The sequence below is a fragment of the Fulvivirga sediminis genome (assembly GCF_016757215.1).
GTDB lineage: Bacteria > Bacteroidota > Bacteroidia > Cytophagales > Cyclobacteriaceae > Fulvivirga > Fulvivirga sediminis.
Genome location: NZ_JAESIY010000001.1, coordinates 346,028 through 461,370, shown reverse-complemented (window position 1 = coordinate 461,370; position 115,343 = coordinate 346,028). Strand labels below are relative to the sequence as shown.

Annotated in this window: 108 protein-coding genes (2 of these 108 running past the window's edge); 48 read left to right on the top strand and 60 right to left on the bottom strand. The window is 36.7% G+C overall.

What is annotated here, in order from left to right:
• The 7 genes from JL102_RS02070 to JL102_RS02040 form a co-directional block, all read right to left on the bottom strand.
• Positions 1-803, bottom strand: the 5' portion of a protein-coding gene (locus tag JL102_RS02070) for a DUF6089 family protein (RefSeq protein WP_202242013.1). 286 nt of this gene lie to the left of the window's left edge; the window shows 803 of its 1,089 coding nt (coding positions 1-803); it begins with the start codon at positions 801-803; its stop codon lies off the left edge, out of view.
• A 79-nt stretch (positions 804-882) separates the two neighbouring features.
• Positions 883-1,758 carry an NAD kinase gene (locus tag JL102_RS02065; protein WP_202242012.1) on the bottom strand — a complete coding sequence of 292 codons (876 nt, stop codon included), beginning with the start codon at positions 1,756-1,758 and terminating at the stop codon, positions 883-885.
• A gap of 37 nt (positions 1,759-1,795) precedes the next feature.
• Entirely contained in the window at positions 1,796-2,473 is a 678-nt protein-coding gene (locus JL102_RS02060; protein WP_237390311.1) for a CBS domain-containing protein, read from the bottom strand.
• Positions 2,451-3,218, bottom strand: coding sequence for an alpha/beta fold hydrolase (locus JL102_RS02055; RefSeq protein WP_202242011.1), 768 nt, complete (start codon positions 3,216-3,218; stop codon positions 2,451-2,453). The genes JL102_RS02060 and JL102_RS02055 overlap by 23 nt, the downstream gene beginning before the upstream one ends.
• 43 nt (positions 3,219-3,261) lie before the next feature.
• On the bottom strand, positions 3,262-3,834 hold the full coding sequence (locus JL102_RS02050) for an anthranilate synthase component II (protein WP_237390310.1): 573 nt from the start codon (positions 3,832-3,834) through the stop codon (positions 3,262-3,264).
• Complete coding sequence (locus tag JL102_RS02045) at positions 3,812-4,348, bottom strand: CvpA family protein (protein WP_202242010.1); 537 nt, start codon at positions 4,346-4,348, stop codon at positions 3,812-3,814. Before JL102_RS02045 ends, JL102_RS02050 begins: the two co-directional genes overlap by 23 nt.
• Positions 4,349-4,801 carry a GatB/YqeY domain-containing protein gene (locus tag JL102_RS02040; protein WP_202242009.1) on the bottom strand — a complete coding sequence of 151 codons (453 nt, stop codon included), beginning with the start codon at positions 4,799-4,801 and terminating at the stop codon, positions 4,349-4,351.
• 77 nt (positions 4,802-4,878) lie between these two features.
• Here JL102_RS02040 and JL102_RS02035 point away from each other — a divergent pair, with 77 nt between their 5' ends.
• Positions 4,879-5,595, top strand: coding sequence for a pyridoxine 5'-phosphate synthase (locus JL102_RS02035; RefSeq protein WP_202242008.1), 717 nt, complete (start codon positions 4,879-4,881; stop codon positions 5,593-5,595).
• Between the two features lie 12 nt (positions 5,596-5,607).
• Here JL102_RS02035 and JL102_RS02030 read toward each other — a convergent pair whose 3' ends face one another.
• Entirely contained in the window at positions 5,608-6,333 is a 726-nt protein-coding gene (locus tag JL102_RS02030; protein WP_202242007.1) for a head GIN domain-containing protein, read from the bottom strand.
• Positions 6,334-6,460: 127 nt separating this feature from the next.
• Here JL102_RS02030 and JL102_RS02025 point away from each other — a divergent pair, with 127 nt between their 5' ends.
• From JL102_RS02025 to rpiB, 3 genes are read left to right on the top strand one after another with little or no spacing between them, the layout of a single operon-like run.
• Entirely contained in the window at positions 6,461-7,732 is a 1,272-nt protein-coding gene (locus JL102_RS02025) for a serine hydroxymethyltransferase (protein WP_202242006.1), read from the top strand.
• 3 nt (positions 7,733-7,735) lie between these two features.
• Positions 7,736-8,587: a twin-arginine translocase subunit TatC gene (gene tatC, locus JL102_RS02020; RefSeq protein WP_394369220.1), complete on the top strand. Its 852-nt coding sequence runs from the start codon at positions 7,736-7,738 to the stop codon at positions 8,585-8,587.
• A gap of 1 nt (position 8,588) precedes the next feature.
• Positions 8,589-9,023, top strand: coding sequence for a ribose 5-phosphate isomerase B (rpiB, locus tag JL102_RS02015; RefSeq protein WP_202242005.1), 435 nt, complete (start codon positions 8,589-8,591; stop codon positions 9,021-9,023).
• Here rpiB and JL102_RS02010 read toward each other — a convergent pair.
• Positions 9,020-10,423: a hypothetical protein gene (locus JL102_RS02010; RefSeq protein WP_202242004.1), complete on the bottom strand. Its 1,404-nt coding sequence runs from the start codon at positions 10,421-10,423 to the stop codon at positions 9,020-9,022. The two genes, rpiB and JL102_RS02010, sit on opposite strands and share 4 nt — an antisense overlap.
• A gap of 186 nt (positions 10,424-10,609) precedes the next feature.
• On the opposite strand from JL102_RS02010, the gene rbfA reads away from it, so the two are divergent.
• The 4 genes from rbfA to JL102_RS01990 all read left to right on the top strand — a co-directional run bounded on the left by rbfA (position 10,610) and on the right by JL102_RS01990 (position 15,999).
• Positions 10,610-11,008 carry a 30S ribosome-binding factor RbfA gene (rbfA, locus tag JL102_RS02005; RefSeq protein WP_237390308.1) on the top strand — a complete coding sequence of 133 codons (399 nt, stop codon included), beginning with the start codon at positions 10,610-10,612 and terminating at the stop codon, positions 11,006-11,008.
• 3 nt (positions 11,009-11,011) lie between these two features.
• Positions 11,012-12,235, top strand: a complete 1,224-nt coding sequence (locus JL102_RS02000) for an FtsX-like permease family protein (protein ID WP_237390307.1) — start codon at positions 11,012-11,014, stop codon at positions 12,233-12,235.
• Positions 12,236-12,419: 184 nt separating this feature from the next.
• A complete protein-coding gene (locus JL102_RS01995; RefSeq protein ID WP_202242003.1) occupies positions 12,420-15,344 on the top strand; it encodes a DEAD/DEAH box helicase in 2,925 nt (974 codons plus the stop codon).
• A 22-nt stretch (positions 15,345-15,366) separates the two neighbouring features.
• Positions 15,367-15,999, top strand: coding sequence for a hypothetical protein (locus JL102_RS01990; protein ID WP_202242002.1), 633 nt, complete (start codon positions 15,367-15,369; stop codon positions 15,997-15,999).
• Positions 16,000-16,225: 226 nt separating this feature from the next.
• Here JL102_RS01990 and JL102_RS01985 read toward each other — a convergent pair whose 3' ends face one another.
• The gene (locus JL102_RS01985; protein ID WP_202242001.1) at positions 16,226-17,098 is read right to left on the bottom strand and encodes a lysophospholipid acyltransferase family protein; all 873 of its coding nucleotides are present in this window, start codon (positions 17,096-17,098) and stop codon (positions 16,226-16,228) included.
• 64 nt (positions 17,099-17,162) lie between these two features.
• Between JL102_RS01985 and JL102_RS01980 the strand changes: the two genes are divergently transcribed.
• Positions 17,163-17,969, top strand: coding sequence for an SDR family oxidoreductase (locus JL102_RS01980; protein ID WP_202242000.1), 807 nt, complete (start codon positions 17,163-17,165; stop codon positions 17,967-17,969).
• 69 nt (positions 17,970-18,038) lie between these two features.
• Positions 18,039-18,542: a hypothetical protein gene (locus tag JL102_RS01975; protein ID WP_202241999.1), complete on the top strand. Its 504-nt coding sequence runs from the start codon at positions 18,039-18,041 to the stop codon at positions 18,540-18,542.
• A 7-nt stretch (positions 18,543-18,549) separates the two neighbouring features.
• On the opposite strand, the gene JL102_RS01970 is transcribed toward JL102_RS01975, so the two are convergent.
• From JL102_RS01970 to JL102_RS01950, 5 genes are all read right to left on the bottom strand, one after another.
• On the bottom strand, positions 18,550-18,822 hold the full coding sequence (locus tag JL102_RS01970) for an acylphosphatase (RefSeq protein ID WP_237390305.1): 273 nt from the start codon (positions 18,820-18,822) through the stop codon (positions 18,550-18,552).
• On the bottom strand, positions 18,822-19,472 hold the full coding sequence (gene deoC, locus JL102_RS01965) for a deoxyribose-phosphate aldolase (protein WP_202241998.1): 651 nt from the start codon (positions 19,470-19,472) through the stop codon (positions 18,822-18,824). Before deoC ends, JL102_RS01970 begins: the two co-directional genes overlap by 1 nt.
• A gap of 43 nt (positions 19,473-19,515) precedes the next feature.
• Complete coding sequence (locus tag JL102_RS01960) at positions 19,516-19,902, bottom strand: hypothetical protein (RefSeq protein ID WP_237390304.1); 387 nt, start codon at positions 19,900-19,902, stop codon at positions 19,516-19,518.
• Between the two features lie 56 nt (positions 19,903-19,958).
• Positions 19,959-20,438, bottom strand: a complete 480-nt coding sequence (locus JL102_RS01955; RefSeq protein WP_202241996.1) for a thermonuclease family protein — start codon at positions 20,436-20,438, stop codon at positions 19,959-19,961.
• Between the two features lie 67 nt (positions 20,439-20,505).
• Positions 20,506-24,687, bottom strand: coding sequence for a tetratricopeptide repeat protein (locus tag JL102_RS01950; RefSeq protein WP_202241995.1), 4,182 nt, complete (start codon positions 24,685-24,687; stop codon positions 20,506-20,508).
• 220 nt (positions 24,688-24,907) lie between these two features.
• On the opposite strand from JL102_RS01950, the gene JL102_RS01945 reads away from it, so the two are divergent.
• Entirely contained in the window at positions 24,908-26,257 is a 1,350-nt protein-coding gene (locus JL102_RS01945) for a sigma-54-dependent transcriptional regulator (protein ID WP_202241994.1), read from the top strand.
• Here the strand turns inward: JL102_RS01945 and JL102_RS01940 are convergent.
• Positions 26,249-26,923, bottom strand: coding sequence for a response regulator (locus tag JL102_RS01940; protein ID WP_202241993.1), 675 nt, complete (start codon positions 26,921-26,923; stop codon positions 26,249-26,251). The two genes, JL102_RS01945 and JL102_RS01940, sit on opposite strands and share 9 nt — an antisense overlap.
• 215 nt (positions 26,924-27,138) lie before the next feature.
• On the opposite strand from JL102_RS01940, the gene fabG reads away from it, so the two are divergent.
• Both fabG and JL102_RS01930 read left to right on the top strand, forming a co-directional pair.
• Positions 27,139-27,885: a 3-oxoacyl-[acyl-carrier-protein] reductase gene (gene fabG / locus JL102_RS01935; RefSeq protein WP_202241992.1), complete on the top strand. Its 747-nt coding sequence runs from the start codon at positions 27,139-27,141 to the stop codon at positions 27,883-27,885.
• Positions 27,886-28,242: 357 nt separating this feature from the next.
• Positions 28,243-31,224 carry a glycoside hydrolase family 9 protein gene (locus tag JL102_RS01930; protein ID WP_202241991.1) on the top strand — a complete coding sequence of 994 codons (2,982 nt, stop codon included), beginning with the start codon at positions 28,243-28,245 and terminating at the stop codon, positions 31,222-31,224.
• A 104-nt stretch (positions 31,225-31,328) separates the two neighbouring features.
• On the opposite strand, the gene JL102_RS01925 is transcribed toward JL102_RS01930, so the two are convergent.
• Positions 31,329-32,954 (bottom strand): serine hydrolase, encoded by a 1,626-nt coding sequence (locus JL102_RS01925; protein ID WP_202241990.1) that lies wholly within the window; start codon positions 32,952-32,954, stop codon positions 31,329-31,331.
• Positions 32,955-33,081: 127 nt separating this feature from the next.
• Between JL102_RS01925 and JL102_RS01920 the strand changes: the two genes are divergently transcribed.
• Complete coding sequence (locus JL102_RS01920; RefSeq protein WP_202241989.1) at positions 33,082-34,074, top strand: radical SAM protein; 993 nt, start codon at positions 33,082-33,084, stop codon at positions 34,072-34,074.
• A gap of 186 nt (positions 34,075-34,260) precedes the next feature.
• A complete protein-coding gene (locus JL102_RS01915) occupies positions 34,261-34,467 on the top strand; it encodes a hypothetical protein (RefSeq protein WP_202241988.1) in 207 nt (68 codons plus the stop codon).
• Between the two features lie 170 nt (positions 34,468-34,637).
• Here the strand turns inward: JL102_RS01915 and JL102_RS01910 are convergent, their stop codons facing one another.
• Entirely contained in the window at positions 34,638-35,525 is an 888-nt protein-coding gene (locus tag JL102_RS01910; RefSeq protein ID WP_202241987.1) for an SdiA-regulated domain-containing protein, read from the bottom strand.
• Positions 35,526-35,616: 91 nt separating this feature from the next.
• Here JL102_RS01910 and hemE point away from each other — a divergent pair, with 91 nt between their 5' ends.
• The 4 genes from hemE to JL102_RS01890 all read left to right on the top strand — a co-directional run bounded on the left by hemE (position 35,617) and on the right by JL102_RS01890 (position 38,588).
• Positions 35,617-36,651 (top strand): uroporphyrinogen decarboxylase, encoded by a 1,035-nt coding sequence (hemE, locus tag JL102_RS01905; RefSeq protein ID WP_202242438.1) that lies wholly within the window; start codon positions 35,617-35,619, stop codon positions 36,649-36,651.
• 464 nt (positions 36,652-37,115) lie between these two features.
• Positions 37,116-37,784, top strand: coding sequence for an SH3 domain-containing protein (locus JL102_RS01900; RefSeq protein ID WP_202241986.1), 669 nt, complete (start codon positions 37,116-37,118; stop codon positions 37,782-37,784).
• Positions 37,738-38,145, top strand: coding sequence for a hypothetical protein (locus JL102_RS01895; protein ID WP_202241985.1), 408 nt, complete (start codon positions 37,738-37,740; stop codon positions 38,143-38,145). Before JL102_RS01900 ends, JL102_RS01895 begins: the two co-directional genes overlap by 47 nt.
• Before the next feature lie 164 nt (positions 38,146-38,309).
• The gene (locus JL102_RS01890; RefSeq protein ID WP_202241984.1) at positions 38,310-38,588 is read left to right on the top strand and encodes a hypothetical protein; all 279 of its coding nucleotides are present in this window, start codon (positions 38,310-38,312) and stop codon (positions 38,586-38,588) included.
• A gap of 144 nt (positions 38,589-38,732) precedes the next feature.
• On the opposite strand, the gene JL102_RS01885 is transcribed toward JL102_RS01890, so the two are convergent.
• Both JL102_RS01885 and JL102_RS01880 read right to left on the bottom strand, forming a co-directional pair.
• Positions 38,733-39,140: a GNAT family N-acetyltransferase gene (locus JL102_RS01885; RefSeq protein WP_202241983.1), complete on the bottom strand. Its 408-nt coding sequence runs from the start codon at positions 39,138-39,140 to the stop codon at positions 38,733-38,735.
• 194 nt (positions 39,141-39,334) lie between these two features.
• Entirely contained in the window at positions 39,335-39,832 is a 498-nt protein-coding gene (locus JL102_RS01880; RefSeq protein WP_202241982.1) for a hypothetical protein, read from the bottom strand.
• Positions 39,833-40,144: 312 nt separating this feature from the next.
• Here JL102_RS01880 and JL102_RS01875 point away from each other — a divergent pair, with 312 nt between their 5' ends.
• The 3 genes from JL102_RS01875 to JL102_RS01865 all read left to right on the top strand — a co-directional run bounded on the left by JL102_RS01875 (position 40,145) and on the right by JL102_RS01865 (position 41,911).
• Entirely contained in the window at positions 40,145-40,825 is a 681-nt protein-coding gene (locus JL102_RS01875; protein ID WP_202241981.1) for a metal-dependent hydrolase, read from the top strand.
• A gap of 21 nt (positions 40,826-40,846) precedes the next feature.
• Positions 40,847-41,161 (top strand): SelT/SelW/SelH family protein, encoded by a 315-nt coding sequence (locus JL102_RS01870; protein WP_237390303.1) that lies wholly within the window; start codon positions 40,847-40,849, stop codon positions 41,159-41,161.
• A 165-nt stretch (positions 41,162-41,326) separates the two neighbouring features.
• The gene (locus tag JL102_RS01865) at positions 41,327-41,911 is read left to right on the top strand and encodes a DUF4136 domain-containing protein (protein ID WP_202241980.1); all 585 of its coding nucleotides are present in this window, start codon (positions 41,327-41,329) and stop codon (positions 41,909-41,911) included.
• A 68-nt stretch (positions 41,912-41,979) separates the two neighbouring features.
• On the opposite strand, the gene JL102_RS01860 is transcribed toward JL102_RS01865, so the two are convergent.
• From JL102_RS01860 to accD, 4 genes are all read right to left on the bottom strand, one after another.
• The gene (locus JL102_RS01860; protein WP_202241979.1) at positions 41,980-42,858 is read right to left on the bottom strand and encodes a hypothetical protein; all 879 of its coding nucleotides are present in this window, start codon (positions 42,856-42,858) and stop codon (positions 41,980-41,982) included.
• A gap of 1 nt (position 42,859) precedes the next feature.
• On the bottom strand, positions 42,860-44,290 hold the full coding sequence (locus tag JL102_RS01855) for an MBOAT family O-acyltransferase (protein ID WP_202241978.1): 1,431 nt from the start codon (positions 44,288-44,290) through the stop codon (positions 42,860-42,862).
• Positions 44,291-44,548: 258 nt separating this feature from the next.
• Entirely contained in the window at positions 44,549-47,302 is a 2,754-nt protein-coding gene (locus JL102_RS01850) for a PAS domain-containing protein (protein WP_202241977.1), read from the bottom strand.
• Between the two features lie 315 nt (positions 47,303-47,617).
• Positions 47,618-48,457, bottom strand: coding sequence for an acetyl-CoA carboxylase, carboxyltransferase subunit beta (gene accD / locus JL102_RS01845; protein ID WP_202241976.1), 840 nt, complete (start codon positions 48,455-48,457; stop codon positions 47,618-47,620).
• A 185-nt stretch (positions 48,458-48,642) separates the two neighbouring features.
• Here accD and fbaA point away from each other — a divergent pair, with 185 nt between their 5' ends.
• The 8 genes from fbaA to JL102_RS01805 all read left to right on the top strand — a co-directional run bounded on the left by fbaA (position 48,643) and on the right by JL102_RS01805 (position 58,055).
• Positions 48,643-49,719 (top strand): class II fructose-bisphosphate aldolase, encoded by a 1,077-nt coding sequence (fbaA, locus tag JL102_RS01840; protein WP_202241975.1) that lies wholly within the window; start codon positions 48,643-48,645, stop codon positions 49,717-49,719.
• 145 nt (positions 49,720-49,864) lie between these two features.
• The gene (locus JL102_RS01835; protein ID WP_202241974.1) at positions 49,865-51,928 is read left to right on the top strand and encodes a PP2C family protein-serine/threonine phosphatase; all 2,064 of its coding nucleotides are present in this window, start codon (positions 49,865-49,867) and stop codon (positions 51,926-51,928) included.
• Between the two features lie 46 nt (positions 51,929-51,974).
• Complete coding sequence (locus tag JL102_RS01830) at positions 51,975-52,313, top strand: STAS domain-containing protein (protein ID WP_202241973.1); 339 nt, start codon at positions 51,975-51,977, stop codon at positions 52,311-52,313.
• Positions 52,314-52,345: 32 nt separating this feature from the next.
• On the top strand, positions 52,346-52,720 hold the full coding sequence (locus JL102_RS01825; protein WP_237390301.1) for an ATP-binding protein: 375 nt from the start codon (positions 52,346-52,348) through the stop codon (positions 52,718-52,720).
• A 105-nt stretch (positions 52,721-52,825) separates the two neighbouring features.
• A complete protein-coding gene (locus tag JL102_RS01820; protein WP_202241971.1) occupies positions 52,826-54,808 on the top strand; it encodes a peptidylprolyl isomerase in 1,983 nt (660 codons plus the stop codon).
• A 49-nt stretch (positions 54,809-54,857) separates the two neighbouring features.
• On the top strand, positions 54,858-55,670 hold the full coding sequence (locus tag JL102_RS01815) for a peptidylprolyl isomerase (protein ID WP_237390300.1): 813 nt from the start codon (positions 54,858-54,860) through the stop codon (positions 55,668-55,670).
• A complete protein-coding gene (locus tag JL102_RS01810; RefSeq protein WP_202241969.1) occupies positions 55,648-57,045 on the top strand; it encodes a peptidylprolyl isomerase in 1,398 nt (465 codons plus the stop codon). Before JL102_RS01815 ends, JL102_RS01810 begins: the two co-directional genes overlap by 23 nt.
• Before the next feature lie 32 nt (positions 57,046-57,077).
• Positions 57,078-58,055 carry an AAA family ATPase gene (locus tag JL102_RS01805; protein ID WP_202241968.1) on the top strand — a complete coding sequence of 326 codons (978 nt, stop codon included), beginning with the start codon at positions 57,078-57,080 and terminating at the stop codon, positions 58,053-58,055.
• A 61-nt stretch (positions 58,056-58,116) separates the two neighbouring features.
• On the opposite strand, the gene JL102_RS01800 is transcribed toward JL102_RS01805, so the two are convergent.
• From JL102_RS01800 to cysC, 6 genes are all read right to left on the bottom strand, one after another.
• Positions 58,117-58,554: a Rieske 2Fe-2S domain-containing protein gene (locus JL102_RS01800; RefSeq protein ID WP_202241967.1), complete on the bottom strand. Its 438-nt coding sequence runs from the start codon at positions 58,552-58,554 to the stop codon at positions 58,117-58,119.
• Positions 58,547-59,410, bottom strand: coding sequence for a 3-hydroxyacyl-CoA dehydrogenase family protein (locus tag JL102_RS01795; protein WP_202241966.1), 864 nt, complete (start codon positions 59,408-59,410; stop codon positions 58,547-58,549). Before JL102_RS01795 ends, JL102_RS01800 begins: the two co-directional genes overlap by 8 nt.
• Positions 59,411-60,436: a phenylalanine--tRNA ligase subunit alpha gene (gene pheS, locus JL102_RS01790; protein WP_202241965.1), complete on the bottom strand. Its 1,026-nt coding sequence runs from the start codon at positions 60,434-60,436 to the stop codon at positions 59,411-59,413.
• Between the two features lie 3 nt (positions 60,437-60,439).
• A complete protein-coding gene (gene cysN / locus JL102_RS01785; protein WP_202241964.1) occupies positions 60,440-61,720 on the bottom strand; it encodes a sulfate adenylyltransferase subunit CysN in 1,281 nt (426 codons plus the stop codon).
• Between the two features lie 73 nt (positions 61,721-61,793).
• Entirely contained in the window at positions 61,794-62,699 is a 906-nt protein-coding gene (gene cysD / locus JL102_RS01780; RefSeq protein ID WP_202241963.1) for a sulfate adenylyltransferase subunit CysD, read from the bottom strand.
• Complete coding sequence (cysC, locus tag JL102_RS01775) at positions 62,699-63,301, bottom strand: adenylyl-sulfate kinase (protein WP_202241962.1); 603 nt, start codon at positions 63,299-63,301, stop codon at positions 62,699-62,701. Before cysC ends, cysD begins: the two co-directional genes overlap by 1 nt.
• Positions 63,302-63,381: 80 nt before the next feature.
• Between cysC and cysQ the strand changes: the two genes are divergently transcribed.
• A complete protein-coding gene (gene cysQ / locus JL102_RS01770; RefSeq protein WP_202241961.1) occupies positions 63,382-64,146 on the top strand; it encodes a 3'(2'),5'-bisphosphate nucleotidase CysQ in 765 nt (254 codons plus the stop codon).
• A gap of 5 nt (positions 64,147-64,151) precedes the next feature.
• On the opposite strand, the gene JL102_RS01765 is transcribed toward cysQ, so the two are convergent.
• The 15 genes from JL102_RS01765 to JL102_RS01695 form a co-directional block, all read right to left on the bottom strand.
• A complete protein-coding gene (locus tag JL102_RS01765; protein ID WP_202241960.1) occupies positions 64,152-65,204 on the bottom strand; it encodes an MraY family glycosyltransferase in 1,053 nt (350 codons plus the stop codon).
• A 54-nt stretch (positions 65,205-65,258) separates the two neighbouring features.
• Complete coding sequence (locus tag JL102_RS01760) at positions 65,259-66,221, bottom strand: NAD-dependent epimerase/dehydratase family protein (RefSeq protein ID WP_202241959.1); 963 nt, start codon at positions 66,219-66,221, stop codon at positions 65,259-65,261.
• Entirely contained in the window at positions 66,209-67,180 is a 972-nt protein-coding gene (locus JL102_RS01755; RefSeq protein ID WP_202241958.1) for an O-antigen ligase family protein, read from the bottom strand. The genes JL102_RS01760 and JL102_RS01755 overlap by 13 nt, the downstream gene beginning before the upstream one ends.
• A gap of 220 nt (positions 67,181-67,400) precedes the next feature.
• On the bottom strand, positions 67,401-68,486 hold the full coding sequence (locus JL102_RS01750; protein ID WP_202241957.1) for a glycosyltransferase family 4 protein: 1,086 nt from the start codon (positions 68,484-68,486) through the stop codon (positions 67,401-67,403).
• Positions 68,452-69,813, bottom strand: a complete 1,362-nt coding sequence (locus tag JL102_RS01745) for an O-antigen ligase family protein (protein WP_202241956.1) — start codon at positions 69,811-69,813, stop codon at positions 68,452-68,454. The genes JL102_RS01750 and JL102_RS01745 overlap by 35 nt, the downstream gene beginning before the upstream one ends.
• A 13-nt stretch (positions 69,814-69,826) precedes the next feature.
• Positions 69,827-70,870 (bottom strand): glycosyltransferase family 4 protein, encoded by a 1,044-nt coding sequence (locus JL102_RS01740; RefSeq protein WP_202241955.1) that lies wholly within the window; start codon positions 70,868-70,870, stop codon positions 69,827-69,829.
• Complete coding sequence (locus tag JL102_RS01735; RefSeq protein ID WP_202241954.1) at positions 70,860-71,837, bottom strand: glycosyltransferase family 2 protein; 978 nt, start codon at positions 71,835-71,837, stop codon at positions 70,860-70,862. The genes JL102_RS01740 and JL102_RS01735 overlap by 11 nt, the downstream gene beginning before the upstream one ends.
• A gap of 3 nt (positions 71,838-71,840) precedes the next feature.
• On the bottom strand, positions 71,841-72,956 hold the full coding sequence (locus JL102_RS01730) for a polysaccharide pyruvyl transferase family protein (RefSeq protein WP_202241953.1): 1,116 nt from the start codon (positions 72,954-72,956) through the stop codon (positions 71,841-71,843).
• Between the two features lie 25 nt (positions 72,957-72,981).
• On the bottom strand, positions 72,982-74,493 hold the full coding sequence (locus JL102_RS01725; RefSeq protein WP_202241952.1) for an oligosaccharide flippase family protein: 1,512 nt from the start codon (positions 74,491-74,493) through the stop codon (positions 72,982-72,984).
• Positions 74,468-75,262 (bottom strand): hypothetical protein, encoded by a 795-nt coding sequence (locus JL102_RS01720; protein WP_202241951.1) that lies wholly within the window; start codon positions 75,260-75,262, stop codon positions 74,468-74,470. The genes JL102_RS01725 and JL102_RS01720 overlap by 26 nt, the downstream gene beginning before the upstream one ends.
• Before the next feature lie 475 nt (positions 75,263-75,737).
• On the bottom strand, positions 75,738-76,754 hold the full coding sequence (rfbB, locus tag JL102_RS01715; RefSeq protein ID WP_202241950.1) for a dTDP-glucose 4,6-dehydratase: 1,017 nt from the start codon (positions 76,752-76,754) through the stop codon (positions 75,738-75,740).
• Positions 76,754-77,620: a glucose-1-phosphate thymidylyltransferase RfbA gene (gene rfbA / locus JL102_RS01710; protein WP_202241949.1), complete on the bottom strand. Its 867-nt coding sequence runs from the start codon at positions 77,618-77,620 to the stop codon at positions 76,754-76,756. The genes rfbB and rfbA overlap by 1 nt, the downstream gene beginning before the upstream one ends.
• 70 nt (positions 77,621-77,690) lie before the next feature.
• Positions 77,691-78,710 (bottom strand): UDP-glucose 4-epimerase GalE, encoded by a 1,020-nt coding sequence (gene galE, locus JL102_RS01705; RefSeq protein WP_202242434.1) that lies wholly within the window; start codon positions 78,708-78,710, stop codon positions 77,691-77,693.
• Positions 78,711-78,712: 2 nt separating this feature from the next.
• Positions 78,713-79,966, bottom strand: coding sequence for a nucleotide sugar dehydrogenase (locus JL102_RS01700; RefSeq protein WP_202241948.1), 1,254 nt, complete (start codon positions 79,964-79,966; stop codon positions 78,713-78,715).
• The gene (locus JL102_RS01695) at positions 79,963-80,985 is read right to left on the bottom strand and encodes an NAD-dependent epimerase (RefSeq protein ID WP_202241947.1); all 1,023 of its coding nucleotides are present in this window, start codon (positions 80,983-80,985) and stop codon (positions 79,963-79,965) included. Before JL102_RS01695 ends, JL102_RS01700 begins: the two co-directional genes overlap by 4 nt.
• 93 nt (positions 80,986-81,078) lie before the next feature.
• On the opposite strand from JL102_RS01695, the gene JL102_RS01690 reads away from it, so the two are divergent.
• From JL102_RS01690 to JL102_RS01655, 8 genes are read left to right on the top strand one after another with little or no spacing between them, the layout of a single operon-like run.
• Positions 81,079-81,927: a GumC domain-containing protein gene (locus JL102_RS01690; RefSeq protein ID WP_202241946.1), complete on the top strand. Its 849-nt coding sequence runs from the start codon at positions 81,079-81,081 to the stop codon at positions 81,925-81,927.
• A gap of 11 nt (positions 81,928-81,938) precedes the next feature.
• Positions 81,939-82,580: a heme exporter protein CcmB gene (locus JL102_RS01685; protein ID WP_202242432.1), complete on the top strand. Its 642-nt coding sequence runs from the start codon at positions 81,939-81,941 to the stop codon at positions 82,578-82,580.
• 12 nt (positions 82,581-82,592) lie between these two features.
• The gene (gene ccsA / locus JL102_RS01680; protein WP_202241945.1) at positions 82,593-83,249 is read left to right on the top strand and encodes a cytochrome c biogenesis protein CcsA; all 657 of its coding nucleotides are present in this window, start codon (positions 82,593-82,595) and stop codon (positions 83,247-83,249) included.
• Between the two features lie 55 nt (positions 83,250-83,304).
• A complete protein-coding gene (locus JL102_RS01675; protein WP_202241944.1) occupies positions 83,305-83,559 on the top strand; it encodes a CcmD family protein in 255 nt (84 codons plus the stop codon).
• A gap of 46 nt (positions 83,560-83,605) precedes the next feature.
• Complete coding sequence (locus JL102_RS01670; protein WP_202241943.1) at positions 83,606-84,016, top strand: cytochrome c maturation protein CcmE domain-containing protein; 411 nt, start codon at positions 83,606-83,608, stop codon at positions 84,014-84,016.
• A gap of 48 nt (positions 84,017-84,064) precedes the next feature.
• The gene (locus JL102_RS01665) at positions 84,065-86,599 is read left to right on the top strand and encodes a heme lyase CcmF/NrfE family subunit (RefSeq protein WP_202241942.1); all 2,535 of its coding nucleotides are present in this window, start codon (positions 84,065-84,067) and stop codon (positions 86,597-86,599) included.
• Positions 86,600-86,633: 34 nt separating this feature from the next.
• Positions 86,634-87,419: a Rossmann-like and DUF2520 domain-containing protein gene (locus JL102_RS01660; protein WP_202241941.1), complete on the top strand. Its 786-nt coding sequence runs from the start codon at positions 86,634-86,636 to the stop codon at positions 87,417-87,419.
• Positions 87,420-87,424: 5 nt separating this feature from the next.
• Entirely contained in the window at positions 87,425-88,024 is a 600-nt protein-coding gene (locus tag JL102_RS01655) for a hypothetical protein (RefSeq protein ID WP_202241940.1), read from the top strand.
• Here the strand turns inward: JL102_RS01655 and prmC are convergent.
• The gene (gene prmC / locus JL102_RS01650; RefSeq protein WP_202241939.1) at positions 88,021-88,902 is read right to left on the bottom strand and encodes a peptide chain release factor N(5)-glutamine methyltransferase; all 882 of its coding nucleotides are present in this window, start codon (positions 88,900-88,902) and stop codon (positions 88,021-88,023) included. The two genes, JL102_RS01655 and prmC, sit on opposite strands and share 4 nt — an antisense overlap.
• On the opposite strand from prmC, the gene ribD reads away from it, so the two are divergent.
• Complete coding sequence (ribD, locus tag JL102_RS01645; protein ID WP_394369219.1) at positions 88,891-89,985, top strand: bifunctional diaminohydroxyphosphoribosylaminopyrimidine deaminase/5-amino-6-(5-phosphoribosylamino)uracil reductase RibD; 1,095 nt, start codon at positions 88,891-88,893, stop codon at positions 89,983-89,985. The two genes, prmC and ribD, sit on opposite strands and share 12 nt — an antisense overlap.
• The gene (locus JL102_RS01640) at positions 89,978-90,460 is read left to right on the top strand and encodes a GAF domain-containing protein (protein WP_202241938.1); all 483 of its coding nucleotides are present in this window, start codon (positions 89,978-89,980) and stop codon (positions 90,458-90,460) included. The genes ribD and JL102_RS01640 overlap by 8 nt, the downstream gene beginning before the upstream one ends.
• 60 nt (positions 90,461-90,520) lie before the next feature.
• On the opposite strand, the gene JL102_RS01635 is transcribed toward JL102_RS01640, so the two are convergent.
• From JL102_RS01635 to JL102_RS01620, 4 genes are all read right to left on the bottom strand, one after another.
• Positions 90,521-91,177, bottom strand: coding sequence for a phosphatidylserine decarboxylase family protein (locus JL102_RS01635; protein WP_202241937.1), 657 nt, complete (start codon positions 91,175-91,177; stop codon positions 90,521-90,523).
• Positions 91,178-91,220: 43 nt separating this feature from the next.
• The gene (locus JL102_RS01630; RefSeq protein ID WP_202241936.1) at positions 91,221-92,495 is read right to left on the bottom strand and encodes a Glu/Leu/Phe/Val family dehydrogenase; all 1,275 of its coding nucleotides are present in this window, start codon (positions 92,493-92,495) and stop codon (positions 91,221-91,223) included.
• 67 nt (positions 92,496-92,562) lie between these two features.
• Positions 92,563-93,393: a phosphatidate cytidylyltransferase gene (locus JL102_RS01625; protein ID WP_202241935.1), complete on the bottom strand. Its 831-nt coding sequence runs from the start codon at positions 93,391-93,393 to the stop codon at positions 92,563-92,565.
• 149 nt (positions 93,394-93,542) lie between these two features.
• On the bottom strand, positions 93,543-94,478 hold the full coding sequence (locus JL102_RS01620; RefSeq protein WP_202241934.1) for a CPBP family intramembrane glutamic endopeptidase: 936 nt from the start codon (positions 94,476-94,478) through the stop codon (positions 93,543-93,545).
• A 61-nt stretch (positions 94,479-94,539) separates the two neighbouring features.
• On the opposite strand from JL102_RS01620, the gene dusB reads away from it, so the two are divergent.
• Entirely contained in the window at positions 94,540-95,532 is a 993-nt protein-coding gene (dusB, locus tag JL102_RS01615; RefSeq protein ID WP_202241933.1) for a tRNA dihydrouridine synthase DusB, read from the top strand.
• A 13-nt stretch (positions 95,533-95,545) separates the two neighbouring features.
• Here the strand turns inward: dusB and JL102_RS01610 are convergent, their stop codons facing one another.
• The 6 genes from JL102_RS01610 to JL102_RS01585 all read right to left on the bottom strand — a co-directional run bounded on the left by JL102_RS01610 (position 95,546) and on the right by JL102_RS01585 (position 100,937).
• Complete coding sequence (locus JL102_RS01610; RefSeq protein ID WP_202241932.1) at positions 95,546-97,654, bottom strand: GAF domain-containing protein; 2,109 nt, start codon at positions 97,652-97,654, stop codon at positions 95,546-95,548.
• 178 nt (positions 97,655-97,832) lie between these two features.
• Positions 97,833-98,186 (bottom strand): 50S ribosomal protein L19, encoded by a 354-nt coding sequence (rplS, locus tag JL102_RS01605; protein WP_202241931.1) that lies wholly within the window; start codon positions 98,184-98,186, stop codon positions 97,833-97,835.
• A 164-nt stretch (positions 98,187-98,350) separates the two neighbouring features.
• Complete coding sequence (locus JL102_RS01600) at positions 98,351-99,181, bottom strand: sensor histidine kinase (protein ID WP_202241930.1); 831 nt, start codon at positions 99,179-99,181, stop codon at positions 98,351-98,353.
• A gap of 13 nt (positions 99,182-99,194) precedes the next feature.
• On the bottom strand, positions 99,195-99,869 hold the full coding sequence (trmD, locus tag JL102_RS01595) for a tRNA (guanosine(37)-N1)-methyltransferase TrmD (protein ID WP_202241929.1): 675 nt from the start codon (positions 99,867-99,869) through the stop codon (positions 99,195-99,197).
• Position 99,870: 1 nt separating this feature from the next.
• On the bottom strand, positions 99,871-100,395 hold the full coding sequence (gene rimM / locus JL102_RS01590; RefSeq protein ID WP_202241928.1) for a ribosome maturation factor RimM: 525 nt from the start codon (positions 100,393-100,395) through the stop codon (positions 99,871-99,873).
• A 5-nt stretch (positions 100,396-100,400) separates the two neighbouring features.
• Positions 100,401-100,937: a 30S ribosomal protein S16 gene (locus tag JL102_RS01585; protein ID WP_202241927.1), complete on the bottom strand. Its 537-nt coding sequence runs from the start codon at positions 100,935-100,937 to the stop codon at positions 100,401-100,403.
• 274 nt (positions 100,938-101,211) lie between these two features.
• On the opposite strand from JL102_RS01585, the gene JL102_RS01580 reads away from it, so the two are divergent.
• The 6 genes from JL102_RS01580 to JL102_RS01555 all read left to right on the top strand — a co-directional run bounded on the left by JL102_RS01580 (position 101,212) and on the right by JL102_RS01555 (position 108,689).
• Positions 101,212-103,932, top strand: a complete 2,721-nt coding sequence (locus JL102_RS01580) for a 2-oxoglutarate dehydrogenase E1 component (RefSeq protein ID WP_202241926.1) — start codon at positions 101,212-101,214, stop codon at positions 103,930-103,932.
• Between the two features lie 17 nt (positions 103,933-103,949).
• A complete protein-coding gene (gene odhB, locus JL102_RS01575; RefSeq protein ID WP_202241925.1) occupies positions 103,950-105,506 on the top strand; it encodes a 2-oxoglutarate dehydrogenase complex dihydrolipoyllysine-residue succinyltransferase in 1,557 nt (518 codons plus the stop codon).
• A 49-nt stretch (positions 105,507-105,555) separates the two neighbouring features.
• A complete protein-coding gene (locus tag JL102_RS01570) occupies positions 105,556-105,951 on the top strand; it encodes a DUF6452 family protein (RefSeq protein ID WP_202241924.1) in 396 nt (131 codons plus the stop codon).
• Positions 105,948-106,601: a hypothetical protein gene (locus JL102_RS01565; RefSeq protein WP_202241923.1), complete on the top strand. Its 654-nt coding sequence runs from the start codon at positions 105,948-105,950 to the stop codon at positions 106,599-106,601. The genes JL102_RS01570 and JL102_RS01565 overlap by 4 nt, the downstream gene beginning before the upstream one ends.
• A 3-nt stretch (positions 106,602-106,604) precedes the next feature.
• Positions 106,605-108,008 (top strand): dihydrolipoyl dehydrogenase, encoded by a 1,404-nt coding sequence (gene lpdA, locus JL102_RS01560; protein ID WP_202241922.1) that lies wholly within the window; start codon positions 106,605-106,607, stop codon positions 108,006-108,008.
• A 132-nt stretch (positions 108,009-108,140) separates the two neighbouring features.
• Positions 108,141-108,689, top strand: a complete 549-nt coding sequence (locus JL102_RS01555) for a rhomboid family intramembrane serine protease (RefSeq protein WP_237390295.1) — start codon at positions 108,141-108,143, stop codon at positions 108,687-108,689.
• 11 nt (positions 108,690-108,700) lie between these two features.
• Here JL102_RS01555 and JL102_RS01550 read toward each other — a convergent pair whose 3' ends face one another.
• From JL102_RS01550 to JL102_RS01535, 4 genes are all read right to left on the bottom strand, one after another.
• Complete coding sequence (locus JL102_RS01550; RefSeq protein WP_202241921.1) at positions 108,701-109,807, bottom strand: DUF4249 domain-containing protein; 1,107 nt, start codon at positions 109,805-109,807, stop codon at positions 108,701-108,703.
• Positions 109,808-109,912: 105 nt separating this feature from the next.
• Positions 109,913-112,573 carry a TonB-dependent receptor gene (locus JL102_RS01545; protein WP_202241920.1) on the bottom strand — a complete coding sequence of 887 codons (2,661 nt, stop codon included), beginning with the start codon at positions 112,571-112,573 and terminating at the stop codon, positions 109,913-109,915.
• Positions 112,574-112,688: 115 nt separating this feature from the next.
• Positions 112,689-114,026, bottom strand: a complete 1,338-nt coding sequence (locus tag JL102_RS01540) for a hypothetical protein (protein ID WP_202241919.1) — start codon at positions 114,024-114,026, stop codon at positions 112,689-112,691.
• A gap of 24 nt (positions 114,027-114,050) precedes the next feature.
• Positions 114,051-115,343, bottom strand: the 3' portion of a protein-coding gene (locus JL102_RS01535; RefSeq protein WP_202241918.1) for a SusD/RagB family nutrient-binding outer membrane lipoprotein. Its footprint extends 150 nt past the window's final position; 1,293 of the gene's 1,443 nt are visible here — the last part of the coding sequence; its start codon lies beyond the right edge, outside the window; it ends in the stop codon at positions 114,051-114,053.

Here is a 115,343-nt window from a genome sequence, read left to right as displayed (position 1 = left end):
TCCGAATTCACATAATTACGACTAACATCATCAAGATAATCAGTAAATAAATACCTCATTCCTGTTTCTATAGACAGATCAATCACCTGATTTAGTCTATATCTGAATCCAACTCCCATTGGTATAGCTACTTGTATTCTACTGTAGGGCTTTATACCTTCATTTTGATCTCCAGGTTGAAGATTGGCAAACTGCCCCTCTGTACCTAGAGGTTGAAGATCTACCCACTCTCCAGCCTCAGGCAGGCCACTTTCTTCAGGCACATAAGCCTGCGGATTATGATGAAACACTGTTACCCCACCATAAACATAAGGCGTAAACTGCACCCTGTTAATATAGGTAGACTCATTAGATAGTAAATCTATTACAGCTGTAACGCTAAGTTCTTTAATTCTATTTCTAAAATGAAGGTTTCTTATATATCTGAATTTAGCATCTTCATCATTAGGATCTGCAGATTTATAATCGCTACCTGAAACAGTACCGTAATTAAAAGAAGCTCGTAAAGTATACCTAGGCCCAAATCTACGTCCAAAGAAAATTCCTATTCCTGGCTTAGTAGTAGAGATATCAGTACTAATTCTATTAGATAAAGGAGAAAGATCACCAAAATAGTTAAAAGCACTTACTGAGACACCCACATAGTTGTATCTTTTGTTACCAAAAGTACTTTTCTTCCCTCTATAATTTGCCATACGCTTATTATTGCGTTTGACTTTTTTACTTCTTATTTGAGCATTACCATCTTGAACAGAGACAAGATAAAAAAGTAGGCAGATGGCAATAGTAAAAAATCTCTTCATTGTAATCTCATTAAAAAAGCTACTAAGACTAGTACATAAAAGTTATCAAAAATAAACATTAATTTCCTTCTTTTACAAATTAATTTCTGACATCCAGTCCCCAGTTCAGCTTCTGTCTCAGAGTTTTAAAATAACTATTATCTTTTAATTTTACTAGTTTGGCGGTAAAACTCTCTTTCTTTATTGTAAGTCTAACGCTACTATCTACTACTTCAAAACGAGAATCAAGCGATATTAAGAAATTATTACTTCTTCCTTCTATTGTAAATGACAACTCCGACTCATCTGGAACTACTATAGGACGAATGGTTAGGTTATGAGGGCTTACCGGAGTAAGAATAAAATTATCGGAGTGCGGCAACACCACAGGCCCGCCACAGCTTATCGAATAGCCTGTAGATCCTGTAGGGGTAGATAAAATGATACCATCGGCCCAATAGGAATTTAAAAACTCTCCATCTATGTAGGCATGTACCACTATCATCGAAGAGGTATCTTTCTTCAAAATAGTAAAGTCATTAAGAGCAAAATTCAAATCTCCAAAAAGATGATCATCTGACTCTAACCTCAATAAGGTTCTTTCGTCTATATCAATATTTCTAGAAAAGAGAGCATCAATGGCATTTCTAAAATCTGATTTGGCTGTTGTTGCTAAAAAACCAAGTCTACCTGTATTTATACCTAATATAGGCACATTTTTATCTCTTATGTGGGTGAGGGCTTCTAACAGGGTACCGTCACCTCCAAGGGTAAGCATATAGTCAAGTTCACTGAGATCCTCCCTTAGTTGATATATCTCAACTTTCCCCGAGTCTATATTATTATTGATAAGGTGTTCATTAAACTCTGAAGATACAACGATATCCGCTCTCCTCTTTTTTAATTCATCAAAAACTGATTGAATTACGTCTTCAGTATCTCGAGTAAATTCCTTACCATGAATACCTATTCTCATCTAATCAAATGGATTTATCGTAACCGTAAATTAACTATTAAATATCAAGATATCTAAGAAGCATATCCAGCCTCTCTTTTTCATCATCCTGAATTTTAGTTTCTTGAAATCTGGCAATAATTTTATAGCCAAACCTTTCTAGTGTAGCTACTATATGGGTTAAATCTAAACGGTTTAATTTCAGTGTAAGCTTTATTTTGGATGGATCTAGTTCATCTTCCTTAACACTACTACTTAATATTTTCGCATTGTTCTCTTCCACCAAGCGGCTGATTTCTGATAAAGAATAGTCAATTTGACTTATAGAAAGCACCACAATGCCACCCGGAATCTGCACAGCTGCCGACTGAGCAAAGGAGGTAATAGTGTCTTGAACTGTAATCACCCCTTTATACTTTTCCTGATCATCCAGCACACCCACCATTTGCACATTATTATCTGAAGCAATTTTTATTACTTCATAGAAGTGCGAGCTATCGTGCACATAGCAATTCAACCCCATTAAATTGAAGGAGGATATATTGGCTTCCACATCATTAGCCTCCAATATCATATCTTCTGTAATTAATCCCATAAAAGACTCATCTTGCACCACTGGCAATTGATTACATCTTAATTCCTCCATCCATAAAATAGCTTTATGAGCCGGATCAGTGGCTTTTAATGGAGGAATCATATGGTTTACTAATTCTTCAGCTATCATTTTGTCTAGCATCTAAGAATTGATTAAGGATGAAATTGAATTTTTCAGGATGCTCCATCATAGGAGCATGGCAACATTTATCAATAAACTTAAGTTCTGAATTAGGTATAAGTTTATTGAATTCATGCCCCACCAGTGGTGGAGTAATGGTATCGTTCAACCCCCAAACCAGTAATGTTGGCTGAGAAATTTTGGGTATCTCTTTTGCCATATTATGCCTTTGAGCCGATTTTGCAATAGCCACTATTCTTAAGCACTTAGGAATACTCTTAGTAGTTTCAAAAACTTCATCTACGAGCTCTTTGGTAGCTGTTTGAGGATCATAAAAAGTATAAGCTACTCTTTCTTGAATGTACTCATAACTTCCTCTTTTAGGGAAAGAGCCTCCCATTGAATTCTCAAATAACCCAGAGCTACCTGTAAGCACTAAATTAGTTACTTTATCACTATTTTTGAGAGTATAAATTAACCCTACATGGCCACCTAATGAGTTACCAATAAGAGTCATTTTATCTAACCCTTTAAAAGCTACGAATTTTTCTAAAAACGAGTTTAAACCATCTAAGCCAGCCTGCTTTAAGGGCATATCATAAATGGGTAACAAAGGAATTACAACTCTGTAATTATCTTTAAAGTAATTTACCACACCTTCCCAATTACTTAATGCTCCAAAAAGTCCATGTAATAAAACTAACACCTCGCCTGACCCTTCGTCTATATATCTAAATTTATCTTCTTCTTTTATAGTTAATGCCATAATTCTTTATGTGACTGATACTAAAGTAAACAAAAATGAGCAATTAAACTGCTTTCTTATTATAACTTGCCCAATTTTTCAACATCTCTAAACCGTATTCGGTAAGAGCAGCTTCCGGATGAAACTGCACCCCCCAAAGTGGCAAATTACGATGTTTTAAAGCCATATTTTCTCCTGTTTTAGTAGTGGCAATCACCTCAACATCTGGGCAAGGCTCTACTAAAAGTGAGTTATAGCGTACAACGTTAATCTTTTTAGGTAAATTCTTAAAGAGAATATCACCTGAATGAGATATTTCACTAATTTTTCCGTGCATAGGCACCTGTGCTTTAATTAGTTTGCCTCCAAAAAATTCCCCAATTGCCTGATGCCCTAGGCATATCCCGAGCATAGGCAGCTTTTTATGGTAACACTCCACTACTTTCATAAGATTTCCCGCCTTTCCCGGTGTTTCCGGACCGGGAGATAGCACTACACCATCATAGTTCGTAGTGGTGATCTTTTCCAATGGAACATCATTGCGAAAGACTATACTCTTAATCCCTAATTGGCTAAAATAGTCAACCAGGTTATAGGTAAAAGAGTCAAAATTATCAAGTAACAGGATCTCCTTCAAGCATTTCCTTTATGGTGTCAAACAAATCATGGGCAAAAGGCACTATAACAGAGCAATATTCTACCATGGAAGGAGCAAAGGTGAGCACATGAGGATAAATTATAGAATTCACCCTCCATTTATCTGGCACTTCCAATCCAAAAGAAGCACTAAGCCATAAAATTACACTTAATCCAAACGTCCATTTTAGTATTCCTAAAACTGCACCTGCCAGGTTATCTAGAGAACCTAGCAAGGTGAGATCTAATATTTTCTTTAGTCCTTTGCCTAGCATGTGAACCAGAAAAATGATAAGAATAAAAATAAGAACAAATGATATATATGGCAGCAGCTCTCCGCTAAGGTTGAAATTACTCTCCAGAAAACTCATGCCTGCATGCAGCAACTTGAGTCCTCCAATTACGGCCAAAATAAATGCCAGTACGGTAATAATCTCTAGCAAAAAACCTTTGCTATACCCTTTGTAAGCCCCAAATAAAATGAAGCCTAGTAGAACTATATCTATTATACTCAATTATTTACTCAATGATTCTTTAACAATATTAGCAATCATTTTCCCGTCTGCCTTTCCTGCCAGCTGCTTAGTAGCCGCTCCCATTACTTTACCCATATCTTGAGGCCCGGAAGCACCTACCTGTTCTATGATAGCTGAAATTTCGGTTTTCAATTCATCCTCTGAAAGCTGCTTTGGTAAATACCTGTTAATCACTTCCAGCTCTAATTTTTCTTTATCGGCTAAGTCTGCACGTCCTTCTTTTTCGTATAGCTCCATGCTATCTTTTCTTTGCTTGGCAGCCTTAGTCAATAGTTTCAACTCTGTATCTTCACTAAGTTCATCAGCTCCACCTTTTTCTGTCTCTGTCAATAAAATAGAAGATTTTATAGACCTTAATGCTGTAAGTTCATCCTTCCTCTTTTCCAGCATGGCCTTTTTTATATCTTGATCGATCTGTTGTTTCAAGCTCATATGTGTGTTATTTTCTTTTTCTAGTTATTACTTTTGCATGTACATTCAATACAAAGTTATAAATATTCAAAAAACGAATGACTCGGTTAAGTGTAAATATCAATAAGATCGCTACTTTAAGAAATGCCAGGGGAGGTAATAATCCTGATGTAATCAAATCAGCTTTAGACTGCGAACGCTTTGGAGCTCAAGGAATAACAGTACACCCAAGGCCCGATGAAAGGCACATCAGATATGATGATGTAATAGAGCTTAAAAAAGTCATTACTACAGAATTTAATATAGAGGGCTACCCTGACGATAGGTATATGGAGTTAGTAAAAAGGGTAAAACCAGCACAAGCCACCCTAGTGCCAGATGGACCGCACGTGCTTACTTCTAATGCAGGATGGGATACACTGGCGCACGAAGCATTCCTAAAAGAGATCACTAAGGAACTTCATGAGGCTGGTGTTCGAGTATCTATATTTGTAGACCCCGATAGTAAAATGGTTGAAAATGCAGCTAAAATTGGTGCTGACAGGGTGGAGTTATACACTGAAAGCTATGCCACTAAATATGTTGAAAACAAAGAAAATGCCATCCTCCCCTTTAAAAAAGCTGCCGAAGCAGCCTCAAAAAGCGGGTTAGGGCTTAACGCAGGGCATGACCTTGACCTAGATAACCTAGCGTATTTAGCGAAAGAAATTCCAGAACTTGATGAAGTATCTATAGGACATGCGTTAATCTGCGATGCTCTTTATTTAGGCCTTGAAAACACTATTCAAATGTATCTTAAGCAATTAAAGATTTAGCAAGAGAGGAGTTTAATCTTCCTCTCCATCTTTACTTATAGAACCAAGCCCTGAAACATTAGATACTACACTTTCAGGGTTGCCTTTATATGAAACTCCTCCTACACCGCTTACGGAGGCATTCAATGTTTCTTCGACATAAACCGAAGCTCCACCTACTCCACTGATTTCAATCTTACAATTTACACTTTTCAGCTCATCGGCTTCATAACCACCTGCTCCACTAAGCTGCACGTTTTGCTGCTCGGCATGTCCGCTTAACTGAACAGCTCCCGCTCCTGATACATTCACTTTTAGGTCTTTTACATTTACTTCCAAATTTATGGCTCCTGCTCCAGACATACTTATCCATAAATGATCTCCCTTTACAGGTTCCAGACTTTCTATAGACACTGCTCCTCCAATTCTGATGGTCTGTATATCGGTATAGTACACATCCAAACGTATAGGTTCTTCACTAGCCATGCTTACTTCAGAATCTACATGCAAAACACCTTCTTTAACATTAAATGTAATAAACTCGTGCAAATTCTCATCAGTAGTGAGAGTAATCTTAGGACTATCTGACTTGCGCAGAAACACTTCATAATTGCCCCCTAGATCCAATTCTTTAAAAGTCTCCAGAACCGTTTCTTTTGTGATAATTTTTCCGTTCCCTTTTTCCTCAACGTATGACCCACAGGCTACTATATTTAATAGTACATACAGTAAAATAAATGGTGATAATTTGAACTTCATGATTTTATTGATTAGTGTAGGCAATATAAAAAAATTATAAGACTGACAGAATCGCACACCTACAATATTGTTAATATGTTGTGGTTACGCTATTTTTGGACTTCCAATTTTTCACCTCGTAGAAATTATGCAAAAAGATAAAGTAATTTTCGATCTTATAGACAAGGAAAAAGAAAGACAAGAGTCTGGTATAGAGCTTATTGCTTCAGAAAACTTCACTTCACCTCAGGTAATGGAAGCCATGGGCACTGTACTTACCAACAAATACGCAGAAGGCCTACCCGGCAAAAGGTATTATGGTGGCTGCGAGGTTGTAGATGAAATTGAACAATTAGCCATAGATAGAGCTAAAGAATTATTTGGTGCCAGCTGGGTAAACGTTCAGCCTCACTCAGGTGCACAGGCCAACGCAGCAGTAATGCTGGCAGTATTAGAAGCTGGTGATAAAATATTAGGGTTTGATCTATCTCATGGAGGTCACCTTACCCATGGTTCTCCTGTTAATTTTTCAGGTAAATTATATAACCCCACTTCATATGGTGTAGAAAAAGAAACTGGCCTTATTGATTGGGATAAAGTAGTAGAAACAGCCAAGAAAGAAAAACCAAAGCTTATAATTTGTGGGGCTTCTGCATATAGCAGAGACTGGGACTACGCTACCCTAAGAAAGGCAGCTGATGAAGTAGGTGCTTTATTATTAGCGGACATTTCACATCCATCAGGCCTCATAGCTAGAGGATTATTGAATGATCCTTTAGAGCATTGTCACATAGTAACTACCACTACCCATAAAACCCTTAGAGGCCCTAGAGGTGGTATGATCATGGTTGGAGAAAACTTTGAAAACCCTTGGGGACTTAAAACTCCTAAAGGACAAATTAAAAACATATCAGCTATACTTGATTCAGGTGTTTTCCCTGGTACTCAAGGCGGACCATTAGAACATGTTATAGCAGCTAAAGCCATAGCTTTCCAAGAAGCTCTATCAGATGAGTATCTTGATTATGTGGTACAAGTAGCTAAAAATGCTAAGGCTATGGCTAAGGCCTTCTTAGATAAAGGGTACAAAATCATTTCAGATGGTACTGATAACCATATGATGCTTATTGACCTTAGATCTAAAGATCTTACTGGTAAGATTGCTGAAAATACTTTGATCAAAGCTGACATCACCATCAATAAAAATATGGTTCCCTTTGATGATCAATCTCCTTTTGTTACCTCAGGTATGAGAATAGGAACAGCAGCTATTACCACCAGAGGCATGAAAGAAGAAGATATGAACAAAGTAGTAGAGCTTATAGATAAGAGCCTTATCAATCATGAAAATGAGGATGAGCTAAGCCAAATAAAATCAGAAGTAAATCAATGGATGAAACAATTTCCATTATATAAATAATACGTGATACCTAAGTTAGATCAGTTTGATGATGAGCAGGAGATGTCCTTTTTGGACCATCTCGAGGAGTTAAGGTGGCACCTAGTTAGATCAATGGCAGCTATATTACTATTTTCTATAGCGGCCTTTGTTATGAAAGACTTCGTATTTGGCACGGTCATTTTTGGCCCTGCCAAGCCAGATTTCTGGACATTCCGCATGCTCTGTAAGCTTGGTGATTGGCTTCATACACCTGCTATTTGTATTGACAGTGTTCCTTTCAAAATACAAAGTAGGCAAATGACGGGGCAGTTCACCATGCATATTACAACTTCAGTAATAACTGGTCTAATTATTACCTTTCCTTATGTATTTTGGGAAATTTGGAGATTTATAAAGCCAGGATTATACAGCACTGAAAGGCAAAGTACCCGAGGAGCTGTTTTCTTCGTTACTTTATTGTTTTTATTGGGAGTCCTCTTTGGATATTATATACTATCACCTCTGTCAGTAAATTTTCTAGCTAATTATACAGTGAGTGATATCGTATATAATGAGTTTGATATTACTTCATATGTAGGTACATTAACTACACTAGTATTAGGCAGTGGTATATTATTTCAGCTACCAATAGTAGTTTATGTACTTTCAAGAATAGGCATTATTACACCCGAGATTATGCGTACTTACCGCAAGCATGCTATAGTAGTAATATTAATCATGGGAGCCATTCTTACGCCGCCTGACCCGTTGAGCCAAATACTTATTTCTGTTCCATTATTCGGATTATATGAGATCAGTATTATGATATCCAGACAGGTAACGAGAAAACAGCGTAAAGAAGAATTAATGAGACAACGAGACAACGAATATTAAAATGGAAAAATCAATAGCTATAGGAGGAGATCATGCAGGTTTTAAATACAAGGGTATGATCTCAGAATATTTAAAATCTTTAGGGTATACTGTTAAAGATTTTGGCACCTATACTGATGAATCCGTTGACTACCCGGACTTTGCTCACCCCTTATCAGAAGCTGTAGAAAAAGGAGAATTCCCATTCGGAATATTGGTTTGCGGTAGCGCTAATGGAGTAGCCATTACCGCCAATAAGCATCAAGGCATTAGGGCTGCTATTTGTTGGAATGAAGAGTTAGCCTCGTTAGCCAGAGAACATAATAATGCCAATATATTATGTATTCCTGAAAGGTTCATATCGGAAGAAACAGCTAAAGACATAGTAAAAACTTTCTTATCTCACGATTTTGAAGGAGGAAGGCATGAGCGAAGAGTTAATAAAATAAGCTGTTAGCTTTTAAGGTAGTATACTTCACCTTCTTTTCTATATCTCATTTTCATTTCAGGGAGCTTATCAAATACGGCAGGCATCACTGCGTGCTTATCTATGATAACCTCAGGTATATCTTCACTAAACCCTTGCTGAATAATTGTAAGGTTATCATAGTATTCAGGGTTACGGAATAGACCTTCGACTAGCTCCCAGTTAAGAAAAGGAGTAGCTGGAATAGCGTTTCGATAAGAGGCGATATTCTTATCTAACACTAAGATTCGTTTTCCCTCCCATTTCTTTCCAGCGGTATAGTCCACCATATATTTGTCATTCAACATATACTTAGAGGTGAAAAAGAAATCAAAGTAAGCCCCTAAACTGAAAAATACCGTAGCTACCACAAAAAGTGTAAATACTATTTCAGCAACCCATCTACGGTAAAAAAGCAAGAATGCATGTACAATAAAAAAGGAAAGGAAAGGCACAAATATCATCATAATATTAGGTGCAAGCTCTCCACTAATAAGTGTAAATAAAACAGAAAAAATAAGCCACAAAAACATGACCTGAGCTAGCCTGCCCTGATAATTATTAAACCTTGCTCTTTGGCTGATTCTAAATAAAGAAAAAAGAAAAAAGGCCAACGGCACCGAGAAAATGATCAGAATCTCTAATAAAGAAACATAATTATCGGTCTGAAACTGCCAAATAGGATTTAAATAATTATATATAAAAACGGTGAGCCTATGCTGTAAAAGAAAATAGCCTGAGGTAAGCAATAGAGGTAACATCAATCCGAAAATCATGAGCAAATACCTACGGGCAACCGTTCCTGTAAAAAGCATAAAGCAGAGTATTACTGCTATCCCAAATATAATATAGGGCAGGTAAAATAGGCTGGCGAGCCCCAGATAGATACCTATGTTCAATATTTTTTCATCTTCTTTAGCCCTGTACTCTATATGATCAAAAAGATTATCAAGGGCTAGTAGAAGAAAGGTGAGCCCCATCAGTACTGGTGTAAGAGTAAAAAAGTCAAAAAAGAATGACATGAGCAGACCATACACTAATCCAGGAACATAATTATTCTCGTTATATGCCTTACTATCTAAAAGCATTTTATTAAAAATCAGGCATTGAAAGGCCACAAGAAATAAAGATATATATTGATAAGCCTGCTGCGATCTGCCAAAAAGAAAATCAATTATAGCATATACCAGTGCAGACAATGGAGCAATATTATCCCATAACCCCTCATATAAAGAAGCGCCATTATTGAGTTTTTCTCCTACCAGCATATGACTGAGCTCTGGAGCGGTAAGACCACTATCACTCAAAATTACAGGTAGTCTAAGGGCTAGTAGTAAAAAAAATATGATTACCAGCCTGTATGGATCGTTTATTCTAAAGTAACTAAGCAAAAAAATTCAATTTTGTGAGCCTATCTTCAAAAGTAAATGAATATTTTAAAAGCTCTGAAACATATAACCATTAAAATTTTGCTCAAGGTATACATAGGTTATGTTGTAACCTAATTTCACACATATGCTTTACACTAAATAAAGCGACGTATCCGCAGCATTTAGCGTGTGTTTACAATTAAAAATATGATATTTGCAAGTATGAATGAAAGCAAAAGACAACAGAAGTTTTCCAAGTTAATTCAGAAAGATTTTAGTGACATCATTCAAAAAGACAAACAAGGTATATTCACTAACAACTTTGTTACTGTGGCTGATGTTAGAATGAGTCCTGATCTCAGCGTAGCAAAAATCTATTTATCTATGATGCTGGTAAAAGACAAACAAGGCCTCTTAGATAAGATAGATATGCACAAGAGCGAATTGCGTAGAGATTTGGGCAATAAAATAGGAAAACAAGTAAGGATAGTACCCGAGCTTATATTTTATGTGGATGAAGTGGAAGAAAGGGCCTCAAGAATTGATAAATTAATAGATGATTTAGATATCCCGTCGGAAGATGAGGAAGACAAAAAAAACGATTGATACTTGAACCTTTCATTTTTCATAGCCCGTAAATACTTCTTTTCTAAGAGAAAAAGAAATTTCATCAATATCATTTCTCTTATTTCAATGGCCATGGTAGCCATTTGTACTGCAGCACTGATTATAGTGCTGTCAGTATTTAACGGTTTGGAAGATTTACTCCGCTCCCTTTACACTGCCTTCGACCCTCAAATTAAAATAGAAGCAGTGCAAGGTAAATCGTTTCATTATACTGATGAAATGAAAAATAAAATTCAGGCTACTGAAGGTATAGGTATAATCACCGAAGTAATTGAAGACTACGCCTATGTCAGATATAGAGATGCTGATATGGTTGTGATTATAAAAGGGGTTAGTGACAATTTCCTTGACCAAAAAAGAATTGATTCAGCCATAGTTAGCGGTGATTTAAAACTTCATGAAAACGGGCTCAACTATGCTATTATTGGCAGAGGAGTACAATATACTCTTTCCATTATGCCCGGAGCTGACGTATACCCTCTACAGGTGCATTATATTAAAGATATTAAAGCAGGCTCATTAGATCCCAGTAAGCTGTATAGCCGTAAGAATATCTTACCTGGAAGCGTGTTCGCCATAGAAAAAAACTATGATGAAAATTACATTTTTGTACCACTAGACTTTGCTCAGGAGCTACTCGACTATGAAGATAAAAGGACATCTCTTGAAATTAAGGCAAAAGAAGGTGTAAATATTAACAGTGTGAAAAAATCACTCCAGAAAAGCTTAGGCAAAGGCTTCAAAGTTCAAAATAATGAAGAGCAACATGCCGACCTATACAAACTGCTTAATTTGGAAAAACTTTTTGTATTCATAGCCTTTTCATTTATTCTGGCCATTGGCTCTATTAATATTTTCTTCGCTCTTACCATGCTAGCATTAGATAAGAAAAAAGATATCTCAATACTTTATGCCATGGGAGCCAGTAATAGACTAATCAAAAAAATATTCATTGCTGAAGGCGCCATAATATCACTTGGTGGAGCTTTAATTGGACTGGTATTGGGAGGATCTATATGCTGGCTTCAACAAAATTATGGCCTCATCTCTATGGGGATGGAAACGTCTGTATTAGAAAATTACCCCGTTAAAATGAAGTTTTCCGACTTTCTATATACCTCTTGCAGCCTTGTTTTTATAACTTTGCTTATTTCATATCGACCTGCAATCATCGCTACAAGACATAACACAGCCACTAATTTATAGAACTGGAATAAGAATAATTTGTAACAAAATATTCATGTTGCAACACTGAAAAAATATTCAAACAAAACTTTGAATAAAAATAACACAAGCTTATTTTAGGTTTTTTAACTCTTTTTAAAAGCAATTATGAGGGCAGAGTTGCATATTTTCCCGTAATTTGCGAGTTCGGTTTGTATAGTATTTTATGAAAGTATCAGCAGCGCAACCTTTTCAGATTATATATTCACTCTACCAGCACGAATATCTAGGCTATTTGTTCGAATCTTTTGTTATTCACTTAGACGACAAAGGCAAACTAACACTTCAACATCAAAATATCTCGGCTAAAAATGCACCCGAGTTTAAAGAAGGGTTAGACACCACCGATTATGAACTTATAGAGCTTATGGACTCTATGCAGCAGGTATCTGTGATCAAGCACTTCAATAAAAAAAATGTAAAGCCTGAAGAATTCTTTCCCAAGGTTTATGATGACTCCAAAGGCAATGAGCTCCTCCAGAATGAAATAAATGGATATATGGAGAGAAGAAGAGCCAAAGTTCTGGAAAGACTCAAGGGAAAAAGGGTTTTTGAAATGGGCAACGATGGTGAGCCGGCCTGGAAGGAGATTGAAGTATTAGAAAACAAAGCAACTGTACTCTTTCATTTTAGAAGAAATGAAGACAACACCCACTATTTCCCTACTATAAAATATAATGGAGAAAAAGTGGATTTTCAATATCAAGGCGCTTATATCATCTGTAAAAACCCGGCATGGATGGTACTCGATGGAAAACTTTATTCCTTTGAAAAAAATGTTGATGGGAAAAAATTAGCTCCTTTTTTAAACAAAAAGTTTATTGTAATACCTAAAAATGTAGAAGAGACGTATTACAATAAATTTGTAGCTCCGCTAATTGCCTCTTTTGATGTTTATGCTAAAGGATTTGACATCAATACCGAAAATTATGATCCTATACCTATTCTAACCATTTCTGAGCTAGCGGGTAATAGCTCTAACCTCTCTCTATTTGATAAAAATAAACCAGAGCAGGTGGACAGTGGTAAAATGATTTTTGATCTATCTTTCAAATATGGTCCTTTTACCTTCAAGGCTAATAACATAGGTCCTGTAAGTGTTACCGTAGAAAAGACCGGAGATAGCTACACCTTCCATAGGGTAAAAAGAAAGCTGGATGACGAGAAGGAAATTATCCAATTTCTACAAAGCTCAGGACTACAGATGCGTAATTATAAAATTACCATTAATAAAACTACCGCTTTTGCCTGGTTAGACACCAACCGTGAAGAACTAGAGAAACGCAACTTTAGGCTTAATCAAAAAGGTCAAAGTGAGAAAAAGTACTTCATCGGGGAATACCGCATTAAAGTAGAAGTAAAAGAAAACATTGACTGGTTCGATATTCATGCTGTAATTCAGTTTGGGGATTACGAAATCTCCTTTAAGGAATTACGAAAATTAATAGTGAAAAAGAAGATGGAAGTAACGCTGCCCAATGGAGAAATAGCGGTAATTCCTGAATCATGGCTCACAGAATATTCGGAACTATTTGCCTTTGCAGAAGAAGATGAAGATGGTGTTACTAAGCTAAAGAAACACCACCTTGCACTGGTACAAGATCTTGAAAATGGAAACCTGGCCAAGGTAACTATGAGCAGAAAGCTTGAGTCTCTGAAAGGCTTCGAAGAAATTGAAGATGCCGCATCTCCTAAAAGCTTTAAAGGAGAACTCAGACCTTATCAGAAAGCGGGGTACAATTGGCTCATGTTCCTCAATCAATACAAATTTGGAGGCTGTTTGGCCGATGACATGGGTCTTGGAAAGACGGTGCAAACCCTCACTATGCTATTAGCACAGAAAGAGGCTGGTGCGGAAGGAGCTTCACTGCTCATTATGCCTACCTCCCTTATTTATAACTGGGAGATGGAAGCTAAGAAGTTTACGCCCAAACTTAAAGTTTTCACCTACACTGGCACTAACAGAGATAAAGATCCTAGTAAATTTGCTAATTATGACATCATTGTCACCTCTTATGGTATTGTAAGGTTAGATATTGATATTCTTACTGAGTATTATTTTAACTATGTAATTCTTGATGAATCACAAGCCATTAAAAACCCGGCTTCTAACATAGCCAAGGCCGTGAGGGATTTAAATGCACGCAATAGGCTCATTCTCACAGGTACGCCTCTTGAAAATAGCACAATGGACCTTTGGTCTCAAATGCACTTTATCAACCCGGGCTTGCTCGGCAGCCAGAGTTTTTTCAAAAACGAATTCCTAAATCCTATTGAAAAGAAGCAGGACGAGGATAAAATGAGAAAGCTAAATGCGATTATAAAACCTTTTATTCTTCGTAGACATAAATCTCAGGTAGCTACAGAACTCCCTGAAAAAGTAGAAAACATACAATACAGCTCACTTACACCTGATCAGGAAAAAGAATATGAAAAGGTGAAGTCTTTTTACAGAAACAAAATCCTTGAGAACATTGAAAATCAAGGCCTTAATAAGTCACAACTATTACTATTACAAGGCCTAACAAAACTGCGCCAAATAGCAAACCACCCTAAATTGGTAGACCAGGAATATGATGGAGACTCGGGTAAAATGGAAGATGTGATTCTCAAGTTAGATAATGCCATCAGAGATGATCATAAAATACTTATATTCAGTCAGTTTGTAAAGCACTTATCCATTTTAGCAGAGCATTTAAAAGAGAAAAAGATTGACTTTGCTTACCTGGATGGTTCTACTAAAGACAGACAAGGTCAGGTGGAGCGCTTCCAAAACACCCCTGAGTTAAAGGTATTCCTCATATCACTTAAAGCTGGAGGATTAGGACTCAACCTTACGAAAGCAGACTATGTATTTATACTTGACCCTTGGTGGAACCCAGCTATAGAAGCACAAGCAGTGGATAGAGCGCATAGAATAGGGCAGGAAAATAAAGTATTCACCTATAAGTTCATCACAAAAAATACGGTTGAAGAAAAAATCCTGGCCCTGCAGAAACATAAAAGGCGACTAGCCAGTGAGCTGATAACGACAGAAGAAAGTTTTGTAAAAAGTCTTTCCCAATCCGACATAGAATCACTATTATCATAACATGAAATAATGATAATAATTGATGAAATCGGGAGAAATCTATGAGCCAAAGGAAAAGGTAGGAAAAAACGCCTTACTTATGGCCGCTGTTTTAAGCATAACCATAGTACCTACGCTAGCCATTGCTTATGCTTTTGCCACCTGGTATACACCTTTTATCTACGCTAATCTGATCATCTGCGTAGGATTTGGTGCGGCTTTGGGTTATTTAATATTCCCAATAGTAAAATGGGGACATATAGTAGGCTATAAAAATGAGATAATATGCATGGCTTTTATTTGGCTATTAGCCATGTATCTCCAATGGGCTGCGCATGTTACTTTAGCAGCAAACTTAAACCCTGAAGGCAATTCAACCTCCTTTGTTTTAAACGATTTCCTTTATTTCGTATCACACCCTATAGACTTAGCCGCTGCTGTATCCGAAATCTCTCAATATGGACTATGGGGTATAGGATCTACTACATTTAAAGATTTTGGTTTATGGGCTGTCTGGACCACGGAAGCAGTGATATTATTCGTGACCATGATAGGGGTTAACCAAAAGTGGTCTACATTTCCTTACTCTCATGTAGAAGCGAACTGGTATCCTAAAATACTCCTTAAAAAGAAAATGCCTTTAAACAGAGGTTTTTCTAAATTTATAGACGGCTAAAAAAAGATACATTAGAGCCATTTACTCAATCACCCTATGCAGATCCTGACAGCAGGGTATATACAGAAATAGCCATTTTTAGCACTAAAAATGACACTGAATCATTCTTAGCCTTTTATAACAAACAACCCAAAACAGGTAAAGGCGGCAAAAAAGAAGAAGAATATAAAAGAGCAAGTGATTTCTATGCCCTTTCAGAAAAACAGAAAATGCTTCTGTTAGAGCATTACTCCTGATTCTCCTTTTTCAGCTTCCATCTTTTGTGAGTCCAGAGGTAGCCTTCAGGCTCATCTCTTATTACTCGTTCCGTTTCACGAACATAAGCTTCCACGATGTCATGATTTTTATTATCATAAGGTGGCTCTCCTAACTTTATAAACTCTACCTGATATTGCCCTCTTTTTGGCCTTGTAACTCGAAAAAACAAAACCGGGAAGTTGAGCGTTTGCGCTAGCTGCTCTGCACCAGTAAAAAAGGCGGTATCTTGATTAAGGAAGGTTGTCCAGTGCTTGGCAGACTTTCTTCTGGGAGACTGATCGGCCACCATGGCTATAACACGAACCCTTTCCTTAGTTTTGAGTATTGTTCGGAGTATTTTACTTTTATCAATAGGGTCTCCTCCAAATCGAGCCCGAGCATCGTACATCAACTTATTAAAGCCAGAATGAGACAAGGTCTGATACACGGCATCCACAGGGTATGAAAGATAAACACAGCTTGCCTGCAGTGCCAGCTCCCAGTTAAATTGATGCGTGGCCATTACCACGGCAGATCTACCTTTTGCAAGCTCATCGTTAAGCATTTCGAAGTTAACCATCTTCACATGCTTCATCAGCGTTTTCTCAGAAATAGTAAAAGCCTTGAGCGTCTCCACCGCAAAATCCATAAATCGACGATAGAACTTTTTGGCGATGAGCTTTCTTTCTTCCTCTGATTTCTCTGGAAAGGAATTTTTGAGATTTTGATATACCACTTTCTTCCTATAGCCTACCACATAGTAAACTATGAAAAACAGCACATCAGACACCCCATACAAAAACCATAATGGCAGCCTTGAAAGTAATTTTATAATAAACATACGAATGCCAAAATTACTCATTTATTTAAAAGAAGGGGTCAAAACTATTTCTAAACTGTTATTTTCGCGAAGTAAAAGCTAAACAATGAAAGATAAAGTAGTAATAATTACAGGAGGATCATCAGGCATAGGCTACGCTCTGGCTGAAGCATTTGGCGCAAATGGATCTAAAATTATGATCACCGGTCGTAAGCAAGAAGCCCTAGATGAAGCTACTAACAAGTTAGAGGCTAAAGGCATAGAAGTAATTTCCTTTCAATCAGACGTTAGCAAAGAAGAAGACAATCAAAAAATGGCTGAAGCGGCAGTCAAACATTTTGGCAGAATTGATATTCTAATCAATAATGCAGGAATATCTATGCGAGCATTATTTTCAGAGTTAGATCTTTCTGTAGTAAAAAGAGTGATGGATATCAATTTTTATGGTGCTCTTTACGCCACTAAGTACTGCTTATCCGAAATAGAAAAGAATCAGGGTTCTGTAGTGGGTATATCCTCCATTGCAGGTTATCGGGGTCTACCTGCTCGCACGGGTTATTCTGCCTCTAAATTTGCTTTACAGGGTTTCCTTGAAGTACTAAGAACAGAAATGCTCAAGAAAAACGTGCATGTTCTCACTGCCTGCCCAGGCTTCACTGCTTCCAATATTCGCAAAAGTTCACTTACTGCTGATGGTTCACATCAGGGAGATTCTCCTAGAAAAGAGGAGAAAATGATGACTGCAGAGGAATGTGCCAACCATATTTATAAGGCCACGAAAAAGAGAAAAAAGTTCCTTACTCTTACGACACAGGGCAAGCTTACCGTATTTCTAAACAAATGGATACCAGGTTTTATGGATAAGGTGGTGTATAATGTTATGGCCAAAGAGGAAAATTCTCCTTTTAAATAAGGATTTTACTGTGTTTATACAGATGAAAATTGTAGATTATGTTATATTTGCTCATTGGGTATATTAACTATGATTCACAAATATTTCAAACTTGATAAGAACTACATTCTGGAACAAGCCCAGATAGACAGTGAGCAAGAGCTCATTGTGTACCTTATTGATTTTGTGAAGAAATACTATCAGGATCAATTTAACCCGCTAGGGTTAGTAGATGAGCCTGTAAAAACCATTAAAGCACATAAAACAGAATATACTGACAGATTAATAGAGTTTTACCGAAATCTGGCAGGGGTTTATCGTTACAAAAACTCAGACAATCAGCTAGAATTACTCTTTGATGGTCAGGATCATTATGCAAAATATACGCGTGACTGGAAAGAGACCTATAAAAACTGGCTGGTAGAGTTCTGTGGCAAACCCAACTTCATAAAAGCCGTCTTAGAACTTACCGTGTTTTTCCCTGAAGGTAAAAGAGCAGAACTGGCAGAAAATAGAATGAAAAACTTCATTCATAACCAATTCGACTTAAAAATCTATAAGCACAAAGGCATTATAGAAATGAAAATTGCCTAATATAGCCTTATCTTAAGATCTCAAATCCTTTAAAATCTTCAAAGTCAGATTGCTCAATCACCACTTCCTCTACGTGAGATTGGTCTGATCCTTGGTGCAACCAATCCACAAAGCGCTCCATCTGCTCTTCAGCACCTTCAGCCTCCACGTAAACACTACCATCAGACTCATTTCTCACCCACCCTTGTATACCATACTCTAAAGCCCTTTTCTGTGTATTAGCTCTAAAAAAAACACCTTGTACTTTACCTATTACTCTAATATTCAAATGTTTCATCATTAATCCTCTTTAACTATTTCCTTTCCGGAAGAAGTTCCTATTCTATCAGCTCCTGCTTGTATCAACTCTATAGCTTGAGCTTTAGTTTTAACACCCCCGGAAGCCTTTATCCTCACTTGAGAAGGCAATACCGAACGCATAAGCCTTATATGCTCTACTTGAGCACCTGAAGGGGCAAAGCCAGTAGAAGTTTTCACAAAATCAACCCCGGCATCAGCACAGAGCTTACTGGCTACTTCTATTTCCTCATTATTTAAATAGGCCGTTTCGATAATCACTTTCATTATACAAGAATGCTCGTGAATAAGCTTACTACATTTAGCCAATTCTATTTTAGTCCATGGCATACCCGTTTTAAAAGCGGACATATTCATCACTATATCTAACTCATCAGCACCATTATCTATAGCTACTTCTATCTCTCTAATTTTAGCTTCTGTCATCTGATAGCCCAGCGGAAACCCGACTACCGTTACCATCTGAATGTCTCTATTCTCTATTTCTCTAGCAGCTTTTTTTACCCAAAAAGGAGGCACACATATGCCCCTGAAATTATAATCTATTGCCTCCTGCACCAGTATATCAACATCTTCCGCCGTCATGGTAGGTTTTAAATTAGTCTGCTCTATGTACTTATGCAAATCTTTCATAATGCTTTAAAAGTAAAAAAGCTGCCTTTAAAGACAGCTATATTTAATGAACAATTCCACATTCTTTACAAAGTTTTCGTTTTCCTGGCTTCCTCTTTTTTGGCTTTTTCTTATGTCCAAAATAAGATGGGTCTGAGTATTGAGGTTTCTTCATTTCCTTAGCCATCTTCTTATTCCTTTTGGCATTAGCCTCCATCAGCTCATAAAACTCTTCCTTCTTAGTCTCTAAATCTTTTCTAAACCGAGAGCGAAATGACTGTTTACTCTTTTTACTATGTCTTTTCTGCTTAACAGAACTCGTCCCGGCTTTGGCATTTTCAGCATAAGGTTCAAAAGAATTACCTCGAGAACTTTTCTTATCCGTCTGCGCCTGGCTAGTAAATATTATCCCAATAGTAAAAAAAGAAAACAACAATAAAATCCGACTCATATTCACGAAATTAAACATTCTTAATTAATAACAAGAATGCATATGTTTTATTGTGTTTAGCGCCCCTTAGGAGCTAGCATGGTCTGTTTACGTCTATATATCCAGGGAGCTTCCACTTCCGACTCACTCCACAGTCCTACCTTCTGATCTCTCGCATTTTGCTCTAAAGCCACAAGCCTTTCTTCCGCCTTGTACGCCCAGGCTAACCCCTTGCTCACCAGTTCATTATTAAGATTCACACCATTTTTTAGCACTACTACTGCAAGCTTATTTCCCCATCTATCTTTACCTTTCAACTCTACAGTTACTTTTTTCTTTAAAGCCAACTTCATTGTAAATCGCCTAGCCTCTTCAGAAAAGCGCTGCCCTTCTTCAGGACAATCCACCTCACTCAGCAACACCTTTATCGTTTCATTATCTTCTGAAAGCACTTCTAAAGTGTTTCCGTCGATCACATTAATCACCTTGCCAGAGAACTCTTCTGCAAAAAGATTTGGCACATTAACGAGCAAAAAAAATAATAACAATGGTCTCATAATAAAGCCTCCTATGTTCTAGTAATTAATACTTTTAGGAGGCTTCAGGTAAGTTTAAAAAAGGCTTTTAATCGCAGTATTGCTTAAGAAAATAAGAGGCTTTGCTATCTCCAAGATCCTTGGCTTTTCTCCAACTTTCACAGGCCTTATCCGCCTCTTCTAACTGGTAATAAATATTGCCCTGCACCTTGTAATAAGAGGCATTAGAATCATCTAACTTAATGGCTGTTTGAATAGCCTCCAACGCAGCTCCAACCTTGTCGGCAGACACTTTTGCATTAGCCAGATTGTAATGTGCAGCGGCATCATCAGGTGTAAGTTGAATCACTTTATTATAATCTATTATTGCCCCTTCATAATCTTCATTCTCTTCCTTCAAATACGCGCGGTTATAATAAGCATCTGCTAATTCTGGATCTTTAGCTATTACATCATTCAGATCAGCCATTGCAGCTCTCATGTTACCCAAGAAAAGATTTGCACGGGCTCGGCTCATATAAACATCCGCTCCTTTTTCACCACCATTAATGGCAGCCTGCAAATCAGATAATGCATCTTCATAGTTTTCAGTTTCTATAAGAGCTTTTCCTCTATGATAATAAGTCTCTGCCGAGGTATTGCCAGCCTCTATGGCATCATCAAAGTAGGATACTGCTTTACGGTAATCCTTTTGCTGATAGTATGACTCCGCCATGTAAAATACCAACTGGCCGTCTGGCTCACCAGTGATCTCCATAACAGTTCCTATATCATTGAGCGCCAAATCATATTGACCAGACTGAAAATATAACTTACCTCTATTTTCTATTGCCTTGATATACTGCCCATCTTCCTCAATCGCTTCTGAATAACTAGCTATTGCTTTCTCTACATTCTCAGTAAGCTCATAAGCTTTTCCTTTGTTGTTACTCAAAATAGGATCATCATATCCCTTCTGAGATGCTAGGTCGTAATCTTTAATAGCACTTTCATAATTCTTTAGACGAAAGCGTGTATTACCCCTATTGTAATAAACCTTACCATTAGATGGATCTTTTTCAATAGCCTTATTCAATGCCGACAGTGCCTCCTCAAACTTCCCCTCCTCATATAATGATTCTCCTAGCTGGCGATAGACTTCTGCGCTTCCAAGTCCTTTATCTATGGCCATTTGCAAATCGGGAATTGCCTTGGTGAAATAATCGGTATAGTAGTATGCTGCACCTCTCGTAACATACACATCTGGCTTTTCAATTCCTTTATTTAAAGCGCTATTTAGGCTCTCTATGGCCGATTCATATTGTTGCTGCGAAAAATAAATATTACCCAAGCCATAGTATAATAGTTTATCATCAGCCCCCATTGATTGAGCCTTTTCCAAATAACTTAAAGCATCAGCTGTTTTTCCAGTTTCAAATTTAGATACTCCCAAATACAGGTACTCTTCTTTTCCTGCATTACCATCAGAAATCACTTTACTCAAATCGGCTTCTGCCCCTGCATAATCTTTCAATTCATATTTCGCGGCCCCTCTGTTCCTTAGTGCTACAGCATAATCAGTCTTTATAGAAATGGCCTTATCAAAATCAGCCACGGCCATTTTAGCCTGTCCTGTTAGTAATTTGGCCTTTCCTCTATTATTGTAAATTACCTCATCAGTCATCCCAGCTGCTATCGCTTTATCATAACTTTTTATGGCGTCGGAGAGTGATCCTTTCCTAAACTGCGCATTCCCCAGATTATAAGCCACTTGCGGATCTGTAGCACCCAACGATACTGCTTTTTGAAGTGCCACTATGGCATCGTCATATTTCTTCAGTTCATTATAAGATAAACCCAGTTGTGATGCCACCTCTACACTGTTAGGGTTGGCTTGCATGGCCTTTTCTAAATCTGAAGCTGCACCTGAATAATCATTAAGATAATACTTGGCACTACCTCGTTTTTGGTAAATATCTGCTGACTTTTCTCCTAGCTTCTCCGCTTCGTCGAGATAGCCAGCTGCCTTTTTATATTCTTTAGCATCATAATTAATGAGTCCGGCATATAGATATAATTCTCCACTTTTGGCTCCTTCCTTTATAGCTAGCTCCAGATATTTCTTCGCAGATTCAATATCAGCGGTTTTATAATAAGCTAAAGCTAACATCTGATTAACCTCCTTATTAGAGCCACTGGCTTCTTTGGCTTTAACCAAATCAGCTATAGCCTTCTGATAATTTTTCTGTTCAAAGTGAGCCTTTCCTCTGCTTAACAAAGCCTTACCATCATCTGGCTTTATTTTTAAGACCTTATCAAATTCGGCAATAGCACCTGCATAATCTTTCAGGTTCATCTTAGCTCTACCCAAATTATTAATTACCGTTAAGTCATCCGCCTTTAAACTCACTGCTTTAACGTAATAGGTAATCGCGTTTTTATCATCGTTTTTAGAGAAATAGATATCGCCTAATATTTTATATATATCAAAATCAGCGGTTCCCTGAGCTTCTACCTTTTTCAAGTCCTCCAGCGCTCCGTCCATATTGCCAGCAGAGTAGCGAGTAAGGCCTCTATATTGATATACTTTAATATTTTTAGAGCCTGCAGTAATAGCTTTAGAGAGGTTTTCTTCCGCTCCTCCGCTCTTCGCTTCATAAGCCGAAATACCAAGCATCTCATAAATTTCAACTCCACTTTTACCCGCTTTTTCCGCTGCAGTAAGATAGTTAAGTGCCTCTCGATAGTTGGCTGTTTCATAAAGAGCCACACCATATGGATAATTAATATCTTCAACTTTAGCTCCTCTTTGAATAGCACTTTTTAGGTTCGCAGCGGCAGCTTCATACTGTTTAAGATGAAACTCAGCAATACCAAGGTTTTTGTATAATTCGGCATCAGAACTTCCTGCCTTTTTCAAAGCCTCATAATCCTCCTTTGCCCCAGCCCAGTCATTTAATTTAAACTTAACAGCTGCTCTGTTTTCTAAGGCTTTGGTATAATCAGATTTTAGTTTAAGCGCCTGATCATAATCAGATAAGGCTTCTTTATCCTTGTTTTGCAAAAATTTGGCTTTTCCCCTATTATTAAAAACTACAGGGTCAGAGGCGTCAAGCGCAATAGCTTTACCGTAATTAGTTTCAGCCTTATAATAATCCTCTTTCTTAAACTGTAGATCTCCTAATATTTTAAAAGCATCATAATTTTTAGCTCCTTTATCCACTGCCTGCTGCAGATCTAAGGCGGCCTCCTCCTTCTTTAATTCATGTCTAGACAAGCCCCTGTATAAGTACAGATTGGTTTCATTACCACCTTTATTAATCGCTTGAGACAAGGCGTTATCAGCCGCAGAATAATTCTTACTATAATAGTAGGCCTCTCCCAACTTAGAATAAACCTCTTTAGTGCTCTCTTGCTCCGCTGCCTGCTCTAGGTATAGAGCAGCCTTTTTATATTCCTTTTGATCGAAGTATATATTTCCCAAATAAGTTTTTAGCTCAGGGCGTTTGTTGCCTCTTTGCACAGCACTTTCAAGTGCCTTCTCGGCTTGTTCATATTGAGATGACTGGTAAAATGCTATCCCTTTTCTTGCGAAATTTTCATCTGTAACGGCCCCTTGCTGTATCAATTGATCATAATCTTCAGCAGCGGCCTTCCAGTTTTTTAGCTCAAAATTAGTCTCTGCCTTATTCTCTAATGCTTTTTGATAACCAGACTCTATGCTTAAAGATTTCTCGAAGTCCTTTAGAGCCTCTTGATAGTTTTTAAGGTTATATTTTGCTTTACCCCTATTATTATAAATAGTGGCATCTGATATGCCTTTGCTGATAGCCATATCATAATACTTCACCGCATCCTGATAACTATCCATTCTAAATTTAGCATTGCCCAGATTATAAGCAGCTTCAGGAGAAGCAAAGCCCATACTTATGCCCTTCTCCAGGTCTCCGGCAGCGCTTTGGTAATCTTTAAGTTCATATTTAGTGAGACCTCTGTAACCAAAAAGCTCAGCGGTATTTATCCTGGCCTTTACGGCATTATCAAAATCTTCACGAGCCTTTTCATATTCTTTCAGATGAAAATAAGCTATACCGCGTTTTACCAGTACTTCTTCATTATTAAATTTAGAGTTGATCAGCTGAGAGTAATCCAGCGATGCGCCTCTATAATCTTTTAATTCTAACTTTCCGTTAGCTTTTTCGTATGCACTTTGAAGGGGGTCTTGGTCTTGAGCCCTGAGGGTGCTACCTGTAATTAAAACTAATAAGGATAAAAATAATGCTCGTATCATCACCTAAAAAATTGGCTTTAGTAAATATAAAAAATTGTTTGGTGGTAATGAATAGATGTAGGTAATCTAAAATATGTAACAACCCCAACGTTTAAAATAAGTAGGATTCACTGCCTTTCCAGATTAGTTCTTATTAATTACTTTTATTTTTTAAGTTTATCGAGGAAGTTTGTAGTAATTTCTTGTTAGAATGTTTTTTCAGCAATTCCATTAAATCATAATGACCGGAATATTAATTGTAGAAGATGATGCCTCTTTTGCCACTATGCTAAAGGGCTTCCTGGAGAAGAATGGTTTTAAGTGCGATCATGCCCCCAGTGCACTCGCCGCACTTAAGTGTCTAAATAAAAATAAATATGAGATAGTAATCTCTGATTTAAAAATGCCGGATTATGATGGTTTGGATCTACTGCGTGATATAAAAAAGAATGCTTACGACTGCCCTGTGATAATTATGACCAGCTATGCCCATATTAAAAGTGCAGTAAAAGCCATGAAAATGGGAGCATTTGAATATATAGCTAAGCCGATTAACCCTGACGAGCTGCTTTCTATAATAAAAAAAGCTCTGGACAGAAGTAAAGAAAAGCCTAACACCAACACCACTGCTCCTGCAAAAAAGGTGAAAACTGGGTTTGAATTCGTACCAGGAAAAAGTGAAGAGTTTCAAAAGGTGATGAAGCACGTTGATCTGGTAGCTGCCACAGATATGTCTGTAGTGATACTAGGCGAAAGTGGAACAGGTAAAGAGTACATAGCCAGACGCATACATGAACAAAGTAAGAGAAAAGACAAGGCTTTTGTTTCTATTGACTGCGGCGCCCTTACTGAAGACCTGGCGGCAAGTGAGCTGTTCGGGCATGTAAAAGGAGCCTTTACCGGCGCCGTGAACGACAAGGATGGTCAGTTTAAAATTGCCAATGGAGGAACCTTATTCTTAGATGAAATAGGCAATCTATCCTATGAAATACAAGTAAAATTACTCCGGGTTTTACAAGAGCGAAAAGTACGAAAATTGGGAGGAACATCAGACTCTGATGTAGATGTGAGGCTCATTACTGCTACCAATGAAGACTTAAAAACCGCTGCCTCTGAAAATAAATTCAGAGAAGACCTATACCATAGAATTAATGAGTTTATGATTAACCTGCCTCCGCTTAGAGAAAGGAAAAAAGACATCATGGTATATGCAGAATATTTCCTTAATAAGGCCAATGAAGAGCTAGAACGCAACATAGAAGGCTTTAGTGAGGATGTGGTAGAAAGATTTTTAGGCTATAGCTGGCCTGGCAACCTGCGTGAACTAAAAAATGTGATCAGAAGATCTGTTCTCTTGGAAACCAATGAGCTTCTAAGCACTGAAAATTTACCTGAAGTGATGTTTGAAAATGCTGACATCACTGAAACCCAACCAAACCAGGATTTAAAAAGTATCGCCTCTGAAAATGAAAAGAAACTTATTGAAAAGACTTTAAAGGAGGTAAAATACAATAAATCTAAAGCCGCCAGAATTTTAAAAATAGACCGATCCACTTTATATAATAAGATCAGAAAATACTCTCTAGAATAAGAAAGTTTTGTTTTCCAGTGCTGTGATGAGTCTTTTTGCTAGCTGAATAGCCTCATTAACTTCTTCTTCCAGCTCATGCTGAGTCATCTGTATAGCTTCTGTCTCAAGCTTCTTCAACTTATTGTTGAAGTCTTCATATTGATAGTAAGCCACCGATGAAAGCATTTTATGCGCACGATTCTGTACTGCTTGGGCTCCTTCATGCTTTACCTCCTCTTCTAGCAGAGCTATCTCCTGCCTGAAATTCTGAATAAAGGTATTGATATAAGTTTTTATCAGCTCTTTATCTCCCATAGCAAAGGTCTCGATCTTGCTAATATCTACCTCGTCATGCTCGTTAAAAAAACTACTTATCTGAGAAATTTTATCTGCCGTTAAAGGCTTAGCCATATACATATCCGCCTTACCTTCTTTTATTTCGGTCTGACTCAAGATCACTAAAGGCAAGCCCGATCCTTGCTTATAATTAAGAATCGCCTCCTCTACGTTACTACTCCCTACATTTAAGTCTGAAAGAATGAGATCATAATCAGCTACATTCTCTTTTAGCAACCCACCCAATTCTCCATATCCAGTCACATCAAAGCCTGCCCGCTTTAGCTGAGCCTCTATCATAGTCCTGGTAAACTCATCATCCTCAAGAAGTAGTATTTTTCTATTCATCATTTACTTAATAGCAGTGAAATATAAGTAGCTCCTGCTCATAGCTTTACACCAAGCAGAAAATCATTTTCCAAAAATGAAAAGATAAGCAATAAATCAATAAACAAGGATGCTAAAAGCGCGAAACAAGGAAAGAAGATGAAAAAATCTCGTTAATAACATTCATATCTGTATTTTTGCGATAGAATTATCAAGATAAAATCATAAAACATAAACAAATGAAATTATTAGAAGGTAAAACCGCGCTGGTAACCGGAGCTTCAAAAGGTATAGGAAGGGCTATTGCACTCAAGTATGCTGATCAAGGAGCTAACATTGCTTTCACTTATCTTTCAAGTGTAGAGAAAGGCGAGGCTTTAGAAAAAGAGCTTGCTGACAAAGGTGTAAAAGCCAAAGGTTATCGCTCGGATGCTTCTGATTTTGCTGCTGCTGAGCAACTAATCAATGATGTGGTTACAGATTTTGGTTCTTTAGATGTTTTAGTAAACAATGCGGGTATCACTAAAGACAACTTACTGCTAAGAATCAATGAAGCAGACTGGGATGCGGTTATTAACATCAACCTTAAGTCTTGTTTCAATACTGTAAAAGCAGCTACTAAAACTTTTATGAAACAAAGAAGCGGATCTATTATAAACATGACTTCTGTAGTAGGGCTTAAAGGTAACGCAGGCCAAACGAACTACTCTGCCTCTAAAGCAGGTATTATCGGATTCACTAAATCTGTAGCCTTAGAGCTAGGCTCAAGAGGAGTAAGATCAAATGCCGTAGCTCCTGGTTTCATCGAAACAGAAATGACAGATGTTTTAGACGAAAAAGTAGTACAAAGCTGGAGAGATGCCATTCCTTTAAAACGAGGCGGCTCACCAGATGACGTAGCAGATGCTTGTATCTTCCTCGCTTCGGATATGTCTAAGTACATTACAGGACAAGTAATTCAGGTAGATGGCGGCATGCTTACCTAATAAATAATATTATCAGGCTTTCAACAGATGTTGGAAGCCTTTTTTTGATCTAGCATTCCCATCAAGCCCCTCAATTCACCCCTAGGGCATAAACTTATTTTAGTTCCACACTCACCTTGTTTTCTTATAGAAAAAGAGGTCATTTCATCGAAAATTCATTTTTAATCCTGCCAAAAAATCACTATATTAATATAAGTTATTACTGTTCACCTAAACTAATAAAACCTAAACCTTATGAGAAAACACCTTACTATTACACTATCTGCTCATCTATCCGAAAACGCCTGAGCAATATAGATACTACACAGGGCTAGAGCCCGATTACACTTTCTGGTAACCAATAATTATTTTTCATAAATGGAGGTAATATTTATCTCTCAATGGAAAGATATTGCCTTCCCTAAACTCAATGTTAAACCACAATCAATATTCCTTATGAGAAAATTAATGACGTTTATACTCATTTACCTGGTGAGTATACCTATGGCATCGGCACAATACAACTATGCCGAAGCTCTTCAAAAATCTATGCTTTTTTATGAAGCTCAACAATCAGGAGAACTCAACAACAACCGACTCAACTGGCGTGATGACTCAGCCCTTGATGATGGCTCTGATGTAGGCCATGACCTCACTGGCGGCTGGTACGATGCCGGAGACCATGTTAAATTTGGTTTTCCTATGGCCTTTTCTGCCACCTTATTAGCTTGGGGAGGTATAGAGTTCGAAGATGGTTATGTAGCCTCTGGACAAATGGAATACCTCAAAAGCAACTTGAGATGGGCCAATGACTATTTCATAAAATGTCATACTGCGCCTAACGAGCTATGGGGCCAAGTTGGTAATGGAGGCACTGACCATGCCTGGTGGGGCTCCGCAGAAGTGATGCAGATGGAAAGGCCTTCTTATAAAATAGACGCCAGCAGCCCGGGTTCTGATTTGGCAGGAGAAACAGCCGCAGCTATGGCAGCAGCCAGTATCATTTTTCAAGATGATGACCCAAGTTACAGCAGCACACTTCTCTCTCATGCCATAGAGCTATATGACTTTGCAGATAATTACAGAGGGGTGTACTCCGATGCTATAACAGACGCTGCTGGCTACTACCGATCATTTAGCGGCTATGCTGATGAACTAGTTTGGGGTGCCATATGGCTATATAAAGCTACTGGAGATGAGGCCTACCTCAATAAAGCCATAAGCTATTATGAGAATTTAAGTAATGAAGGACAAAGTACAATAAAGTCATACAAATGGGGACTCGCCTGGGATGATAAGTCATACGGGTGTTATATTCTACTTGCGCAAATAACTGGTGACACCGAATACAAACAAGACGCAGAAAGACACCTTGATTACTGGACTACCGGATACGACGGAGATCGAATCACTTATACTCCTGGCGGACTAGCCTACTTAGATGTTTGGGGTGCACTTCGCTATAGCCTAAACACCAGCTTTTTAGCGTTAGTTTATTCTCCTATAGCCACATCATCAACCAAAAGTAGCACTTATTATGATTTCGCTGTATCACAAATGGAATACGCCCTTGGTGATAATCCAAGAAACAGCAGTTATGTATGTGGATTTGGCAATAACTTTCCTGAAAACCCACATCATAGAACCGCACATGGCTGCTGGTCTAACAACCAGAATGGACCACCAGAATTTACTAGACACACTTTGTACGGTGCGTTAGTAGGTGGCCCTAACAATGACGATTCTTATGAAGATGAAAGATCTAACTACATTAATAATGAAGTAGCGTGTGATTACAATGCAGGTTTCTCTGGCGTACTAGCCAAATTTGTTGATGATTTTGGAGGCACCGCATTAAGCAACTTCCCTACTCCAGAAACTCCGGGTGAGGAATTTTTCACCGAAGCAAAACTTAATGCTGAAGGCGGCACACACACTGAATATGCTGTATGGATATACAACCACACTGCCTGGCCGTCAAGGATAGCTGATTCTCACACCTTCAGATTATTTATAGACATTTCTGAGGGGGTAAGCGCAGGTTATTCCGCCTCTGACTATATCGTCTCTACTAACAATTCGGGCGTAGCTACTTTTACTCCATTGATGGCTTGGGATGCTGGTAATAACATTTATTATACCGAAGTAACTCTTAACTCTGATATCTTTTTATGGCCTGGAGGGCAGGGAGAATCTCGCCAAGAGGTGCAAATGAGGGTTAGATTACCTTACGATGCTCCAAACAGCGCATGGGATCCTACAAATGACTGGTCTTACCAGGGAGTTAATGGCTCTTTATCAAAAAGCCCTAATATCCCTCTATATGTAGACGGTGAATTAGTATTTGGAGATGAGCCTGGTCCTGTAGATCCGGTAGACGTCACTGGAGTTACACTATCTCCCAACAGCACAGAGCTAAGACTCAACCAGAGCGCTACTTTAATAGCTACAGTAGCTCCAGCTAATGCCACGAACCAAGGTGTAAGCTGGTCTACCAGTGACAATAGTGTGGCCACGGTTTCTAGCACAGGTGTGGTTACCGGAATAAGCGAAGGTACAGCTACTATTACAGTAACTACTGATGACGGTGGCTACACAGCTACCAGTGAAATAACCGTAATAGACGAAGAAGTAGAACAATTTACAGTGACCACTTCTACCATAGGAACAGGAAGCGTAAGCTTAAGCCCTACCGGAGGCACCTATGATGCTGGCACTATGGTTACTCTTACTGCTAACCCTGGCTCTAACTATCAATTTACCGGATGGTCTGGAGACGCCAGCGGAACTACTAATCCACTTACCGTAACTGTAAATTCCGACTTGGTTATCACTGCCAGCTTTGAAGAAATTACTGTTCCTCCTTTAGGATGTGAAAGTTATGAAACCATATCACTTCCTTTTGACAATGATGGTAGCGGAGATTTCTGCTGGGTAACTTCTGGTAATATTAGCTTCATCAACTCTTGGAACCTTGATGAGCTAACCATTAATGGAGTAGACTACACCAACACCTGGTCTAACAGCCTACCTGCACGCATAGATGGCAACTACTATATTCACTATAGTGCAAGTGTAGCTTGGGCTCATGCCGAATTTAATGGTAGCTCAGTAGCCATGATCAACAATGATCAGATGCTTATATATCCTAATCCTGCCTCTGAAGAGTTAAGATTTAAGGGCATAACAGAATATAATTTAATATCTATTATTGATACTTCTGGCAAAACCATTTATGAAAAACAAATTGATAGTAGCGAAGAGCTAACTATACCACTAAATGGCATTAAACCAGGCGTATATATTCTTAAAGCACAAAGCGCACAAAAAGAGATTGTGAAGCAATTCATTATTGAATAGCTTTTAAAACAGGCTGCCTCATACTATGGAGGATAATTTTTAACAAGAGTAAACACACCCAATTCCCGCCTAACTCCTGTTATCCTCCATAGGGAGGCAGCCTTTTATTTAATACTTTTGCGTTCCAGCTCAAACTCCATGCCTGCCTGATATAAAGTAGCTCCAGGAGCAGGATCACCCTCATCAAACATTATTTCTACATCCATATCAGTCATAAAGAAATGATTAGCTGTTCTGGGCAATATTTCAAACACCGGTTGCCCTATCACCTGAAACAGATATTTATCAGCTTCACTCCATACTTTTACGGTAGCCCCTTTCATGAGATACTCTCCTTCAAATCTAGAAAATGCACCTTGTTCTAGTTCTATTCCCTTTCGTTCTTCAAATCTAGTCAGCTCCATATTCATTCCATTCTGCTTTAAATTAACAGAAGCCACCTCAGTCCCTCTCCAATTAAATTTAAGCTCAGCTTGTACCGCTTTAAGAAAAAATTCGTCTTTTCCTTTCGGGAAAATCTCAAACTTTTGCTGACCAGGCAATTGGGTATATAAATGATCTCCCTCATGGGTTATAGTCATTAAGGCTCCGTTTATCAACTTATACCTACCTGAATAAGCCGGATAATTACTTTTATCTACATCAATCTCTGTATTTTCTTCCAGCTGATTACTATAAAAAAGATCAATAAGCTCATGAGCAAGGTTAGCAGGCACCACATACCTTGCAGGGAAGCAATTACTAAGCACCACTATGTGGGCGTCCAATTCAGGGAAATAGGCCAAATAAGACAAAAAGCCATGTAATCCCCCACTATGACCATATTGCTGCTGTCCTCGATATTCACTTACGGCTATGCCAAAGCCGTACTCCTTATCACTTCCATCATTTAACTTAGTAGGCGCTAGAGCTTTATCCATTAAATTGTGAGGGATGATCTTGCCCCCATACAAATGCTTATTCCATTTCACCAGATCCTGAGCCGTACTATATATAGCTCCCGCCCCCATGGCCTGTGTCATATCCCAATTAATCGCATCTTGAAATTTTTCATCTTCAAAAGAATAACCCTTGGCTTCATTAGTGTACATTTCTGAGTTATCATACAATCCTGTGCGATGCATTTCCGCTGGTTTAAACAGTTTTTCATTAAGATAATGAGCATATGAATCCCCCGAAACTTCCTCTATTAGATAGCTAAGCAGGTAATAGGCTGAATTATTGTATTTATACTCTTCCCCAGGCTCAAAATCATAACCTAGTTGTTGAATATGCTTTACCATTTCAGCCGTAGAGATTCTTTTACTCACTTGTTTCAAAAAATCAGGGTCATCAGTAAAGTTTTTTATTCCACTGGTATGATTAAGCAAATGTTTGATTTTCACTTTATCCCCTTTCGGGAAGTCAGGAATGAATTTTATTAGAGGATCTTCTAATGACAATTTCCCTTGTCTTACTAAAGTTAAAACAGCTACAGCTGTAAACTGCTTAGTAATAGAGCCTACTCTGAAAATAGTTTCATCATTCACCTTTGTTTGAGACTCCACATCAGCATACCCTTTTGTAAGTTCATAACGAACCTCATCTCCTTCCACCAATAATACCGATAGCCCAAACTTTTTTTCGGGCATTATTTTATCTACAAGTGAGTCTGCTTGCTGAGTAGGGTTTTGTGCATAAATATGGCTTATAAGTAAGTGGCAAAGAATAAATATAAGAGAGCGCTTCATAGGTTTAAGGGTTTAATCTACAATATCAATAATATTCCAAAAACACTTATAAACAAGCTTTTTCTGATTAATGGAGGTTATATCGGATCAGCGTTTATAATTAAGTAGCATTTGCTACCTTTATGCCATGCGGTTAATTTCACACCCTGTTCTTTGCAATTATTATATCACCTACAGATGTAATGCACAATGCGGCTTTTGTGATATCTGGGAAAAACCGTCACCCTATGTAGATATAAAAAGAGTTAAAAAAAACCTCTCTGACTTAAAAAGGCTTGGGGTGAAAGTAATAGATTTCACCGGAGGTGAACCGCTTTTACACCAAAACTTAGATTTGATTCTAAAGGAAGCTAAATCATTAGGTTTTATCACCACCGTAACTACTAATTGCCTTCTTTACCCAAAAATGGCTAAGAAACTAAAGGGCCTAATTGATATGCTTCACTTTTCACTAGACTCTCCCAATGAAGATGAACATAACCTTTCAAGAGGAGTGAGGTGTTTTGATTTTCTTTTAAAGTCCTTGGAAGTAGCTAAAGACTTAGGCGAAAAACCGGATATTCTTTTTACGGTTTTTGAAAATAATGTAGATCAAATAGAGGAAGTATATGAGAAGTTTTGTAAACCCAACGGGCTAGTACTTATCCTTAATCCTATGTTTGAATATGGATCTGTGAATACCGGCGATGCTCTTTCTAACAACACACTGACTAAACTCAAGTATTGGTCTAAAAAACCCTCAGTATACCTAAATGATGCATTTGTGCAGCTACGAATAGATGGGGGTAACCACATTAACAAGCCTGTATGCAAAGCTGCGAGCTCCACCGTAGTTATATCTCCTTTTAATGAATTAATACTGCCTTGCTATCACCTGGGTATACAGTCCATCAAAATTCAGGATGACCTGTATGACCTATACCATTCTGAAGAAGTAAAAAAACTGATAGCGCAGGAAGGTAGGATGCCTGCATGCGAGGGCTGCACCATTAACTGCTACATGCAACCTTCTTTTGCCATAGAAATGAACAAGTACTGGTGGAAAGCCTTACCCAGTACACTGAAATACAATCTGTTAAAAGGCACCTGGAAACAACTTCTACCCGGAAAGAAAGCCTGAAAAATAGTTAGCTCAACTAACTATATCCAACATTCAAATAAATAGTAACCTCTCTTTGTCGTTAAAAAATGCATTTTATTGCTTAAAACCACTACTCAACCGGAATATTATATAATATTTTAGAATAATTGCGTTACTTACATATGCTATTACTAAATACCAACTAACCACTAAACACATACCACCATGAATGTAGAGGAAAAAGAGATCAAATTAAAAAGAGCTTTAATTTTAGGCAACTTCTACCACAGACAAGTAAAGATAGTGAAAGCTATTCATGAAGGCTACGAAACTATCATAGATACCATTATTGGATTGAAGCACGATCTAGTATTAACGAAAGACGGGGGTTTTATTCCAAGAAAATCGATAAAAACAATTTATCAACTTTAGTACACACACAACTCTAATAAACTGGTTCCCGACCACCTGATAGTGGTCGGGAATTTTTATATACGTTTAAATAACCGCGGGCAAAGACCATTTCCTGGCAGGAATCCAAAGTCGGCCCTTACAGAATCTTTCAAATCAATAATGAACTAAAGCCTACAAGAGCCAAATAGCTATTTCTGATATAATAACTTAAATAATCTTCCTCGCTTGCCCTTTCCTTCGCTAGAAATATAAAGCGTACCATCTGGAGTAAAACAAATACCTTCCGGCTGTTGGTAGATATGCTTATCTAACTTCACTACTTCTTTGATTTTATAATCGGCGGTAAAAATAGTGATTACATGATCAGCAGAAATCACATAAATATCATTAGTAATAGGGTGAACATCTATCCCCGAAGGATCAAATTCCTTTACATGGTCAAAATATTTTCTACCTTCTAAGAAAGCGTCAAGGTCCGACTCTTTCACATGAAATAAATCCTTCTTAGAAACCTCCTTAGTTTCAAGATCAAGCCCGTAAATGGCCTTTCCATCTACTTCATTACCGTCTACATCACCACTATTTTTACAGGCTATGAGTAGCTGTTTTCCATCATAGCACATGCCTTCAAGGTTATTTTTAGAAGAAAAGGCCGTTTCTACTTCCTCAGCATCCACCTTGTCCTCATCAGTTAACTCAAAAAAGTAAAGATCTCCATTGCTTTTCATTACATAAGCCATGCCATCTATGATCTCTACACTTTCATAATCTCCACTCTTATGAAATTTGATTTTCCTTTGAATTTCTCCATTGGCACTATTAATCAAATATAAATAACCGCTTTCATCTTCAATGGTAGCCAGCGTATTTTCATCTATATAGGCCAGTCCGGAAGTTTCTTCCAGGTCATCATGCAACTTATCTTCCCTATCAGGCTGGTAAAACTTATACCCTATTTCTTTTTCGTTATAATCCAGGTAAGTACTATCAGAATCTGTCTCATAAATAGTATTACAATTATTGGTAAGCATGGTAAGTGCTAACATTCCTAAAATTAACATCGTAAAAGTCTTCATATCTAATAAATCTACCTCCTCAACAACCCAAAGAATATTGAGTTTAGGAAAAAAGGTTCTAATATTTAATTATATGCCTTTATCTTTGTGCATGCTTTTAAAAAATGACCTGATCCTCCGTACCATAAAAGGAGAAAAAACGGAACGTACACCTGTTTGGCTTATGAGACAAGCGGGCAGAATTTTACCTGAATACAGAGCCGTAAGAAGTGCTTTAAGTGGTTTTAAAGAATTAGTCGAAACGCCTGAAAAAGCCGCCGAGGTAACCATTCAGCCTGTAGACATTCTAGGTGTAGATGCTGCCATTATCTTCTCTGACATTCTGGTGATACCTGAAGCTATGGGGCTGACTTATGAAATGGTAGAGAAAAAAGGCCCTAGGTTTCCTGAAACCATTAAAAGCAAAAGTGATATAGAAAAGCTGAAAGTAGCTGAGCCAGATGATCTGCATTACACCATAGATGCTATTAAGATCACAAAAAAAGAACTCGACGGCCGTGTTCCATTAATAGGTTTTGCTGGTGCTCCATGGACTATTTTTGCTTACATGGTAGAAGGTGGTGGTAGCAAAACATTTTCTAAAGCAAGAGCCATGCTCTACACTGAGCCTGAGCTGGCACATCAGCTTTTACAAAAAATCACTGATAGCACTATCAATTACCTTAAAGGACAAATAGTGGCCGGAGCTGATTTGATTCAAGTATTTGATTCATGGGCTGGCATTCTTTCTCCTGCTCAATATGAAACTTTTAGCCTGCCTTACATATCACAAATCTGTGATGCTATTACTGAAGTTCCTAAAACGGTTTTTGCTAAAGATGCCTACTTCGCCAGAAGGTCTTTAGGCAAGCTCAATTGTAATACCATAGGCCTAGACTGGTGTATGGATCCTCAGGAATCAAGAACATTAATAGGGCCGGAAAAGGCACTGCAGGGCAACTTAGACCCATGCGCACTCTATGGCACTGAAAGCGATATAGAAAAAGCCGTTAAAAATATGCTTGAAGCTTTTGGTCCCGATAAGCACATCGCCAATTTGGGCCATGGCGTGTACCCTGACATGGATCACGGCAAGGTGAAATTCTTCGTAGAAACTGTAAAAGAATTGAGCAAGGGGATGAGATAATCTCCTTGCTTTTACATTCTATTAAGCATAAAGTTAACATGTACCACAGACTATTATTTTTAGGCGCAGTAATCTTTTTAGGTGTTTTTGCCATTTTACACGAAGTCTATCACGTAAACGCCGGATATACCTACATTTTTCTAATACTTTCTTTAGGCTGTATAATCACCAGGAGAGTACTAGTTTACAGGGAGAAGAAAAAGAATTAGAGGAGCTTGAGATTAATGAGCTCTTCTAAAACTGCATTACCCACACTTAATATAACATCAACTATTTTACTAGAGTAATCTTGCTGCAGCAGGTAGGGTAGAAAATTACTATAAACAATCTGCAGAAGATAACAGAAATTAGGCTCGCACCAGCTAAAGGGCTTTAAATACAGAAAGCATAATCTTCCAACTGATGTAGATCTTTAAGAAGTTTTAATTAATGAATATATTTACATATATAATTAAACTATATACATGAAAGTACTCATTTTTTTAAGCATAATATTATTTTCTTATAATGCCCATTGCCAAGTAGAATACCTAGTTACTGCTAAAAATGGCTTATCAATTAGAAGTCAACCCAGCAATAATGCAAAACAAATCGGCAAACTGAGTTTTGGAGATAATATTCACATAATTGAGAACACCAATCATCCCATGTCCATAGAAAAAAGATCGGGATACTGGGTGGGAGTCTCCACTCCAGACGGAATAAAAGGCTATGTTTTTAATGGTTATTTAAAACCTTACACAAAAAATGAAATAAGCTATTTTTTAAATAGGAAGGAGGGAACATCTCATCAAGAATTACGAGCAACTATAAATGATAAGGATATCGTTATAATCAGCTACGAGGAGAAACAGTGCTTTGAAATAGTAGAGACTCAGGATTATGATTATAATGGATACGAAGAAGTTTTAATAGAATTTAATGCCTGCGGAGGAAACTGCTGTGGTAATTCCTTTATTATTTTCTCTTATAATGGATCTAATTTTACAGCATCTGATCAAATTGGTTATGATTTCGATGGAATCGAGCTTAATTATGATAATAAAAATGTCAGAAGTTTTTTAGTTGATGAACAAAATGAGGGATATGGCAACACAACTTTATGTGAAGACAAAAAAGGGATATATTTATGAAAATAATAATTTTAAAACAATTAAGTTCATAAGTGATGATAAGCTGAATGCCATTATTGAATTAAAATCTGAAGATTTCTTAACTTATGAAGACGATACGTTTGATAAAAAATTGTCAATAAAGTATGACTTAGATAACAATGGCATTGAAGATGAAATTAGCGGTAAGTATTGGGAAAGATGGGGCAGTTTATTTGACTGCACAGTTATTCTAAACCATAAAGAATTAGAACTCGAAGATGTGATAGGTGCACCAAAACGAATAGGGGTTCTAGAGTCAAAAACAAACGATGTGCATGATTTGGTCATAGGATGTGATGAAATATTAAAATGGAACGGCTATACCTATGAAAAAAAATAGGCCGTCACATAGGCACAAGCCACCGCTAATTCTAACTTTAATATCGCTGGTTTATTCAATAATAAGATTCAGTCCTTTTATGTGAAAAGGATACAAAGATCAGAGAAAATAAAGATTACGCCACCATAGAAATTAATGCTTAATTTGGTTTCAAAATTTATGACATGTCTACAGGGAATTTACTTTATGATGTAAAAGGGAATATTTCCAGTGGAATTCTTCAAAATGATGTTTTTGTCTTTGTTCAGCGAGTCAGTAAAAATTCCACATACTATGCTTTTGTCCCAGATCAGGAGGTTCTTTACCAAATAGAATTTCCACTGAATGAAAGAAGAAGAATCAAATGGCTCGACAAAGAAGGAGCTGTATTGTCTTATAATTCTGATTCTGAAATTATTATTAAGTATGACCAGTCTTTTAAAAGAGTAAAAAAGAGCGAGTAGCTGTTACTGTATTCTTCACTTTCAGCAAAAGAACACCAAACTGAGACTCGCTCCGACAAAGGAGTTGGCGGATCACCTATACTCTTCGTAATACTTCGCTTTGGTACGACCTTGCCATATTCTCGCTATTATCGGCTTTATTATTTAATGTTCCTCACCATCATATATCCACATGGGCTCGGTTTGCCCTGCGCGTGAAAAGCCAATTTTCTTATAAAAGTCAACCGCCTTACCATCAGCAGCAAGCATCTGCATATGAAATCCGGCATATTTCTCTTGCATCTTATCCATGATCATATGACCTATTCCTTTACTATGGTAATCTGGCAAAACCAGCAAATGAGGGTAATATACTACCAGATACCCATCAGAAATAGCATTGCCTATGCCTACCAGCTTATTTCCTTCCCAGGCTGAAACCAAACCATGAGAATTCATCAGTCCTTTATAAAGTGCTTCAGGTTTATCGGCCGAACTCCATTGATTAGCTCTATACAGAGCCATAATATTTTCGATAGGTATGTCCCGGGTTTCTGAAACTGTAATATTCATTAGCTATTAAAGAATTCTTTGAATTTAGGGTAAGTAATTATTTTATAAAGTAATCTTAATGCTCCCACCACTTTAAATATGACTGCGGAGGTGAGCAGTTCATTGGCACTGGGCCAATGCATAATTTTCATCGCTACTGCTATAAAGTCAATACAATATCCGGATGGCCAATACTATCAGTGCATATTTGGCTTTCATTCACTTATATTGTTTAATGTGTCTACAACATTGCTTTCTGACCTGATTGAATCAGCAGCACGCATAATATAATCATTTTTTTCTAGACCTGAAGGAGCATCGGTCTTAAATAACTCAGGAAGAAAGATCATCAAGGCAGTAATTAACACCCCGAAAATCAATAACCAAAGGGTGGTACGCTTCAATGCTTTAGAGCTACCCATTTCCTGCACAGCTTCGTTTAATCTGCCAAAATCCTGAAAAGCCTCCTTCCTAGGCTTTTTCTCGCCATAGTCATATTTTTCCAAATATTCATATCCATAAGGAGTTAGGTAATAGACGCCCTCCTCCTCCTCGGTTTCTATCATATCATATTCCTCCAGATCATTCACTAGAGGATCTACTTTCTCCTTAGGCACCTGCTTTTCCAAGCAAAACTCAGTTATATTTAATGCCTGTTCATTAGAATCATGAATAGCTCCCAATATAACAATGTGATCATCTGTGATATTCATATTTAATAAGTATTCAATTTATATTTTTAGTGTTTTTTAGCCAACCCACGCAGCCCCTTCTACCGTAAACAATTTATTGACATTGTTTGTCATCAATATAGCTGACACCCGTGCTCCATATGGTTTACGAGGTCATTAAATTTTCAACAGTTATACTTTTTATTAAACTGACTGAGATCTATTTTCTATCATTGATGGTTAAACAATATTTTTAAAAATTTGCAACTTTCCCTCAAAGTGGAAACTGACATTTTTAAATAGATTTAAAGAAAATAAAGAATTCCATATTTAACATCAAAACCCTAACGAATTATGAAAGTTACGTATTACGGACATGCCTGCTTTGCAGTAGAAGTAAAAGGAAAACACTTGTTGTTCGACCCTTTTATTACTCCCAATGACAAAGCTAAGGCTATTGATATCAATACTATCAAAGCAGATTATATATTAATTAGCCATGGTCATCAAGATCATTTGGCGGATGCAGTAGCTATTGCCAAAAACACAGGTGCTACTGTGATTTCCAATTTCGAAATAATAACATGGGCTCAAAATCAAGGCATAGAAAATGTTCATCCTATGAATCACGGCGGCCAAATAGAATTTGATTTTGGAAAGGTGAAGTATGTAAATGCTATCCATTCCAGTTCATTTCCTGATGGTAGTTATGCCGGTAATCCTGGTGGATTTGTGGTAGCCTCAGATGAGAAAAATTTCTACTATGCAGGAGATACAGCTTTAACCATGGATATGCAGTTAATCCCTCGCTTCGCTAAAATTGATTTTGCCGTATTGCCTATTGGGGATTGCCTCACCATGGGCATAGAAGATGCCATTACTGCAGCTGACTTTGTTAAATGCGACAAAGTTCTTGGCGTACATTATGACACCATGGAGATCATACAAATTGATCATAATGATGCCATCAAACAATTCAAAGATGGTAATAAAGAACTGGTACTAATGAATATCGGTGAAACTCAAGATTTTTAATTTCAAATAATCTGTTCAGTTATGGAAGGCTTTCAACACCATGGAAGCCTTCACTTCTACACTATGAATCCAAAAGTAAAAATCATATACTGCACCCAGTGCAGGTGGTTACTAAGAGCCGCATGGATAGCTCAAGAACTGCTTACCACCTTTGACACTGATTTAGCTGAAGTGGCATTGCAACCTGGCACAGGTGGCATCTTCGAAGTATGGCTAAATGAAGAGCTTATTTTCTCCAGAAAAAAAGCAGAAAGATTCCCCGAATCTAAAGAGCTTAAGCAACTTATAAGGGATAGAATAGACCCTGAAAGATCACTGGGACATAGTGACCGATAAACCTAAATACCCTGAGAATGGGTAATTTATTTCATTAAATTGAAAAATATTCTACTTTCATAGATCAAAAAAGGCCAAATAACAGCCATATACATTAATTCCCATTGAGGCATGGTGTTAGAGGATAGTTAGGTAAAGTTTATTTTATCATCTAAACTAACCGTTATGAAAAAGATAGCATTATCATTAGCCCTAAGTATATTCTTTATAAGCAGTTACGCACAGAGAATCTATTCCGAAAAATCCACAGGGGCAATAACCGACAACTACAAAACTTTTGCGTTACTAGATCCGCAACAACCTGCTGAAACAGGAAGTGCAGAAGCCCTAGTTATTGAAAGCGATAACATGCAAAGTGTTTGGGTATTTACCAATGAAAATTACCCTGGGGAAGAAGTTAAAAAGTCTATTGAAACCTCAATAAAACAAGAATTTATAGAAAGTGATTATAAATTCAAGGCTAATAATCCTGACATTTTAGTTTCTTTTATGGTCTTTGATAAAGAAGGAAAAATAAAAGGTCATTTTGATGACAACACTACAACTGCAGGAATTGAAACTCCTGAAACTATTGAATTTGATAAAGGTACATTGCTAATAACCGTCACAGATTATAAGTCAGGCAAAACAGTGTGGCAAGGATTTGAAAACGAGGCATTTAGTAAATCTACCATCACCGAAGGTGATGTAATGAAAGCAGTGACCGACATATTACAGTCATTAGATCTTGAAGAGCCAGGAACCTTATAATCTTTAAAGTCCGAAATAATAAAATAGCAGTACCTTCAGTAATCATTGAGGGTACTGCTTTTTTTCATTTAATCCGTAACGGCAAAATTCTCCTTACTCATTTTATTGGCAAATAGGTAGTTGACCAGATCGCAACCATATTTATTCAAATGACTATAATCCTTGAAATACTGATAGTGCTTTGAGATCATAAGCCTCTTATCAAGATCTAAAATATCTACCTGCATACATTTTTGCATTTCCTCGTATTCACTCTTTATCTTCTGTGGCACGCCAGCACAATAGTAGTGAGTCAAAGGCATTTTTAATAATGTTACATTACACTGATTCTCCTCTAGCAACTTCACTAGCTTGATGAGGTAAGACCTCTGTATCTCATCCTTACGAATATATTCAGGATTTTGCCAATGTCTAAAAAGCGTTGTATTAATAGTCAATGTATCCATAATATGCGCAGTGGTGCTTTCACTAATCATTCCGCGGCACATTTGCCCTATAAGATTAGGCAAAGCTTGCATATTTAAAGCACTATATTCTTCCTCCATTTGATAATACATAGGATTATCTACTATTAGATCGAACTCCTCTATATGAGAGGCCATGCTATTTCTCCATCCTGGAAATATTTTGTCATTTTCCAGCCGGTTTTGATAAAGATCTGATAGGTTATGGTAATTAAAAGAAATATATACTTTCTTACCTCTCAATTGATCTATAAACTCCTGAGCAAATCTATAATGCACAAAATAAGGACTTCCTGCTATTGAGTAATTAGCTATTCCCTTTCCGTTAATAAACTGAGTCTGACTATCGCCTAAAATAACCAATGAGGCATTTTCAATATTTACCTCAAAAGTTTGCCTTAACAAAAATAATGATGATATATAGAGACATGACGGCAACAGAAGAAACAAGAGCACCTGTTTAATAAACTTCTTAAGTTCCATATTAAAACTGAAAATAAACAAACTCCTGGCTACTGTTTCCACTACACCATACTATAATAATCATCACAGAATAATACATCAACCACCTCCAGGGGCGTTTCCATCTTACTCCTATTTTTTCAAAGGCAAACTGATGCTCCTGACTAATCCATTCTATTACTACAAAGCTTATTAAAATTAATACTACCCCTATCACTCGCACCGAAAACAAAAAGCTCGAGAGTTCTATAAATGGGGCTAATCTTATTCTATTCAGATAATCGAATGCCATGCTTACACTTTCTGACCTAAAGAAAACCCAAGACAACATGGTTAGTGTAAAGGTAAATACGATCTGAAAGACGTTTTTTATGTTGCTTTCTTCACCCTTAGACAACCTCTTTCCACCTAATAAAAGTGGTAAATAAAAAACTGCATGTAGCATACCCCAAACTATAAAAGTCCAGTTAGCACCATGCCAAAGACCACTGACTATAAACACTATAAAAACATTCCGGATTTTGAACAAGGAATTACCCCTATTACCCCCTAGTGGTACATACAGGTAATCTTTAAACCAAGAAGAAAGTGATATATGCCACCGCCTCCAAAACTCAGATATATTTTTGGAGAAATATGGATAATAGAAATTCTGCATGATTTCGAAGCCAAATAGACGGGCCACTCCACGAGCAATATCCGAATACCCAGAAAAATCACAATATATCTGGAAGGTGAAGCAAATGGCTCCAAATAATAGCTCACTACCCAACATCCCTTTATAATTACCAAAAACCTGATTAGCAAACAAGGCGCAACTATCAGCAATAACTACCTTTTTAAACAGCCCCCAAAGCATTAACTTTAGCGCTTCTATAGATTTTTCGCGGTCAAAAACACGAGATTTATAAAACTGAGGCAAGAGACAGGATGCCCTTTCAATAGGGCCTGCTACTAATTGTGGAAAGAAACTAACAAAGGCAGCGAAAGCGATGAAATCTGAAGTAGGTTCCAGTTTTCTCTTATACACATCAATAGAATAGCTCAAGGTCTGCAAAGTATAAAAGCTAATACCTACCGGCAATATTATATTGAGGGTCGAAGACTGTATCTCTGCTCCTAATAGTGAAAAAGATGAAGCAAAACTGGAAACAAAGAAGTTGAAATACTTAAAAAAAGCTAAAATACCCAGATTGATAGAAAGGCTAACCCACAAGAGCACCCTTCTCCTTAAAGATCCATCACTATACATGAGACCTCTTCCTACCCAATAATCTACCAGCGTACTGAAGAATATCAACAGTAGAAAGCGCCAATCCCACCAGCCATAAAAGATATAACTAACTAAGACAATGAAAAGGTTTTGAAGCCTTAAGTGCTTTTGAAAAGCCAACCAATAAAATAAAAACACTATAGGAAGGAAAACCGCAAAATCAATAGAATTAAACAGCATTTAAAAAATAAGATATAGTAGCTCCTCCACTTTTTCTATGAAAGAAGCCTTTTGACTTTCAATACACATATATCCCACTACCACCTGTTTTGTATCCTTCTAATTGTAATTTTTTCAGTTTTCAAATACCGAGAAATACATCACCCAGAAGCTAACTATCTATATTATAGACTTTAATGATACAAATCAATATTCTCTGATACATAAAAAAAGCCTGAGATATACCCAGGCTTTTATATATATTGAATTTATAAATTATCACTTTTTCTTCCTTCCCATTACCAATTCAGTAACGTCCCTTGAGTAATTAGCCACCCCTACAATTTCTCCCTCCAGACCTCTTATAGGGCTATATAAATTATAAATATGAATATCCGCTTCCTTAGCATTATATTCAATAGTAAAATCAAGGGTTTCACCCTTGTAAACCTTACTTATGATCTCTCTTATATTATTTTTTTGATCGTCATTAAACTGCATATCTATAAAACTCGCACCTACCTCTGCTTTATTACCATTTTGCTCTAGAATTTTCTCAAAAGGTCCATTGTATAAAATGATTGTTCCATTTTTATCTAGGGTAACTAAAGGGTCAGGAATCACGTTCATAACTTCCTTCAGGTAATTCTCATTTTTCTGAATCTCATCCATTATACGCTGCATCTCATCCTGAGTAGCTGACAGCTCTTCCATATTTTGACGAAGCTCTTCTTCCTGAGCTTTCATCTCTTCGGTTTGCTGCTGTGTTTCTTCCAGTAAGTTCTCCGTTTCTTTCCTTGTCACTTCTTTCTCAGTAGTGTCTTTTCCAAATACGGCTACTGCAGTTACATTACCATCCATATCTTTGATAGGATTATAGGTAGTATGAAAAAAGTACTCTTTCCCATTTAAAATGAAAGAGTCTGTAACCTCAAACTTCTCTCCTGCAAACGTCCTGTCATAATACGCCTTATGAGAATCGCGATCTTTTTCATCTATCAGATCAAATATTGACATGCCTGCCTTCAGCTCTATTTGAGGGTAGCTATTTGCTAAAGCCTTATTATAATTAATTAATCTATATGTATTATCTAAGGTTAATATGGTATCATCAGTAGAGTTGATAATATCATTAACAAACTTCTCCTTACGGTTAGCCTCATCCATGAGACGTTGCATTTCCTCTTGAGTAGCAGAAAGTTCTTCCATATTTTGAAGCATTTCCTCCTCCTGAGCTTTCATCATCTCCGCTTGCTCTTGCGTTTCTACTAATAACTTCTCTACATTCCGCTTGGCTAATTCTTGCTCTGTTACATCTTTAAAGAAGACTGAAAGGCCTATCACTTCACCTCTTTCATTTTTCAATGGATTATAGCTAACATCACTAATGGTCTCTTTACCACCTACAATATTTGTTTCAATCTCATTAAAATATTGCCCTTTTAAAGCCTTATCCCACTGCACACGCAAGTGCTCAAAATCAATACCTGCATCGCGAGCTAATTCATACATATTGCCTCCTAATTTAGGCTCCAAGTTTGCTCCTCTCCAGAAATCTACAAATGCTTGGTTAAAGTTGAGTAACTCGTAATCCTTATTCAGAGCAAAAATGGCATCTTGTGTAGAGTTGATAATTCCATTCATAAATCGCTCTTTCTCCTCCACTTCATTCATAGCGCGCTGCATACCCTCTTGTGTGGCTGAGAGCTCCTCAAGGTTCTGACGCATTTCTTCTTCTTGAGAACGCATTTTCTCTGTCTGATACTGCGTTTCTTCCAATAGCTTCTTAGTGGTTTCGTTGGTTTTGGTGTTAGATACCATAGAAGCAACCACCTCTGTTATTTTCTCTATGAACTCTATTTGATAAGGCTCAAAACTTTTGAAAGAAGCGATCTCTATAATACCATAAGTAAGGCCATTTAATTTCAAAGGTGCAATGAGTACACTTTTAGGAAGTGCCTCTCCAAGTCCTGAAGTGATGTTAACGTAAGATTCAGGAACTTCTTTTAAATGAATAATTTGCCCCTCTTGCCAGCACTGCCCGGCTAGCCCCTGACCTTTGCCGATTCTTTTCTCAATAAATTTCTTCCTGCCATAAGCATACATGGCTTTCATTTCCATGTACTCATCCGTTGCTGCATCTTCTGTAATAAAAATGCACCCCTGGTTAGCATCCAAGTACTTTATAATATAAGAGATCAGGTCATTTGATAATTTAGTTAAATCATCATTTAATCGTAGTACCTCATTTACTTCTGCCAAGCCTACATTCACCCAACTTCTTTTCTCCTCTTCCTCTTTATTTTTCTTAAATTGATCCTTTAACTCTATTAGTGATGTCGATAGTTTATCTTCTTTATCCACTTCGGTAAGGTTTTCAAACTCTCCCTTAGCAATAGAGCTCACATATTCACTAAACAACTTGGTTCTTTTATGCTCTTTATCATTAATATTGGTCATCTCAGCATAAATATTTTTATGCTCGCGGTTATACCTGATAAGCACAAAAATAGCCACACCCCATACCAGCGTAAAAGCAGTAAACAGTATTGATGTCCACAGATAATAGTCACTGGTTCTGCCATCAAGATCTGCCTTTACCTTAGTTTGTAATTTTTGTATTATGGCATTATTAGCCTTACATAACTCCAGCACCTTTTCTGCGGGTACCTGAAGGCCGCTCTTCAATGAGACCAGAAGTTCTTCAAGGGAATTACTTTGATTTAACAAACGCTCCCACTGCACTGCACCACTCTGCTCAAAATAATCACTCTCACTTTTTTTAACAGCACTAATATCTTCAATCATGCTTTTTACAGCCTGATCTGCATTGGTGAAAGAATTCTCATTACCACTTAAAGAAATTAATAACTGTGTATTTTTTTGCTCTACATCTTCCATTGATTCCAGAAAGGAAAGAGCTTCTTTATTATAAGTTCTGTACTTATAATTAAAAGTAAAAAAACCAATGAGAACTACTACTGAGAGTACACCCATCGTAATAATAAAGGAAAAACTTTTGTCAGTAAACATGATTAAACTATGAGATAAAAAAAATAAGTTTAGATTTTTAATTAGGGCATTCCAACACCATAGGCAGTATATATATAAAGATAACCTTCATTTGGTAAGCCCCTCACCACTGATTTTCTCGCAAATAATTTGTGTTATGGGATTAAAATAAGTCGGATTTTTTCACTAATTACCATTAACTAACCTGAGGAAAGAATTAATCAAATCTTAATAAGACATAATTATATTAATATAATTATGTCTTATTAAGATTATTGGAAATAAAAAAGGCTGTCACGAGATAAGTAACAGCCTTTTAAGTATAATCCTTTTGGCTTACTTCAGCATTTTTAGCAGTGTATAAAGCTTAGATTTCAAATTACGTCTATCCACAATAAAATCGAGGAAGCCATGTTCCAGAACAAATTCTGCACTTTGAAATCCTTTAGGTAAATCTTTACCAATAGTTTCTCTAATTACTCTAGGTCCGGCAAAACCGATAAGAGCTCCTGGCTCAGAAATATTAAAATCACCGAGCATAGCATAAGAGGCTGTAACACCACCAGTAGTAGGATCAGTAAGTAATGATATATAAGGTATTTTCGCTTCACTAAGCAATGCCAGCTTGGCAGATGTTTTGGCCATCTGCATTAGAGAAAGTCCGGCCTCCATCATTCTGGCGCCACCTGACTTTGATATCATAAGAAAAGGCTTCTTATTTTGTATAGAATGATCAATAGCTCTGGCTATTTTTTCTCCCACTACAGATCCCATAGACCCACCTATAAAGTTGAAATCCATACAGGCAATAGTAAGATCAAGGCCATTTATTTTACCATAAGCAGTTCTTACGGCATCTTTAAGACCAGACTTAGCCTGAGAAGCCTTTATTCTATCAGGATACGGCTTGCTATCTTTAAATTTTAAAGGATCAGCAGATTCCATATTCTCATCGAGCTCCGTAAATTCATTCTCATCAAAGAGAATTTCAAAGTACTCTTTAGAGCCTATCCTTACATGGTAACCGTCTTCAGGACTCACGTAAGCATTGTTTTTGAGCTCTCTGGTATGAATGATTTTACCACTTGGAGTTTTAAACCAAAGTCCATCAGGAGCCTCTTTTTTGGCCTCAGTAGGGGTCTGTATCCCTTTATCTTTTCTCTTGAACCAACTCATGTTATCCATATATATTTATTGATCGGTGATCAATTATTGTCAAATTTATTCTTGCAAATATCTACCTTCTCTCTCATCTTTCAAAAATTACCTATAAGAATGTGACCAACCTAAATAATTTAGTTTATTTGCAATGCATAGATATATGCGTAATAAAAGCTTTTAATCATTAAAATTATAGTATAATGTCAGCTTCATATTTAAAACCAGGTGTAATCACCGGCGATGATGTACAGAAACTTTTCAAATATGCAAAAGAAAAGCAATTTGCTCTACCTGCGGTAAACGTAACAGGCACGAACACTGTAAATGCTGTATTAGAAACAGCTGCAGCGATAAAATCACCTGTTATTATTCAATTTTCTAACGGTGGTGCCAGCTTTTTTGCAGGAAAAGGCCTACCCAACACTGACCAACAAGCGGCAGTAGCAGGAGCTGTTTCCGGAGCTAAACATGTACACCAAATGGCCGAGCTATATGGAGCTACAGTTATACTTCATACAGACCACGCTGCAAAAAAGCTACTCCCATGGATAGATGGTATGCTTGATGCGGGTGAAGAATTTTACAAAACTCACGGCAAGCCATTATTTAGCTCTCATATGATTGATCTCTCTGAGGAGTCTTTAGAGGAGAACATTGAAATCTCTAAAAAATATCTTGAGAGAATGAGCAAAATGGACATGACTCTGGAAATTGAATTAGGAGTTACAGGTGGAGAAGAAGATGGAGTAGATAATACTGACATTGACAGCTCTAAATTATACACCCAGCCAGAGGAAGTAGCTTATGCTTATGAAGAACTAGGAAAAATAAGTCCTAGATTTACAATTGCTGCTGCCTTCGGTAATGTTCACGGCGTGTACAAGCCTGGTAACGTAAAACTTACTCCGGTAATCCTTAAAAATTCTCAAGATCATATCAAAGAGAAATTCAACACTGCAGAAGATCACCCTGTAGATTTCGTATTCCACGGAGGATCAGGATCTACAGTAGAAGAAATCAGAGAAGGTATTTCTTATGGTGTAATTAAAATGAACATTGATACCGATCAGCAATGGGCATTCTGGGAAGGAATTAAAAATTACTACAAAGAGAATGAAGGATACCTACAGTCTCAAATTGGTAATCCTGATGGGGATGACTCTCCTAATAAAAAATTCTATGACCCAAGGGTATGGTTAAGAAAAGCAGAAGAGTCTTTCATCGTAAGGCTTAAAAAGGCTTTTGATGACTTGAACAACGTTGGAACGATAGCCTAAGTTTTAATTATTCTTTCAGAAAGCCCCGGTCAATAAGATTGACCGGGGCTTTTGTCTTTTCAAGATTAAATTGCCTTTGATCATCGGCATCTATGCAATAAAAAAGATAATTCATTAACTTCAAGCGTTTTTTCACTTAAGATAAATGATCAGTAGTAAAGCTATAATAAGACTCACCAGCCTAATTTCCATAATCTCATGGGTGGCCATGGTGTTTACTGAGCTTTCTATTGTATTTAGCGATAAAAATAATTTAGACTCCGGCTTTGGCAATGAAATACCAAAAGTAGCCCTCAGTGTATTTATACTTTCCTTATTTGTTTTTTTTAAGTATAGAATCGAAAAGGCTGAGAGTGTAAATTTTGTAGATCTTCTTTGGAAGGTTTTTGTGACTGGCCTGATCACTACTATAGTCTCGCTCATTTTCCGACTATTCCTTACTCTGCTGGGGAACACCAAGTTATCTGAAAATGTGCTGTTTCTGGAATTCATATACCTTATAAACCTTGGGCTTATTGCCTCCTTTCTCATATCTACTTTTATAGTTTGGAAGAGGCTTATCCTTTATCAGAAATCAAAATTTCTCCTTACCGTATGGCAAATTTTCGAGTATGCACTACTCATCAGTTTGCTTGCCGCAGTGCTACCTATCCCAGGCTTAGTAGAAATGGAGAAATTTTATATGGCCTTTCTCATATTGCTAGGCATATTCCTTTCTGCCAACATGAAGTGGGTGGCATACCTTAATTTTAAGCAAAAATGGAAAAGCATATTGCTAATACTACTGGCGATGTTTTACCTGGGCTATTTTGTCTTCACTGTATTTAGCCTCTCTGAGGATCTGTCCAGAATCTCTCCTCAGTTTCTGAGCTTCACGTCTAACACCTTTCTGGTGTCATTGATATGCTTTATTTTTATTTACTCATTATTCTCATTACTGGTAATCCTCTTTAACCTGCCTACGTCTTCAGTATTTGAGCAAAAGCTAGAAGAAGTAGTTAACTTTCAAAGACTTAGCCAATCTATACAGACGGAGCAAAGTGAAGAAAGAGTATATGAAATACTACTGGAAAGTGCCACAAGTACTGTATTTGCCGATGCCACCTGGATTGAAATATTTAATTCTAATGGTCCCAGCAAATTCTACACTCACAAAATTTCGGTAAACGAAATCCAAAACATTAAGTCTCACATTAATAGTCACAAAGTATCTGGCATATTAGAGCCTAGCAGTGACCGTAGTCGTAACCTAAACAAGTATCTTTCTACCCTACGTTCCTCAAGATTTAGGTCTATACTAGCTTTTCCTATTTATGTAAAAAATGAGCAAGTAGGCACTCTGGCTTTACTAAAAGACGTGAGTGATGGTTTTAACAAGGAGATGTCTAAAATTATAGACACCTTTACTAACCAGGCTGGTATTTCCATAGAAAATTTCAGGCTTTTATCAGAAGCTCTTGAAAACGAGAGGTACAAAGAGGAGCTAAAAATTGCCAAACGCGTACAAAGTAGCCTTTTACCTAAAGTACTGGATCATGGTGTAGATTACGATCTCATAGCTTTTTCTGAAGCTGCAGATGAAGTAGGAGGTGATTATTATGATACCTTCAGAATTAATAAGAATAAAATTGCCTTAATAATAAGCGATGTATCAGGAAAGGGCACTTCTGCAGCGTTCCATATGTCTCAGATGAAGGGTATCTTCCACAGCTTTGCTCAGCTGGATCTCCCTCCTAAAGAATTTCTGGTAAGAGCTAACACTGCTCTGAGCCGGTGCCTCGATAAGGCCTCATTCATTACCACATCTTACTTTGTGATTGATAGTGAAAGTAAGAGAGTGGAGTTTACCAGGGCTGGGCACTGCCCCACTTTGTATTATGATTCAGAAACCAAAAAGGCTTCATATTTTCAAAACAAAGGACTAGGGCTGGGTATTATAAGAAATGAGGAGTTTGGTAATTATATTCAGACCAACTGTTTTGGTTACAAAAAGAATGACATTATCGTTTTATACACTGATGGCATCACCGAAGCCAAGGATGAAAAAGGAGAGGAATTTGGCTATGATCGTCTGAAAGAGTTCATAGAAAAAGTAAGAGATAAAGACATATTGAGTATTCAGGAAGACCTGATTTCCGAGCTATATGAGTTTACAGGCTCCAAGGCTATAGATGATGATTACACCACATTAATAATAAAATTTACTTAAAATTATATATCCATAACATAAGTTAACATAATACGTAAAATTAAATATGGTTGACATAATAAGAACCCAAGAGGGGGAGTACGAGGTGATAAAAATTATAGGTGAGGTAGATGCCAGCTCTTCAATAGAGTTAGATAACGCAATAAGTGAGGCGGTATCTGGCGGAGGAAAGAAATTTCTAGTAGACTGTACTTCATTGGATTATATCTCTTCTGCTGGCCTGGGTGTTTTTATGTCCTACATAGAAGAATTCAAAAAACAAGATATACATTTGATCCTGTTTGGTTTAAATAAAAAAGTGGCTAATGTTTTTGAAATTCTGGGGCTAGACCAGCTACTGAACATAGAGGAAAATAAAGAAGAAGCGCAAGCTAAGTTGGGATGAAGTACTGTTATAAAGTTCCGTGTCAAAAAGAAATGCTGAGGGAGATCAGATCCTTCGTGAAAGACGTTTTAGATAAACACGGCCTTTCAGAGGAAGATATCAGCACCCTGGTGCTAGCTATAGATGAGGTGTGCGCTAACCTCATTATCCATACTCATAAGTGCAATGCCAGCGACTCTATAGAGTTAGAAATCAAATTTAAGAAAAACAAAGAGGTGATCTTCAGCATCATAGATAAAGCTGAGATGTTTAACATTAATCAATATGAAGAGCCTACTTTAGATGAAATTATAAAGCGAAGAAGAAAAGGAGGTGTCGGTCTCATTCTGGTAAAAAGAATAATGGATGATATTCAAATCACTACGGACCAGAAAAAGCATATTTGCCGCCTCTCCAAGAAGATATAATTCCTCAAAAAACTTACATATTTCTCTTTCCCCCCTCATTTTCATACAGAATTGCTTAAAATTGCAAGGTTTAATAAGATCTAACCGGATTTAAAAATTAACCTAATGAAAAACCTACTTTATGTTCTTACCCTATTTGCTCTTGTAGCCGCCTGCCAGGTCAGTAAGAACTCAACCCAAACCACCTCAAACCAAAAAAATCTATTATTATTCACAGTAGCTGATGACTCCACCTATACAGATGAGTTTATCTATGTATACAAAAAGAATAATATTAACAATGACAGCGCATTTTCACACGCCGACATTAGTGACTACCTGAAATTATACCAAAATTTCAAGCTGAAAATAAAAGAAGCCAAAAGTAGAGGCATGGATACTACTGATGCTTTTCATAAGGAATATGACACTTATAAAGAGCAACTTAAAAAACCATATCTCAGCGAGAACAAAGTTACTGATCAGCTTATAAAAGAAGCGTATGACAGGTATAAGCAAGACATCAACGCATCTCACATACTGATTATGGTTGGTGAGAATGCCTCACCTGAAGATACCCTAAAAGCTTATAATAAAATTATTGATATACGTCAAAAAGCCATTGATGGGGCCGACTTCGGTAAGCTTGCCAAAGAATACTCAGAAGATCCATCTGCTCAGAATAATGGGGGTAATCTTGGTTATTTCACTTCTATGCAAATGGTATATCCCTTTGAATCAGCTGCCTACAACACACCTGAAGGAGAAATATCGAAACCTGTAAGAACAAAATTTGGATACCATATTATAAAAGTAATCAACAAAAGACCTAGCCATGGCAGAGTTGAGGTTTCACACATTATGATCAGAATAGATCAGGACAAAGCAGATTCCCTTGAAGCTCGCAATAAAATTTTTGAAATATATGATCAGGCCAATGGCGGTGTAAACTGGGATGAGCTGGCTCAAGAATTCTCAGAAGATATTAACACCAAAAACACTGGTGGTAAGTTGCCAATATTTGGTCTTGGTAAATTTCCTTTTGCCTTTCAAGAAGCGGCCTTCGCACTACAAACTCCGGGGCAAATATCTGACCCTGTGATGAGCCCATACGGTTGGCACATCATCAAGCTAGAAAAGAAACTCCCTATTGAAAGCTTTCAAGAAATGGAGCCGACCATACAAAATCGTATTAGCAGAGACTCCAGAGCTCAGATAAGCAAAAAACTTTTTATAACGAAGTTAAAAAAGGAAAATGAGTTTAGTGAATATCCATTTGCAGACAAATTATCAACTTTTGCTGATAGCACACTAACTAAAGGTAAATGGACGGCTCCCAAAGATGTAGAGGTTTTGAATAATAGAATATTTAGCATCAAAGAGAAAACCTATACTGCTAAAGACTTTTTTACTCACGTGGCTAAAAATCAAACGCCAAACTCTTATGCTCCTAAAGATTATATGGAGCAGATGTATAATAATTATATAGACCAAAAGTTATTAGCATACGAGGAGGAACATCTTGAAGATAAATATTTAGACTACCGCATGCTGGTAAAAGAGTACAAAGAAGGCATCCTGTTATTCCAGCTTATGGAGGAAGAAGTGTGGAATAAGGCGGTAAAAGATTCTACCGGGCTCAAGAGTTATTATGAAAAGAATTTAGATAAATACCAGGCAGGAAAAAGAGTAGAGGCTACTATATATAATGCCAAGAGTCAAGACATTATTGATGAAATAAAAAATTCACTAAAAAATAACACTACTCTGGATAAGGCTGAGCTAGAAAGAGAGTATAATCAAAAAGGAGCCTTATCTTTGCAGATTAAACAAGATGTATTTGAACAAGAAGAGGAAGAAGTTATTGATCAGGTAGAATGGACCGAGGGCATACAGGAAAAGGAATTAAATGGCAGGTTTAACCTAATAGTCATTAAAAAAGTATTGCCTCCTGGCCCTAAAGCATTAGATCAAATTAAAGGAATGGTGATCTCTGACTATCAGAATTATCTTGAAAAACAATGGGTTGATCAACTACGAGAAAAATACCCTGTAAAAGTAAATGAGAAAGGTCGTAAGTATATTTATGAGCAGTTGGAAAAAAAATAGCATTATCATATTATCCCTCTGTTGTCTGTGGGGCTGTGATTTCATCAAAATGAGAGACGGTGTTAGCAATGAAGAGGAGCATACAGGAGAACCCATAGCCAGGGTAAAAAATCAGTACCTGTACAGTGAAGATCTAGAAGGTATAGCACCTGCCACTATGAGCAAAGAAGATAGCTCTGAAAGAGTAGAACGCTTCATTCATAACTGGATACAAAAGCAGCTCCTGATACAAGAAGCTTCTACTAAAATTGAATTTAACGAAGCTGATATTGAAAGAAAGATGCTGGACTATAAGTACAGTTTAATGGGCTATCAGTATCAGTCTTACTATGTAAATAAACATTTGGATAAAAGTATCTCAGATGAAGAGGTGAAGCAATATTATGATGAGCATATAGATAACTTTATATTAAAGCAAAATATCATTAGAGGTAAGTACATAAAATTGCCGCTTAATGCACCAAAAATCAAGAAAGTAAAAGGTCTGATCAACTCTGAAAAAGAAAAGGATTTAGAAGAATTGAACTCCTACTGTCTTAGCTTTGCCACTAAGTATCAGCTTGATGATTCTGTTTGGATGATTTTTGATGAAGTAATACAAGATTCGCCTTTAGCTGAAATACCTAATAAAGTACAGTATTTACAAAATCAGAAATATTCAGAAACTTCAGACGATAAATTTAGATATTACCTTAAGATTCAGGAATTTAGAATCTCAGACAATATTTCTCCTCTGGAGTTTGTAAAAGAAGATATAAGAAGTATTATTATCAATAAGCGAAAGGTAGAGTTAGCCCAACAACTCGAAGACGAAGTTTATGAACGAGCAACCCAAAACAATGAATTTGAAATATATAATTAGATTTACCGCAGTAGCTATACTGTGTGTGCTGCATTGGTCCCTTGCTAACGCTCAGGATGAAGTAGAAGAAACTACAACTAGTGCCAGCGACACGGAGGAAAAAGGAATGGGCCTAGTAGCCGATAAGATTATAGCGAAGGTAGATAACTACATAGTTTTAAAGTCTGACCTTGAGAACACCTACATGAACTACCTGGCCAACGGTAATCCTGCTACGGCAGATGCCCGTTGCAGAATACTAGCCCAGCTTATTAGCCAAAAGCTTATGGTAGCCAAAGCAGAGATAGACTCAGTGATAGTTACCGATGAAGAAGTTGATGGCAACCTAGACAGAAGGATGCAAATGATTCTTTCTCAATATGGTGGTTCGCCCGAGCAGCTGGAAACTTACTATGGCAAAACCGTAGAAGAAATACAGGCAGACCTTAGAGATCAGGTAAAAGAGCAATTGGTGGTGCAAAGAATGCAAGAGACGATCACCTCAGGTATCAAAGTTACTCCTTCTGAGGTTAAAAGATTCTTCAGCAAAATGCCACAAGACAGCTTACCTTACTTTTCTACTGAAGTAGAAGTGGCTCAAATTGTAAAAATACCCGAAGTAGGTGAAGATCAACTCAAGGCCGCAAAGCAAAAGCTTAACGATATAAGAAGGAAAATATTAGGTGGAGAAGCTAGCTTTGAAGCTATGGCTAAGGAATACTCCAAAGACCCAGGAAGTGCTAAATATGGCGGAAACCTAGGCTTTGCCAAAAGAGGAGTAATGGCTCCCGAATTTGAGGCAGCCGCCCTGAAATTAAAGCCTGGAGAGATCTCAGACCCATTCACTACTCAGTTTGGAGTGCACATAGTACAACTTATAGAAAGAAGAGGTAACGAATATAACAGCCGCCATATACTTATCTCTGCGGAGCCTTCTGAAAAAGATATGCAAAAAGGAATAGAATATCTTGATAGCCTGAGAACAAGAATCACACAAGATTCTATCACTTTCGCAAAAGCGGCCAAAGAATATAGCGATGACATGTATACTGCTGGTAATGGTGGTTTTTTCACTGATAACAATGAAGGCACTAGGGTGTCTAGTGAAGACTTAGATCCTGTTATTTTCTTTGCTCTGGATAGCATGCAGGTAGGTAATATTAGCAAACCCATTCGCTTCAGAACCGATAATGGTAAGCAGGCTGTAAGAATCTTATATTATAAATCTAAAGTAAGACCACACCAGGCTAATCTTAAAGATGATTGGCAAAAAATACAGTCAGCTGCTCTTAGCGAAAAGAAAAATAGAACTCTAAATAATTGGTTTAACGAAGCCAGAGGTGACGTATTCATAAGCATAGAAGATGATTATGAATATTGTGGCATTTTGAATTGATGAACCTATTCTAAAAAACCTATTAAAAATATATGAAGTCTTACAATTCGGATGTAGAAGCAGCTAATGCCTTTCATGAGGCATATGAAAAGCTGTCAGCAGAAATTTCAAAAGTAATCATAGGCCAAGATGAAGTGGTAAAACTTCTATTGACCTCTATCTTCTGTCAGGGTCACTGCTTATTGATAGGAGTACCCGGGCTAGCCAAAACTCTTTTGATTCAAACTATTTCATCCGTATTAGATTTAAAGTTTAACAGAATACAGTTTACTCCAGATCTAATGCCTTCAGATATATTAGGAGCAGAAACGCTGGATAAAGACAGAAATTTCAAATTCATACAAGGACCTATCTTTTCTAACATTGTTCTGGCTGATGAGATCAACCGTACCCCTCCTAAAACTCAGGCTGCACTGCTAGAGTCTATGCAGGAGTATGCTGTAACCATTGCCGGAAAGAAGTATAATTTGGATAGGCCATTCTTCGTATTAGCCACTCAAAATCCAATAGAGCAAGAAGGTACTTACCCTCTTCCTGAGGCGCAGTTAGACCGATTTATGTTCAATGTATTACTAGATTACCCTTCTTACGAAAAAGAGGTGGATATAGTAAAGAACACTACTTCTGATATCAAAACCACTGTGAGTCATGTGCTATCGGCTGAAGAAATCAACTTCTTCCAACAGCTGGTACGTAAGGTGCCTGTAACAGACAATGTAGTGGAATACGCTGTGGAATTAGTTCATAAAACCAGACCTAATTCAGAAAAAGCAACCGCCATTACTAATGATTACCTGGAGTGGGGCGCGGGACCAAGAGCTTCTCAGTACCTTGTAATAGGAGCCAAATGTAATGCCCTATTAAATGGAAAATATTCTCCTGACATTGAAGATGTAATAGCAGTAGCCAAGCCTACACTTAGACATAGAATAGTTAGAAATTTTAAAGCTGAGGCTGACGGGGTGTCCGTAGATAATATAATAGATCAGCTAATAGCTAAAAATAAGTAGGAGGCATTATAAAGAAAAAACTAGCCTCTTAATAACATGTTTATCTAAGAGGCTTTTTTATTTATAATATCTCGTCTGTAACGGTAAGAGAACGAAGGGTAAGATGAGTCACATACTCTCTCAAAGGGTATTGCGAAGGGCCTCCAATAGGATTCCCTGAATCAAAACTAAACTGGGATTGACAACAAGGGCAAAATATGTATAACCCGGAGTTATGCACACTCACCGTGGCACAAGCTTCATAAGGATGATAAGGGCAATTTTGCTCATAGGCATGGAACTCACTACCACTAGATCTATAAACTATAATACCTCGCACTCCTTTATCAAGCAAATAAAATCCTCCATCAAAAGATAGTGAATTATACTGCGGTAGGTCGAGGTTCATATAAACATCAGGAAAGCCCGTATATGGCATTTCGTCCTGATAACTCTCTTCTCCACAACCTGAAAACAGGCCGAAAGAAAACACTGCAATAAATAAAAAGTATCTATTCATAGTTGTAAAAACCCTTACCTGATTTACGTCCATTATGGCCAGCATTTACCTTTTGTTCCTGTATTCGGCTAGGCCTGAATTTAGCATTATAGTGAAATGCATTATACATGCTTTGTGTTACTGAAAAGTTAGTGTCTATACCTATCAAATCCATGAGCCTAAAAGGCCCCATACGAAAGCCTGAAGCCTCCATAAGTCTATCAACGCCTTCTACATCTACAACACCTTCCTCAACGATTTTAAGGCTTTCTACGTAAAAATGTCGGGCCACTCTATTAACTATAAAGCCAGGAGAGTCTTTCGCTTCTACAGGTGTTTTTCCGAGCCTCATTACAAATGCCTTTGTTAGATCTAACACTAGAGCTTCAGTACTAATTCCGGCTATTACTTCCACTAACCTCATTATATGGGCAGGATTAAAAAAATGAATCCCTATAACCCTCTCAGGATAATCTAATGTAGATGCAATTTTAGAAATAGGAATAGAAGAAGTATTAGTAGCTAAAATAGTTTCGGAATTATTGATGTGTTCTAACTCTTTAAATAGCTTTTGCTTCACCTCTAAATCCTCCAAAACAGCCTCAATAATTAGGTCTGCCTTTAGTTGATTTATTTCTGTAATAAAAGAAAGGCTACCTAAAGCCTTTTCCTTTTGACTTTCGGTAACCTTTCCTTTTTCTATTCCTTTGTTGAAATTGCTAAGAATGCTTCTTTCAGCTTTCTTAAGCACCTCCTCATTAATATCATACAAAGCAGTTTTAAAGCCAGCCATAGCGCAAACCTGCGCAATGCCTAACCCCATAGTTCCTGCTCCTACTACGCCAACGGTTTTAATATCATCAACCGTATGTAGCATTTAATGTAGTGTTTTAAATTGCTGTAAGAACCGTACATCATTTTCAGTATATAGACGCAAATCATTCACCCTAAACTTGAGCTGAGTGATTCTCTCCACACCCATACCAAAAGCGAATCCGGTATACTCTTCTGGGTCAATATCGCAATTAGCCAGCACATTCGGATCTACCATACCAGACCCACCTATTTCTACCCAGCCTGTGTATTTACAAAGCTGGCAGCCATCACCTTTACAGATCTGACATGAAATATCTATCTCAGCACTAGGTTCAGTAAAAGGAAAATAAGATGGTCTGAAACGTACTTTGGTATCCTTCCCAAACATCTCTTTAGCGAAATGATACAAGGTCTGTTTTAGGTCAACAAAACTTACATTCTTATCTACATAAATACCTTCCACCTGATGAAAAACACAGTGTGCTCTAGCTGAAATGGCCTCATTTCTATACACTCTTCCTGGCATAATGGACCTTAAAGGAGGCTTCTGATTAGTCATAAGCCTCACTTGAACCCCAGAGGTATGAGTTCTTAATAGTATATCAGGATTTCTTTCTATAAAGAAAGTATCCTGCATCTCCCTAGCAGGGTGATTTTCAGGAAAATTAAGTGCTGTGAAATTATGAAAGTCATCTTCTATCTCAGGGCCATCAGATACGTTAAAGCCGATTCTCTCAAAGATCTGAATAATCTGATTCCTTACATATGTCAAAGGATGCATGCTTCCCAAGCCTACTCCTGCTGGAGGTAAGCTCAGGTCACCATGTTGCTCTGCTCCTTCAGAGCCAGAAGATTCTAATGCATCTATAAGCTCTTTAAACTTATTCTGAGCTGCTTGCTTCACCTCATTAAGCTTCATTCCATATGCCTTCTTTTGGTCATTAGGAACATCTTTGAGTCCAGCAAAAAGTTCACCTACAACACTTTTTTTGCTGATGAAGCGCATGCGGAATTGTTCTAACTCATCCTGGCTAGAGGCATTAGCGCTTTCAATCTCAGCTAATATTTCATCAACCTTTTCCTGCATACCTTAAATTATCATACCCGCGGCTACTGTTTCATTAGTCGCTTCATCTATCAATATAACACTACCCGTAATTCTATTTCTGCTGTACCTATCAAAGAACAATGGTCTTGTTGTACGCAGTGTTACACGAGCTATATCATTCATTTTAATGTTCTTATCATCTTCAATACGGTGCAGCGTATTAACGTTCACCTTATATTGAACATTTTTCACCATACATCTGGCATCATTGGTAGTATGTTTAATAGCATATTTTCCATTTGGCACCAAAGGTTTATCATTCATCCAGCAAAGCATGACATCTACATCTTGGCCGATATTAGGTTTATTATTTTCCCTAACGATCATATCACCACGGCTAATGTCTATATCATCTTCCAGTTGGATAGTTACTGACATAGGAGCAAATGCTTCCTTCAGCTCACCCTCATAAGAATCAATACTCTTGATTTTAGAAGTAAAACCAGAAGGTAATACAGTTACGTCATCACCGGGCTTAAATACTCCGCCGGCAATTCTACCTGCATAACCTCTATAATCATGAAATTTATCTGATTGTGGTCTGATTACATACTGCACAGGGAATCTACAATCGATGTGGTTATGATCACTACCAATATGTATATTTTCTAGCATGTACAATAATGTACCACCCTTGTGCCATGCCATATTTTCTGATTCGTTTACCACATTGTCTCCTTTCAGCGCACTGATAGGGATAAAACGAATATCTTTCACATCTAGCTTAGCGGAGAAAGACTCAATATCAGCTTTGATCTTGTTATAAACGTCTTGGCTATAATCCACCAAGTCCATTTTGTTAATACAAAATACAACGTGAGGAATGCCTAACAGTGAAGCTATAAATGTATGCCTGAAAGTCTGCTCCACCACCCCATTTCTGGCATCTACCAGTATTAGGGCCAAGTTAGCAGTAGACGCTCCTGTAACCATATTTCTGGTGTACTGAATATGTCCCGGAGTATCAGCAATAATGAATTTTCTTTTCGGTGTAGCAAAATACCTGTAGGCTACATCTATAGTAATACCCTGCTCTCGCTCTGCACGAAGTCCGTCAGTAAGTAATGCAAGGTTTACATTTTCATCACCTTTTCTACGACTAGATTCCTCTATTGCCTCATATTGATCTTCAAAGATAGACTTAGAATCGTATAGTAGTCTACCTATCAGGGTACTTTTACCGTCATCTACACTTCCTGCTGTAGAGAAGCGTAGTAACTCCATATCTAAATATCCTTTGGCTTCTGTATTATTATCGCTCATTAGTTTCTTATTATTTACTAAGATTTAGGGGATCTTAAATTTTAAGTGTGCTTTTATTTAAAATGAAGAGATATTAAAAATAACCTTGTTTTTTACGATCTTCCATAGCTGCCTCTGACCTCTTATCATCTGATCGTGTACCACGCTCAGTAGATCTGGCGGCGGCTACTTCCTCTATAATATCTTCCAAAGTAGAAGCTGATGACTCTACAGCACCTGTACAAGTCATATCACCTATGGTTCTAAACCTTACCACTTTCTTCTCAGCTGCTTCAGTATCTTTCATCTGAATGAAGTCGCAAGTAGCCATAATTACATTATCCCTTACAAACACATCTCTTTCATGAGCAAAATACAATGGAGGAAGCTCAATATTCTCCTGTAAAATATATTGCCAAACGTCCATCTCAGTCCAGTTACTGATAGGGAAGACCCTAAAGTTTTCTCCAAACTGTTTTTTTCCATTGAAAATATTCCAGATTTCTGGTCTCTGATTTTTAGGATCCCACTGGCCAAATTCATCTCTATGGGAGAAGAATCTTTCTTTAGCTCTGGCTTTTTCCTCGTCTCTTCTTGCTCCACCAAGGCAAGCATCGAACTTATTATTTTCAATAGTTTCCAGTAGGGTTACAGTTTGTAAACCATTCCTACTAGCATTATATCCTTTTTCTTCTACTACTTTGCCCTCATCTATAGACTTTTGCACAGAACCTACTATTAGCTCTGCTCCTAGTTCTGCCACAAATTTATCTCTAAACTCAATGGTTTCAGGAAAATTATGCCCGGTGTCTATATGCACCAAAGGAAAGGGTACCTTTCCAGGATAAAATGCTTTTTTAGCCAGGTGAGCTACTGTGATGGAGTCTTTACCGCCTGAAAATAGGATAGCCGGATTTTCAAATTGAGCAGCCACTTCGCGAATAACATATATCGCTTCGGCTTCTAGCTCTCTTAAGTGTGTTAGATTGTAAGCCTTCATTAATTCTTACTAGGTTTTATTTTTGGCAAAATGTATTCTAAAAGTTGATCTAAATTATCCTCAACAGAGTATTCAGCAGTATAGAGCGTAATATTAGGTTTCTGTGGAGCTTCAAAGGGAGAATCGATTCCTGTGAAATTCTTAATCTCTCCTTTTCTGGCTTTGGCATACAACCCTTTTACATCTCTTTTTTCGCATTCTTCTATAGGACAGTTGATAAACACTTCACAGTACTTATCTCCTAATATAGTTTTAGCCATTTCTCTGATACTCTCCGTCGGACTGATCAACGAACATATAGTAATTACACCGTTCGCGGCTAATAGTTTAGAAGCTTCGGCTGCTCTTCTAATATTTTCTGTTCTATCCTCTTCAGAAAAGCCTAAATTATTGTTAAGCCCTGTACGAAGATTATCTCCATCTAGCAACGATGTAAGAAAACCTTCTTTATGCAACTTGTTCTCCAGTCCTCTGGCAATAGTGCTTTTTCCTGAACCAGAAAGGCCCACCATCCAAATGACTATAGATTTTTGATTTAACAGTTCTTCTTTCTCAGATGTACTAAGAATGGTATCAAATATAGGGTGAATGTTGTCAGCCATTGATTAAAATTTAAACGCCAAAAATACAATTAATTCAGTTAATTAATAAACCATACAAGCATTTGTGTAGTTTTGTTTGCATGACAGAACAAATTAACACACAAGAATTGATAGATTTGGCTCTGCAGGCAGGCCAGGCGATCCTCAATATTTATCACGATAAAGATCTAGCTGGTGATGTAGATTACAAAAGCGACAATTCTCCACTTACCTTAGCTGATAAAGCATCTCATGCCGTAATTATGAAAGGCTTAACTAAACTTCACCCTAACATCCCTATTATTTCAGAAGAAGGAGAGCAGGTAGAGTATAGTACCAGAAAAAATTATGATACATTTTGGCTAATAGACCCACTTGATGGCACCAAAGAGTTTATCAACAGAAATGGTGAGTTCACGGTAAACATAGCTCTTATCAGCAAGCAGAAGCCTGTGTTCGGCATAGTGTATGCTCCCGTTCCTGATGTAGTATATGTGGGAACAGGAGAAAGAGCCTTCAAACTCGTAAATGGAAAGGAAGAACCTCTACAAGTAAATAACTCCACCTCTAAGAGGATAGCCGTGAGGAGCAAATCTCATGCTTCACCAGAAGAAGAGGTTATACTTAAAGAATACGATGTTATCGATAGCATTTCCGTTGGCAGCTCACTCAAGTTCTGCATGGTGGCTGAAGGTAAGGCCGATATTTATTATAGACACGGCCCTACTATGGAATGGGATACTGCCGCAGGACAAGCTGTACTAGAAAGTGCCGGAGGTAAAGTATTTAAAGAAACCGGACCAGTACCTTTTACTTACAACAAAGAATCTCTTCTCAATACGGGCTTCCTCGGAATAGGCTTTTAATAAGCCTATCGGTTAAGCTTTCTGATAATAAGAAAATCCAGCGTAAGAGAAAGTACAACTGAAAAGATTATTAATATAGGCAATAAAACGGCATCTTTAACATCATTGAAAGCAATAGCCAAAAGTATATAGATGATGTTGAGGATGCCTAATGCTACCGCTGTTTGTGAATGTCTCATTCCCAATCTCATAAGTGCATGATGGATATGATTCTTATCAGGAGCAAATGGAGATTGTTTCTTCGACAGCCTCAAAATAAAGATTCTTAAAGTGTCAAATAGAGGAATAATAACTACACAGATACCCGAGGTAATTGAAGCCCTGAATCGGTATGGATTATCTATTGGTAAGTTATAATTGGCATCAATAAAAACAATTACCAAGACAGAAAATAAGAAACCCAAAACCAGCGCACCTGTATCCCCCATAAATATTTTTGAAGGCTCCCAGTTAAAAGTAAGAAAAGCTACTACAGCACCTGCCACACTTAGCGCCAGCAGAGCTACCCATGGCTGACCTATGAGATAGAACCATATTCCAAAACTACCTAATGCTATAGTAGCTATGGTTCCTGCTAAACCATCAAGTCCATCAATAAGGTTGAATGAATTAGTAACTACAATGAAGGTGAATATCGTTATCAGATAACTAACCACTTCATTAAGTTCATTAATACCAAAAAGGCCATATAATGAATGAAGCCTAACTCCAGAGAAGAGCACCACTATTGAAGAAGCGATAAGCTGCCCTATAAGCTTATTCAAAGGCTTAAGTGGCACAATATCATCTCTCATACCAACAAGGAAAATGATTCCCGTACCCGCTAGGATATATTTGAAATACTCAAACCCCTCTAACGGTAGCCATACGAGCAGTGCAACAAAGAACCCTGAAAAAATACCTATTCCTCCCATCGAAGGGGTAATTTTTTTATGAATCTTTCTTCTTCCCGGCGTATCCAACAACTTGCTCTTCTTCTTCGAATACTTAATGATAACCGGGATAACCAAAAAAGTGATAATAAACGATGTAGCTATCGCCAATAGTATTGCAGTCATCTAAGATTTTTTTAGATGCGCAAAGTTATGATAAATGGACTTAGATATGAAAATTTAATTCATTTTAGTTTCTAGATACCATTTAACCATTTTTCGCAAGCCTTCTTGGGTGGAAAACTCCGGTTTGAAACCTTTTTCAAATAATTTACTAGCAGAATGCGCCGTCTCTGTGGCTAACTTTTTAACCCTAGCACTAGATATAGGCAAATTTTTCCCTGTAGCCTTGATTATCAAATCAAAAGGAAGTCCCATCATAATCCCCAATGTTTTAGGAACTGTAATTCTAATTTTTTTTCCTAATGCCTCTGAAATTGTAGTCGCTATCTTCTTACTGGTTAAATGTGGCTCATCCGCATAATTGAATATAGAAACACCCTTAGGGAGGTCTTCCAATAACCATAATGTAGCCTTTACAAGATTTTCCACATAACCAATCGATTTAATATTATTAGCTTTTCCTACATGAAAATATATCCCAAGGTTAATTTGATTAATCAACTTATACATATTGGCAGTATTATTTATACCAAATACAAGTGCTGGTCTTATAATCAGAACCTTTCTTGAAGGATCTTCCTCTGCCCATTTATAGAGCACCTTCTCTCCAGCTAACTTAGAAGCCCCATATGGCATGTTAGGGTTAGGTGCCATCTCTTCATGTGACATTTCTTCGTTAGCTCCATATACAGCCACTGAAGAATAAAATACAATTGTCTTAATTCCCTTTTTACCTGCAGCCTCACACAAAACCTGAGTTCCCTTTTCATTGGTCTCAAAATATTCATCCTCAGATATACCGAAATCATGATGCATAGCAGCCAGAGAAATAACGGTATCAACCCCTCCACTCATGGCATTATCTACATCAGTAATATTCCTGATGTCTCCTTTGAAAAACTTAGACTCATACTCAAAAGAAGGTTCATGAAGATCTAAATTAATAATTTTTTCTTGTGATATATTTTTATGGAAGTGGCTCCCTATGAAACCTGATCCTCCGGTAATTAAAATCTCCATTGAGAATTATATTTTAGAAATAAAGAATTAAGTGTAAAGAAAAAAAATATTGAATCATAGCGAGCAAAAGATGACTCGAAAATATTGAAAACTATAAACAAAAATAAAAACCAAAAGTATAGTGGTGAATAAATTGCCCATTTGAATGGAAAAAAGAGTATAAAAAGTAAAAACAATATTCCAATTACACCATAAGCCGCAAATGTCTGAAGATATTGATTATGTGAATTCAACCCTTCCTTAAGACTAAGATTGTAGTTTTTAGCGTCATAAACATCATTTAATTTTGGCTGCAGATCTACACCGCTAACACCAAAAAGCCAATTCTCTGTTATTAGCTCCCATGATGCCGTCCACTGTTCATATTTATATTGATAACTGATAGAGCTCTCGGAATCTAACCTATAATTCAACTGCTTATCACCTCTTATTAAAAACGCCATAAAAACAGCAAATAGAAATACAATAGGAACCGTATAAATAAGCCATTTTTTACGAAAAAGAATTTTTAAAGCATAGTATATCAAAATCAAAAACAACAAAAAAAGAGCTGTTTTTGATGATAGGATCAAAACGTTAATTGTGAAAAAAATGAAAATCAAAGCCAAACCAACCTTCTTCAAAACCACTTCACTTTTCAATATAATCTCAAAAATAAACACTAAACTAATCAATATAAACATTGAAAGATATCCGGGATGAATACTTCCAAATAATTTGGTATATTCCTGTCTTGAAAAGGGATTAGAATAAAAGAATGATTCTCCATTATCTATTGGATACAATTGACCACTTCTATATACAGCTACGCTATAACTTGTACATAGAACTATAAACATCACAATTATAATGTAATAAAAAGTCCGATTAATAACTTTTTTACTCACTGAAATTGGAGAATAGAAAATGGGCAGTATCGCTATAATTGATAAATTCTTTTCAGTTTTCTTCCAAAACATGGGAGAATAATTGACGTAATCTCTTACGCACATATAGAGAAAAAATAAGCCTAATACAACCGCATAAAAGTTAAAAGCCCTATTGTTTGTTCTTTTAAACCCATGAGATAAGCTAAGCACTATAAAGACAGCAAATATCAATGAAGATACCTTTTGGAAGATCGTTAGTGCTACAGACAAAGAAAATGCTTGCCAACATAGAGCTTGTATATTTGGGATTTTATTTATCAAAGACATAATTGATTATATCATTCGCAACATTCGCATAGTTGAATCTTTCAATATTTTTATTATAAGACGGTATATCTGACTGAAGTGCATCTTTCAAACTTTCTTTAATGGACGTGCAATCGTAAGGGTTGGTTAGAAAAAAATGTTCATGGAAAAGATTAGAAAAATCCATATGCCCACCGGTTAACGGACAAACAATTTTACAATTAGTAAACAATGCCTCTAAATAAGTTATACCGAAAGGTTCATGAGGGTTCATCGAAATAAAAACTTCCGATTCTAGATAATACTTAACAATCGTATCTTGATTCTTTGCCCCAATAAATTCAATTGGAAAGGTAGATTGATTATACTTTTGCGCAAGTTCTGGGTAATCTTCTCCTTCCCCGATCATAATCATATTGAAATCAATATCTTTCTCCTTATATAAGGCCTCTACACTTTCAATGATACTGTAAATGTTTTTTTCTGAGGCCATTCTACCTGCATATAATATCTGTCCCCTCTTCTTGTTCTTTTTAAATGTAGAATTACCTAAGACTAGGGTATTCACGGCATCTATGAACTCATACCCTAGTCCTATAGATATAATATTATCCGATTTAATCCCATAGATTTCCTTATTAACAACACTTGTCAGAGAACTATTAGAAATCATAAAATCAGCCTTTCTTGAAATAAGTTTCATTGCTTTATTCAATCCAATCGTTTTAAAAAAACCAGCCATCGTTCTAGCAGGAAAAGCATGTAAATAATGAATTTTGACTGCTGAATTCTTTTTTATAAACAGCAAAGACAGTCCATATTCCAAGGAAGTAATAATTAAGTCGACCTCCCTTATATTTATTTGATGAGCCAAACGGCGTAAAATCAGTGGGTTTCTTCTTTTCGGCTCCTTGAAAATGGCAGAAATAGCACAACCATAATGAGTAGTAGGCTTTATAGTATAATCCGTTAATATCTCTACTTCCTCGAAACCATTAATTTTAAAGCCATCCGCCAAAGATTCTGTGAAAGTAGCAACCCCCCCAAAATACTTATCAGATTGTACAGGACCAACTATTAAGACTTTCATTCGATATGGATTTTGATTCATTAATATAAAAAGCAAGCATTATGAAGCATAGCCTAAAAGTCTGCAAATCTAATATTAATAGAGGTATTAGAAAGAAGACCAACACATAATAGTTATTCCAATGCTTAAATATTGGATAAAAAACACCAATAAATAAAAAGGCTCCAATTAATCCGAAATCCATTAAAATAGACAAAAAAGTATTATGTGGAGGCATATAATAAAATGACTGCCAGTAGTATGCCCCATATCCCATTATCGGATGGTTTGCAATTTCTTCAATTGCCAATACCCATGCATTAATTCTACTATCATTTGATAACGAGGCAGAATACTTCAAACTTTCTCCTCGACCTATGGCAGAGGTAAATAAGGATACAAAAGAATCATAATAATTAATAAGCAAAGGCAACGTTATAAAAAAAAGAATTAAAGACACTGACGTCGCCCAGCCAATTATAGGATACCATCTTTTACTTAAAAATCTAAAAACAAACTTATAAGAAACATAAAGTATAATTAATAAAAGTGCTATTCTGGATAAAGAAGAACCCAACCCCAACAAGCATAAAACAATTAAAAGATACCCATATTTTGACCTTTTTAGACCAAGCCTTTTCTCTTTATAAGCTACACATTCGTAAAAAAATAAAACTGCAGTAAAAAACAAATAATATTTATTGGGATCAGAAAAGAAACCGGCCATTCTGGCTTCTTCTAACGGTGAAAATAAACTTATATCATATAAGGTATTGGCATAAGAATCAAAAATCACCAATTCCTTAAATAGGAAGTAAACAAGTACGCCTTGTAATAGATTTGAAATGCACAAAAAAAGGAAAGAAAAGAAAAACTTTTTATAATCAATAATTCTGCAATTGATAAAGTAGTAGAATACACAAAAACAAAATAAGTACCTGCTTGATTCTATAAAACTTTCAGATATTGTAGCTGCATTAAACTTTGAAACAATTATTAATAAAAAAGAGTAAGCGACAAGTATTAAACAAAAGAAAAGGGCTATAGGAAATTTATTTGGTTTTACAAACCTTATGCCTTTACCTCTAAAAGTTTCATAAATAATTAGAGCCAAGAAAGTGAGGTCATATATTTTTATACCTAAAAAACTGACGCCATAAAATTGAAAAGAAAAGAAAAAAACGACATAAGACATCAATTCTAACTTTCTTAACAGCAGGATTAGTACGAAAATTTCGATCAGAATTACGGGTATCAATAAATCTGTTTTCGTAACTAATAAGGTAGGATTAATTAGTGCAGAAAGAATAATTAGAATTGAAGAAAGATTAAGTGCAGATATTTTCAAAATATGAAGTTTACTATTTAAGGCTTTCAAATATTTCGAAATTCTTGATATACTTCTTTGCCGCTACCTCCCAAGAAAAATCATCTAGCTGTGTTTCTGATGAATCAAGATAAAATGACTGTTCGTACCAAGCCTTGATATTTTTTGCCAAGTATTCTACCTTATTAATAGGAGCTAAGTATCCGTTTGAATATTGTTTAACGACCTCATTCAATCCACCAACATTAAATCCAAAAACAGGAATTTCTGAGTTTAAGGCTTCGCATACTGCTATCGATAAATTTTCAAAATATGAAGTTGTCAAGTAAAGATCAAAATCCCTATAAATGATGTTAGCCGAAAAACCTTCCAAATGAACAAAATTAAATGATCCTAGTTTCTCTAACAGCTTTAAATTTTTAGCATGTCCAAATATATGAACATCACAAATACTGTTTAATTCATGTCTTTCAAAAAGCTCAAATAGTTCTAACGCCTTTCTAAATTTTAAATTATCTATGGTACCAACCATGATAATTTTTAATTTGCCCTTTTTTACCATCAGATTCTTTTCAGTTTCACGGCTTACACTAGCATGTCTCATTCCATTCCTAATAACTGTAGTATTGGAATTAAATTTTCTAGTGAACTTATCCATATAATAAGATACATTGAATATCAGTTTAGCAAATACCAATGTCAAAATATATTGAGGCAAAAAATACAAACCATAGACAAACATCCTAAGGCTTAAAAACATTGCATCAGGCCAACTCCCATGGTAAACATGATAGTATTCCCTTCCAGCCATTTTTAGTATATATCCAAAATGATCATCTGACAAGTAAACATAATCAGGTGGTAACTTAACCAAATGTCGTCGAGCCTCATTTAAAGTTGAAAACACTTTAATTTTCAACCTCTCATCCGAGATTGAGTTCCCCACATTTTTACAAATCACTATAACTTCCTTGAATTCACCTAAAAACTCTTGCACCAAATTGTAGGTAGCAACTGTAGCTCCCGTAAAATTGCTTCCGAAATTTTTAGTAAAAACTACAAGTCCACTATCTTTCATCTGTACACTTTATTTTATTAAATTTTAAATAGACAAAAGCTGGTTTTATAATCTTATGCTTCAAATAAAAGAACATATGATACAATGGTCTTAAAATATTAACGGGCAAACTATAAAACAATTTCCACTTATAACCTAAGTTATCCTTATCCACATTTAATAGAATACTCCTAACTTGACTGGAGTATTTAGTGTTTAAATGATAGGTCTTTAATTTTTGCAACCGAAACAAATCAAGATACTTTTTTGCATTGATGCTTCTCTTTTCCAGATTAGAGAACACATCTAAATGAAAAACCAAATCACTTTCTAGATCAAAAAATTTATCACAAGCACGATCTTGACCATCAAAATTGTAGAACACAAGATTCTTATTAACAAAAAAAAAGTCAGTCTCACTTAATAGCCTAAACCACATTTCCAAATCTTCACCATACTTAAGTTTTTCATTAAATAAACCAACCTTATTAAATAACAATTTAGAGATTATTACAGATGATGAGGTGATCATTGAATTATTGCTAAGAAGCATTAATTCAAAATAATTATTTATTCTTCCTGTGTCAAATTGATGCTTTAATCCAAAATTAAGTTCCTCATTAATCCCATTTATCACTCTGTAGTATGCGAAGGCCATCATTTGAACATCCTTATATGTAGAAATGACCTCCTTTGCTAAAGCAAGATAGTTTGGTCTCCAGTAGTCATCAGCATCCAAAAGAGCTATGTAAGGATATTTAGCCTTGCCTATACCATAATTCCTAGCTGCAGAAACTCCAGAATTTTCTATGCTATATAATTTTAACCTGTTAGTATTAAAATTTTTCACAACCTCTAAACTATTGTCAGTAGAGCCGTCATTAACAATAATTAACTCAAATTCCTGATACGTCTGACTCAAAACTGACTCAACAGTTTTAGCAATATTTTCTTGCTTATTGTATAAAGGTATAATAACTGAAAACATGATCTATTTGATAAACTGTTTCAGCTCTGTAAAATTTAGCAAAGCTCTATCTTTACAAGATTCCATAAACTTAATTGAAGGAGATTTTTTGTCTACAATAATTCTTTCAATTCTTAACGCAACTTCCGACTCAGAAATATCAAAATCTCCAATAGTATAACGCGAATCATATCCTACATCCTTCAGAAAATCTGTGCATTTATAATGATATTCAATTTGAATAAATGGAACTTCTGCAAAACAAGAAAATATCCCTGAATGCAATCTAGTAGATAAAACAGCATCACACTTTTGAATCTCATTCCAAATACTCTCTGGAGAAGAATTATATTCAATCCTTTCAACATCTACATTCTTGTCACTAAAAAAAGCAACTAGAGAGTCCGTAATTTCATTATCTCCAAATACTGGATGGGCATTAAAACAGAATATTTTCAATCTTATATTAGGAATTCTTTTTACCACCAACTCAATTGAACCCATGAGTTTATCAATCCTAGCTTTTTCCTTTTTTGTATCACCACAGGTATATCTTTCATAGTAACATGCACTTACTCCAAGAACAGGTTGGCTTGTCTGCTTGGGCTGGATCGAATACATGGAAGGAAGAAGAGCTGCTAAATCAAACGCCTTAACAGCGGTAGTAGATAGATTCATATCAATAACTTCTTCATAAGATCTTTCATCTCTTAATGCTATAAAAGAAAATTTAGACAAATAATTCCTTATACTGTTTCTATCCCTAGAGTTTTTAAATGGACCTATCGAAACTCCAATGGCTGAAAGATTTAATAAACCAAGTTTCCTGTAATTTGAAAATATTCCTTCCCTTGTAAATCTATCTATTTCTCTGTGAAATACTGACCCTCCTGCATATATCACATTCTTTCCAATAAAAGGCTGGAAAAGGCTTTCTACATGATGTTGCCCTTTAAATTGATGCGTCGTAAAAAGTGTACTCTTTACTGTCTTTCCAAAATATCCAATAGGTAAGTCACTTCCTGCGAACTTAACATTCGACTCATTCCAAAACTTCCTTGCCCCCCAATCTGAAACAACACAGAATGCATCATCCCCAGTATTGAATTGACCATAATATCCTAAAAAAGTTACACTCATACTATTCCAATATTGTAATATCAAATCAACTTTTAGTCCAGAACGACAAAATTAATTGCTTTAACATTTGCTTTTCCTCAATTTTCACTAAACTAAAGAAAACAAATAAGCAACTAAAAACACCAGCACTCAGCATTGAAACTATTAGGCTTACCCAGCCATTCACATTTATAAAATGCCTTATAGTTAAAGCTATAATTGCACCTATTAATAAACAAAATAAAGAAGGTAGCATATCCTTCAGAAAATATGTTTTCTTTTGTCCAAGAATATATGCCGTATAAGGAGCAGCAAAAATAACATTTTTGAAAGTCAATACAATAAAACCAGCAATAGCAACACCGAAAAGCTCCAACTCCGTATATTTCAATAATAAGATGGCTAACACCACGTTAATTATCCCTAAAATAAGGGTAACGATACCTGGTAACTTTACTTTCTTATGAGCATTAGTAATGGCAAATAATGGTATTACCGAAAGATTTATCCCCAAGTGAAAAATAAGGGCGATTAATAACCACTTTAGGTTAGAGTATTCATTACCAACCCAAAGTCTCAAAATTTCATCACTATATATACATAAAACTGATACAATTAAGGATATTAAAATACCTAAAAATTTCACTGCCAATGAAGATATTTTTAATATCCTTTCAATCTTACCTTCTGCGTAGTCTTTTAAAATAACGGGAGAGATAACACCTGCAATTACAGCTCCAAACGTCCTTATTAAAACATTCCAAGGCAAAAGTATTCCGTATAACCCTGCGGATTTAGCCCCTTTAAAAACATTTATTATGAATAAATCAGCTTGCAAAAAGAATAAAGCTCCTATTTGGCTAACCAATAACCATCCTCCCATCGTTAATATTTCTTTCACAATAGCAACGTCGAACCCTCTAATATCTAACTTTAGAAATGGTGTTTGTCGTTTAAATATTTTGAAGCTTATATATAAAGAAATCAAACCTCCAATAACATATGCTCCTCCATACAGAGTCAAGGATACTGCTGCAAAATAGAAAAAGCTAATAATACTAATTAACCTAACTGAAACATTAGTAACATTCACCAGATTAATTAAATCTAGTCTATTATTTACATATGGTGAAGTATTAAATAATGATGTATATGTACTTAAAATGAATGAACAAAATATACCTATGAAAAGGTAGTGACCTTGTACAATTAGATCGTCTGGTACATTTATAAAATACTCTATATTAAAAGAGAATAAATATAAGAGGGGCGTTAATACCAAAAATAAAATGGTTAGTGCTCCAAAACAAGTATTAAATGTTTTATTGGCCAATTGATAATCACTTTTAGCCAAGTCAAGCATAAGATACCTAGCAACTGATCCATTTATAACCACGGCAACAATCATAGCATAGTTACCTATCGATGAGGCTAATGGGATTAAACCATATGCCCCAACTCCTAATCTATTCACTATAAATGGAGGAAGCCAGAGTCCAATGAAAATATTAATTGCAAAAACAACTAGATTACTAAGCAAATTCCGAAAAACCTTCATCTTTCAAATAAAATTTGCTTTTAAAAGAGGTTAAATTTTGCTCAATTAATTTAAGAGCATTATGATTAGAAGATTGATCAATTTTTCTGTAATAATAAAAATCATTATATAATGAATGCTTGTGTTTGCATATTGGAATAGCCCCCAGTTGGATTGCTTCAAAAAAACGATATGTCCAAGTAAAATCACCTTTAGGACAAAATACATATTTAAAACCTGACATCTCCCTGTAATAATTGTCATCTAAGTATTTAAATTCCTTTTGCCGCCCCCTATCTGTAAAGTCAAAGTATACTTTTTCAGTATCTATTTGGAATGACTTACTTTTCAAAGATTTCCTTACCATCTGAAATGTAGCACTAAAATCTTTTATTGTAAGAAACATCAACATGCATTCTTTGAATCTAGGCTTCGTCAAAATTCCTCTAAAATATAAGCGATGATCTTTTAAATTTGCCTTTTTATAAAATCGATTTACAATTATTTTCGGGAAAATTAATGGCGCCGATAAATTCAATAATTGTGTCTCTGGCTTTGAATGATCGATACGTATGTTAAATATAGAATAAGCCTCATTTTCATCAGTAATCCTCTTTAACTTTAAACTAAGAAATTTTTGACATGCCTGTAGTAGACTATGATTGCTTTCATCAAATAAATAAACCTTATCTGGGTTTTGTTCTGCATACGCCAATATTACAAAAAACACCTGCAACGTAGAGTCCGGTATCTCAAAATACAAAGGTTTATTAGATATTTCTCCTTTCATAAAGTTATTCATGATCCATATCGCAGATTCTTATTCTTTAAAAATAGTTTTTGGTCTCTAAATAATAGGAAGCTTTTGGTTATCCCTTTACATAAAATTTTGCCACATACTGCAATTAACACTATCTAAATTGTAATAAACCTATTTAATTCAAACTTCATTCCTACTTATTAATAGACTATTTACATTTTTACAGGAATCACTATCTCATAAGCGATGGTGTTCGGAAACATCTATGCCGAAAAAATTATAATAAAATAAAAGATCTCACACCAAAACATCCTAATTAGGATAAATTCCATATACCTATCTGCCTTAATCCTCTTTTAACAAATAGCGTTTATTATTTTCACTGTATAGTATACCACTATAAACAATTGCGTTCAAATGAAAGATCTCTTAAATTATCAAATAATAATTAAGGTGATTCAAAATTTAGCCCCGCAAAACTATAAAATATAACGAAAAATATATCCTATAAGTACTTTTTTAAATACCAGTTGATGGTGCGTTTTATGCCGGTGTCAAAATTCTCGTCGGCCTTCCAGCCTAGGTCATTTTCGAGTTTGGTGGCATCAATAGCATAACGACGGTCATGGCCTGCACGGTCCTTTACGTAGGTGATTTGAGATTTGTAGGATTCGTCTCCTCCTTTAGGATGTAATTCATCAAGAATAGCACAAATGGTGTTAACTACTTCATTGTTATTGCGCTCATTTCTACCTCCAATATTATAGGTTTCTCCTACTACTCCTTTATGAAATACAAGGTCTATGCCTTTACAATGGTCAAGCACGTATAACCAGTCTCTAATGTTTTTACCGTCACCATAAATAGGAATGCTTTCTCCATTAAGGGCTTTCCTAATGATCACTGGTATCAGCTTTTCATCATGCTGCTTAGGACCGTAGTTATTAGAACAGTTAGTCGTAACTACATTCATTCCATAGGTATGGAAATAACTTCTCACTAACAGGTCACTGCTAGCTTTAGACGCAGAATAAGGGCTATTAGGGGCATAAGGAGTCTCCTCTGTAAAAAGGCCTGTTTCTCCTAAAGTACCATACACCTCATCTGTAGATATATGATGAAAACGAGCATTTTCAAATTCTTCCTTTTTCTTGAATGGCTCATGCATCCAAGTATTTCTTGCCACATCAATTAATGTAAAAGTACCATTGATATTGGTGTTAATAAAAGCTTCCGGACCGGAAATTGAATTGTCTACATGAGACTCTGCGGCAAAGTGAATCACCCCTTGAAATTTATACTCCTTGAAGAGTTTTTCTATAAGAGATCGATCACAGATATCTCCCTGAATAAAAGTATATCTATCGGAACCTTCCACCTCTGTTAGGTTAGACAAATCGCCTGCATAGGTAAGTTTATCCAGATTAACTAAATGGTAATCTGGATATGATTCAAGAAAATAGGGAACAAAATTAGATCCTATAAAACCTGCTCCGCCTGTTATCAATATATTTTTTTTCATTATTCTCCTGCGATTTTCATTAAGTACTGTCCGTACTGATTTTTTAATAAAGTTTTAGCTGCTTCTTTTAATTGCTCTTTATTGATGTAGCCCTTTCTAAAAGCTATTTCTTCCAGACATGCTATTTTCAATCCTTGTCTCTCTTCAATAGATTCTACAAAGTTGCCTGCCTGAATTAAACTTTGATGTGTACCAGTATCTAACCAGGCCATACCTCTACCTAAAAGCTCTACCTTTAAGCTACCTTCTTCTAAATACATATTGTTGAGGTCGGTAATTTCAAGTTCTCCTCTTGGAGACGGTTTAATCTGCTTGGCTTTTTCACTTACAGTGTTATCGTAAAAATATAACCCAGTAACAGCATAATTAGATTTTGGTTTTTCTGGTTTTTCAACCAAAGAAACTACTTTATTATCATCAGTAAATTCCACAACTCCATATCGCTCAGGATCCTTTACATAATAACCAAAAACAGTGGCGCCAGAAGTTTGCTGAGAAGCATTTACCAATGTCTTAGAGAAATTATACCCATAGAATATATTATCTCCCAAAATCAAACAGCAAGAATCATTACCTATAAACTCTTCACCAATAATAAAAGCTTGCGCCAAACCATCTGGAGAAGGCTGAATGGCATATTGTAAATTGATACCAAACTGAGAACCATCTCCTAGTAGCTTTTTGAATGCCTCAGAATCTTCCGGAGTAGTAATGATCAAAACATCTTTGATATCTGCCAGCATAAGAACCGATAATGGATAATAAATCATCGGTTTATCATAAATGGGCAGTAGCTGCTTTGAAACGGTTTTAGTAAGGGGATAAAGTCTTGTGCCGGAACCTCCGGCGAGTATAATTCCTTTCATGGGTTTTGGTTTGATTATTGCAAATTCAAATTAATAAATTTTAACGAAATACTACTTTATTTAGAACAAATTACCCCAAAGATTTCTGCCAATTCCAAGCATCTTTCAATGCTTCAGCCAGAGTAATTTCTGCTTTCCACTGTAGTTCGCTTTCGACCTTACTGGCATCAGCATAAACCTTTTCTACGTCTCCAGCCCTTCTATCTCCTAATTCATAATTGAGTTTTACTCCTGTAACTCCTTGAAAAGTATCTACTACTTCTTTAACAGAGTTACCGTTACCTGTACCCACGTTAAATACCTCCAAACAAGCATCTTCACGGTCTAAAAGATAATCTAAAGCAGCAATATGTGCTTTTGCTAAATCTACAACATGTATGTAATCTCTTATACAAGTACCATCAGGAGTATTATAGTCATTACCAAAAATGGTAAGCTTTTCTCTTATTCCAGCTGCTGTTTGAGTAATAAAAGGCACCAGGTTATTTGGTGTACCTAAAGGTAATTCACCTATCAATGATGTTGGATGCGCTCCTATTGGATTAAAATACCTTAAAAATATACCTTTAAAGGTATCAGAAGTTTTAGAGAAATCTCTGGTAATATCCTCACAGATCTGCTTTGTTCTACCATAAGGAGATTCAGCAGGCTTTGTTTGTGTTTCTTCAGTAACAGGCAATGTATCAGGTTCGCCATATACAGTACATGATGATGAGAAAACAAAATTAGTAACACCTTCCTCATTCATCACTTTCAACATATTGATAGTTGAAAGTAAATTATTTTCATAGTATTTCAGTGGAAGCTTTGATGATTCACCTACTGCCTTATATGCGGCAAAATGTATCACTCCAGAAATATCAGCATGTTTTTTAAAAACAGATTTAAGAAAATCATAATCACCACAATCACCTTCTTCTAAGGTGATCTCCTGACCTGTTAGTTCTTTTAACCTATCTAGGATAAACTTTTCTGAATTAGAAAAATTATCAATGATTACAGGTGTGTATCCTGAGTTAATCAGTTCTACGCACGTATGCGAGCCGATGTATCCGGCTCCTCCTGTTACGAGTATTTTCTTTTCCACAATAATTATAATCTTGCTGTTATTAAATCTCTATTCCAATAGCCTTTAATATCGTAAATAGCAGTATTCTCCCCTATGATTGAGCTCATATCTAAATCTTTAAATTCATCATGACTTACAGCTAAAACTACGGCATTGTACTTTTTGTTTGGCTTTTCTATTAAATCAATATCATATTCATGCCTCACTTCATCTTTATCTGCCTCAGGATCAAAAACTTCGACATTAGCACCAAATCCTTGGAGTTCTCTAATAACATCTATCACTCTGCTATTTCTGATATCAGGGCAGTTTTCTTTAAAGGTAATACCAAGAATAAGTATGTTACTATTGTTTATAGGATTATCCTTTTTCGTCATGAGCTTAATTACCTTGTTGGCTACAAACATGCCCATATTATCATTAATTCTCCTTCCTGAAAGGATTACCTGAGGATTATACCCGTAACTTTCAGCCTTGTATGTCAAGTAATATGGATCTACCCCTATACAATGACCTCCTACTAAACCTGGCTTAAAATTTAGAAAATTCCATTTGGTTCCTGCAGCTTCTAATACCTCATGAGTATCAATACCTATTTTATCAAAAATCAGAGCAAGTTCGTTGACAAAAGCTATATTAAGATCTCTCTGAGAGTTCTCAATAACCTTGGCAGCTTCTGCCACTTTTATGGATGAAGCCTTATGTGTCCCAGCGGTAATAATAGTTTTATACAGTTGGTCTACCTCTTCGGCTACTTCTGGCGCACTCCCACTAGTCACCTTTTTGATAAAAGGTAATCTGTGTACTTTATCTCCTGGATTTATTCTTTCAGGAGAATATCCACAATAAAAATCTTCATTAAACTTCAATCCACTTTCTGCTTCCAGAATAGGCACACAAACCTCTTCAGTACAACCTGGAAATACTGTAGATTCATAGATAACAATGTTCCCCCTTTTTAAGACTTTACCCACTGTAGTACTGGCTTTCTCCAAAGGTGTCAAGTCTGGCTTTTTATATTGATCTATAGGGGTAGGCACCGTAACAATATATATATCTACATCATTAAGATCATTCATATCAGAGCTGTAGGTTAAACCCTTAGCTTCCTTTAATTCATCAGAATCTACTTCCTTTGTTCTTTCAAAACCTTTCTTAAGCTCTTCTATTCGAGTTTTGTTTATATCAAAACCCACCACTTTTACTTTTTTACCAAATTCCACTGCTAGTGGCAAACCAACATAGCCAAGGCCAATTATTGCGAGATTCTTGCTCATATTTTCACTTTATAATAATCGATATACCAGTCCACAAACTTCTGTATTCCATACTTTAAACTAGTTTGCGGTTTGAAGCCAACTGCATCGGCCAAATCCTGAACATCCGCGTATGTTTCTAATACATCTCCTGGTTGCAAAGGTAAAAGATTCTTAATTGCCTTTTTGCCTAAACAGTCCTCCAGAGTAGTTATGTATTCCATAAGCTCAACCGGCTTATTATTTCCAATGTTGTATAACTTATATGGAGCCCAACTTGTTGCTGAATCAGGGTTTTGCTTGTCCCATTCATCGTTAGCTTGCGGAATTACAGGTATCAAGCGAGCTATTCCCTCCACAATATCTTCCACATAGGTAAAATCTCTTTTCATCCGCCCTCCATTGAATACATCTATAGGCTTCCCTTCTACAATAGCTTTAGTAAATAAGAATAAAGCCATATCAGGCCTGCCATAAGGTCCATATACCGTAAAAAACCTTAAGCCTGAAGTGGGTAACCCAAATAAATGTGAATAAGTATGAGCCATCAACTCATTAGATTTTTTGGTAGCAGCATATAGAGATACCGGATGATCTACATTCTGATGAACAGAAAAAGGCATGGTTGTATTTCCTCCATATACAGAGCTAGAAGAAGCATATATAAGGTGCTTAACAGCATTGTAACGACAACCTTCCAAAACATTCAAGAACCCTTGCACATTGTTTGAAATATATTCATCTGGATGTGTCAAAGAATATCGCACACCTGCTTGTGCAGCCAGGTTGATGACATAATCAAATTTATGGGATTCAAATAAATCCAGAATTGATTTTTTATCACACAAATCAATTTCTATAAACTGGAAACTCTCCTTTTTTGGCAATGCTTCCAACCTTGCTTTTTTCAAATTGACATCATAATAATCATTCATATTATCTATGCCAAAAACCTGATAATCAAGTTTGAGTAGTTTATCACACAAATGAAATCCTACAAAACCCGCAGCCCCTGTGACCAATATTTTTGAATTCTCCACTAAAAGTCTTTTTCTTTTTGAAAGCAAAGGTAATAATTCTGACTATGCATTAAGGAATGTTTAAATATATTTGCAGCAAAACATAACTTTATCATGCCAAAAAATACTGCAAGTACTGACGAAATCGACTTAGGTGAATTATTAGTTAAAATAAAGCATGCACTCCTTACTAATAAGTTAATTATATTTGTCTTGGCGTTAGTAGGTTTATCCATAGGTATTTTTGAATTTTACTCTAAGCCTAAAGTCTATCAAAGCGAAATGCTGATTTACTCAGAAGTGCTTGAAGAACCTCTCATTGAAACCATTGGAGACAATCTAGATAAATTAGTGAGTGAGGGCAACTATATTACTCTCGCAAGCAAGCTTGGACTACCTGACAGCATAAGCACTTCTATTACCAGTATCGAAATCTCGGTTAATGAAGGACAAGATCGAAAAAAAGAAGAGGACGAAGAGCGGGGTCTATTCTTTACCATTACTGTAGATGCTAATGGAGACAAAAACTGGACTACTATCAATGAAGGCATTATCAATTTTTTACGAAACAACAGCTATATTAACAAGCGTTTGAAGCTTAAAAATGAAAATCTTAAAAATCTTACTTCCAGATTAAATGATGAAGTAAGTCAAATAGACAGTTTAAAAAGTAGTCTTAATGGGATTGGAGGCTCGCAAAACGATCTTACCATTCTAAGCCCTTCCTCCGTTTATGAAACGTTAATAGAACTCTATAAAGACTTGCTTAAAACTAATACAGACCTGCAGTTATCTGAAGGCGTAGAAGTCATAGATATCATTACTTACAATAAGCCTGTAAGTGCAGGGTTAGTAAAAATGTCTTTAATAGGCTTAGGTATCGGCTTTTTAGTCTCTCTATTCTTTATTTTCTTTATAGAAGTAAGCAAATACATCCGTAAATACGAGAGCTCATTGAAGTGATATTTAATTTCATAAAAAAAGAAATATTGCTGGAGTGGAGACAACGGTATGCCATCAATGGCATACTCTTATATTTGGTCAGCACCATTTTTATTTGTTACCTAAGTTTCAATGTTAAGGCTAACCAATTGAACCCTGTCACTTGGAACACCATATTCTGGATTATAATATTATTTACTTCTATAAGTGCCATTGCGAAAAGCTTTATACAAGAAAAACAGGAGAGATACCTTTACTATTACTGGCTCCTAAAACCACAAGTTCTTATAACTGCTCGTATAATCTATAACGGACTACTTATGCTTATACTGGGGTTAGCAGGTTTTATTATTTATGCGATAGTCCTGGGAAACCCCATTCAGGATGTAACCTTATTCATACTGAATCTGGTACTTGCATCGATCTCCTTTTCATCAGCCTTAACTATGATTTCTGCTATTGCCTCAAAAGCGAATAGCAATCAAACACTCATGGCTATCTTAGGATTCCCTGTAATACTACCTATGCTTTTAATGATTATCAAGGTTTCTAAAAACGCGTTAGATGGTCTTCCTAGAGATGCTAGCTACAGTGAAATCGCCACATTATTAGCAATTAATCTAATCATTGGCGCCGTTTCTTACCTGTTATTCCCGTATATTTGGCGCAGCTAAGTGTATTAGGTTATGAATAAAATTTGGTGGAAAGCCCTAACTATTATTTTACTTATTTACGTTATCACAGGAGGCCTATTATTTGATGTGCCCCGCCTAGACATTTTAAATGAAACCATACGAGCACTATATTTCCATGTACCTATGTGGTTTGGAATGATCATCATGCTCACAATTTCAGTGATACAATCTATCCTTTACTTGAGATCATCAGATCAAAAACACGATATAGCGGCTATTGAATATGCTAATGTTGGTGTTGTTTTTGGGATACTTGGCATAACCACCGGAATGCTATGGGCTCAGTTTACCTGGGGAGACTGGTGGAGTGGTGACCCTAAACAGAATGGAGCAGCCATAGGCTTACTGATTTATTTCGCCTATTTCATATTAAGAGGTTCATTTGAAAACCAAGATCAAAAAGCAAGAATAAGTGCAGTATATAACATATTTGCATTTGCAGCCCTCATTCCATTATTATTTATACTTCCAAGACTTACAGATTCTTTACACCCTGGTAATGGAGGAAATCCGGGCTTCAATGCATACGATCTTGACAGCAAGCTAAGAATGATTTTTTACCCTGCAGTATTGGCTTGGACTCTCTTAGGAGTATGGATAACTTCTTTAAGAATACGAATCAAAACTATTAGCAATTCCGTTTTATAAAACGAACTAATACAATTCCTCATAAAACTCTACTTTTAACATAAAGGCATTTCAAATGAAAAAATTACTAGTAGTCACTCTTCTCATTATTAGCTCTATCATAGGTAAAGCTCAAGATAAGATTCAGGTTACTGAAGAAGACTATACTAATAGTGAAGTAAGTATGGCTGATCAGTTTAGAGCCGAAGGAAAAATTTACGTATTGACAGGAGTCATTTTATTGATATTAGGAGGACTGATTGGATATCTGATAGTTATAGATAGAAAAGTCAGCAAGATTGAGAAACAATTACCTAATGATACTAATTAGAAACCTTTTTGAGTCTAAATTTGTAGCATATTAGATTTTATTAATTATGAAAGCATCACATATAATAGGCATAATCGTTATCGCAGTAGCCATAGGTATCATTATAGTGACGGCCGGCGATGCAAGCTCCTATGTTACTTTTGACCAGGCCAAAGAGATGGCCGATAATGGAAATAACAATAGCATTCATGTGGTAGGAGAACTACCTAAAACAGGTAGCGGTGAAATTACAGGAATAGAGCCTTCATCTGATAAACTATCCTTTTCATTCGTAATGGTAGATGAAAACAAAAAAGAGCAAAGAGTATTTTATAATGAACCCATGCCTACAGATTTCAAGCGATCTGAAAAAGTAGTAGTAATCGGGTCTTATAAAGAAAATCTGTTCATAGCTGATAAAATTCTAATGAAGTGCCCTTCTAAATATCAGGAAAAGACAGTTACTGCCGGAATATAAGACTTATGTCTGCATATAAGTCCCCTCAAAATCGCTCAACAATATATTATGATACATTCATTTATAGGTGACCTTGGTCACCTTTTTGTTATTATTACGCTGGTAACAGCAATTTTTGCCGCTTTTTGTTATTTCATTGCATCAAAAAAAGATGGACTTCAATCTAATCCATGGAAAGCTAACGGCAGGTTCTTCTTCTCTTTACATGCCATATCCGTAATAGGCATTGTTTTCTGCCTCTTTTACATTATCTACAATCACTACTTCGAGTACCACTACGCATGGAGTCACTCATCACGGCAATTGCCAACACACTATATGATCTCCTGCTTTTGGGAGGGCCAGGAAGGAAGCTTTTTATTATGGATCTTCTGGCATGCTCTACTAGGGGTTATTGTAATTTTAACCAATAAATTCTGGGAGTCATCGGTAATGACTGTATTCTCACTAGTTCAAGTGTTCCTTGCCTCTATGATATTAGGCATAGTTATTCCTGGACTTAACATTAAATTAGGCAGTTCTCCTTTTATATTATTAAGAGATGCCATTGATGCTCCAATATTTTCCTCTCAACCTAATTTTGTCCCTGAAGATGGTACGGGTCTCAACCCACTATTGCAGAACTATTGGATGGTAATTCACCCTCCTACCTTATTTCTAGGATTTGCTTTATGTACCGTCCCTTTTGCTTACTGTATAGGCGGACTATGGAAAAAGCGATATAGAGATTGGATAAGACCAGCTCTCCCTTGGGCTCTGGTAGGAGGCGCTATTTTAGGCTTAGGAATTCTCATGGGTGGATACTGGGCTTATGAAACACTGAACTTTGGTGGATACTGGAACTGGGATCCTGTAGAAAATGCAGTGTATGTCCCTTGGCTATTCTTAGTAGCTGCTATTCATACTATGATAACCTTCAGAAGTAGCGAAACTGCATTGAAAGCCAGCATAGTTTTAGTTATTACTACATTTATATTGATTTTATACTCCACCTTCCTTACAAGAAGTGGTGTATTGGGAGAATCATCAGTACACTCATTTACTGATTTAGGCCTTTCCGGTCAATTATTGATTTACCTATTATTTTTCACCATAGGTGCTATTGTACTCTCAGTAGCTAGATGGAAAGAGTTACCAACTACAGAAAAAGAGGCCTCTACCTATTCCAGAGAATTTTGGATATTTATTGGAGCAGTTGTTTTATGTCTTATGGGTTTTCAGGTTCTCATACCTACATCCATTCCTGTATATAACAAAATTTTAGAACTATTTGGGGTAGTATCCAATATGGCACCTCCTGCAGATCAGGTAGCTTTTTACACTAAATTCCAATTATGGTTTTCTGTAATAATAGCTCTGCTTTCAGGAACAGGACAATTTTTCTGGTGGAAAAAAATGGATAAAGCTACCTTAAAAAACAGCTTGACTATACCTGTAGTTATCACTCTAATTCTTACTATGGTAATAATCTTAATTAAAGATGTGGCTGAGCCTTCTTACATTATTCTATTACTTGCCAGTGTATATACGGTGGTAGCTAACGGTAAAATATTCTTTGATGTAATAAGAAAAAGTCCAGGGCTTTCTGGAGGAGCAATTACACACATAGGAGTAGGCCTGATGCTGATAGGCATAATGTTTTCTTCTGGATACTCTAAAGTGGTATCTCTAAACACCACAGGAATGCTCATTTCTAAGGAGTCTTCCAATGAATTTAATAGTGAAAATCTACTTCTTTTTGTTAATGAGCCGAAAGAAATGGCCGGCTATCAGCTAAAATATAAAGGCGAAAGAGTTGAATCTTCAAACCCATCTATTTTCATTAATAAAAATGATATAGAAAAAACTGCCACTTCTTATCTGGTAACAGCAAAACGCAATATTGAAGACGAAGGAGAAGTCATTTTTAGCAAAGGAGATACTATTAAAATTTCCGCTGAAAACACATTCTATGAAATTGAATACACCGATCAAAATGGGAACAGCTTCGACTTATACCCTAGAGCCCAGGTAAACGAATCAATGGGAGGGCTGCTAGCCTCTCCGGACATTAAAAGAGGTATTTCTAAAGATCTTTATACTCATGTATCTTCGATTAGAAGCCCTAACGAAAAGGTAGAATGGAGCGACTTAGAAGAGTTTAAAGTAAGCCCCGGAAAAAACTTTTTTGTAAATGATTATGTCTCTCACATTGAAAATGTGGAACGCATGGATCAAATAGAAGGCATTGACCTGGCGGGTGATGATGTCGCAGTAAAAGTTAGCATCATTGTGGAGGGAGAAGAAAAGGAATACTTAGCCCAGCCTATTTTTCTTATCAAAGATGGTATGGTAGGCCGAATATCTGACGAAATAAGTGATCTTGGTATTAAGTTCACCGCATTAAATATTCACCCTGATGAAAACGCCTTTTCTATAGGAGCTAATACCAGACAAAAAGACTGGGTAGTATTAAAAGCGATGGAAAAACCACTGATCAATGTATTATGGGGAGGAACTTTATTACTCATCATTGGCTTTGGAGTAGCTATTAACAGAAGATACAAAGAATTCAAAAAAATGAGAGAGAAGGGGATGGAGTAATCCCTTTCTTCTCTTTCATAAAAGAGGAGAACATATGCCACAACAGCAATATGTAACTTTTATTGGCGCGGGCAATGTAGCTTGGCATCTTGCGCCAGCTCTGGATAATGCCGGCTATGCGGTGAGAGAGGTCTACAGTCGCTCACAAAAGAATGCTAAAGCATTAATTGGAAGATTATATCAGGCCGAAGTAAAAACTGATCTTGATTTCTCTGAAAGCCCTTCCGAGATTTTTATAATCTCCGTTTCTGATGATGCTATAGCAAGTATTTCTCAGGAGATAATATTACCCGACAATGCCATCATTGCTCATACTTCTGGGGCTCAACCTTTAAGCGCATTATCTTATAGTGCAGGTGAAAATATTGGAGTATTTTACCCCTTACAAACTTTTTCTAAAGATAAAAAAGTAGAGTTCAAGACTACTCCTATCTGCATAGAAGCCGAAAACAAGTATACTCGAAATACGCTAATCAGTATGGCTGATAATATCAGTAAAAGGGTCTATAAAATAGACTCTGCTGATAGGAAATCTCTACACATAGCAGCTGTTTTTGCCTGTAATTTCACCAATCATTTTTTTACAATTGCTTCAGATATACTTAAAAGTAAAAAATTAGAGTTTAACCTTCTGCAGCCTCTAATAGCAGAAACCATTAATAAAGCTCTGGAAATGGGTCCGGAAAAATCACAAACAGGGCCAGCTATCAGACATGACTTTGAAACATTAGACAAGCATATGGAGTACCTAGAGGGCAACGAAGAGCTTTCTGAAATGTACAGAATCATCTCGCAACACATTATTGACACCTATCCATAAGACTGATGTCATCTCACCACATCGTAAAAGACGATCAAGAGCCCGCTCTAATTATAGATGCCCCGATCTCTAAATTAGAGCATCTGAAGCAACTGTTAGAGTGGAGTCCTACCGTCATTTCTTCTTTCCAAGCATTAGAGTGGCTATTGGCGGAACAGGTGAATATTGATATACTAATTTGTAATGATACAGACTTAACCGCCGCCATGACAAAGCTGCAACATCAGCTACCCGTTAAATTTCTCACTTTTCATTCACTGGAAAAGGGTATTATTACTGAGGCTATTAGCTTTTTGACTTATGCGAAGTATGGAGCAGCTCATATTATTGGTAATTTTCAGGCTGAACTGATTGCTAAAACACCTTTGAATATAGATATTAAGTGGTCGGACAACCTATTCCAATGGGCATTGGTTAAACAAGGAGTTTACAAAAAGTGGTATAATCAAAATCAAAAAGTCACCCTTTTAGAGCAACCTTCTTCAATTACAGGAAGCTATGCATTTATACATCAAGGGCAGTGCTCTATAGAAACACAGTCGGCAGGTATGATAGAGATTCGTGATTCAAAACCTTTTTGGGTAGGGGAGCCCATCATGGACTAAAAGCTAGTAATAGCTATATTATTGGTAGCCCTAACCATTCTATCCTTTCCATAAATATCCTTTATTACTTCCACTTGAGAGTACTCCATTACCTCCAAAAGCATCTTAACCTCTTCGCCGTACTTCTCATTGATTTCAAAGTATAGAAAACCGCCCTCTTTCAATGCCATTTTAGCAAGTTCAGCTATTCGTCTATAAAAAAGCAGGGGATCTTCATCCTTTACAAAAAGCGCACGTTCCGGCTCGTAATCAAGTACATTAGGCTTCATCTGTACCTTTTCGCTTTCCAGAACATAAGGAGGATTACTAATAATAACATCTAAGCAGGTAACAGGGATAGGCTCAGTAAGAATATCAATGAGCAAAAACTCTACAGAAGCAGCATGTTTTTCGGCATTTTTCCTCGCCACTTTTATCACTCTAGGATCAAAATCTATTGCATATGCCCTAGATCCCCTTAGTTCTTTAGCTATAGTAATAGGTATGCAACCACTACCCGTTCCTATATCTAAAAAACGTATTTTATTACCCTTGTTTTCATTCAGCACTAGTTGAACAAGCTCCTCCGTTTCAGAACGAGGAATAAGGATATCTGGCCCAACAGTATAAGACCTACCGTAAAAATCGCTTTCTCCGATTATGTATTGAATGGGTTCATTTTCATTAACCCTCTTCAAAATTTGATGTAGCTGCTTCTCTTTGGTCTTTGAAAAATTAACAGAACGATCAAGAATAATTTCGGTTCTATTTATATCAAAAACATGCTCTAAAATAATATGAGCTATACTAGAAATTTCTTCTTCAGGCTCCTCTAGCTTTACTTCACTAATGATATAGCTCAAAAGTTTCTTTAAAGAATCAGGGTTGTGAGATGGCATCTTTATAATTCGGGTGAGTTTGGTTATCATTGTAAAGCCGGAGCAAAACTAATGAATAAAGACGAACAATATATAACCCGGGCCTTTGATTTGGCTATAAACGGCATAGGAAAAGTAAGCCCTAATCCGCTTGTAGGCTGTGTAATAGAACATAACGACACTATTATTGGAGAAGGGTGGCACCAGTATTATGGTGGGCCACATGCAGAAGTGAACGCCATTAATAATGTGAAGAATAAGCAGCTATTACCAGAGTCTACAGTATATGTTACTCTTGAACCTTGTGCTCATTTTGGCAAGACACCACCTTGTGCAGACTTACTGGTAAAACATAAGGTAAAAAAAGTAGTGATCGCCAATATAGATCCAAACCCCCTGGTTGGAGGTAAAGGAATAGAAAAACTAGAAAATGCCGGTATTGAGGTAGTAACTGGAATACTGGAAGAAAAAGGTCTTGAAATAAACAAAAGATTTTTCACAGGCCTCAAGCATAAGCGTCCTTACATTATATTAAAATGGGCACAAACGCAAGATGGTTTTGTGGCTAGAAAAAATTACGATTCTAAATGGATCAGCAATGAGCACAGCAGAAAGTTAGTGCACAAATGGAGATCTGAGGAAGACGCTATAATGATAGGTACTAATACGGCTCAGTATGACAACCCAAAACTGAATGTCCGCGCATGGGAAGGCAGAAATCCGGTTCGCATTGTTATTGATAAGCAACTGCGCTTACCTGAGACGCTAAAATTATTTGATCATAATCAATACACCCTCTGCTATAATCTGATCAAAAATGAAGAAGCGGAGCTGCTAACATATGTGAAGCTAGAAGAAAATAATTTTATAGAGGCTTTATTACACAACTTATATGAACGAGATTTACGTTCTGTAATAGTCGAAGGCGGATCTATGCTACTCAACACCTTCATAGACAAAGGTCTTTGGGATGAAGCTCTTGTTTTCTCCTCTCAACAAACATTTGAAGAAGGTATTGAAACTCCTGATATTAACGGGCTGGTAGAGGTAAAAGAGGTGGCTGGTGACAAACTTTTAATTTATAAAAACTTAAGAAATGGCTGAAGAATTGATCATTAACTCCACAGCGAGTAAAAAAGAGAGGTATGAAGAGCTTTTACCTCAAATAGAAGGATTGGTTATGGGAGAAGATGATCTCACGGCTAACCTGGCTAATATAGCCGCTGCACTGAAATATGGAATGGATTTCTTTTGGGTTGGCTTTTACCTTGTAAAAGGGGACGAGCTGGTACTAGGACCATTTCAAGGACCAATAGCCTGTACTCGCATTAGAAAGGGTAAAGGGGTATGCGGTTCTACTTGGGAAAGAAAAGAAACCATTTTAGTGCCAAACGTAGATGAATTTCCTGGACATATAGCCTGCAGCTCAGAGTCCAAATCAGAAATTGTGCTACCCGCTCTTAGAAACAATGAAGTATTCCTAATACTAGATATTGATAGCGACAAGTTAAATGATTTTGACAGCACAGACCAGCAATACCTGACCCAACTCATGAGTATTATTGAGTCAATGCTCTAAAATACAAAAAGGGCTGTCATATAAAATGACAGCCCTTTTCTATTTTATAATTGACTTCTATTAAATTTCAGCAAGCACGGTACGTCCTCCTTTAGTCTTTTCTCCTATGTTTACTTTTACCTTAGCATCTAGCGGTAAAAATACATCTACTCTAGAACCAAATTTAATAAATCCAAATTCTTCTGCCTGTTCAAACTGCTGACCTTCCTTTACATACCACTTTATCCTTCTGGCCAGAGCTCCTGCTATTTGCCTTACCAATACCGGAACACCCTGCCCTGTTTTCACCACCAAGGTAGTGCGTTCATTTTCAGTACTTGACTTAGGATGCCAGGCTACCAGATATTTACCTGCATGATACTTAAAAAATTCCACCACACCTTTTACAGGCATACGATTAACGTGAACATTAACCGGAGACATAAATATTGAAATCTGTAGTCTCCTATCTTTTAAATACTCGGTTTCAGTGGTTTCTTCAATTACAACCACTTTACCATCTGCAGGGGCCAAAACATGCTTCTCATCTAGTGGAGACACAATTTTTGGATTTCTAAAAAACTGAAGAATCAGTAAGAAGAGTACTATACTAGCGGCCAAACTTATATTGAATATAATCGGCCTTGCCGGAAAGGCATAAAGTACCACAACGTTAATAATCACTAAAACTATTAACATCACAGCCAGTAGTACTCTTCCTTCTTTATGTATCGTCACTTTATATAATGTTTAATAAAAGATGTAAATATCGTGATTCTTATTAATAACCACCACGATATTTATATGTTTTAGCTACTTTATCTATAGCTACAACATATGCTGCTATTCTCATAGAAACATTATGTTCTTTCGCCGTTTTGTAAACATTGTCAAAGGCATCTTTCATAATCCTGTCAGATCGTCTATTTACCCTTTCTCCAGTCCATTTATAACCTAATCGGTTTTGTACCCATTCAAAATATGATACCGTTACTCCACCTGCGTTAGCCAAAATATCAGGAGCAACCATAATTCCTTTATCATTAATTACGGTATCAGCTTTAGCCGAAGTGGGGCCATTGGCTCCTTCTACAATTAATTTAGCCTTTATGCTCTCAACATTTTGAGAAGTTATAACGTCTTCAGTAGCAGCTGGCACCAGCACATCTACCTCAAGGCCTAGTATTTCATCACCATCAATCTTCTCTGCTCCCAAATAGCCTTCTAAAGACCCTCTGTTATCATTTCTATAATCAATGGCTTCTTTAATATTGATACCATTACCATTATAGTAAGCACCAGAAAGATCACTAATAGCCACCACTTTCACTCCTCTTTCTTCTAGCAATAAAGCGGCATGAGATCCTACATTTCCAAAACCTTGAACAGCACAAGTCGCTTTATAAGGATTAATTTTTAACTTCTCCATTGCAGCAAGGGCAGAAACCATTACACCTCGTCCGGTAGCTTCAGTTCTTCCTAAAGAACCTCCCAGTACAAGCGGCTTTCCAGTTACAACAGAGTTTACTGTCATACCTTGCGTACGAGAATACTCATCCATCAACCAAGCCATTTCTCTTGGTCCGGTACCCATATCAGGGGCGGGAATATCTCTGTCTGGTCCAAATATTTCTGTCATAGAAAGTGTATATGCTCTCATGAGCCTTTCTATCTCTCCAGAAGACATTTCTCTAGGATTACACTTTACACCTCCCTTTGCTCCACCGTAAGGAATATCCACCACGGCGCATTTCCAGGTCATCCAGGCTGCGAGGGCCTTTACTTCATCAATATTCACTCCGGGATCAAAACGGATCCCACCTTTTGAAGGCCCTAAGATATTAGAGTGTATTACTCTGAAACCTTCAAAAACTCTTATAGACCCATCATCCATAGTAATAGGTAATGAAACTATAACCTGCTTAGCCGGAGACTTCAGCACGTTATATACCTCATCATCTAATCCTAGAATTTGAGAGGCAATATGAAATCTAGACATCATCGCCTCAAAAGGATTTTTCTCGTCCTTTATTGGAGCTGGTTCAATATAACCCATATCAGTGGTTTTTAAATTACTAAATCGATTGCAAATTTAGTTAAATTCACAATTTCCTATATTACAATTAAAAAATTTTTAAAAATGCCGTTATAAATGGAGCTGATAATAAAAGTCCATCAAAACGATCCAAAAATCCGCCATGTCCGGGAATTAACCTACCAGAATCCTTAATTTCTATACTTCTTTTAAAAAGTGATTCTACAAGATCGCCATAAGTCCCTCCTATAACAATGATAAGGCCTATTCCCATCCACCTCCATAAATCCATAATACCTGTAGTGTAATATAATGCATAAGCCATAGTCATAGCCAGTAGCAAACCTCCCACACTGCCTTCCCAAGATTTTTTTGGTGATACTCGCTCAAATAATTTTCTTCGCCCATATCTCACCCCTGTAAAGTAAGCCCCTGTGTCATTAGACCACAATATCAATAATGAACCAAGTATAAGTTGAAAAGTATATTTTCCTGGTGTAAAAGCAATTACATTCAGTAATGAAAACGGAATGGCGACATACAGTATGCCTAAAAAAGTAAAGGCTATACCTCTAAAAGGTTTCACCTCCTTACTTCTGTATAGATAAATTAAATAAACGCAAGCCATAATAGGGAATAGCACAAAATAGTACTTGCTATCAATTTGGCCACTTTCAATGAAAAACGATAACAAGTAGAGACAGCCGCCACAGATAGTGCCGAAGGTCTTAAGTGGCAACATACCATCAAGCCCCACCAGCTTATAAAATTCCAGCTGAGTAACTATAGTTATTGAGAAAAAGATTATAAAGTAGCTCCACTGACTGAAGCAGATTCCACTGATAATCACTAAAGCGCCGCCCATTCCAGCGATCACTCTTTGAGTAAAATTACTATACTTATTTAAAATCGATGCCATTGTTTAACAGTTGTAGCCCACTATCACATTATCATAAGCCACATATATTTCAGAAGAACAAACGAAAGGACTAAACTTCTTATTAATAAAAAACTCGGAGAAGGGTTTTACTGTGCGATAGACCAAATACACCCCTAACCTATTTATAATTAACTCACCTGTCTTCTAAAAAAATAATTCCTAAAATAAACTAATAGTCCTGTGGTAATAATAGCGAATATTAACACAGTAGGCAAAGGGACGGTATCAGTATTTTCAATATCGTATGCAATTAACTCTTTCTTAGCCAGCAAAACCATTATCAGGGTAAATCCATTATTCACCAAATGAGCCAATATTGGAACAATGAGGTTTCCTGACCAATAATATAAATATCCGAACAAGGCCCCTAACAACAGCCTGGGAACAAAGCCAAAAAATTGCATATGGATAGTACTAAATAAAATAGCCGACAACCAAATAGCCACGTGTATGTTTTTAGTATAATTATGTGTAAGCGACTGTAAAAATCCTCTGAATACTAATTCTTCACCAATAGGGGCAATTACCGCTATTACGATAAAGGCCAAAATAATTTCTGTGTAACCATCGAATTGCGTAAGGAATTTAGTCATTTCTGCCATTTGATCTTCTTTGGCTCTTGCCCACTGTTCAAAGCCTTTTAGAAATTCAGGAAACACCAGGTTAGCATTCCATTCTATAAAAAGAGCATTAACCATCATAAAAGATAGAACGATCAAAACAGTGAGAACAACTGGTTGTATACCTACTGGCTTATTAAAGAAAATGCTGATCGGCCTTTTTAATATAAACTTAAGGTATAACAAGGGAAGACAAACCATACCGAACAAGGTTCCAAATGCCTGACTAACATACAGTATAAGTTTAACATCAGGGTATGCTTGAGGATTAGATAATGCTGTAGTTAACTCCGTTATTGATCCCTGAAAAAAAGGGACACAGAGCATCATCCCGATAACTGAACCTAATAGAGAGCCCAATAAGGCAAGAACAAAAATAAAAATTGCAGACCCCAGGGAACTTACTCCTGTTGAGAGATGTATATTATTGTCGAATTTATTCATAATTTGACGTAAATTTACAGTTTATTTTACAAAGACGAATGCTAAGTTAACCCCAGAGTTGATGGTGAAAATTGGAAATATAGAGATTGGAGAATTTCCCTTGTTATTAGCCCCAATGGAAGACGTGAGTGATCCTCCATTCAGAGCCGTATGCAAGGAAAATGGTGCAGACCTGATGTATACAGAGTTTATATCATCAGAGGGATTAATACGCAATGCTGCAAAAAGCCTTGAAAAATTAGACATCTATGATTATGAACGCCCAATAGGCATTCAGATTTTCGGTGATAAAATAGAATCCATGCGAGAAGCCGCTTCCATTGCAGAAGAAGCCAAGCCCGAAATGATAGATATCAACTATGGCTGCCCTGTAAAAAAAGTAGCTTGCAAAGGAGCAGGAGCCGGAATATTGCTTGATATACCCAAGATGCAAAAGATGACAGCCGAGATAGTGAAACAGGTTAACCTTCCTGTAACGGTTAAAACTCGGCTGGGGTGGGATGATAGTACCATTAAAATAGTAGAAGTAGCTCAAAGACTACAGGATGTAGGCATTGCGGCTCTTACCATCCATGGCAGAACCCGCAAACAAATGTATAAAGGTGAAGCAGACTGGACTAAAATTGCCGAAGTTAAAAATCACCCTGATATTCATATCCCTATTTTTGGAAATGGAGATATTGACTCACCAGAAAAGGCCGTAGAATACAAAAACAGGTATGGTGTAGATGGCATTATGATTGGAAGAGCAGCCATAGGTTATCCATGGATTTTTAATGAGATAAAGCATTTTATGAAAACCGGGCAGCATTTAACAGCCCCAACCATACAAGACAGGGTGAACGCCACTAAAAAGCACCTGAATTTTTCAGTAGAATGGAAAGGTGATAAAAAAGGCATCTTTGAAATGAGAAGACATTACACCAACTACTTCAGAGGCATTCCTCACTTTAAACCTTACAGAACCCGATTGGTTGAATCAATATCACATGAAGAAATATTAGACATACTTTCAGAAATTGAAAATAACTTTACAGAAGTGTTTGCCTCTTAACCTGGCAAACACTTTAAATAGCTATTTGATCTTTCGATTCTACATGGATTAGTATTCCAATTCCATACACATGCCCCTCATCATTAACTATAGGCTCACAGCGGTTCACTAGTACTCCATCTCCCATTTCATACTTAGCCTGAAAAGATTCTCCCGCTAATGCTCTATCATACTGAGCTCTCACTTCCTTTTTCTGAGTTTCTTCAAGGCCGCTTAATAAACTCGTTCCTACTTTCACTTCTGATCCAAATATTTCTGGCGCACCTTTTTTGAAGCGGTCATTAGACACAATAAGGTTATAATCACTATCAATAGCCAGCAGCATGTCATTAGAGGTGTTCAAAAGAGAACTCATGACTTGACTTATTCTGTGATTCTCCAGCTCCACCCTCTTCCTATCCGATATATCTCTGGAGAATATTGATGCTCCTATAATTTCATTCTTATCATTCCTCACAGGGTTAATAGAATACTCTCTCCATGTATCTTCTCCACGCACGGAGCTCTTAAGCACAAATTTCAACATCTCTCCAGCAAAAGCACGATCATAATACTCTTTCCACTCATCTCTCACACTTCCCAACATCTCAAGCGCATTAGAACCTTCACCCAACCCTTCATACTGAGTACCTACATAGCGAGACTTTTGCATAGCATTCATAATTACCACATTATAATCCAGATCTATGGTAATAATGCTATCCGTAGTATTATTAATTAAAGCATTAAAATTAATCTCTTTAGCCGCCAGCTCCCTCTGCGTTCGAGCCATCTCTTCCTGAGTAGCCTGCATTTCTTCCATATTCTGGCGCATTTCCTCTTCCTGTGCCTGCATTTGTTCTGTCATCTCTCTCGCTTGCAGCAGCAAATCTTTGGTAGCCTGATTTGTTTTAGCACTAATAATGCTAGATGCAATACTCTCTGCCACCTTCTCCAAAAATTCAATGTCAAAATCCTCAAAAGGTCTAAAAGAAGCCATTTCCAATACCCCCACTAAATCACCATTAGATTGTAGTGGCACCAAAAGCAAGCTATTAGGAGTAGCCTTACCCAAGCCAGAAGTTATATTTACGTAATCTGCAGGCACCTCTTTTAAATATATAAATTTCTTCTCAAGAGCCGCTTGCCCTACTAACCCCTGCCCAATCTCCACTCTCTTTTGCAGGTATTTCTTTCTTTCATAAGCTCTGCATGCTATAAGCTCCAGATGTTTATCTTCTTCATTATCTCCTGCTTCTAAAATAAAAATGCCTCCCTGGTTAACCTTCATGTATTTCACAAGTTCGGCTATAACCTGATCACAAAGCTCTGCAAGATTATCAGAATTCGCTCTAAGAATATCTCCAATAGAAGCAAGACCAACATTTACAAACCTTTCTTTCGATTCTCGCTCTGCAGCCTCTAATAAACTTTCACGCATTTCCATAAGCGCTCCTCCTAATTTGTCAGGTCGATCGGCCTGGTATTGAGCATTCAGTTCACCCTTACTAATGTTATCGGCAAAGTTAATATTGGTATCCATGAGCTCCAGCTGTTCCTGCATCTGTAAATTAGTGAGGCCATACTCCTGCGTTTGCTTCTTCTTTAAACGAGCCCATAAGCCGCATACACCTCCATACATAAGCATAATCCCAATATGCAGCAAAGCATTTTTATAAGTTAGCTCAGGAGCATTTGCAAAAAACTCATCATACTCCCACCCATAAATATCAAAGAAGAAAACAATTACAAAAGTGGCTAAAGCGTAGAGCACTACTGGAAGCAGCACTATCCAGTCTTCATAAAATAAAAGTACGGTAACGGAAAGAAAATAGAAAAAGTACATCTCATATGTACCGTGCAACTGCAGGATAAATTGCAAGGGAAAGTGCCAGAATAAAAAGCTAACCGTAAGCCTAAAAAGTAGAGACCCAGGGGCAAGAGTTTTTACTAAGTAGAATATACCTAAGGAAACCAGGCCCATAACCACCCCCAATTCCCATGTGAAATATACTAAGGACAAAACCAGTCCAAAGACAAAATAACCTAGCACAAAGTACTTAACTATATTATCAGCTTCATTATGAACTTTTTCATGAAACTTTTTAAGCTGACCACCAAAAAATTGCTCGTTATCTAGCATATATTTATTAGACCAAATTTTCTAAAAGTAGAGTATTCACACAAAACCCGATCTAATATATGCGATAATGAGGTTAATTACAATGATTAGAAATTTAATGAAGGCAATCTAATAATTAAAAACGCAAAAAAGGGGTAACCTTTATGGAAACCCCTAAATCATTTTCTTTCTTAGATAATTACAGCTTTTCTTTGATTCTAGCTGCCTTACCTTGTCTTCCTCTCAAGTAGTAAAGTCTTGCTCTTCTAACTTTACCTTTTCTAATTACTTCAACTTTTTCTACACTTGGAGAAAGAAGTGGGAATATTCTTTCAATACCAATTCCATTAGAAACTTTTCTTACAGTAAAAGTCTCCCCATTAGAATTAGGGTGTCTTCTTTGAATTACTGTACCTTGAAACTGCTGGATTCTTTCCTTGTTACCCTCAGTAATTTTTACGTGAACATTTACTGTATCACCGGCCTTGAAAGAAGGAAATGAATTTCTTCTCTCGCTGTTTTCAGCCTCGATTGATTTGATAATATCATTCATGATCTATATCTCTAAAAAAGTCTCAATTCTAAAACGGAGTGCAAATATAAAATAATTTTTAGAATATACTACCATATAAGTATAAATTAAATACTCACACCGTCTTAAGAATTATTGTTTATAAAATTTTTTGTTAACAAGAGCATTTTCACCTTTATAATGCTCTACTTTAATTTAAAAGGGAGTTTTATAGTTACTGTACTCCCCATATTTACCTTACTCTCAATAATAATTTTCCCTTTCAACTTGGTAATTATCTGCTGAGAAATATATAGCCCTAAACCTGGTCCTTTAGATAAAATAGCCCCTCTAAAAAACATTTCAAAGGCGCGTGCTTTTATCTCTTCACTCATCCCTATACCGTTATCTACCACAGAAATGATCAAATGCTCTGTTGATGAAGAAACAAATATCTTCACAAATGATTTTACGCTGCGATTTCGAAAATGAACTGCATTAGAAATCACCTGAAAGAAAACCAATTTCAACCTCTCCTTATCACTTATCAAAGCTTTATGAGGATTAGGTTTGGGCAAAGCAATATCCACCTCGCTCACACCATCAATAAATCTCAAGCTATGAAAGGCATCTTCAACTAACTCATGAATATTCACTGACTCCCAATGAATATTATCAAGTAAATTCCAAGAGTACCTGGTAAGCAGAAACAACACTTTTTCCATTTCCAAAAAAGCATGATTTGCAAGTTCTGCATAAGAATCAACTTCTTCTGAATCAGAAACATGAGTTATAAGGTTCATAAGCCCCCTAAGAGTAGTAATAGGTGACTTAAGATCATGAGAAGTACGATAGATTATTTGATCAAGTTCCTTATTACGGTTTTTCAGCTCAGCTAATACCTGCTCCAACTGTTCATTTTTACTCACTACATTTTCTATTGTAGTAGTAAGCTCTTCATGCTGAGCTTGCAATTCTTCCTCTTTCTCAGAAAGCTCTTTTCTCGCCCTTAACCATTTGTCCTTAAAATCGTCCATAGGGTTAATTATTTCAGGAAATTAAACCAGGTCGCCTCTTCTTTGTTCGTTCTATGGATTGCTCAAACCTCCAGTCTTCTATTTTCTTCTCATTACCGGACAATAAAACATCAGGAACTTTCATTCCCTCAAATTCTGCAGGCCGGGTATATACTGGCGGAGCCACTAGGTCATCTTGATAAGAATCCGTCAGTGCCGATGTCTCGTCAGAAAGCACACCTGGCAGCAGCCTGATTACCGCATCACACACTACAGCCGCAGCCAATTCACCTCCGGAAAGCACGTAATCACCTATACTTATTTCTCTGGTTATAAAATGCTCCCTGATTCTCTCATCAACTCCTTTATAATGACCACAAAGAATAAGCAAATTGCCTTTCAGAGAAAGTTCGTTAGCCACCTTCTGACTAAACTGCTCACCATCAGGACTCATATAGATGATTTCATCATAGTCTGTATCAGCCTGAAGCTTTCGAAAACAGTTAAGAATGGGTTCCATCATCATAACCATACCCGCTCCACCGCCATAAGCATAATCATCAACCTTCAAATGCTTATCAGTAGAATACTGCCTCAGGTCATGCACATGCACACTCACCAAACCTTTATTTTGAGCCCTTTTAAGTATAGAATCTCCAAAAGGACTCTCTAATAAGCTAGGCAAGCAGGTTATTATATCTATTCTCATATTATTCAAGATAAATATCTAAGAGCCCCTCAGGCAAGCTAACCTTTACTTTTTTTTCTTCGTGACTTACAGACAGTATAATTTCATCATTAATAGGCACCAAAATTTCCTTCTGATTAAAGTCCACCGCCAACAGGTCCTGTTGAGGCGATGCATACACATCCTTCACCTCCCCGATGCTACCTTGAGTTTCATCAATTACCTCGTAACCCATTATTTCATGGAAATAAAACTGATTACCACTAAGTTTTGGCAAAACCGCCAAAGGCAGAAACAAGCTATTACCAATTAGCTCATCAGCCAGTTCAGCAGTATCCACATCTTCAAATTTAACTACGGCCTTATTACCTTTTAAGCTCAGGCTATCAATAAAAAAAGGAACCAGTTTTTTGTTGATTTCAACAAACACTGATTCCAATTCCTGATAATATTGTGGATCATCTACATCTAATAAGACATTGACTTCTCCTTTTAAGCCGTGTTTTTTGATGATGTACCCAAGTTGGAAACACTCATCAATATTCATAGCTCTTACTCTTTATCCTCAGACTCTTCTTTCTGTTCTGCCTCAGGAGCTTCTGCTTCTGCTTCAGGAGCTTCTTCCTGAGCAGGAGTATTCTTTTGTTTTAAAGCTTCCGCTCTAGCTTCTTTCACTTTAGTCTCAGCATCTTGTCTTGCCTTAGCTGTAGCAGCTGCATCTTTAGCAATTTGATCTCTTCTAGAAGTGATTTTAGCATCTTTTTCTTGTAACCAAGCATCAAATTTCTTATCAGCTTCTTCTTGGGTTATTGCTCCTTTGTTAACACCTATTTGCAAGTGTTTCTTAAGCATAATTCCTCTGTAAGAAAGCATTGCTCTTACAGTATCGGTAGGCTGAGCACCTTTCATTACCCAATCAAACGCTTTATCCTCATTCAACTCTACAGTTGCAGGATCAGTGTTAGGATTATACCTTCCGATTTTTTCAATGTAACGACCATCACGTGGTGCACGGGCATCAGCTACGACTACATCGTACATTGCCCTCTTCTTGCGGCCTCTACGGGCCAATCTAATTTTTACTGCCATTTTGTTATATTAGTTTTTAAATCTTGCGGAACACGTCCGACATTTAAAAGAGTGCAAAGATAACTGTTTTTTTTATATATACATTTTTTTTATACAAACATTTACCCCTTTTATTCCATTATAAACCGTAAATTCAATAGTAACAAAACACACATAGAGCAGAATGCCTGTAATTAATTGAAAATCAGAGATATTTGCATATGCGTGTTTACGGTTTTTTTATTAAAATCTTGTTCTATACCTTTGTTTCAGTAATAAAGAACACGTTTTACTCATGGATAAATATTCCTACATCTCAAATGCACATGGCCACTATCTGGATGAATTATATGAAGCATATAAGAAAGATCCTGAATCAGTAGATGGCTCCTGGCAAAAATTCTTTGAAGGGTTCGAGTTTTCTCAAACAAAATTTGGTGAAAACGGAGCTTCTGCTAAAGATAGCATTTCTTCTAAGGAAATGTATGTCAGAAACCTTATTCACGCTTACAGATCAAGGGCTCACCTCAAGTCTGATACCAACCCGGTAAGAAAGCGTAGAGACCATAATGTTTCTCTTAATATAGAAGATTTCAACCTTACTAAAGAAGATCTTAAAACGGAATTTGAAGTAGGTGATATATTAGGTATAGGAAAAGCCTCTTTAGAAAAAATCGTTGACACTCTTGAAAAAGTGTACTTGGGCAAAATCGGCTTCGAATACATGCACATCAGAGATTCTGAAATCTTAGAGTGGTTCAAAAAGAAATGCGAGAAAGAAGCCATAGACACTACTCCAAATAGTGATACTAAGCAGAGGATACTTAATAAGTTAAACGAAGCTGTAGTTTTTGAAAACTTTCTGCATACCAAATTTTTAGGCCAAAAGAGGTTCTCACTTGAAGGTGGTGAAAATACAATACCCGCACTAGATACCATTATAAATGTTGGAGCTGAGTTTGATGTAAAAGAGGTGGTAATAGGCATGGCTCACAGAGGGCGCTTAAACGTGCTTGCTAACATCATGGGTAAAACTTATGAAGAGATATTTAGCGAATTTGAAGGCAATATAACTCCAGACCTTACTATGGGTGATGGAGACGTGAAATATCATTTAGGTTATGCCAGTCATTTAAAAGCCGCTTCAGGTAAAGAGGTTTATGTAAAACTTACTCCGAACCCTTCTCACCTTGAAGCTGTGGATCCTGTAGTTCTTGGTTATACACGTGGACAAATAGACGATGAGTACGGCGGCGATTTGAAAAAGGGTATGTCTGTACTCATCCATGGAGATGCTGCTCTTGCAGGACAAGGAATAGTTTATGAGATCACTCAAATGTCTCAACTTCCGGGTTATAGAACAGGAGGAACTATCCATTTTGTAATTAATAATCAAGTAGGTTTTACTACAGATTATGATGATGCTCGCTCTAGTATATACTGTACTGATATTGCGAAAATAATAGACGCTCCAGTTATACACATAAACGGAGATGATCCTGAAGCGGTAGTATTCGCCTCACGCTTGGCAGTAGAGTACAACCAAACATTTGGGAAAGATATATTTATAGATCTTTTATGCTATAGAAGGCATGGCCATAATGAAAGCGATGAGCCTAAGTTCACCCAACCAAAACTATATAGCCTAATAGCTAAGCACCCTAACCCTAGAGAGATTTATGTAAAAACATTAATCGAAAGAGGTGATATAGATGATAATGCTGCTAAAAAGCTTGATAAGGAATTTAGAGACCTACTTCAGGATAGGCTTAATGAAGTAAAGCAAAAGCCCCTCTCTTACAAGCCACAAAAGGTAGAGGAAGAATGGAAACTACTCTCAAAAGCTAAGCCAGCAGACTTTGAGAGTTCTCCAGACACAAGCATTAGCAAAGAAGTAGTAGAAAAAGTAGCTAAAGCGCTCACTTCTATTCCTAAAGGTTTTAAACCATTAAAACAAATTGAAAAATTACTCAAAGACAGAAAAGTTAATTTCTTTGAGAAAAAAGAGCTATCATGGGCAGATGCGGAATTACTTGCTTATGGTTCGTTACTTACTGAAGGCAAGTTAGTACGTATGTCTGGTCAGGACGTAAAAAGAGGCACCTTCTCTCATAGGCACTCTTATATATTTGATGCCAACACTAACGAGCCATATTGCAACCTTGATCATATAGAAGAAGGCCAGCAGAAATTCAGAATCTATAACTCTTTATTATCAGAGTTTGCAGTACTAGGTTTCGAATATGGTTTTGCTATGGCCACACCAAATGCTTTGGTAATATGGGAAGCTCAGTTTGGTGATTTTGCTAACGGTGCGCAAGTAATGATTGACCAGTTCATAGTAAGTGCTGAATCTAAATGGCAGCGCATGAATGGATTAGTAATGTTACTTCCTCATGGCTATGAAGGGCAGGGACCTGAACACTCCAATGCCAGACCTGAAAGGTTCTTACAGCTGGCCGCAGAAGAAAACATGATCATAGCTAATATGACTACACCGGCTAACCTTTTCCATTTACTGAGAAGACAAGTAACCTGGAATTTCAGAAAGCCATGCGTAGTTTTCTCTCCTAAATCATTATTGAGACACCCTAAAGTGGTATCTCCATTAAATGATATTACTGAAGGTAAATTCCAAGAAGTAATTGGAGACGATTATGTTACGGATAAGTCAGTTAGAAAAGTACTCCTATGTACAGGAAAGGTATATTATGATTTATTAGAGGAGCAAGAGAAAAACGAAGTTAAAGACGTGGCCATAGTACGTGTAGAGCAGCTTTATCCTTTCCCTAAAAATCAGATTGACGCAATATTAAAGAAATATGATAATCCTAAATTGGCGTGGGTACAAGAAGAGCCTGCTAATATGGGATATTGGTTCTTCATCCAGAGATTCATGGGTGACTATGGCCTTGAGCTAGTTTCTCGAAAAGCGAGTGCTTCTCCTGCCATTGGTTACGCTAAAGTTCACAAAGATGAACAAGCCAGAATCGTAGAAAAATCATTTGAAAAATAACATTAAAAAATAACCCCATGAGTTTAGAGATAAAAATCCCTGAAGTAGGAGAATCTATTACTGAAGTTACCATTGGCTCCTGGTTAAAAAGCGATGGAGACTATGTGGAGCAAGACGAAATTATTGCTGAAATAGAAACTGACAAGGCTACTCAGGAATTTCCAGCAGAAGCTGCAGGTATATTAAAAATAAAAGTAGAAGAAGGCGAAACTGTAGAGGTGGGATCCGTTATAGCAGAAATTGATACTGATGCTAAAAAAGACGGGGCTTCTTCCTCATCAAATGAAGCTTCTACAGAAAAATCAGCTGATACATCAAATACAGAATCTTCTGAAGGGAAAAAAACAGGTGAAGTAAAGGAGATGAACGTTACTGAACTTGGCGAATCAATCACTGAAGTGACTTTGGCTACATGGCTAAAAGAAGATGGTGATTATGTGGAGATGGATGAAACCATTGCTGAGATTGAATCAGATAAAGCTACTTTTGAATTACCTGCTGAAGCTAATGGTATACTAAAAATAGAAGCTCAAGAAGGAGACACGCTAGAAATAGGTGCGTTAATCTGTAAAATAGAAGTAATGGAAGGCGCTCCGGCATCTGCTAGTGACTCTTCTGAAAAGAAAGCTGAAGCTAAGCCTGATGCTCAAACATCTAGCGGCAACCAAACTTATGCTACGGGCCATACCTCTCCTGCCGCTGCCAAAATATTAGCGGAAAAAGGGATAGATCCTAAAGATGTAAAAGGTACAGGTGTAGATGGCAGAATAACTAAAGAAGATGCCGAGGCCGCACAAAAAACAGCTAAGAAAGAGGCCTCTAAAGAGCAAAAAGCATCTCAAGAAAGTGGACCTTCATACTCTGGTGGTATTTCTCGTGAAGAAAGAAAAGAGAAAATGACCAACTTGAGAAAAACCATTGCAAAAAGGTTGGTTTCTGTTAAAAATGAAACGGCCATGCTCACCACATTTAACGAGGTGGACATGAAACCTGTAATGGATCTAAGGAAAAAATATAAAGATCAGTTTAAAGAAAAGTATGGTGTAGGCTTAGGCTTTATGTCATTCTTCACAAAGGCTTGCTGCCAGGCATTAAAAGAATGGCCTGCAGTAAATGCGGCTATAGATGGTAATGAAATTATTTACCATGATTACTGTGACGTATCTATTGCCGTCTCTACACCTAAAGGACTTGTAGTGCCTGTAGTAAGAAATGCTGAATCTATGGATTTCCAAGGTATTGAAAGTGAAATCATAAGACTGGCTGTAAAAGCTAGAGATGGCAAACTTTCTATCGATGAGATGAGTGGTGGTACTTTCACCATTACTAACGGTGGTGTATTTGGCTCTATGATGTCTACACCAATCATTAATGCTCCGCAATCAGCCATATTGGGAATGCACAACATAGTAGAGAGACCAGTAGCCATTAATGGTCAGGTAGAAATTAGACCTATGATGTATATAGCCTTATCTTATGACCACAGAATAATTGACGGAAGAGAATCTGTAAGCTTTTTAGTAAGAGTAAAAGAGCTTTTAGAAGATCCTGCAAGATTAATGCTGGGAATATAATTCCGCGAATATGTTATCCTTTAAGCATATAAAGTTTACAGTTATAGCCATGATTTGCATTGTCTCAATGCAAATCATGGGCTGTATTAACGATGACTCTGCTTGTGATCCATATTTCAATGAAGAGCCGCAAGTAACGGTTCAATTTAGAAATTCACTCAGCTTCACCGAAGTCTATGGGATCAAGCCAGGATTCAGACAATATATAGAACTCAAGGATAGCACATATCGTCTTCCAATTAACCTCAATACAGAAGCTACTACCTACGTTTTTAGATCAAAAACAGCTCAAGATACACTAGAGTTACTTTATACCATTGACACTAAATATCTTTCAGAAGATTGTGGCTTTGTGTTAGAGTTAAAGGATCTGCAAAACGGTAACTTAACCACATTTGACTCTGTATACGTAAGTTCCTATGAATATCACGTAGAAATAGAATGAGAAAGGCATCTATACTTATACTTTTTCTTGTCATAGCCGGAAATTTACCAGCACAGACGGAAGAATCTCAAGAAAGAGATGCCATTTTTCTAAAATTAGAACTATTAAAACAAGCCTATGCTATTCAAAGAGGATACGTATTAGAACCTGAATTAGCTTGGCAGCATGACCGAGTGAATTTCAACTTCACATATGGACACTCTCAATACAAAAGATCCAGTTTGTACAAGGAGCTAGATTATATTAATAAAGGAAATTACTACCAGTTTGGACTGTTATACCAAATAGTGGCATCTAAGCAATATTTTGCTCAGGGACTTTTTATAGGAATGCAAGTAAGTTATGCTGACTTTACAGAAACAGGCAGTATAATCTTTGATGGACCTTACTTTGGAGATTATACTTCAAATTTGGAACAGAGCAACAAGTTATACTCTTTGGCATACTTGCTAAGCTACAAAAAAATGGTCTCGGAGCATTTCATATTAGATCTTACTGGTAAAATATCGACTGTATTAGACGATTACAATCAGCCGCATTTTCCAGTTTATATAGTACCTGGAAGCGGCGTAACTAACATTTTTGAACGACCCGAAGAAAATAGCTTTATGACCGGCGGACTCTCCGTCAAAATCGGATATAAATTTTAAATTATGGATTATCAAGTAACAGTAATAGGCTCAGGCCCTGGTGGCTACGTGGCGGCCATAAGAGCGGCTCAACTCGGCTTTAAAACTGCCATTATTGAAAAATATAACACTTTAGGAGGTACTTGTCTTAATGTAGGATGTATACCTTCAAAGGCATTATTAGACTCTACTGAGCATTTTCATAATGCTACTAACCATTTCAAAGAACATGGTATAGAAATAAACACACCAAAGGCTAACCTTAAGCAAATGATCAGCAGAAAAGCTGATGTGGTACAGCAAACATGCGATGGTGTAGAGTTTCTAATGAAGAAAAACAAAATCGATGTTCTCCATGGGGTGGGCTCATTTGTGGATAAAAATACCATCAAAATCACTCCTTCAGAAGGAGAGGCTAAACAAATAACTACTGAAAAAATAATAATAGCTACTGGATCAAAACCAGCAGATCTTCCATTTGCAAAAATTGATAAAGACAGGATTATCAGTAGCACCGAGGCTCTAGAGCTAAAAGAAATTCCTAAACACATGATTGTAATGGGTGGAGGAGTAATTGGAATGGAGCTAGGTTCAGTATACGCTCGAATTGGAGCTAAAGTAACTGTAGTAGAGTATTTAGATAGAATTATACCTACTATGGATAGCACTATGAGCAAGGAGCTAACCAGAGCCAGCAAAAAGAACTTAGGAATAGACTTCAAAACCAGCCATAAAGTAACTTCTGTAGAAAATACAGGAAAGGAAGTAATTGTAAAAGCAGAAGATAAAAAAGGCAATGAAGTAGAAATAAAAGGAGATTACTGCTTAGTGGCAATAGGCAGAAAGCCATATACTGAAGGGTTGGGGCTTGAAAATGTTGGAATCAAAACTGATGAGAGAGGCAGAATAGAAACTGATGAACATTTAAAAACTAGTGTTGACAATATCTATGCTATTGGCGATGTAGTAAAAGGAGTTATGCTTGCCCATAAAGCAGAAGAAGAAGGAGTGATGGTAGCAGAGCAATTTGCTGGACAAAAGCCTCATATAAATTATCGTCTTATACCTGGGGTGGTGTATACATGGCCAGAGGTAGCAGGAGTGGGCTATACCGAAGAAGAACTTAAAGAAAAAGGAAGCGAATATAAAGTAGGCTCATTTCCATTCAAAGCCTTAGGTAGAGCACGTGCAAGTATGGATACTGACGGTCAGGTAAAGATATTAGCAGATAAAAAAACGGATGAGATTCTAGGCATACACATTACTGGCCCTAGAGCTGCAGATATGATTGCTGCAGGTGTTACAGCTATGGAATACAGAGCAGCAGCTGAAGACGTATCAAGAATGTCTCATGCTCACCCAACCTATATGGAGGCTGTAAAAGAAGCGTGCCTTGCTGCCACTGATAACAGAGCGCTTCACGTATAAATTATATAGTTACAAAATAAAAAGGCTGTCTTATGAAAAAGGCAGCCTTTACCTTTTATGATCTCAGTTACTGTCATTCTTATTGCTATAAATGTTATTCTTTCGCTTTATGCTTGGAATAATACTCACATAATGAACAAATGGATTTTCAATCCATATAGTGTCAATAAATACAAGCAATATTATCGGTTTATTACTAGCGGGTTTATTCATAATGACACCATGCACCTCATCTTCAATATGTTTGTACTATGGATGTTTGGTAAAAATATAGAATACATCTTTACTACTATTTTTGGCTCTATGGGCCTCATTATTTATGCTGCTATGTTTTTACTAGGTATAATAGTAGCAGACATCCCTACCTACCTAAAACACAAAGAACACGCCTATTACAATGCCTTAGGCGCCTCAGGCGGAGTTTCATCTATACTCTTTAGCTTCGTATTATTTGCCCCCAATGAACCTCTCTATTTATACGGAATTATTGGTTTACCAGGGCTAGTATGGGCAGCAATTTATGTCGCATACTCTATATACATGGGTAAAAAAGGAGGCGACAATATCAATCATGATGCCCACCTCTGGGGCGGGCTCTTCGGCATTGCCTTCACTATTGGCGTATACCCAGAAGTATTAATTCTCTTCTTCAACCAATTGAAGGAATTTAGTTTGTTTTGATCATTAATAAACTAATTTGGTTTCCACCAAGACGGTTTTCTAGTGGTAGGACTACCTGAATAGGCTAAGCAACTTAGACAAGTTTCAGCATAAGGACCTAAATCTTTATAGTATATACAATTATATCGTAGGTCATCTTCAACATAATATGATAGTTGACTCTTTTTAAAATACCATCTATAAGCACTTTCCCCTACTACTGAAAAGAATCCATTTACAGGTAATTTCGACGAGAAATTAGTAGGCAAATTATAAGGTTGCGCAGAAGGAATAAGGCCATCATCTATGCTCTGTTGCATTTCCAGCCAAAAATCATACGTTGGTTTATTCAAATGTTCTTGGATGATCAATACTGAATAATCATAATATATCTTTTCATTATCATGCGTTTGCACAAAGAACAAATTCTCTTCATGAGAAGCTCCTGCCCCTTTCCCCATAACGTATCCGTTTAAATAATTTTTATCGGTAACCCAACAAACCTTATTAGGATCTTCAGGCCCCACCATTGCTGCCTTAAATACCCACATAGCTTGAAATTTCCATCGATAATAAGACACCTCATTATTTACTGTATTATTCCCCATACTGGCTTTAACCATGATACCATTAACGGACACTATTTCATTATCCAAACTACCTGCAGGAATTATATCCTTTTCTACCTCATCAAAAGAAACAGTGTCTATGTGGTCATCTGACACATATTTAGGTAAATACTGCCATGAAGAGGTATACTCTACTTCATCATATATTACCTTCAACCTATAGCCAATTCCTGCTTTTGCTTTGAAATTATCATGCTCTAAGTAAAACAAGCCGTCCTCCTGTCCCGAGGGGGTGTACTCCAGATATGAGCTATCTGACATTTCAAGTCTTACTTCAGCATTATTCACCTTAGCCGGGCGAGTATTCTTAACGCTATTTGTTAAAGACAATTTCACTGTAAAATACCTACCATCAGAAGGATAAGCCTTGGTATCTAAATAAGACTTATTAGATATCATAGACTCAATTACTAGATTAGTTGATTCATTTTCAACGTTAAAATCATAAGGTTCTTTGCACCCATTGATTATATTGAAAAATAGTATAATATATATCAGAATTCTCTTCATTGTTCCTAAATTAATTATCAGCATTTTGTAGTCTAATTCATTGTTAGAACTATCAGCTACCAAATAAAATTGACCTTACTTTCTTCTAAAAAGGCTTATAATTATTTATATTTTGAAATTGTATGAAATAGAAGGAAAAATACTTCCCAAAATGGATGTTTTAGTGGCCTTACCATACTGATCAAAAGTGATAGAGTAAGCATTTTTTCGACCATACAGATTATAAAGTGAGAATACCCATTCACCAGTAACCTTTCTTCCCTTATACTTTCGGTCTTTCAAGGTATATGAAAGGTCCAACCTATGATAATCAGGTATTCGATATTCATTCCTATTAGAGTAATTCAAAACCGCCAAATAACCATCATAAGAAAACTTAGAAATAGGAATAGTAATCGGCCGGCCAGTACTGTAGTTAAAATTTAATGACAATACACCTCTCAAGCCAGTTCTATAATTTAATACTAGCGAAGCATTATGAGGTTGATCATAGGCTGAGGGGTAATAATCTCCATTATTAATCACATACTGTTCACCCCTACTATCATCATTAAACTTTCTTTTACTACGAGAATAAGTATAGGATATCCATCCATTTATTTTACCCGACTTCTTCTTTATCATCATCTCCAGACCATAAGCTTTTGCCTCTCCTCTGGCCATACCTTCTTCTAAAGAAGGGTTTAGTGTAAGATCAGCTCCGTCAATATAATCTATAGCATTTTTAGTCGTTTTATAAAAAACCTCTGCTGATAACTCATAATTATTGGTATCAAAGTTCTTAAAGAAACCAACAGAAAACTGGTCTCCTCGTTCGGGTTTTAAGCTAGGTCCGCTATTAATCCAGTAGTCTTGTGGGGTAGTTGCTGTAGTATTAGAAACTAGGTGTAGATATTGATAAGATCTATAATAACTTAACTTCCAAGAACTCGAGCTATTCATTAAATATCTCAAAGATATACGAGGTTCCCACCCATGATAACTTATAATCTTCTCTCCAGAATCATATAAGGTGGAATCCTGTATAGTAGGATAACGAGACTCGATACGATCATAATCAAAGTCATAAATAACATCCTTCCCCAGCCGTGAAAAGTGAGAATATCTGATCCCTGCTACTATAGAAAACTCCTCACTTATGGACCAATCACCTTGCGCAAAAAAAGCCGACTCCAAACTATATTGATTATGCATATTGGAGGGTTCAATACTAACCTGCTCACCATGAGTTTCTAATTTGCCTGGCTCAATGTCATTATATAAAAATTCTAAACCTACCTTATACGTAACATCTTGGTTCTGTTCCCAATCGGCCGCGTACCCTAACTTAACATCATTTATCCCATTATAATAACTAAAACCGTCAACAGGGCTTGGATTATTAACTTCTGATAAATAACTACTATAGCTAAGGGAAAAATTTGAGGCAAGCCTATCATTAAAATTATGATCCCAATTAATAGCCAAATTTTGAGATTCCCAACTAAAGGTAGAATCGCTTGCCAACTTAAAATCATCATAGCTTCGATAGGCCGTTAGACTTACTATATCTTTCTTACTAATATTATATAATAACTTAGCAGTGATATCATTAAAGTTAGCCGAGCTTTGCTTCAATTGTATATCATCGTTAGCATGTAGAAGCCAATTACTGTAAGAAAGTCTCCCTCCTACCATAAACGATACTTTAGAGCCAATGGGGCCTTCCACATTCAGTCTACTGGAAATTAAACCTATCCCACCACTAATGGCATAATGATCCAAACTCCCATTTTTCAACTTCACATCCAGAATAGAAGAAAGTCTCCCTCCTAAATTAGCAGGACCACCACCTTTATAAAGAGCGATATCACTCACCATATCTGGATTAAAACCTGAGAAAAAACCGAACATATGTGATGGATTATACATAATGGCTTGATCTTGCATAATCAAATTCTGACCAATCTCCCCCCCCCTTACATTAAACCCAGAAGACAACTCTCCTGTAGTACTCACCCCAGGTAATGTAGTAATGCCTCTAATCGGGTCCACTTCCCCCAAGAAAGTTGGTAATGTCTTTAGAGTTTCAATCCCCATAGATTCAATACCTGTGATTTTACTTTGAAAGTTGGCATCTTCCTTTCTAGCTGATATGACCACACCCTCCAGCTCCTTAGATTCAGGAAAAATCTCTATCTTAATTTCTTCGTTTTGCCCATAAACTTTACTTTGAGCAATAACCAAAGACAGGCCCTCATACCCCACATATTTTACATTAACTATATTATAGGTGCTTGATAAATTATCAACTTCAAAACTTCCATCAGCTCCAGTTAAAGTTCCTGTATTAGAATCCTTATTCAAATATACTTGAGCTCCAATCACAGACTGACTGTTGCTTCCATCAACAAGGTTTCCAATAAAACTCTCATTGCTAACAACATACAAGTTAACTCCTTCTTTAACAAAACCGGGAGATTCACTTTTCGGAACAATAACGGCAACATGATCTCCGTAAGTAAGCACCTTGTATAAGACTAAATAGTACTCTAGATAATCAACTATTCTTATTCTGCCATTTACCTCTTGTACAGTATAAGGCATTATCATTTCTTCGTTGAAAATAAAGTCTATATTATAATCATCTTCCAAGTTATACAACAACTCACTGAGCACTTTTCCATTTGCATCCTTATCTATAAAAACACTCTTTAAATCCTGAGCATAACTTGACGACAAAATGAATACAAAAGAACCCAACAAGGTGATTTTAATAGAATACATCAATTTCAATTATTGTCCAAATTATATTATTAACAGCATAAATTACATAAAATATTACACAAAAAAAAGGCCTCTCTATTTAAGAGAAGCCTTTAATTATCCTATATTTCGAATTTTAATTCACTGTAAATGCCTCAGATGTTACATCACTTATATTCCCTGCGGAATCCTGTGCTATGTAATAAATCACATAATCTCCAGTAGCAATAGAAACAGATTCCTCAACAGAAATCATACCGCTACCATTAGCAACTCCACTTCCAAAATCCCCGATTTTAGATATTGCGGGTTGGTCAGATGGTAATATTGCATAATAGATAGTACCTCCACTAACGTCACCAATAGCAGCTGACACCCTAACCACAGTACCAGCTACACTAACAGCAGTAGCATTAATTGTTGGCTTGGTGTTATCTAGCATTAAAGGCATGTCTGTAATTTGCTGATCAAGCTTATTACCACCCAAATCCTCAATATTTAAAAGCTCAGCCTCTATCTCTCCATCAGCTAATCCAGTTTTATAGAAAGATAATTGCTTCTCATAAGTTTTCACTGTAGCTCCTTGCCATAATGTATCCACCCTGAGTGTATTAACACCAGAAGTTAGCTCCACTAATATGTAAGGATACTCGACATCATTGCCATCTTTATCTTTCTCTTTTTTAATCCCAGCAGGCTTAATTTCTTCCGTAAACTCAGCAGTTAATTTACTAGAGACTGAATCTATATCAGAGACGTAACCAGGTGAAAAACTTAAATGAGCTATTGGCTCTATATTATCCACCTCATAACCTCTAACATATACAGTATCAACTCTGGCTCCACCGTACTCTTCTGTATTCACTATTTTCCTAATAAGTATTTCCGGTGTACCGTTTCCTGATCCTGCTGTAAAGATGCCAAAATAGACTTTCTCTGATTTAGGCAATAATTGTACATCTCCCAAGGTTGCATTTAAGAAAGGTTCTCCTTCATTAAAGTCTGTTGTATCTTCCTCATTTAGAGTAGAAAACATAACAGAATCTTTCATAATCGGAGACGCAAACTCGAAGAATATAGTATCGCTAACTCCCTCCTTCAATACTCCATACTTATGCTCCTTACTAAACTTTACTTCGACCCCAGCATCAGGACCAGCTACAGCTATCGCAAAAGTTCCAGTTTCCACTCCATTAGTTACTGTTAAAACCACAGTTCCTACTTCTTTGAAAGATACTTCAATCGAACTTCCTTTGGTAGCTCCAACTATATCTGCAGAACCTGCTAACGTCCAAGTAAACTCACCTGGATTATTAACATCACCTAGAGAATAAGTAGCTTTAGAATACGGAGCTACACTAGGAGATCCATCAATGTTTACCCTATAAGGGCCGCTGAAATCATCATCATCGCTACATGCTACCACAAAAGCCACAAGTAGGCATATAATTAAATGTTTTGTTAATTTTCTCATATTACTCTTATTAATCTTTTGTGCTTAGTTTACGTCCCAGAATAGATGAGTAGAAACCTTATCCTCTCCTATTTTACTTTGAGCAGCTTTTAGGTTTTCACCGTTAAGTTGTGCTTCATTGAGAGGATAAATAAATCTTACAGGGATATCATTTAGTGTCTTTCCAGGAGGTGCATTAAATGCTGCAAAATCAAGGCGCTTCCATGTATTCCATGCTTCAAAACCTTGAACATAAAGTGCTATCCACAGCTGGACACCTATCTTTTGCTTGTAATCACCAGAAGCACTTGCATAAGCAACACTAGATTGTGCAACATAATTTTCATAACCATCTGCTCCCCACTGATCAAACGATGCCTTAATTCCACTATTATAATGATCTTCAACACTTCCTGTCACATTATAGCCACCTCTGGCTACAGCTTCAGCCATTAAAAACTCAACCTCTGCATAATTAAATATGGTACCCTCTAAATCAGGAGTATAAAAAAGATCTCCTATATGACTATATGAAGTGAAACCGTTAGAGCTTCCATAAATACCTCCTTTATAAGTATCAGTACCTAAGTTTTCTGCGAAATAAATTGATCTTCTTGGATCGTTAAGGTTATTTAAGATATTGATAAATGTATTTGATCCCACAAAATCATTTCTCCCACTTAATTTTAAATCCTCATACAAGGGATTTGTATTTGGAGCACTTCCATAATAAATGATAGACGCATTATCAGCATTACTTTTAAACGCACCTTCAACAGCAGAATTAAATATAGCTATAGAAGTAGTTTTATCAACATCTGCCAATCTCATAGCTACACGTAACTTTAGAGAGTTTGCGAACTTAACCCAAGAAGCTGAAACACCGTCATAAACTGGGTCTTGCGTTGCAGAAAAAGCCTCTTTTTCTGTATCTATAGCTGCAATAGCAGCATCCAAGCTATCAACGCTTGCCAAATAGATAGTTTTTGCATCATCATAAACAGGTGTTAAATTATCTGGATTTAAAGCTTCTGTATATGGAACATCACCAAAAACATCCACTAACGTTAGATATACATATGACATCATTATGTTAGTTACAGCCAATTGATTTCTAAGAACACCCTCTTGTGTAGATTCTCCGGATGCCAACTCTTCCTTAATAATATCCTTGGCGGTTTTGAAATCAATCAACACATCTCTGTAGGCATTATTCCAAAAAGACCTTGGCAAATTACGCGACGTCAAATCGAACTGACTTTCCGATGGATAAGTAGTTTGAGCCCAATATTGAGCATATAATTTAAATACGTTTTCATTTACGCTGGTATTGAGCAT

Coding starts and splice junctions, on each gene's coding strand:
- JL102_RS01740 (WP_202241955.1), bottom strand. CDS start 70,870: ATGAAAGATAGTGGACTTGTAGTTTTTACTAAAAATTTCGGAAGCAAT.
- deoC (WP_202241998.1), bottom strand. CDS start 19,472: ATGAAAGATTTGCATAAGTACATAGAGCAGACTAATTTAAAACCTACC.
- JL102_RS01885 (WP_202241983.1), bottom strand. CDS start 39,140: ATGAATATTACAGTTTCAGAAACCCGGGACATACCTATCGAAAATATT.
- JL102_RS01975 (WP_202241999.1), top strand. CDS start 18,039: ATGATTCACAAATATTTCAAACTTGATAAGAACTACATTCTGGAACAA.
- rfbB (WP_202241950.1), bottom strand. CDS start 76,754: ATGAAAAAAAATATATTGATAACAGGCGGAGCAGGTTTTATAGGATCT.
- ccsA (WP_202241945.1), top strand. CDS start 82,593: ATGAATAAAATTTGGTGGAAAGCCCTAACTATTATTTTACTTATTTAC.
- JL102_RS01995 (WP_202242003.1), top strand. CDS start 12,420: ATGAAAGTATCAGCAGCGCAACCTTTTCAGATTATATATTCACTCTAC.
- JL102_RS01970 (WP_237390305.1), bottom strand. CDS start 18,822: ATGATGAAACATTTGAATATTAGAGTAATAGGTAAAGTACAAGGTGTT.
- JL102_RS01835 (WP_202241974.1), top strand. CDS start 49,865: ATGATCAGTAGTAAAGCTATAATAAGACTCACCAGCCTAATTTCCATA.
- odhB (WP_202241925.1), top strand. CDS start 103,950: ATGAGTTTAGAGATAAAAATCCCTGAAGTAGGAGAATCTATTACTGAA.
- JL102_RS01825 (WP_237390301.1), top strand. CDS start 52,346: ATGCTGAGGGAGATCAGATCCTTCGTGAAAGACGTTTTAGATAAACAC.
- JL102_RS01955 (WP_202241996.1), bottom strand. CDS start 20,438: ATGAGACCATTGTTATTATTTTTTTTGCTCGTTAATGTGCCAAATCTT.
- JL102_RS01900 (WP_202241986.1), top strand. CDS start 37,116: ATGAAAGTACTCATTTTTTTAAGCATAATATTATTTTCTTATAATGCC.
- JL102_RS01675 (WP_202241944.1), top strand. CDS start 83,305: ATGAAAAAATTACTAGTAGTCACTCTTCTCATTATTAGCTCTATCATA.
- JL102_RS01865 (WP_202241980.1), top strand. CDS start 41,327: ATGAAAAAGATAGCATTATCATTAGCCCTAAGTATATTCTTTATAAGC.
- JL102_RS01700 (WP_202241948.1), bottom strand. CDS start 79,966: ATGAGCAAGAATCTCGCAATAATTGGCCTTGGCTATGTTGGTTTGCCA.
- JL102_RS01930 (WP_202241991.1), top strand. CDS start 28,243: ATGGAGGTAATATTTATCTCTCAATGGAAAGATATTGCCTTCCCTAAA.
- JL102_RS01990 (WP_202242002.1), top strand. CDS start 15,367: ATGAAATCGGGAGAAATCTATGAGCCAAAGGAAAAGGTAGGAAAAAAC.
- JL102_RS01720 (WP_202241951.1), bottom strand. CDS start 75,262: ATGAAAGGAGAAATATCTAATAAACCTTTGTATTTTGAGATACCGGAC.
- cysC (WP_202241962.1), bottom strand. CDS start 63,301: ATGGCTGACAACATTCACCCTATATTTGATACCATTCTTAGTACATCT.
- JL102_RS01915 (WP_202241988.1), top strand. CDS start 34,261: ATGAATGTAGAGGAAAAAGAGATCAAATTAAAAAGAGCTTTAATTTTA.
- JL102_RS01585 (WP_202241927.1), bottom strand. CDS start 100,937: ATGGCAGTAAAAATTAGATTGGCCCGTAGAGGCCGCAAGAAGAGGGCA.
- JL102_RS01630 (WP_202241936.1), bottom strand. CDS start 92,495: ATGGGTTATATTGAACCAGCTCCAATAAAGGACGAGAAAAATCCTTTT.
- trmD (WP_202241929.1), bottom strand. CDS start 99,869: ATGAGAATAGATATAATAACCTGCTTGCCTAGCTTATTAGAGAGTCCT.
- JL102_RS01555 (WP_237390295.1), top strand. CDS start 108,141: ATGAACAAATGGATTTTCAATCCATATAGTGTCAATAAATACAAGCAA.
- JL102_RS01670 (WP_202241943.1), top strand. CDS start 83,606: ATGAAAGCATCACATATAATAGGCATAATCGTTATCGCAGTAGCCATA.
- JL102_RS01815 (WP_237390300.1), top strand. CDS start 54,858: ATGAGAGACGGTGTTAGCAATGAAGAGGAGCATACAGGAGAACCCATA.
- JL102_RS02060 (WP_237390311.1), bottom strand. CDS start 2,473: ATGCTAGACAAAATGATAGCTGAAGAATTAGTAAACCATATGATTCCT.
- rimM (WP_202241928.1), bottom strand. CDS start 100,395: ATGAATATTGATGAGTGTTTCCAACTTGGGTACATCATCAAAAAACAC.
- JL102_RS01960 (WP_237390304.1), bottom strand. CDS start 19,902: ATGAGTCGGATTTTATTGTTGTTTTCTTTTTTTACTATTGGGATAATA.
- JL102_RS01945 (WP_202241994.1), top strand. CDS start 24,908: ATGACCGGAATATTAATTGTAGAAGATGATGCCTCTTTTGCCACTATG.
- JL102_RS01690 (WP_202241946.1), top strand. CDS start 81,079: ATGCCAAAAAATACTGCAAGTACTGACGAAATCGACTTAGGTGAATTA.
- JL102_RS01985 (WP_202242001.1), bottom strand. CDS start 17,098: ATGAGTAATTTTGGCATTCGTATGTTTATTATAAAATTACTTTCAAGG.
- JL102_RS01890 (WP_202241984.1), top strand. CDS start 38,310: ATGTCTACAGGGAATTTACTTTATGATGTAAAAGGGAATATTTCCAGT.
- prmC (WP_202241939.1), bottom strand. CDS start 88,902: ATGCCATCTCACAACCCTGATTCTTTAAAGAAACTTTTGAGCTATATC.
- JL102_RS01810 (WP_202241969.1), top strand. CDS start 55,648: ATGAATTTGAAATATATAATTAGATTTACCGCAGTAGCTATACTGTGT.
- JL102_RS01765 (WP_202241960.1), bottom strand. CDS start 65,204: ATGACTGCAATACTATTGGCGATAGCTACATCGTTTATTATCACTTTT.
- rbfA (WP_237390308.1), top strand. CDS start 10,610: ATGATATTTGCAAGTATGAATGAAAGCAAAAGACAACAGAAGTTTTCC.
- JL102_RS01665 (WP_202241942.1), top strand. CDS start 84,065: ATGATACATTCATTTATAGGTGACCTTGGTCACCTTTTTGTTATTATT.
- JL102_RS01755 (WP_202241958.1), bottom strand. CDS start 67,180: ATGTTTTGGAAGAAAACTGAAAAGAATTTATCAATTATAGCGATACTG.
- JL102_RS02040 (WP_202242009.1), bottom strand. CDS start 4,801: ATGAGCTTGAAACAACAGATCGATCAAGATATAAAAAAGGCCATGCTG.
- JL102_RS01760 (WP_202241959.1), bottom strand. CDS start 66,221: ATGGAGATTTTAATTACCGGAGGATCAGGTTTCATAGGGAGCCACTTC.
- JL102_RS01925 (WP_202241990.1), bottom strand. CDS start 32,954: ATGAAGCGCTCTCTTATATTTATTCTTTGCCACTTACTTATAAGCCAT.
- dusB (WP_202241933.1), top strand. CDS start 94,540: ATGGTGAAAATTGGAAATATAGAGATTGGAGAATTTCCCTTGTTATTA.
- JL102_RS02030 (WP_202242007.1), bottom strand. CDS start 6,333: ATGAAGTTCAAATTATCACCATTTATTTTACTGTATGTACTATTAAAT.
- JL102_RS01850 (WP_202241977.1), bottom strand. CDS start 47,302: ATGTTTACTGACAAAAGTTTTTCCTTTATTATTACGATGGGTGTACTC.
- JL102_RS01660 (WP_202241941.1), top strand. CDS start 86,634: ATGCCACAACAGCAATATGTAACTTTTATTGGCGCGGGCAATGTAGCT.
- JL102_RS01940 (WP_202241993.1), bottom strand. CDS start 26,923: ATGATGAATAGAAAAATACTACTTCTTGAGGATGATGAGTTTACCAGG.
- JL102_RS02065 (WP_202242012.1), bottom strand. CDS start 1,758: ATGAGAATAGGTATTCATGGTAAGGAATTTACTCGAGATACTGAAGAC.
- JL102_RS01980 (WP_202242000.1), top strand. CDS start 17,163: ATGAAAGATAAAGTAGTAATAATTACAGGAGGATCATCAGGCATAGGC.
- JL102_RS01730 (WP_202241953.1), bottom strand. CDS start 72,956: ATGAGTGTAACTTTTTTAGGATATTATGGTCAATTCAATACTGGGGAT.
- JL102_RS01725 (WP_202241952.1), bottom strand. CDS start 74,493: ATGAAGGTTTTTCGGAATTTGCTTAGTAATCTAGTTGTTTTTGCAATT.
- JL102_RS01640 (WP_202241938.1), top strand. CDS start 89,978: ATGGCTGAAGAATTGATCATTAACTCCACAGCGAGTAAAAAAGAGAGG.
- rplS (WP_202241931.1), bottom strand. CDS start 98,186: ATGAATGATATTATCAAATCAATCGAGGCTGAAAACAGCGAGAGAAGA.
- JL102_RS01910 (WP_202241987.1), bottom strand. CDS start 35,525: ATGAAGACTTTTACGATGTTAATTTTAGGAATGTTAGCACTTACCATG.
- JL102_RS01750 (WP_202241957.1), bottom strand. CDS start 68,486: ATGAAAGTCTTAATAGTTGGTCCTGTACAATCTGATAAGTATTTTGGG.
- fabG (WP_202241992.1), top strand. CDS start 27,139: ATGAAATTATTAGAAGGTAAAACCGCGCTGGTAACCGGAGCTTCAAAA.
- cysD (WP_202241963.1), bottom strand. CDS start 62,699: ATGAAGGCTTACAATCTAACACACTTAAGAGAGCTAGAAGCCGAAGCG.
- JL102_RS01950 (WP_202241995.1), bottom strand. CDS start 24,687: ATGATACGAGCATTATTTTTATCCTTATTAGTTTTAATTACAGGTAGC.
- JL102_RS01550 (WP_202241921.1), bottom strand. CDS start 109,807: ATGAAGAGAATTCTGATATATATTATACTATTTTTCAATATAATCAAT.
- JL102_RS01735 (WP_202241954.1), bottom strand. CDS start 71,837: ATGTTTTCAGTTATTATACCTTTATACAATAAGCAAGAAAATATTGCT.
- fbaA (WP_202241975.1), top strand. CDS start 48,643: ATGTCAGCTTCATATTTAAAACCAGGTGTAATCACCGGCGATGATGTA.
- JL102_RS01895 (WP_202241985.1), top strand. CDS start 37,738: ATGGCAACACAACTTTATGTGAAGACAAAAAAGGGATATATTTATGAA.
- JL102_RS01570 (WP_202241924.1), top strand. CDS start 105,556: ATGATTTGCATTGTCTCAATGCAAATCATGGGCTGTATTAACGATGAC.
- JL102_RS01565 (WP_202241923.1), top strand. CDS start 105,948: ATGAGAAAGGCATCTATACTTATACTTTTTCTTGTCATAGCCGGAAAT.
- pheS (WP_202241965.1), bottom strand. CDS start 60,436: ATGCAGGAAAAGGTTGATGAAATATTAGCTGAGATTGAAAGCGCTAAT.
- rpiB (WP_202242005.1), top strand. CDS start 8,589: ATGGAAAAATCAATAGCTATAGGAGGAGATCATGCAGGTTTTAAATAC.
- cysQ (WP_202241961.1), top strand. CDS start 63,382: ATGACAGAACAAATTAACACACAAGAATTGATAGATTTGGCTCTGCAG.
- JL102_RS01600 (WP_202241930.1), bottom strand. CDS start 99,181: ATGGACGATTTTAAGGACAAATGGTTAAGGGCGAGAAAAGAGCTTTCT.
- JL102_RS01880 (WP_202241982.1), bottom strand. CDS start 39,832: ATGAATATCACAGATGATCACATTGTTATATTGGGAGCTATTCATGAT.
- JL102_RS01860 (WP_202241979.1), bottom strand. CDS start 42,858: ATGGAACTTAAGAAGTTTATTAAACAGGTGCTCTTGTTTCTTCTGTTG.
- JL102_RS01800 (WP_202241967.1), bottom strand. CDS start 58,554: ATGAATAGATACTTTTTATTTATTGCAGTGTTTTCTTTCGGCCTGTTT.
- JL102_RS01540 (WP_202241919.1), bottom strand. CDS start 114,026: ATGAGAAAATTAACAAAACATTTAATTATATGCCTACTTGTGGCTTTT.
- JL102_RS02035 (WP_202242008.1), top strand. CDS start 4,879: ATGACTCGGTTAAGTGTAAATATCAATAAGATCGCTACTTTAAGAAAT.
- JL102_RS02025 (WP_202242006.1), top strand. CDS start 6,461: ATGCAAAAAGATAAAGTAATTTTCGATCTTATAGACAAGGAAAAAGAA.
- lpdA (WP_202241922.1), top strand. CDS start 106,605: ATGGATTATCAAGTAACAGTAATAGGCTCAGGCCCTGGTGGCTACGTG.
- hemE (WP_202242438.1), top strand. CDS start 35,617: ATGCTTTTAAAAAATGACCTGATCCTCCGTACCATAAAAGGAGAAAAA.
- JL102_RS01830 (WP_202241973.1), top strand. CDS start 51,975: ATGGTTGACATAATAAGAACCCAAGAGGGGGAGTACGAGGTGATAAAA.
- JL102_RS02055 (WP_202242011.1), bottom strand. CDS start 3,218: ATGGCATTAACTATAAAAGAAGAAGATAAATTTAGATATATAGACGAA.
- JL102_RS01620 (WP_202241934.1), bottom strand. CDS start 94,478: ATGAATAAATTCGACAATAATATACATCTCTCAACAGGAGTAAGTTCC.
- JL102_RS01545 (WP_202241920.1), bottom strand. CDS start 112,573: ATGTATTCTATTAAAATCACCTTGTTGGGTTCTTTTGTATTCATTTTG.
- cysN (WP_202241964.1), bottom strand. CDS start 61,720: ATGAGCGATAATAATACAGAAGCCAAAGGATATTTAGATATGGAGTTA.
- accD (WP_202241976.1), bottom strand. CDS start 48,457: ATGAGTTGGTTCAAGAGAAAAGATAAAGGGATACAGACCCCTACTGAG.
- JL102_RS01875 (WP_202241981.1), top strand. CDS start 40,145: ATGAAAGTTACGTATTACGGACATGCCTGCTTTGCAGTAGAAGTAAAA.
- JL102_RS01655 (WP_202241940.1), top strand. CDS start 87,425: ATGTCATCTCACCACATCGTAAAAGACGATCAAGAGCCCGCTCTAATT.
- JL102_RS01610 (WP_202241932.1), bottom strand. CDS start 97,654: ATGCTAGATAACGAGCAATTTTTTGGTGGTCAGCTTAAAAAGTTTCAT.
- JL102_RS01625 (WP_202241935.1), bottom strand. CDS start 93,393: ATGGCATCGATTTTAAATAAGTATAGTAATTTTACTCAAAGAGTGATC.
- JL102_RS01870 (WP_237390303.1), top strand. CDS start 40,847: ATGGAAGGCTTTCAACACCATGGAAGCCTTCACTTCTACACTATGAAT.
- JL102_RS01805 (WP_202241968.1), top strand. CDS start 57,078: ATGAAGTCTTACAATTCGGATGTAGAAGCAGCTAATGCCTTTCATGAG.
- JL102_RS01920 (WP_202241989.1), top strand. CDS start 33,082: ATGCGGTTAATTTCACACCCTGTTCTTTGCAATTATTATATCACCTAC.
- rfbA (WP_202241949.1), bottom strand. CDS start 77,620: ATGAAAGGAATTATACTCGCCGGAGGTTCCGGCACAAGACTTTATCCC.
- JL102_RS01580 (WP_202241926.1), top strand. CDS start 101,212: ATGGATAAATATTCCTACATCTCAAATGCACATGGCCACTATCTGGAT.
- JL102_RS01820 (WP_202241971.1), top strand. CDS start 52,826: ATGAAAAACCTACTTTATGTTCTTACCCTATTTGCTCTTGTAGCCGCC.
- JL102_RS01855 (WP_202241978.1), bottom strand. CDS start 44,290: ATGCTGTTTAATTCTATTGATTTTGCGGTTTTCCTTCCTATAGTGTTT.
- JL102_RS01795 (WP_202241966.1), bottom strand. CDS start 59,410: ATGCTACATACGGTTGATGATATTAAAACCGTTGGCGTAGTAGGAGCA.